We start from the raw sequence: 115,343 nt of genomic DNA, 5'->3' as shown, positions 1-115,343 counted from the left end.
GGCCGAGGGCGAGGAGGGCCGTCTCGACGAGGTCACCGACCGGCTGCACGCGGGCAATCAGGACTACCTGCGGGTCCTCGGCTACGCCGCGGAGAACGGCGAGGAGCTCGACCAGCTGATCATCCGCATGGAGGACCCGCTGTTCATCGCAGGTGACATCAAGGACGTGTACGACTACCTGTGGGAGGCGGACAAGTGGGAGGAGCGCATCCCCCACATCGCCAAGCTGGACCTCGAACAGCCCGCCGACGACGTCCAGTTCTTCGACATGGACACCTCCACCCCCGACGGCTCCTCGCACCGCACCCGCTCGGTCCGCATCGCCATCGAGCCCGACATCATCGTCTACAAGCAGACCGAACTGCCCGTGCTGCTCGACGGCCACACCGGCCACTGGAAGTTCACCCAGACCCCCGAGGGCGTCATCGCCGAGGCCCGGCACACCGCGACGATCAAGCCGTCCGCGCTGCACATCCTCGGCGAGGGCACGACCGTGCAGGACGCGCGCAATTACCTGCGCCGGGTCCTGAGCGCCAACAGCATGAGCAACCTGCGGCTGGCCAAGGCGTACGCGGAGGAGCGCGCCGGTGTCTGAGCTCCCGTCCGTCCCGGCGCTGCCGCTGGACGGGCTGCTGCGCCGGGCCGCCGAACGCGGCCCCGGCCACCCGGCCGTCCGTGACGAGCGGGGAGCGACCGGCTACGCCGAACTCGACGCGTACGCCGACCGGTTCGCCCGGGCCCTGCACCGGGCCGTCGGCGGCCGCGGCGCGGCGATCGGCGTGGCGAGCGTTCTCGACGCGGTGTTCGCGGCGGCCTTCTACGGCACCAGCCGCAGCGGCAACCGCATCGTGATGATCAATCCGCTGGTCCGGGAGGCGGCACTCGAGCACATCTTCCGCACGGCCGGCATCGAGATCGCCGTGGTGCCCGAAGAGACGGCCCGTCGGCTGCAGACCGTGCGGAAGAACCTGCCGGCGCTGCGCGAGGTGTACGTCATCGACGCGGACCCGGAAGGGACACCGCTCCAGGGCACCCGGCCGCTGGCCGACCTGTTCGCGCAGGAGGAGCCGGAGACGACGGCCCCGCTGCCCGATCCTGCCACCCGCCCTCTGGACGAGGTCGTCTGCATCCAGTTCACCAGCGGCACCACGGGTCCCCCCAAGGGCGTCATGCTCACCCACCGCAACCTGGTGACCAACGCCGTGCAGGTCGCGCACGTTCAGGGACTCGACAGCGCGTCGGTGTGCCTCAACCATCTGCCGCTCTACCACCTGATGCACCTCAATGCGACGGTGTACGCGGGCGGTACGCAGGTGCTGTGCCACGACCCGGACCCGGTCCGCTCGTTCACGGCCGCGGCTGAGGCGGCGGCGACCCACTACTTCTCCCTGCCCGTACGGCTGGCCAGGCTGGTGGCCGACGAGCGGTTCGCCGGCGTCGAGGCGGGACCTGCCCTGCGCGTGGTCGCCTCCGGCGGCTCGGCGCTCGCCCCGGCGGTCGCCCAGGCCCTGAGCGACCGGCTCGGCGTTCCCGTCATCCAGGGCTACGGCCTCGCCGAACTCTCCCCGCTCAGCCACAACGACCTGCTCGGCGACAGCCGGCCGGGCTCGGTCGGACCGGTCGTGCCGGGCACCGAGTGCCGGATCGTCGACCTGGACACCGGCGCCGACGTCGCCGCCGGAGAGAAGGGCGAAGTCCTGCTGAGGGGACCGCAGTTGATGGCCGGCTATCTGGGCCTGCCCGACGCTGCGGACATCGACGCGGACGGCTGGTTCCACACCGGGGACGTCGGCCACGAGGACACCGGCGGCCGGCTCTTCCTCGTCGACCGCATCAAGGACGTCTTCAAGGTCGGCAACGAACTGGTGTCGCCGAACGAGATCGAACGGCTCCTCTCCCACGACCCGGACGTCGCCGACTGCGTCGTCGTCGACTACCCCGACGCGTTCAGCAGCGCCGTGGTGTGGGCGGGTGTCGTCCCGGCCGGTCAGGGCCCGGTGGACCTCGCGGCCCTGACCGGCCGGGTCAACGCGCAGCTTGCCGAGCACCAGCACATCCGCCACGTCGAGGAGCTGACCGCCGTACCGCGCTCGCCCAACGGCAAGGTCGACCGGCGCCCGCTGCGCGAACGGCTGCGCAGCGCCGCGGCGGTGTAGGACCAGGCCCCCGGCCACCACACCACCCAAACCAGAGCAGGAGAGCACCGTGGTGACTTTCGTCAACAAGCTGACCATCAACGGCGACGTCGAGGAGTTCTTCCTCATCAAGGATTCCCTCACCGAATTCATGTCGGTCCAGCCCGGCTACCGCAGCTCGTCGATGCTGCGTCAGATCGGGCAGCCGAACGTCTTCATCGAGCTGGCCGAGTGGGATGACGCCGCCTCGCACCAGCGTGCGGTGCGCAGCGACGCGTTCCAGGCGCGGGTCAAGGGCCTCGGCGGCCTCGCAACCGTGGAGCCCGGCCTCTACCAGGAGGTCACCGAGGGCGGGGACAGCGGTGTCTGACGCAGCACAGGTGCTGGTGGCGGGGGCCGGCCCGGTCGGCCTCACCATCTCGCACGAACTGGCCCGGCGCGGGTTGCGGGTACGGCTGATCGACGCGGCTCCCGCACCCGCCACCACCAGCCGTGCGGTGGCCACGCATCCGCGCACCCTGGAGACGTACGACCAGATGGGCGTGATCGGTGAGATCCTCGCCCAGGCCCAGCAGATACGGGCCTTCACCATGTTCAGCAGCGGCCGCCGGCTGGTCCGGCTGGACGCGGACTACTCGACCATGCCCACCCGCTACCCGTTCACGGCCATCGTGGAGCAGGTCGACACCGAGGCCGTCCTACGGGCGGCCGTCGCCCGGCTCGGCGTCACCGTCGAGTGGGGGGTGCGGCTGACCGGCTTCGAACAGGAGGACGGCCGGGTCGTCGTCGCCCTCGAACATGCCGGCGGGAAGACGGAGTCCGTCGAGGTGCCCTGGCTCGTCGGCTGCGACGGTGGCCACAGCACCGTGCGCAAGACCCTGGGCCTGCCGTTGCTCGGCGAAGCCAGCGAGACATGGATGCTCGCCGACTCCCCGGTGGACGTGGATCTGCCGCGCGACAGCATCTACTGGATCCACATCGGCGCGCAGGCGTTGATGATGGTGCCGTTCCGGCGCGGTCGCCGCTGGCGCCTGCTGGACACCACCACCGCCTCGCCCGACACCCCGTCCGAGGAGATCGCCGCCCGCTTCGCCGAGAAGCTCACCCCGGGGCTCGGTCGCCCGGTCGACGTCCACGACCCCACCTGGACCTCAGTCTTCACCTTCCAGCAGCGGATGGTCCCGCGCATGGGCGAGGGCCGGGTCTTCGTCGCGGGCGACGCGGCCCATGTGCACAGCCCCGCCTCGGGACAGGGCATGAACACCGGCATCCAGGAGGCGTACAACCTGGCCTGGAAGCTGGCCCTGGTCGAACAGGGCCACGCCCGGCGGGAGCTCCTCGACTCATACAGCGCGGAGCGGGTCCCGATCGGAGAGCAGCTGCTGGGCTCCACCAAGAAGGCCACCTTCCTGGTCCAGCTGAAGAACACCTTCGCGCCGATCGCCCTGCCCCTCGTCTTCGGCGTCATCCGCAAGGTCACCCCGTTGCGCAAGAAGGTGCAGCGCAAGGTGCTCGGCAACATCTCCGGGCTGCTGCTCGGATATCCCGACTCGCCGCTGACCACGCCGGCAGCGGCCGGCCCGGGTCCGCTCCCGGGCACCCGTGCCTCCTCGGGCGCCGGGGCCGACCCGGACGACCCCGGCTGCCGCGCCTGGGCGGACGAACTCCGCGACACCCGCTGGACGCTGGCCGTGGCCGCGCCCGGTGCCGAGGACACGCCGACGGACACCGAGTGGCTGTCGGTACGGCTCCTGGACGACACCGTCCCGGACGTCCTCACCGCGGGTGGCACCCCCCTCGCCGACCCGAACGGCCGACTGCGCGCTGCCCTGGGCCTCGGGCCCGGCGGCTGGCTGCTGGTGCGCCCGGACGGCTACGTCGCCGCCCGGGGCACGGTACTGCACCGCAGGTCGCTGGCCCGGGCGCTGGCGGCCGCGCACCTCGACCGCCCGGGGACCCGGGCCGGGACACCGGCGCTGAGCACGCAGGGCACGGCGCCGTAGCACCGACGGCCGGACTCGTGCCCGGCCGGACCAGCACGGTCGTAGCACGACCGGACCAGCACGGACAGGTACGGAGACGAGTACGCATGGACATGGGACTCAAGGACCGCACGGTGCTGGTCACCGGAGCGTCCTCCGGCATCGGCGCGGCCATCGCCCGGGCCTACTCCGCCGAGGGCGCCCGGGTCGCCCTGACCTACCGCGGCAACCGCGACACCGGCGAACGGCTCGCCCACGAACTCGGCGCGCGCCAGGACCTGGCCATGGCGGTGCGGTACTCGCTTGCCGAGCCGGAGACCGTGGAGTCCGCCGTCGCCGAAGTCACCGAGCGCTGGGGCGGCATCGACGTGCTCGTCGCCAACGCGGTGCGCTGGGCCCCGCGGCGGCCCCCGGGCGAGCACTTCGAGGACGTCGCGACGGGAGACTGGCTGGCGTTCCTCGACGACAACCTGGCACCGACACTGCGCACCGTGCAGCTCGCCGTGGCCGGCATGCGCGAGCGGTCATGGGGCCGGATCGTGCTCATCTCCTCGCACGTGGCGCTCGACGGCCACCGCGGCCAGGAGTTCTACGGCGCCGTCAAGTCCGCGCTGCACGGCTTCGCCCGGAACCTCGCCTGGGACGTCGGCACCGACGGCGTTCTGGTGAACGTGATCTGCCCGGGTCTGACCGCCACCGAGCGGGTGCTGTACGGCCTGCCCCCGGAAATCCGGGAGCGGGAGACCAGGCTGACGTCCACGGGCCGGCTCAGCACCCCCGAGGACATCGCCACCGCCGCACTCTTCCTGGGCTCGGCGGCCAACGGCAACACCACCGGCCAGATCGTCACCGTGGCCGGCGGCCGGTGAACCGACGACAAGACGAAAGGCACGGCATGACCACCACCGAACCGACCGCCCCCGCCCGCGAGGAAGTGCTCGCAGGCGCCGCGCCGTACACCAGCCGCATCCTCTCGACCTACGACATGTGGGTGCTGGGATTCGTCTGCCCGGTGGTGTGGGGCTGCCCGCGCGACGAGATGCTGCGGCAGTACAACCGGTCCGTCGGCGCCCGCCACCTGGATCTCGGTCCCGGCACCGGCTGGTTCCTGGAGCGCGCCGCCTTCCCGACCCTGACCCCCGAGCTCACCCTCGTCGACCTCAACGAGGGGGTGCTGCGCAAGGCCGGCGGACGGGTCGCACACCTGCGCCCGCAGCTTCTCAAGCGCGATGTGCTCGCCCCCCTGGACCTCGGTGAGGAGACCCGGTTCGATTCCGTCGCGCTGAACATGCTCATCCACTGCCTGCCGGGAGACATGGCGCACAAGGCGACCGTCTTCGACCATGTCCTGCCCCACGTGGCACCCGGCGGCCGCATCTTCGGCTCCACCGTGCTGGCCAAGGGTGTGCAGCACGGCAGGCTCGCGCCGAAGGCGCTGGAGAACCTCAACGACGGCAACGGCCCGATGAACAACCTCGACGACTCGCTGGAGGACCTGGAGTCCGAACTCGCCGGCCGCTTCAAGAACATCCGGCTCGCGGTGCGCGGCTCGATCGCGCTGTTCGACATCACGATCGACTGAGAAAGGGGAACCGCCGTGTCCGTCGCAAGGAACGACATGACCGGCTTCATGCTCACCCATGACCTCATCCGCCGTGCCGTGCCGGAACTCTCCGAGCGGCTGACCGCCGCTGAACCAGGCGACGGCGCGGCGGTACGGAGGATCGTGCGCTGGTGGGGGGTGTTCACCACCATCCTCAACCGCCACCACGAGGTCGAGGACCGCCTGGTGTGGCCGGTGGCGATCGCCGCCGCGCCCGGGCTCGCCGATGCCGTCACCGAGATCGAGGGTCAGCACGCCACTCTCGACGGCCATCTGGAACACATCGACGCCGGGCTCGCCGGGCTGTCCGAGGCGCTGGCCGACACCTGGCACGAGAGGGTTGCGGCACTGCGCGAGACCGTGGCCGTCTTCGACGCCGTCCTGGAGGAGCACCTGATCCTCGAGGAGCGCACCCTGGTGCCCGCCCTGGAGACCACCGTCGGCCCTCAGGCCTTCGCGGCGCTCGGTGCCGCGCTGGCCCGTGACCACTCCCCGCAGAGCGTCGCCACCGAGATGCCGATGGTGGTCGCGCACGCGGGCGAGGCGCAGCGCGAGGTGATGCTGGGCCGCATGCCGGCGCCGGTGCGCCAGCGCTTCCTCACCGAGTGGGAGCCCCGCTACCAGGAACTCGTCGACTCACTCCCGGGCGGCCGGCATCCGGCCCGCGCGGCCTGACCGTAACCCCGCCCCTCGGCACATGGCGCCGGCACCGCGTCCTACGCGGTGCCGGCGCCATGTGTGCGGCCGGTGGTCGCTCAGGTCCCGGACGGACGCATCAGGATCCGGTCGAGGATCCTGTCCAGGAAGTGCGCGGAGGGCTCCTGGCCCGGCTGCGAACGCCAGGCCACGAAGCCGTCGGGCCGTACCAGCACGGCGCCGCCGGCATCCACGCCCAGCGCGCCCGGCCAGCTGCCCGCCTTGTCGGCCAGGTCCGTGCCGATGCGCACCACGCGGAGGGCCGTGCTGTCGTCCGCGGCCCGGGCCCAGCCCTCGCCGCCCGGTCCGGCCAGCAGCACGAGCGCGTCATGGAACAGCTCGATGCTCGACAGCTCCCGGGCGCCGTCCGCCAGCGGGAGGTGCGGGGCCCGGGTGCCGGGTTCGCCGTCCAGCTCCTTGGGGTGCAGGGCGGCCGGCCCGTCGGGGCGCGCGCCGAGCACGGCGGGGGAGTCGTAGCGGTAGCCCATGACGACCGCCAGGATGTCCAGCGGGCCCTGCCCGTCGCTGCGGCCCGCGGCCCGGTCGCTCTGGCGCTCGGTGGCGAAACGCGCGGCCAGCCGGGCCACCGGGCGCCGCTCGCTCTCGTAGGTGTCGAGCAGCCCCTCTCCGGCCCGCCCGGACAGCACCGCGGCCAGCTTCCACGCGAGGTTGTGGGCGTCCTGGACACCGGTGTTGGCACCGAGCCCGCCGGTCGGCGGGAACACGTGCACCGCGTCACCGACGAGGAAGACCCGGCCGTCGCGGTAGCGGTCGGCCACCCATGCGGTGAGCTCCCACGGGTGGGCGAGCCTGCTGCTGCCCGGGATCGCCGGGACGGCCCGCGCGGGCAGGCCGGGCACGCCGACGGCGGCACGGAACAGCTCCACACAGCGCTCGGGCGTGAAGTCTTCGGTGCTCTCGCCGCGTTCGGGGTGGTAGGGGACGATGAGCAGCCAGCGCTCCAGTGTGTCCAGCGGGGTGAGCAGGGTGCCGGGTTCGGGCTCGTCCAGGTAGCACAGGGCGACCCGGCGGCCGCGCAGCGGCTCGGTGAGGTCGGCCTCGAAGACGACGCTGACCACGGGCGTCGCCTCGGCGATGATGTCGCGGTCGATGCCCAGGCTCTCCCGGATGCCGGAGCGGTGTCCGTCGGCGGCGACGAGGTAGTCGGCGCGCACGACGGTGCGTTCGCCCAGGATCCGGTCGACGATGACCGCGGTGACCCCCGTGCCGTCGTCCTTGTACGAGACAAGCCCGGTCGAGAACCGCACATCGGCACCGCGCCGGACCGCATGCCTGCGCAGGATCGGCTCGGCCGTGCTCTGGTCGACGAGAGCCGGGTCGCTCGGGCTGAGCCCGGCGAGGGTCTCGGGTGCCGGGCGCACCTCGCGCAGGATCTCCTCGCCTGCCAGCGTCACCGCGCGGCAGCGCTCGTCGAACTCCTGGAAGATCGACTGGGGCGCCGAACGGATGTCCGCCTCGACGCCGTGGGACAGATAGACCTCCATCGTACGGGCGTTGATGTTGCGCCCCTTGGGCAGCACGGACGTGTCCTGGTGCCGTTCGACCACTACGACGTCGACGCCCTGGTCGCGCAGGAACAGGGCGGCCGACAGGCCCACGATCCCTCCTCCCACGATCAGGACCTGGGTGGTGAGCTCGGGCATACGTCTCCCTCTCTTCGGTCGCTGCGGATTGTTCGGCTCACGCCGTCTGCCGTTCTCGCCGAACGGCCGGACAAGGCTGCCTGGGGGCGGGCGCCCGGCCGGCCATCGCGGCGTCGGTGACCGCGACGCCGGCCAGAGCGGCCTCCACCCGGTCCACCAGGCCGTCGTCCAGGTCGACTTCCAGAGCGAGCAGGGTGTCGCGGAGCTGGTCGGGGCGGGAGGCCCCGGTGACGGCGCAGGACACAGCGGGATTGCGCAGCACCCAGGCCAGGGCCAGTCGGGCCGGGGTGAGCCCGGCCTCCTTCGCGAGCGGCACCAGTGCGTGGACGGCGGTGAGCACCGCCTCGTCCAGGTAGTTCCACCGGTTGAGGGACTTCGCGCCGCCCTCGGCACCGGCCGCCCGGCTGCCCTCGGGCAGCCCCTGCCCGGGCCGGTACTTGCCGGTCAGCACCCCGCCCGCCAGCGGCGACCAGACCATCTGGCCCACGCCCGCCTCGGTGCAGGCCGGCATCACCTCGCCTTCGATGACCCGCCACAGCAGCGAGTACTGCGCCTGGTTGGAGACCAGCGGAAAGCGCAGTTCACGGGCGAGCGCTGCCGCGGCGCGGATCTGCGGGGCCGTCCACTCCGAGACGCCGATGTAGAGCGCCTTGCCGCTGTGCACGAGGTCGGCGAAGGCCGACACGGTCTCCTCCAGCGGGGTCTGCCCGTCCCAGCGGTGCGCCTGGTAGAGGTCGATGTAGTCGGTGCCCAGCCGGCGCAGCGAGGCCTCCGCCGAGTCGCGGATGTGCTTGCGGGAGAGCCGGCCCTCGTTCGCGCCCGGCCGCGGGGAGCGGCCCACCTTGGTGCACAGCACCAGGTCCGAGCGGCGCTGTCCGGCCAGGAACGTGCCGAGCAGCTCCTCCGCCCGGCCCTGGGCGTAGGCGTCGGCGGTGTCGAAGGTGGTGATCCCGGCGTTCAGTGCGGCGTGCACACAGGAGCGCGCGGCCCCGTCGTCGATCTGGTTGCCATGGGTCAGCGAGTTGCCGAACGCCACCCGGCTGACCATCAGACCGCTCGTGCCCAGCGCTGCGTACTGCATGATCTGCTCCTTCTGGACCAGTGGTCAGGCCCGCGCGGCGACGAACAGCCTGGTGGGCAGGTTCGGTACGTCGTGCACCTCGGGCTCGGTGAGGCCGGCCGCCCGGAACATCCGCAGGCAGCCTTCGGTGGCGGGCACTTCGCCGCCGCGGGTCCAGGCCAGCAGCAGCAGCGACAGCATCCGCCCGCCGAACTCGCGGGCCGGTCCGAAGTCGCCCACGGTGAACCCCGCGGCCACCACCCGCCCGCCCGGGGCCAGCACCTCGCGGGCCCGGCGCAGCAGCCGTATGCCGTCCTGCTCCGTGTACTGCGGCAGGAGGTTGGCGAGGACGACCAGGTCGTACGGCCCTTCGAGGTCCGTGCTGAAGGCGTCACCGGCGATGAGTGCGGTGCGCTCGGCCAGCCCCATCGCGGCGGCGTTCTCGCGGGCCGCCGTCAGCATGTCCGGCCAGTCGAGACCGACCACCCGGGTCTGCGGGAACGCCTGGGCGAACAGCAGCCCGGAAAGGGCATGTCCGCAACCGAGATCGAGCAGCCGGAGTGTGTCCCGCTTCTCGGCCGCCCAGTCGCCGAGGACCTCGGCGAGGGCGGCGGCCACCGGGCGGGTGGCGAAGGTGCCGTGGGCGTTGAAGTCCTGCCAGTAGGTGAAGTGCGGCGAACTCGCATCCTCGTCGAGGAGGGTGGTGCCGGCCCGCACGATCTCGGTGAGGGCGCCCATCGACTCCCACTCCGCCTGCGAGGCGGCGACGACGGTGGCGTCCCCCGCGTACTCGGGGCTCGTGGTGACGAGGAACCGCCCGGCGCCGTCGGCGAGAGCGAATTCCTCGTGCTCCGGAACGCCGTGTTCGGTGACGTAGCCGATGGCGGCCAGCGTGGTGAGCAGCACGCGCACCGCGCGGGCCGGTGCGCCGACCGCCTTGGACACGTAAGCCGCGTCCCGTGGACCGTCGGCGAGGGCGTCGAAGACCCTCAGCTCGATCGCGGTGCGCAGCACACTGGTCCGTTTGAAGGCCAGCAGGGTCTCCAGAATGGTCTGTCGGGTGATCGGCCCGGGGGCCGGTGCCACTGCGGCCATACGTGTCGTCGTTCCTCTCGCTCCGGGTTCGGACACGGGCTCCTGCGGGGCCAGGCTGTGGTCTCGCGCTCGAAGCGGGCTCGATCGGCCGTCGAGGGCGGCGGGCCAGGCTCGTGGCAACTGGCAGCCGAGGAGAGGAACACACCATGGCGGCACCCGTGATCCAGCAGGCAGAACCCCAGCTCGTCGTGCACAGCGGGTCGGTGGCGGCGCCCGCCGGGCTCTGCTTCGACCTCGTCGCCGGGGTGGAGAGCGCGCCGCAGTTCTTCGGCTCGCATCTGCATGCCGAGGTGCGGCGCGGCGGCGGCCGGCAGGTCGTGGAGCGGTGGGTGATCGCGCCCGGCGGAGGCATCCGCAACTGGACGGCGGACCGGTTCGTCGACGTGACGGCCCGTCGTATCGTCTTCGAGCACGCGGGAGGCAGGCCGCCGGTGGCGGGCATGCGTGGCGAGTGGTCCTTCACCCCGTCGGCCGGCGGCACGACGGAGGTGCGGCTGGAGCACGCGCTCACCTTCGCCGGCGCCACCACGCCCGTGGAGGTCCGGGCCGCGCTCGCCGACATCGACCGAGGAGGTCGTGCCCAGCTCGACCAGTTGCGTGCGGTCGCCGAGTCGTACCCGCGGCTGACGGCCCGCACCGTACGGGCCGAGGCACGCACGGTCGTGCCCGGGGCGTGCACGGACGTCTACGAGCGGCTGGCGCAGGCCGTCGGGGCGGACCACCACTGGGCGGCGGCTCTTCTGCCTGGTCGCGCGGTCGTCCTCAAGCGGGTCGCGGGCCTGTCCTCGCGGCTGCACGCGGCCACCGCCCGGATCGACCTCACCCAGACCGCGTCCGGCGTGGAGATCAGCCTCTGCGCCCGGCTGACTTCCGCGGAGTCCGGCCCTGTCCCGGCGGCACTCCACCGCTGGCTGCCGCCGGTGGCCCAGCGCGAGCTGGCGCTGCTGGCAGCGGCCCTGTAGGGCGGGGCTGCGGGTCCCGTCAGGGGCGCGGCCCGCGGGCCGGCGATACGCCGTCCGGGCGTACCGCGTAGGTGCCGAGGACCGGCTCCAGGCGGTCGAAGGCATCCTCGGCGGCGGCCGCGGCCAGACGGTCGGCCTCCGCGGGCGGGGTGTCCGCGCGGTCCAGGGAGCGCACCAGGCGGAACAGCACCCGGTGGGCGGCAGCGAGCTGGGCCGCGGCGAGGAGGGGGGTGAGGCCGTCCGGCGCGGTACCGGTCGCGGCGGCGAGGGCTTCGGCGAGCACCTCCTCGCGCTGCTCGTCGATCTCCCGCTCGCGGGCACGCAGCCGGGTGCTGTCGTGCACCAGGCGGGCGAAGCCGGGTGAGGCATGACCGGTCAGCACCGGGTAGCCGCCGCCGAGGGCCGAGAGGAACGCGCGCCGCAGTCCGTGCAGCGCGGACTCGCCGGGCAGCCGCTCCCGCACGGTGCGCGCGAGGCTGTCGACGACGAGTTCGTGGGCGTCGAAGACGAGGTCCTCTTTGAGGGGGAAGTAGTTCGTGACGGTCATTTTGGAGACGTCGGCGGCCTCGGAGACCTCCGTGATCGTCACGTTGTCGAAGCCCTTCTCGATGAAGAGCAGCGTCGCGATGTGCGCAAGGCGGTCCCGGGTCTCCTGCTTCTTGCGCTCCCTGAGGCCTGTTCCGGCCTTCCGGGCTGATGCTGCCGGTCTCTGCATGGTTCCCATCGTAACCACTCCTTTGGTTCGGCCTATTCTTAGGCTTGACATAAACAATGGTCCGACATAAATTTACGGCTGTCCAGTCCCGCAGCCGTACGGAGGTCCTTTTGAAGCGCACGGTCGCCCCACCCGCCACGGTCGGACTGCCCGACGAGGCGGACCGCATCGATCCCCAGCTGGTGCGCATCGGCTTGGTGCTGGTCCTCGGGGCCGTCCTCGCTCAGCTCGACACCACGATCGTGAGCGTCGGTGTGGCCTCCATGAGGGACGGTCTGCATGCCTCGCTCACCGCCGTCCAGTGGGTGAGCACGGGCTACCTGCTGGCCGTCGCCCTGGTCGCCCCCCTGTCCGGCTGGCTGATCCAGCGCTTCGGCGGCAAGCGGGTATGGCTCGCCTCCGTGGCTCTGTTCATTGGCGCCTCCGCGCTCAGCGGGCTCGCCTGGTCGGCCGGTTCGCTGATCGCCTTCCGGCTGCTGCAGGGCCTCGGCGGCGGGTTGATGCAACCCATCGGACAAGCCGTCGTCGCCCGGATCGCCGGGCCCCGGCGCATCGGACGACTGGTCGGGATCATCACCACCCCGGTCTCCCTCGCGCCAATCCTGGGGCCGGTTGTCGGCGGCCTGGTCCTCCACGCGGCCGGCTGGCGCTGGCTCTTCTACCTCAACGTGCCCATCGGACTGGCCGCGCTGGTGCTGGCCGCGCGCATGGTGCCCAGTGACGACGGCGAGCGGCAGACCTCCCTCAAGCCCGACGGGCTCGGCCTGGCCCTGCTGCCGCCCGGCCTCGCGGCCCTCGTCTACGCCCTGGGGCAGACAGAGGGCGGCAGCCTCGACCCGCTGCAGACCACCATCCTGTTCGCCGGCCTCGCCCTGATCGCCGGGTACGTCGTTCACGCGCTGCGCACCGAGCGGACGCCCCTGGTCGACCTCAGGCTGTTCGCGGGCCGCGGATTCACCCTCGCGAGCGTCAACACCTTCCTGCTGGGAGCCGCGCTGTACAGCTCGATGCTCCTGCTGCCGCTGTACTTCATGCAGGTACGCGGCACGGGCGCCTTCGAAGCGGCCCTGATGCTCGCACCGCAGGCGCTCGGCACAGCTCTGGCCACCCTGCCCGCCGGCCGGATCACCGACACCTACGGCCCGCGCGCCGTGGCCGTCGTGGGCATCCTGCTGACCCTCGCGGGGACCGTGCCGTTCGTCCTGTCCGGCTCGGGCCCGGGCACCGCCCTCCTGGTCGCCGCCCTGTTCGTGAGGGGACTCGGCTTCGGAGTGATCACGCCGCCGAACGTCGCCGCCACGTACACCTCCGTCCAGCGGAGCCAGGTGCCCGCCGCCACCAGCGCCCGCACGGTCCTCAACCGCATCGGCGGCTCGATCGGCACAGCAGTCCTCGCGGTCGTCCTGCAGTCCGCCCTGGCCGGCGCCCACCCCGGACACCAGGGGGTGCGGGACGCCTACGCCCAGACCTTCTGGTGGGCCCTGGCCTTCGGCGCGCTGACCCTCCTGCCCGCACTGTTCTACCCGCGCCGCGCCCCGGGCCGGGGCTGATCGCGCACCGCACCTCTCACCACCTCGGCACCGACATCACAGGAGTCCCCTTCATGACCACCTCCCCTCACCGGCACCGCACCGGCCTGCGCCTCATGGCCGTGCACGCCCACCCGGACGACGAGTCCAGCAAGGGTGCCGCGACACTGGTCAGGTACTCCCGCGAGGGTGCCGGGGTCCTGGTGTGCACGATGACCGGGGGAGAGCGCGGCGACGTGCTCAACCCGCGGCTCGACCGGCCCGAGGTGTGGGCCGAACTGCCCGAGCGCCGCCGCAAGGAGATGCTCCGGGCACGCGAGATCCTCGGCGTCGACCAGAGGTTCCTCGGCTTCACCGACTCCGGCCTGCCCAAGGACGGCGAACAGCTGCCCGACGGCTGCTTCGCACTGCAGCCCCTCGAGACCGCCGCCCGCCCCCTGGTGGAGGCGGTGCGCTCCTTCCGCCCGCACGTGCTGGTCACCTACGACGAGAACGGCGGCTATCCCCACCCCGACCACGTCATGACCCACCGGGTGTCCGTGGAAGCCTTCGAGGCGGCGGGCGACCCGGACCGCTATCCGGGCACCGGCGAGGCGTGGCAGCCCCTGAAGCTCTACTACACCTGTGCCTTCAACAAGGACTACTTCCGTGCGATCAACGCTGCGATGACCCGCGCTGGGCTCGAGTCTCCGGCGGCCGGCCTGCTGGAGAACTGGCCGGACGACTGGCCGACCTGGGAGGTGACGTCGAAGGTCGAATGCGCCGAGTACTTCCCTGTGCGCCGCGCGGCACTGCTGGCCCACGAGACCCAGGTCGACCCCGACGGGCCCGAACTGTCCACCCCGATGAGCCTGGAGGCCGAGGCCTGGCCCACCGAGGACTACCACCTGGCCACCTCGCGCGTAGCGGACGACCTGCCCGAGGACGACCTGTTCGCGGGGATCACGGCCGACGCGCACTGACTGTCGAGCGCTGCTCCAGCCGGACTCCGCCCACCTGCCACAGGGTGGGCCGGGCCGGAGCGGCCCGTCGCACAGTGCCGTTGTCCCACCGTGCCCTTAGGGAGTCCCATGCGTATCGTCCGCTATCGCGAGTTCGGCCCGCCTGACGTGCTGAAGGTGGAAGAGGCCGAGAAGCCCGACCCGGGGCCGGGCATGGTGCGCCTGCGCACCGAGGCGATCGGCGTCAACTTCGCGGGCCTGCAGGAGCGTCAGGGCATCTTCTACGCCCACCACTCCGAGCCGCCCGCCTGCCCCGGTGGTGATGTCGTCGGCTTCGTCGACGCAATCGGCCCGGACGTCACCGGCGTAACGGCCGGCGCGCGCGTGGCCAGCATCATCTTCAAGGACTCCTACGCCGACCATGTGCTCGCCCGCGCCCGTGACCTGGTGCCGGTGCCGGCCGGGATGGACGCCGGCCAGGCCACGATGATCTCCTCGCCGGCCCAGGTCGGCCTCGAAGTCGTCAAGGCCGCCCGGATCCAGCCGGGTGACACCGTCCTCGTGCACGCGGCGGCCGGAGCCATCGGCCACCTGGTGGTGCAGATGGTCAGGGCACTGGGCGCGGGCAAGGTCATCGCCGCCGCCAACTCCGCCGCGAAACTCGCCTTCGCGCAGGAACTCGGCGCCGACACCGGCGTCGACTACAGCCGGGAGGGCTGGGACGAGGAAGTCCGCAGGATCACCGGCGGTGCCGGCGTCGACGTCGTCCTCGACAGCGTCGGCGCGGACATCACCACCCGGAGCATCGCCCTGCTCAGGCCGTACGGGCGACTGGTGTTCTACGGCTCGGCCTCGGGCGGCAAGCAACTGCCGTCGGTGTCCATGGAGGAGATTGCCGGCGTCCGGTACGTCACCCACTTCACCATGGCCGCCCTCGACGGTGACCTGGAGGCCATCGAGGAGGGCGTTCGTACGGTCACCGAGATGGTGCTCTCCGGCAAGGTCCGGCCCGTCGTGCACACCGAACTGCCGCTGACCGAGGCGGCCAAGGCACACCAGCTGATGGAGGACCGGGCACAGCTCGGCCGGGTCGTGCTCATCCCCTGAGCGCCGCCCCGGCCCCACAGACAGCGGCGGCCCCGATCCCCTCCCCGCATCCGGCGGAGCCGCCGCGCCTCCACTCCTTTTCACCGCTAGCGCAAGGAAGCAGTGCATGACGACCTCCGCGAATACCACCTCGGCCGCGCCGGAGCACAGCGACCGCGTCGACGCAGCCCTGCTCAAGCTCGGCATCGTCCTCATTCTCGGAACGATCGTGGCCGTGCTCGACGCCACCATCGTCAGCGTCGCCATCGACTCCATCCAGCGGGATCTCGGCAGCCCCCTGTCCACCATGCAGTGGGTCAGCACCGGCTACCTGCTCTCTTTCGCACTGGTCGTGCCGCTCAGCGGCTGGGCCACCGAGCGGTTCGGCGCCAAGCAGGTCTGGATGACCTCCGTGGCCTGCTTCGTGGGCAGTTCGGCGCTGTGCGGGCTGGCCTGGTCGGCCGGTTCCCTGATCGCCTTCCGGATCCTCCAGGGCCTCGGCGGCGGATTCATCCAGCCCATCGGCCAGTCGATGATCGCGCAGGCGGCGGGCCCCCGGCGGCTCGGCCGGGTGATGAGCATGCTGGTCATCCCCCTCACCTTCGCCCCACTCCTCGGTCCGGTGCTGGGCGGCGTCGTCCTCTCCCAGCTCAGCTGGCCCTGGATCTTCTACATCAACGTCCCCGTCGGCATCGTCACCCTGATCCTCGCCGCGAAGGTGCTGCCCGCCACCGAGCCCAAGGGCGGCCACACCCTGGACACCCTCGGTCTCCTGCTGGCCTGCCCCAGCGTGGCCGCCCTGATGTACGGGTTCTCCGAGGCCGCCGGCGACGCCTCGCCCACCTCGCCCGAGGTGACCGTCCCGGTGCTCCTCGGGGCCGCGCTGCTCGTCGGTTACGTCGTGCACGCCCGGCGCTACCGGGGCAACCCACTGCTCGACCTCAGACTGTTCGGCAACCGGGGCTTCAGCGTCTCCGTGTCGACCTCGTTCCTGCTCGGTGCGGCCCTGTTCAGCTCGATGTTCATGCTGCCGCTCTACTACCAGCAGGTACGCGGTCAGGACGCCCTGCACGCCGGGTTGCTGCTGATCCCCCAGGACCTGGGCGTCGCGGTCTCCATGATGTTCGCGGGCAAGCTCTCCGACCGCCTCGGCGGCCCCCGGCCCATCGTGCTCGCCGGCATCGTGCTCGCCCTCGCCGGCACCCTGCCCTACACCCAGGTCGGCGACCACCCCAGCGAAGTACTGCTCACCCTCGGCCTGTTCGTCCGGGGCGTCGGCATCGGCGCCACCATGACGCCGGCCATGGCCCAGGTCTTCCGCAGTGTCCAGCCGCAGGAGATCCCGCGGGCCGCGGGCCTCAGCAACGTCCTGCACCGCGTCGGCGGTTCCATCGGCACGGCCGCGCTCGCCGTGGTGCTGCAGCACCAGCTCACCGCCCACTCGGCGGCCCCGGCCTTCGGCGACGCCTTCTGGTGGGCGTTCGGCATCAGCGCCCTGACGGTGGTGCCCGCGGTGCTGCTGCCTGGCCGGCAGCGCCGCTGACCACCCCCAGACCTCTTCGTCCCAGACAGGTGTGAACTGTGCGCATCCTCTTCGTGGCTCATGGACCCGCTCATGTTCCCTGGATCGTGCCGCTCGCCTGGGCGAGCCGGCTCGCCGGGCACGAGGTGCGCGTCGCCGCCCGGCCGCAGTCGGTCGCGCGGGTCACCGCGGCCGGTCTGATCGCCGTGCCGATCGGTGACTCGGCGGCGGGCGACGCCTTCATCCGGCGGACCGCACCCCTCACCGGCGAACGCCCCAAAAGGCTGCCCGCCACGTGGCCGAGCGGCCCGCTCGGCTGGAGCGAGGAACGCCGGCTGCACTGGAGCGACCAGGTGCTCGGCCTCGCCGACTCGCTCGCCGACGACATGGTGGACTTCGCCCGGTTCTGGCGCCCGGACCTCGTGGTGTACGACGTGGGGGCAGTCGTCGGCCTGGTCGCCGCGGCGGCTGTCGGCGTCCCCGCCCTCGCGCACAGTTGGTGCCAGCCGCTGGGCCTGTACTTCCTCCATGAGGACGAGGTACCGCCCACCTACCCACGGCTGTTCGAGCGCTTCGGAGCCGAACCGAGGATCGGCACGGACACCTGGATCGACTGCACCCCGCCGGCTCTGCACACCCCGCACCCGGTGCCGCGCATCCCCATGAGGTACGTCCCTTACAACGGCCCCGGCGAGGTGCCGGACTGGCTGCGGGAAGAACCCAAGCGGCCCCGGATCTGCGTCACCGGCGGCATCACCACCTCCACCGTGGACGACTTCGGCCGCCAACTCCTCGACGAGGCGGCCGAGGTGGACGCCGACGTGGTCATGGCGGTGACCCGCCCCGAGGCCTTCGACGGCCTCACCCTGCCCGGCAACGTCCGGCTGACGGGCTGGGTACCGCTCGGTGCACTCCTTCCCACGTGCTCGGGCCTCGTCCAGCACGGCGGTGCCGGGTCCACCATGACAGCCCTCGCGTACGGCGTCCCCCAGCTCGTCGTCCCCGACGGCACAGACACTCCGCAGAGCCTGTGCGCCGACCAGGTCGCCCGCTCCGGCACCGGAATCCACCTCACCCCCGCCGAACGCGCCCGGCCCGGCGCCCTCGCCGCCGCCCTCGGCGACCTGCTCACGCAGGCCGAGTACGCCCGGCGCGCCGGCGTCGTGAGCGAGGAGATCGCCGCGATGCCGCCCGCCGCCGAGGTCGTCTCCCTCCTGGAGCAGCGGGCGGCGCACGCCACTGACTCCCAGCCAACTTCCACTGCGAAATAGGTAGGTCCTGACATGACTGACACCCAGACCGCCGTCGAGATGCCACAGGTCAGCTGGACCGCCCTGGGCGCGGCGTGGACGCGCGCGCGGGAGGGCGAGCGGGCCGACGCGCTGTTCACCGACGACCTCGCCCCGCACTTCATCGCCGCCGTCGGCGACAAGGCCCCCTACATCGAGGCGGGCGACCAGGTGCTGGACGGGCACGACGGGGACGTGCTCGCCAACCCGTTCACGGCGATGGGCGACTACGTAGCCATCCGCACCCGCTGGCTCGACGACCTGCTCCGCCGGGCCGCCGCCGACGGCATCCGCCAGGTCGTCCTGCTCGCCGCGGGGCTCGACACCCGCGCGTACCGCATCGAATGGCCCCCGGAACTGCAGCTGTTCGAGCTGGACCTGCCCGACCTGATCGCCTTCAAGGAAGAGGTGCTCCGCGCCAGCGGCGCCCGCCCCGCCTGCGCCCGCCACGCCGTCTCCTTCGACCTGCGCGAGGGCTGGGCGGGCGCGCTGCGGGCGGCGGGGTTCGACGCCACCCGGCCCACCGCCTGGCTGGCCGAAGGACTGCTGCACTACCTCACGCCCGCCGACAACCAGCAGATGCTGGACGACATCGGTGCCCTTTCGGCCCCCGGCAGCATGCTGGCGACCGACCACATCGAGGCGGCCATGATGGGCGGCGACAACGCCGAGACTGCCGACTCGACCGGCCTCGAATACGACCAGTTGGTCAAGGGCGGTCCCGGCGAGCACCCGGTGCGCTGGCTGGAGCGGTCCGGCTGGCAGGTGGAGTCCCGCAGCCCCGCCGACTGCGCCGTCGAATACGGCCGCCCGATCCCGCCCCTGCTGGATCCGGCCGTGCCCGGCAGCGTCTGCGAGGGCGCGCTCTACCTCCAGGCGCGGTGGCACGGCGGAACCCGCGACGCGGCCTGAGCCGGCCCGCGGACAGGGCGCCGGGGCCGCGACAGCGGCGGCCCCGGCGCCCTGCTGTGCCCTTCGGCGCCCCGCCCGCCGGGATCACACCTCGGCCCGGGTCCTGTGGGCTTCAAGTGCCTTTCGAGGCGGCACCCGGAACCTCGAATGACAGCCGTATGCCAGGACCAGCAGGAGACACCGATGACCATGGGGACAGCAACAGGTGACGACCGATGAACCGTCGTGTCGTCATCACCGGAATCGGGGTCGTCGCCCCGGGGGCAGTGGGCACCAAGGCGTTCTGGGAGATGCTCACCGAAGGCCGTACCGCCACACGGAACATCAGCCTCTTCGACGCCTCGCAGTTCCGCTCCAGGATCGCCGCCGAGGTGGACTTCGACCCGACCGAGCACGGATTCACCACCGAGGAGGCCGAACGGCTCGACCGGGCCGCCCAGTTCGCGGTCGTGAGCGCCCGTGAGGCCGTCGCCGACAGCGGGATGACCGGAGACCTCGACCCGCTGCGCACCGGCGTGGCGCTGGGCAGCGCAGTCGGCTGCACCATGGGCCTGGACCTCCAGTACAACGAGGTGAGCCGGGGCGGTTCCGGCTGGCACGTGGACCACACCCTGGCCGTCGACCACCTCTTCGACTACTTCGTGCCCAGCTCCATGGCGGCCGAGGTCGCCTGGGCCACGGGAGCCCAGGGGCCGGTGTCCATGATCTCCACAGGCTGCACATCCGGCCTGGACTCCATCGGCCACGCGGTCGAACTGATCCGGGAAGGAAGCGCCGACGTGATGGTCGCCGGCGCGACCGAGGCACCCATCTCGCCCATCTCCGTGGCGTGCTTCGACGCCATCAAGGCCACCTCGCCGCGCAACGCCGAGGCGGCCACCGCCTCCCGGCCCTTCGACCGCAGCCGCAACGGCTTTGTGCTCGGTGAGGGCAGCGCCGTCCTGGTCCTGGAGGACATGGACCACGCCCGCCGCCGCGGCGCGCACGTGTACGCGGAGATCTCCGGCTTCGCCAGCCGCTGCAACGCCTACCACATGACCGGACTGCGCGCGGACGGCAAGGAGATGGCCGAGGCCATTCGTGTCGCACTCGACGAGGCGCGCCTGGACCCCACAGCCGTGGACTACATCAACGCCCACGGTTCCGGCACCAAGCAGAACGACCGTCACGAAACCACTGCCTTCAAGCGCAGCCTCGGTGACCACGCCTACCGGATCCCGGTCAGCTCCATAAAGTCGATGATCGGTCACTCCCTCGGTGCGATCGGCTCCCTGGAAGTGGCCGCGAGCACCCTGGCGATAGAGCACAACACCGTGCCGCCGACCGCCAATCTGCACGAGCCCGATCCCGCCTGCGACCTGGACTACACACCTCTCACCGCGCGCGAGCACCGCACCGACACGGTGCTGAGCGTCGGCAGCGGGTTCGGCGGCTTCCAGAGCGCCATGGTCCTGACCGGCCCCGGCGTACGGGAGGCGGCATGACCACCCTCGCCCCCGAGACCGGCCGGGGCCGGGCTCCGGCCGCACCGGCCGGCGCACCGGTCGTCACCGGGATCGGTGTCGCCGCCCCCAACGGCTTGTCCGCCCGTGTGTGGTGGAACGCCGTGCTGCACGGCGAGAGCGGCATCCGCCGGGTCACCCGTTTCGATCCCGCCCGCTACCCGGCTCACCTCGCCGGCGAGGTGCCCGGCTTCGTCGACGCGGAGTACATCCCCAGTCGGCTGCTGCCGCAGACCGACCGGATGACCCGGCTCTCCCTCGCCGCCGCGCAGGAGGCCCTCGACGACTCGGGCCTGGACCCGGAGCGGCTGCCCGAGTACGGGGCGGGCGTCATCACCGCGAGCTCCGCCGGCGGCTTCGAGTTCGGCCAGCGGGAGCTGCAGGCGCTGTGGAGCAAGGGCGGCCAACACGTCAGCGCGTACCAGTCCTTCGCCTGGTTCTACGCCGTCAACAGCGGCCAGATCTCCATCCGGCACAAGCTTCGCGGCCCCAGCGGCGTCCTGGTCAGCGAGCAGGCGGGCGGCCTCGACGCCGTCGCCCAGGCCCGCCGACAGCTGCGCCGCGGGGTGAGCGTGGTGGTGACCGGGGGCGTCGACTCCGCGATCTGCCCGTGGGGCTGGACCGCCCACATCGCCGGCGGCCGCCTGAGCGTCAGCCAGGACCCGGCCCGCGCCTACCTGCCGTTCTCGGCGGACGCGAACGGTGAGGTGGTCGGCGAGGGCGGTGCCCTGCTCGTCCTGGAGGACGCGGGCGCCGCCCGGCAGCGCGGCGCCCGGGCGTACGGAGAGATCGCCGGGTACGCCGCCACGTTCGATCCGGCGCCCGGTTCCGGCGGGACACCGGCCCTGGGCCGGGCCGCGGAGCTCGCCCTCGCCGACGCCGGGGTGAGGCCGGACCAGGTCGACGTCGTGTTCGCCGACGCGGCCGGCGAGCGGGCCGCGGACCAGGCGGAGGCCGAGGCGCTGGCGGAGCTGTTCGGCCCGTACGCCGTCCCGGTCACCGCGCCGAAGACGATGACCGGCCGGCTCTCGGCGGGCGGCGCGTCCCTGGACCTGGCCGCCGCGCTGCTGTCGCTGCGCGACCAGGTGGTCCCGCCGACCGTGAACGTCGCCGCGCCCGCCGGAGACTGCCGGATCGACCTGGTGACCGGCGGGCCGCGGTGGCTTCCCCTGCGCACCGCTCTCGTCCTGGCCCGGGGACGCGGCGGCTTCAACGCCGCCGTGGTCGTCCGCGCCGTCCGCTGACACCCGGCGAAACCCACAGACAACCAGAAAGCCACCGCAAGCCAGAAGGCCGAAAAAAGAGGGAGCACCCATGTCTGCCGAGATGCAGCTGCAAGACCTGACCGACCTGCTGCGCGAGTGCGCCGGTGAGGCCGAGGCGGTCGACCTGTCCGGAGACGTCCTGGACGTGCCGTTCGCCGAGCTCGGCTACGACTCGCTCGCCATCCTGCAGACCACCGGGCGCATCGAGATCGACCACGCCCTGGTGCTCGACGAGGAGGCGGTGTCCGAGGCCGAGACGCCCCGCCAGTACCTCGACCTGGTCAACGAGGCGCTCGGCGCCGCGCAGAAGGCCTGAGCCCGGCCACCCGCGGCAGCCCCGCGGACCAGCGGACTACCGGAGGAGTCGATCCGTGATCACGCACCATCCCACCGCCCCCGATCTCAGGGGCCGCACCGCGCTGGTGACCGGGGCCACCCGGGGCGTCGGCCTCGCCGTCGCCCGCAAACTGAGTGCCTGCGGCGCCGACGTGCTGGCCGGCTACGCACACGATGAGGAGAACGCGGCCGCGGCCATGCGCTCACTGGCCCACCTGCCCGGCCGTGTCACCGCTTTCAGAGCCGATGTCACCGAGGAGCTGGAGGCCCTGCTGGCCGAGGCACGGCGGCTCTTCGGCGGCCTCGACATCTTCGTCCACAACACCTCCTACTTCCGGCCGGGCCCCACCCTGGGCGCCGATCTCACGGCTGCCGAACGGGCTCACGCCGTAGCCGTACGGCCGCTGCTCGCCGGGGCGCCCGCCATCGCGGAGCTGATGGCGGGCCGTCCCGGCCGGATCATCGCCGTATCGAGTGAGGGCGCCCGCAAGGTGGTGCCGCGGTACGCGGGCGCGGGCGTGGCCAAGGCGGCGCTGGAGGCCCTGGTGCGCTATCTCGCCGTGGAACTCGCGGGCCGGGGCATCGCCGTCAACGCGGTCTCCGCGGCCAAGCTCGACAAAGGGGACGGTTCCGTACCGCCCGAGGTGGCCAAGGCGATCGCCGGGCGTACCCCGGGCGGCCGGCTGACCACGCCGGAGGACCTTGCGGACGTGGTCGCGCTGCTGTGCACGAACGAGGCGGCGTGGCTGCAAGGACAGGTCCTGACCGCCGACGGCGGCCTCGGCCTGGTCGCGGGCTGAGAGGGACTGACATGACGTCAACTGACGAGATCGGCACGGATGTCTGCGTGGTCGGTGCCGGGCCCGCCGGGCTCGCGCTCGCTCTGCTGCTGCTGCGGTCCGGCGTGCGGGTCGCCGTCCTGGAGAAGTCCACCCACCTGCGCCGCGAGTTCCGCGGCGAGATCCTCCAGCCGGGCGGCCAGCACATCCTCGACACACTGGGGGTCCTCGGCGAGGCCCGGGCCGCCGGCGCCTGCGAACTCGACGGCTTCCAGCTCGTCGATCGCGACCGGGTGCTGCTCGACATCGACTACCGGGCACTGCCCGCACCGTACGACCACCTGCTCGCCGTACCGCAGCCGCACCTGCTGCAGGCGCTGCTCGACGCCTGTCATGAGCTGCCGGGCTTCGCCTACTTCGACGGGCACCGCGTCAGCGGTCTCGTCGAGGAGAACGGCCAGGTCACCGGTGCCGTCGCGAGCGGACGCGGCCGTCAGCTCACGGTGCGTGCCCAGGCGGTCGTCGCGGCCGACGGCCGGTTCTCCAAGACCCGGGCGCTGGCCGGGATCGAAGCGGGCCGCATCGAGGCGTTCCGGCACGACGTGCTCTGGTTCAAACTCGACGCGCCCGACCGCCAGACCCACCGGGTACGGGTGCACCGCACGGGCCACCGTCCCGTCCTCGTGCACGACTCCCACCCCGGCAAGCTGCAGATCGGCTGGACCCTTCCGCACCGCGGCTGGCCCGAGGTCGCGGCCCGGGGCATCGGTGAGGTCAAGCGCGAACTGGCCGCTGCGCTGCCGCAGTTCGCCGACCTCATCGAGGACTCCATCGGTGCCCTCGCCGACCTGAGCCTGCTCGACGTGTTCGCCGGCAAGGCGCGCGAGTGGGTGCGCGACGGGCTCGTCCTCATCGGCGACAGCGCCCACACCCACAGCCCGTTGGGCGCCCAGGGCATCAACCTGGCCCTGCAGGACGCGGCGGCGTTGCACCCCGTACTGCTGGAGGCGCTGCAGGCCGGTGATACCGCGCGCGAGCGGTTCGCGCCCTTCATCGACGTCCGGATGCGGGCCGTGGACGCCGTCATGAAGATGCAGGCGATGCAGGCGAAAGGCATGTTCGGGGCCGGTGGACCAGTCGCCGACCTGCTTCGCTCCAGCCTTGCCGGGGTGATCCGGCGCAGCCCCATCGGGCTGAAGATCACCCGCCGGGTGGCCTTCGGTCATCCCCCCGTGGACGTCCGCACGGACCTGTTCACCACCGCTCCCGCGCCCCGCCTCCCGCACCCGACGCACTCGAAGGGATGACCCGTATGCGCATCATCGACCTGTCCTCGCCCGTGGACGCCACCGCGTGGGAGCCCGATCCGGTGATCCACAAGATCCTCACCCCCGCCGAGGGCGCGCGCCACATGAGCGAGGAGATGCACAAGCACTTCGGCGTCGACTTCGACCCGTCCGTGCTGCCCGGCGCTGAACTGCTCTCGCTCGACACGTTCACCCTCACCAGCCACACCGGTACCCACGTCGACGCTCCGTCCCACTACGGCACGACAGCCGCCTACGGCACCCCCCGCCACATCCACGAGATGCCGCTGGACTGGTTCCACCGCCCCGCGATCCGGCTGGATCTGCGCGACCAGCCGGTCGGCGCCGCAGGCGTCGAGGTGATCGAGAAGGAACTCGCCCGGGTGGGCCGCACCCCCGAGCCGTACGACATCGTGCTGTTGAACACCGGGGCCTCCGACTACGTCGGCACGCAGGAGTACTTCACCGACTTCACCGGCCTCGACGGCGCCGCCACCGAGATGCTGCTCGACTTCGGCGTCAAGGTGATCGGGACCGACGCCTTCAGCCTCGATGCTCCCTTCGGCGACATGATCCGCCGCTACCAGGAGACCGGGGACCGCTCCGTGCTGTGGCCCGCGCACTTCGCCGGGCGCCGCCGGGAGTACTGCCAGATCGAGCGGCTGCACAACCTGGACGCGCTGCCGGGGGACTTCGGCTTCACCGTCTCCTGCCTGCCGGTGAAGCTGGTCGGTTCCGGTGCCGGATGGGCCCGCGCCGTGGCCCTGGTGGAGGAGTGAGCGCCATGACGGTGACCGCTCCCTCCGCCCGGGCCACCAAGCCCGCCCCCGTCGCGCCGCCACGGACGGTCCTGATCGTCGGCAGCACCCGCGAGGCCCGTCTGGGCGGTACTGTCGCCCACTGGTTCGCCGACCAGGCCGCCCGGCACGGGGGCCTCGACCTCGACGTCGCCGACCTCGCCGTGCTCGGGCCCGACGCAGAGGGACTCGGCGAACGCCTGGCCGCCGCCGACGCGTTCGTGGTGGTGACCCCCGAGTACAACCACAGCTTCCCCGCCCCGCTGAAGGCGGCCGTCGACCGTTTCCGCACCGAGTGGCAGGCCAAGCCGGTCGGCTTCGTCTCCTACGGCGGCATGTCCGGCGGCCTGCGCGCGGTCGAGCAACTGCGCCTGGTGTTCGCCGAGTTGCATGCCGCCACCGTGCGGGACGGGGTCAGCTTCCACAACGTCTGGGAACGGTTCGACGCCGACGGGCGGCCGGTCGACGCGGCTGGGGCCGAGGCAGCCGCCAAGAAGCTGATCGACCAGCTCGCCTGGTGGGCGCACGCCCTGCGCGAGGCCAGGACATCCCACCCCTACCAGGGCTGACTGGGCTGATGTCATGCGTGTCCTCGTCGTCGCCGGCCGAGGTGAACGGGCCGCGGAACTCCTGGCCACCTGCCGAACGGCAGGCCTCACGGGGGTGTTCGCGCACTGCGGCTGCCGCCATTGCGCCCGTCCGGCGCGGGAGGCCGGCGAGACGTACCGGGTCGCCGACTGCCAGTGGCCGGCCGAACTGCTCGAAGCGGCGGACCGCTTCGGCGTGGACGCCGTCCACCCCGGCGGAGGTCCGCTCGCGGCCAGTACGGAGTTCTTCTGGTCTGTGCTGTCCTGGTTTCTGATATGGGCGGGACCCGTTCCCGAGACATGCACCGGCTCACGCCACCACGCGGTGGTCGTCCCCGTCGGCCGTCCCCCCTGGGCGCCTGCCCAGGCGAACGCCGCACGCGAGAAGTTGGCGCCGCTGCTGCCGGCCGCCGTCGGCCCGGGCCCGCCGCCGGTCATGATGGTGGACCCCGGCATCCTGTGCGCCGGGAACCACGCCCGGGCGAGTGGCCCGTCCTGCGGCGTTCCCGCGTGCGGGTGGGGGGACCGCAGCCGGTGTAGGAGGCGGTAGGGGGCTGCGCCGTCTCCGAGCACACGGCACGCTGACACCATCCGCGCATCCGGTCGATGCCGCCCGGGCACGCGGAACACAGCGGTGGGCGCCCGCTTCTGATCCCCGGCGGCGCCCGCATCCACCGCACGCCCGGACCCCCACGAGGCGATCGGTGGCACCAAGGCCCCCGCTGGCCCTGCGTCGGCGGGGGCTTCGGCTTTTGCGGCGGTGCACAGGAGAGGCGGGCGATGAAACGGGGAAGCCTTCTTGCCATCAGCGACCTGCATGTCGCCTACCCGGAGAACCGGGAGATCGTCGAAGCACTCAGGCCGGACAGTGACGAGGACTGGCTGCTCGTCGCGGGCGACGTCGGTGAGCTCACCGAGGACATCGCATGGGCCCTGCGGCTCCTGAAGGACCGCTTCGCCGAAGTGGTCTGGGCGCCGGGCAACCACGAACTGTGGACACCCCGCGAGGATCCCGTCCGGCTGCGCGGCGTCGAGCGCTACCGCCACCTCGTCGACCTGTGCAAAAACCTTGGCGTCCGCACCCCCGAGGACCCCTACGCCGTATGGGAGGGACCGGGCGGCCCGGTGACCGTCGCACCGTTGTTCCTGCTGTACGACTACACCTTTCGCACGCCGACCGCGAGCGACAAGGAGGCGGCGCTGGCCCAGGCGTACGACAAGGGCGTGGTGTGCGCGGACGAGTTCCTCCTGCACCCCGACCCCCATCCGAGCCGGGAAGCCTGGTGCAACGACCGGCTGGAGCAGACCGCGGCGCGTCTCGAAGCGATCGACCCGGACATCCCCACCGTGCTCGTGAACCACTATCCGCTGGTGCGGGAGCCGACCCGGATCCTGTTCCACCCCGAATTCGCCCAGTGGTGCGGCACGGTACGCACCGCGAACTGGCACCGCAGGTTCCGCGCCGCCGCAGTGGTCTACGGCCACCTGCACATCCCCCGTACGACCTGGCACGACGGGGTGCGCTTCGAGGAGGTCTCGGTGGGCTACCCCCGTGAGTGGCGCAGAGCGGGCCACCCGCGCACCGTGCCGCGCAGGATCCTGCCGTGAGCGCCCACGAGATGATCCCGGTGTGCTCCGCCGGCCACGCGGGGGCGGACCGCAGGCCCGCCCTTCTGGAGCGGATCCTGCCCGATTCGGTGGCCGTCGCCGAGGCCTACGACGATCCGCCGGACATTCCGCTGTTCAGCCAGGAGGCACTGCTGATCCGCGACGCCGTGCCGTCCAGGGTGCGCGAGTTCAGCACGGCCCGGCTGTGCGCCCGCCGGGCGCTGGCCAGGCTGGGGTGGGATCCGGTGCCGCTGGTGGGCTCCCTGGGCAGGCCTCCGAAGTGGCCCGAGTCGACGACCGGCAGCATCACGCACTGCACCGGTTACCGGGCCGCCGCAGTCGCCCGCACCGAAGACATCGCCCTGCTCGGCATCGATGCCGAACCCCACGCGCCGCTGCCGGAGGGCGTACTGGAAGTGATCGCGCTGCCGGCCGAACTGGCCCGCGTCCGCGGCGCCCTGGCGAGCCGGCCCCGGCTGCGCTGGGATCGGCTGCTGTTCTGCGCCAAGGAGGCCGTCTACAAGGCGTGGAACCCCTACACCGAGCAGAACCTGGGCTTCGAGGACGCCGACATCGTGATCGACCTGAACGCCCCCCGCTTCGCCGCCCGCCTGCTCGCCCCGCCGCCCGCGGGGCGCGGGCACGGGATCCGGACGCTGGAGGGGACCTGGACGGTGGAGGCCGGCCTCATCCTCACGGCCGTGGCACTGCCCGGTCCCCGCTGAGGGCCGTGCGTCAGCCCCGCGTCCCGAGCCGCCTGGCCAGTTCGTCCAGTACGGCGGGCACATGGGAGTTGAGGAAGAAGTGCCCGCCGGGAAAGACCCGAAGGTCGAAGGCGCCCGTGGTGTGCTCGCGCCAGGCGTCGGCCTCCTCCGCCGTCACCCGGGGGTCGTCGTCGCCGGTCAGCACCAGCAGCGGGCAGGCCAGGCGCGGGCGGGAACGGTACCGGTAGGTCTCGGCCGCCTTGTAGTCGCTGCGGACGTAGGGCAGGACCAGTTCCCGCAGCTCCTCGTCGTCCAGGAGCTGCGCCCCGTCGCCGCCGAGCACCTTCATGTCGGCGACCAGCGCCTCGTCGTCGAGGAGGTGTACGTGCTCGTTCCGCGTCCGCGACGGCGCGCGCCGCCCCGAGGCGCACAGCAGCGACGGTGACAGGCCCGCCTCCTGGAGCCGTACGGCGACCTCGAAGGCGAGGGTGGCGCCCAGACTGTGCCCGAACAGGGCGTAGCCCGTGTCCGGTTCCGCCTCCAGCAGCGGGCGCAGTTGCCCGGCCAGCAGGTCCGCCAGCTCGTGCAGGTCCTCCAGGCACGGCTCGCCGCGCCGGTCCTGGCGGCCGGGGTACTGCACCGCGAGGACGTCCACCGACGGCGCGAGCGCTCGGGAGACGGGGAAGTAGTAGGAGGCCGAACCGCCCGCGTACGGCAGGCAGACGAGCCGGGTACGCGCTGCGGGCGCTGGATGGAACCTGCGCAGCCAGGGGCCGAGTTCCGTGGACGTTGCGGGCATGCTGTCCCTTTTCCGCGCCGAAGCGCTCATATGGCCTCGCCGACGTCACCGGCGAGACGCAGTTCGATGGGCAGCTCCTCCCGGTTTCGGATCTGCATCTTGCGGTAGATCCGGGTGAGGTGCTGTTCGACCGTGCTGACCGTGATGTACAGCCGGGCTGCCACCTCACGGTTGGTGAACCCCTGGGCGGCCAGAACGGCTACGCGCCGTTCCGACTCGCTCAGCGTGGCCAGTCTGTCGTCGTCCGGATGCGTCCGCTGCTCCTTGAGAGGCGGCACGGGGGAGAGCAGTGGCAGCACCTCGCCGGCCCGGCACTCCTGGGCGGCCAGCCGCGCCCGGCGGGCGGCGGCGCGGGCCCGCACGGTGTCGCCCACCGACTGATAGGCCTCGCTCAGTTCGGCCAGGGCGCAGGCGCTGTGGTAGAGGTCGCCACCGCGTTCCAGCAGCCGCAGCGCCTCCTCGAGCAGAGCGGGCCGCTCCCGGACCGTGCGGGTGGCGGCCAGCGACCGCAGAACGATCCCCCGGGTGCGGTGGCGCCCCCCGGTGTGCGGCAGCCGCTGCTCGTGCAGCACCGCCGCCGCGCGTCCGCGCTCTCCGATCCGCAGCCAGGCCTCGGCCGCACCGGCCCGCCAGGGGACCAGTGCCGCGTTGTCGATGTGCCACTTCACCATCAGCTCCCCGCAGGCCGAGAAGTCGGCGAGGGCGGCATGGCAGCGATCGGCGGCCAGATGGTGGCGGCCACGCGCGTGCAGGTAGTGCAGGCCGACCCGGGTCTCGAAGAGCCCCGGGGGCACGGCCGGGGGCAGCAGCCCGGCCGCGGCCCGGTACCGGCCCATGGCCGTCATGGCCTCGACGCGGGTGGCCAGCGCCAGCGCATAGTTCTCGTTCCAGGTCTCTCCGCGGAGCAGGTCCATGGCCCGCTCGGCGGACGTGGCGGCGTCGTCGAGCCGGCCACGGCGCAGCTCGGTGAGCGCGGCCAGGCTGCCGATGATGCCCTGCCAGGCCGCGAGACGGTGCCGGTCCGCCTCGGTCAGGAAACGCCGGCACCAGTGCGCCGCATCCTCCAGCAGGTCCGAGTAGACGAGGCTCAGCACCGAAGAGGTCACGGCGCGGCAGGAGCTGTGGTAGAAGCTCACGTCCTGCAGCACCTGCTGGGCCTGGGCGACGGTGTGCTCGTCGGCACGCTGGCCGAGAACGGCGGACAGGGCCTGTGCGGAGCGGAGTTCGGGGGTGGCGATCACGGGTGGCTCGGGCACGCCGGTGCTGGTGGGCGGCGTCGCGAACTCCTCGATGCGGGGGAGCAGCCCGGGGAAGTTGTTGCCGACGAGGGAGCGGATGAGAGTCGCGTCGCAGGCCGCCTGGGTGGCGTCGCCCCGGTCGGCGGCCAGCTTGCCCAGCACCTCGACGGCGTCGTGGAACTGGAACTGCCACAGCAGGGACTCGGCGACCACCTGGGCCTGTGCCCGGCCCAGTCTCCCCTCCAGGATCGGCGCCTTCAGGGCGAAGAAACGGTCCCGCGCCGATCCAGGGGCAAGCAGCCAGTGAACGGACGCCAATCTCGCCTTGATCAGGTGGCGTTCACCGTCGTCGGTCGCGCACTCCAGGGCCCGCTTGAGATAGCCGATCGCGCAGTCGGGCCGGTCGTCGGTGAGGGCGTGGAAAGCCGCGTCCTGCAGGACGGGCACCGTCCAGTCCCCCGGGGCGGGGCCGGCCCCGAGCAGCTGCCGGGCGATGACCTCCGAAGGGGCCCCGTCGTCGAGCAGCAGCCGGGCCGCCCGGTCCCGCAGCCGAACGGCTTCGCCCGCCGGGACCGCCTCCAGCACCACCGCCCCGCCGTCGGGGTGTCTGAACCGTGTGCCGTCCAGGATCCCGGTTTCCGAGAGCTTCTCGACGGCACGCCGGGCCAGGTCGGAGCCGATGCCGGTCAGCCGGCCCACCAGATGGACGTCGGCCGACTCCTCCAGGACGGCCACGCCTCGCGCCACCCGGACGGCCGGCTCGCCCAACCGGTGCAGGCACACCAGCACGGCCTGCCGGAACGCGGCGCCCGCCGTCCGCTCCGCCGGCTGGGGACGGCCGTCCGCGTGGTCGGTGAGAAGGGTCCGGACCAGCAGGGGATTGCCGCCCGTCCACGCGTGCAGCGGCAGTGCGAGCCGGTCCGCCGCAACAGGCCCGAGCCGCTCACGCACCAACTGCCGTACCCCGCGCGGTCCGAGCGGCCCAAGATGCACGCGCCGCACCTGCGGGTGGTACAGCAGGTCCTGGAGCACGCCGGACGGCGGCCGGTCGAGCTGCGGATCCAGGGTGACGGCCAGTGCCAGCCCTCCCGGCGCCACCTCCTGGACCAGCTGCCGCAGCCAGCGCAGCGACTCGGTGTCGGTGTACTGGAGGTCGTCGACCGCGACCAGCACGGGGCCGCGGCCGGCCAGCTCGGCGACGGTGCGCCGCGCGTCACCGGCCACCTGCGCGGCCTCGTCCGCGGAGCTCCGGTGCACCGGACGCCGACTCGTGGCGACGGACCGGGACTTCAGGAGCTTGTGCACCGTCGCGTACGGCACGTCCTGCTCCGCCGGGGTACTCGCCGCCAGCAGGACGACACGGCCCGAGGACGTCGCCCGCCGGGCCAGGGCGTGCAGCAGGGACGTCTTGCCCATGGCGGTGGGTCCGCTGATCAGGGCGCGTGGGGACGTCGTCCCGGTGGCCCCCAGCAGGAGAGCCTGCAGGTGCTCCAACGTGTCAGCTCGTTCAGCCAGCAAGGCTCTCGGCACTCCCTTCGCGGCCGATGCGCGGGTTCGCGTGCTGTCCGGGGTGGTGCCGCCCCCGACTGGGGGGCACCACCATGAGACCCCTATTGGCTTGGAGACGGCTTGAGAACCGTTCGCACGCCAGGTCGGCCGCGGTCCACGACGGCAGGAGTCCGGTGGCGTGGCCGGTATTCACCCCTTGCACCCGGCCGCCCCTAGGGGCGGCTGGGGTACGGGCAGGGGTTGGCCCGTCGGAAAGACCGGTCGTAGCGTTCTGGACGGAGGGATCTCGGGGAACCCGGTCCAGTTCACCCGAAGGACATGCATCTCGATCCAGTCATGCGTGCACGGGAGTTCCGCACAGTGCGGAATCAGGATCCGGAGGGTGTGTTGGTGTTGTTGGAGCAGTACACGCACATAGACGAGCCGCTCGACGGGCCGGGGTTGGATCCCCTGCTCGACGAAGTCGCCGCCGGAACCAACGGCTTCACGGTCATATGCGGCCCGGCGACCATGGGGAAGAGCGCCCTGCTGCAGAAGATCGTCGAACGGGCCACGGCAGCGGGTACCACCGTCCTGGGCGCCACGGGCTCCCCGGACGAACAGGACCTGCCGTACGCCGCACTCGGCAAGCTGTTCACCGGACTCGGTGTCGACACCGCCGGGCCGGCACGCGGACCGCTGCGCGTCGCACGGGAGACCCACCGGGCGGTCGCCGATCTCAACGCGGCCGGTCCCGTACTGATCGCCATCGATGACGCGCAGTACATCGACGACGAGTCGCTGCGCTGTCTGCAACAGCTGGCGTACGGCGTCCAGAGCATCCCGTTCGCCCTGGTGCTCACCTGGGAGCCGCAGCTCGCGGCGCCACCGCGACGCATCCTGGAGGACCTCATCTACCGGCCTCGGGTACAGCGCATCCAGGTCGGCCCGCTGACTTACCGAGACATCCTGCGGATGACCGGCAGCCGGCTGTCCGCCGCCGAGGCCGACACCCTCGCGCGGCGCTGCCTCGACCTCGGCGGCGGCAATCCGCTGCTGACCTGCGCCCTGCTGGAGGAGACCCTGCCGATGTCCAGGGAACCCTCGGGCGTGGACGCCTTCCGCCAGGCCGTCCTGGTCTGCCTGCACCGGATGGGCCCCGTCGCCACCCGGGTCGCCCGGGCGATCGCGATCCTGGACCGGGCCCCCGACACCGGCCTCATCAGCCGTCTGACCGAACTCGGCACCGGAGTCACCGCGGGGACCGTACAGCGCCTGGTCGAGGTCGGCGTGCTCGCCGAAGGCGGGTTCCGCCATCCGGAGACCCAGAGCGCCGTCATCGCGGAGATCCCCGCCGACGAGGCCATCGACCTGCGTTACCGCGCCGCCCAACTGCTGTACGAGGAGGGCGAGCCGTCCCGGTCGGTGATCAGTCAGCTGTCCGCCGCGGGGCCGCTGCCCCGCGAGTGGGTCCTGCCGGTGCTGTGCAGCGCAGCCCAGGACGCGCTGGCCGACGGGGAGATCTCCGCGGCCATCCAGTACCTCAACTTCGCTGTCGACTGCTGCCCCGACGAGGACCGGCGCTATGCCACCAAGGCGCGCGTGGCGGCCCTCTACCGTCTGGTGGAACCGGTCTCCTCCGGCCCCCGCCACCTTGCGCTCAAGGCACCCGCACTCGCCGGGAAGGTGGGGCAGCGGGAGGCCCTGAAGCTGGCCGAAGGGCTCCTGTGGCACCTGCAGTTCGACGACGCGCTCGACGTCGTCGCCGAGGTGGCCGCCCGGGACGACGGATTCAGCCTCGGCACGGAATGGCGCCAGCTCCGGCATCTGGTCGCCGCCGGATACCCGGGACTGCTGACCAGGCTGGAGGCGCTACTGCCGGAAGCCGCCCGTAGCGCCGCCACCGCCCCGGTGATCGCCCCGCCCTCGCTACGCGCGGTGCAGAGCCTGTCCACCGTCGTCACCCAGTCGGGCGGCGAGCACACCGTCGCACTCGCCGAACAGGTGCTGCAGGACAGCACGGTGGCGCAGGGCTCGCTGGAGGTCGCGGCCACCGCGATCTTCTCGCTCGTCTACGCCGACATGCTCGACACCGCCGCCGATTGGTGCGACCGGCTGCAGAGCGAACTGCACGGAGCCGACGGCATCGCCTGGAACGCCCTGTTCGGTGCGCTCCGCGCGCTGGTCGCGCTGCGCCGCGGCCAGATCGACATCGCGCTGGAACAGTCCCAGCAGGCTCTGAAGTTCGTGCCGGACAACGAACGCAGCATCCGCTCGGCGCTGCTGCTGGCCATGCTGGTCGAGGGCCACACCGCCGCAGGCAACCACGAGGCGGCGGCCGAGTGCCTGAGCCGCCCCATCCGCCAGCAGGTCCTGGAGACCAGAGCCGGACTCCACTACCTCTTCGCCCGTGGCCGCCACCACCAGGCCATGGACCGGCCGCACGCGGCGCTTGCGGACTTCATGGCCTGCGGGGAGCGCATGATCCAGTGGAACATGGACTCCCCCTCCGTCGCCCCCTGGCGGGTCGGCGCCGCCGAGGTGTGGCTCGCCCTGGGCAAGCGCCATCACGCCGCCCAGCTCGTCGAGGAGCAAATGAGCAGGCTGGGCGCCGGTCTGCCGCGCAGCCGGGGCATCGTGCTGCGCTGTCTGGCCGCCGTACGGGACGTCGGTGAGCGGCCCGGTATCCTCGGCGACGCCCTCAAGGCGCTGCAGGCCGGACACGACCGTCTGGAAAGCGCCCGGGCCCTGGCCGACCTGAGTGAAACCTTCCAGTCGTTGGGCAACAAGGCCGACGCCCGGACCGTCGCCCGCCGCGCTCGCCGTCTCGCCGACAGCTGCCACGCCGAAGGACTCGTCCAGGTCCTCACGCCCTACCACTCCGCCGGCCGGCCCGAGAAGCACAAACGGCCCATGGGGGAGGGGCAGTTCGCGGCACTCAGCGATTCCGAGCGCCGGGTGGCGATGCTGGCCGCCGCGGGGCACTCCAACCGGGAGATCGCCACAAAGATCTTCGTCACCGTCAGCACGGTGGAACAGCACCTGACCCGGGTCTACCGGAAGCTGAACATCACCAGCCGGGAGCAACTGCCCGTCGAGTTCCGCATGGAGGCGGCGGAGATCTCCTGACCGGGCCGGACATACGTCGCGGGCACCGCCGACCGGGGCGGTGCCCGCGAGGGACGTCCGGCCTGCGTGCGGCGGCCGGTCAGTCCGCGACCAGTACCGACACCTCGAGGCCGTCACCCATCGGGACGTGCACCGACTGGTAGCGGCCACTGGAGCGGACCAGATCGAAGTACGGCTGCTCCGGCAGCGTCCCCATGTCGTCGGCGATCACCAGGGCGCCGGGGGAGAGGGAGGGCTCGAGCAGTTCGAGCACCGGCAGGTACAGGTCCTTCCACCCGTCGAGGAACACGAGGTCCACCGGGCCGGGCAGCTCCTTGAGGGACTCCAGGGCGTCCCCGGTCCGTACCTCGACGATGTCGCTCAGGCCGGCGTCGGCGATGTTCCCCTCCGCGACCTCCGCCTTCTTCTCGTGCCACTCGGTGGTGATCACCGAGCCGCCGCTGTCCCGCGCCGCCGCCGCGAGAAACACCGTCGATATCCCGAAGGACGTGCCGAATTCGACGATGTTCTTCGCCTGCCGGTTCCTTGCCAGAAGATAGATCAGTTCACCGGCCTCGCGGGGAATCGAGATGTAGGCCTCGGCCAGCATGTCCGTCTGCTCCTGGTGCGTGAAATCACCCAGCGGGCGATTCTTCGCGACCAGCGCAGCGATGACCGGCTCATCCTGCACCTCCTCGTCCGCATACAGTTTGTCGAGCGTGGTGCGGACACGTTCCGATGTGAGCGTATTCATTCCGTTGCCTTTCCTGCGGGAGTGGCGAAGTGCTTGGATCGTACGCGCCACAGGCATCAAAAGGCAGAGTTCACCGTGGGGTTGAAAGCCTAAGTAGGGGGTGCGGCGACGCTTTGAGGGGGGAAGCGCTGTGGTGCTTCCGGGTGTGCGCACCTTGAATGGAGGTCGACTGGAAACGGACCGCGGAAACAGTGAACGAATGGAGCCAACTGATGAGCTTGCTGGACCAGCAGGGCGTTTTTCTGCCATATCTCCACCTGCTTGGTGGCCCTTTCGGTGAGCCGCCGCGCTATTCCTTCGAAGAGCGTGTCGCAGCCGCCGCGACGGACGGCGTCACGGGCATAGGATTCGACGGCGACGAATTCGACACGCTGCTCAAGACCCACACCGTGGACCAGCTGCGTGGAATTCTCGCCGACCACGGCGTGACCATCGGCGAACTCCAGATCCTCTACGGCTGGCACTTCGGCGGCGACTACGGCCGCATGGCCCGTCAGATGGAGGACCACCTCTACGACCTGGCCGACCAGTTCGACATCAAGCAGGTCAAGACGGTCATCATGACGCCGACCGAGTTCCCGCCGCAGGAGGTGCTCGTCGAGCGCTTCAACGGCATCCTCGACCGCGCGGCCGACCACGGCATCCGCATCGCCCTCGAGCCGCAGTCGGTCAACCCCGGCTTCGACTACGCCGCCGCCGTCGACCTCATCCTCGCCTCCGGCCGCGAGAACGCCGGGTTCGTCGTGGACGGCTGGCACTTCTTCCGCGACCCCGACCCGTACACCGCCCTGGAGAAGCTGCCCGCCGAGCACATCTTCGGCGTGGAGCTGAGGGACGCCACCACGGAGCCGCAGATCTCCCGAATGGAGGACTGCCTCAACTACAACCTGCTCCCCGGCGAGGGCGACTTCGACCTGGTGACGCTGCTGCGCACGCTGGACGCCAAGGGCGTCGACACGCCGATCGCGGCCGAGATCATGTCCAACGACCTGCGCAAGCTCTCCGCGCAGGAGAACATCGACCGCACCGTCGCCGCGGTCGACAAGGTCATGGCCGCGGCCCGCGCCGCGTGATCCCGGGCCGGGGAGCCGAAGCGCCGGCTCCCCGGCAGGCCCGGTCCGAAGGACAGACGGCGCACCGGGTCCCCGACCGGACCCCGTGCGCGTTCCCCTGTGTCCTTCCGCAGGCCGAATCCGCAGTCCGCCGTGCGAGTGATGGGTGTTGTTGGTGGTGAACGACGAAAAGCTTCGCGACTATCTCAAGCGCGCCACGGCGCAGCTCCAGCAGACCCGGACACAGCTGCGGGACCTGCAGGAGCGGGACCGGGAGCCGATCGCGATCGTGGGGATGAGCTGCCGGCTGCCAGGTGACGTCACCTCGCCCGCGGAACTCTGGGACCTCGTGGCCACGGGACGGGACGCCATCAGCGGCTTCCCCGTCAACCGCGGCTGGGACATCGCCGGGATCTACGACCCCGAGCCCGGCAAACAGGGCAAGAGCTACACCCGCCACGGCGGATTCCTGCACGACGCGGGAGAGTTCGACGCCGACTTCTTCAAGATCGGCCCCCGCGAGGCCAGGGAGATGGATCCTCAACAGCGCCTGATGCTGGAGCTGGCCTGGGAGGCACTGGAGAGCGCCGGCATCGACCCGCACACCCTCAAGGGCAGCAGGACCTGTGTGTTCGCGGGCATGGTCTACCACGACTACGCGTACAACAGCAGCACGGGCGCGATCGCCTCGGGCCGGCTCGCGTACAGCCTGGGTCTTGAGGGTCCGGCGGTGACGGTGGACACGGCGTGCTCGTCCTCGCTGGTCGCGCTCCACCTCGCCGCGCAGGCGCTGCGGTCCGGCGACTGCTCCCTCGCCTTGGCCGGCGGCGTCAACATCATGGCCACCCCCGAGGCCTTTATCGGCTTCAGCAGCCAGAACGGCCTGTCTCCGGACGGCCGCTGCAAGGCGTTCTCGGCCGCCGCGGACGGCACGGGGTGGAGCGAGGGCGCGGGCTGGCTGCTCGTGGAGCGGTTGTCGGACGCCCAGCGGCTGGGGCACAAGGTGCTGGCGGTCGTCCGCGGCACGGCCGTCAACCAGGACGGCGCGAGCAACGGCCTGAGCGCCCCCAACGGACCGGCCCAGGAGCGGGTGATCGAACAGGCACTCGTGAGCGCGGGTCTGTCGGTTGCGGACGTGGACGCGGTGGAGGCGCACGGCACGGGCACCAGGCTGGGTGATCCGATCGAGGCGCAGGCGCTTTTGGCGACGTACGGGCAGGGGCGTGCGGAGGAACAGCCGTTGTGGCTGGGTTCGCTGAAGTCGAACATCGGGCACGCCCAGGCGGCTGCCGGTGTCGCGGGGATCATCAAGATGGTCGAGGCGATGCGGCACGGGGTGCTGCCGCAAACCCTGCACGTGGATGAGCCGACGCCCGAGGTGGACTGGTCAGCAGGTGCGGTGCGGCTCCTGACGGAGGCACAGCCCTGGCCGGAGGTGGGGCGTCCCCGCCGGGCGGGTGTGTCGTCCTTCGGCGTGAGCGGCACGAACGCGCACGTGATCGTGGAACAGGCACCGGAACCGGTGATGGCGGAGCCGGAGGCGCGGGCCGAGGTTCCGCCGGTGGTGCCGTGGGTGGTGTCGGGTCGTAGCGCGGGGGCGGTACGGGCGCAGGCGGCGCGGCTGTCGGAGTTCGTGACGGAGCGGCCTGGACTGTCCGCTGTGGACGCGGGGTTGTCACTCGGAGTGTCGCGGGCGGCGTTGGAGTACCGGGCAGTGGTGGTGGGTTCGGGGCGTGAGGAGTTGTTGCAACGCCTGGGCACGGTGGAGGGAGCGCGGGCCGACGAGGGGCCGACGGCGTTCCTGTTCACGGGGCAGGGTGCCCAACGCCTGGGGATGGGCCGGGAGTTGTACGCGTCGTTCCCGGTGTTCGCGCGGGTCTTGGACGAGGTGTTCGGCTGCTTCGACGGGCTGGTCGACGGGTCGTTGCGTGAGGTGATGTGGGGCGGGGACCAGGCGGTTCTCGATCGTACGGAGTTTGCGCAGCCGGCGTTGTTCGCTGTTGAGGTGGCGTTGTTCCGGTTGTTGGAGTCGTGGGGTGTCACACCCGATTATGTGGCGGGTCATTCGGTGGGTGAGCTGGCGGCGGCGTATGTGGCCGGGGTGTTGTCACTGGCGGATGCTGCCCAACTGGTGGCGGCGCGGGGCCGGTTGATGCAGGGGCTTGCGGCGGGCGGTGTGATGGTGGCGGTGGAGGCCGCCGAGGACGAGGTCGTTCCGTTGTTGCAGGGCCGGGTGTCGGTTGCGGCGGTGAACGGGCCGCGTGCGGTGGTGGTTTCCGGTGCTGAGGCGGACGTCGAGCGGGTGGTGGGGCATTTCACCGACCGTCGGACGAAGCGGTTGGCGGTCAGTCATGCGTTCCATTCGCCGTTGATGGAGCCGATGCTGGACGAGTTCGCCGCCGTGGCGGGGGAGTTGGCATACGACAGTCCGGTGATCCCGTTGGTGTCGAACGTGACGGGTGGGCCGGTGGTTCCGGATGCGGCGTACTGGGTGCGGCATGTGCGTGAGGCGGTGCGGTTCGCGGACGGTATCGGCTGGCTGGAGTCCCAGGGGGTGGGGACTTTCCTGGAGTTGGGTCCGGACGGTGTGCTGTCGGCGATGGCTCCGGAGACCGGGTGTGTTCCGGTGCTGCGCAAGGACCGTGACGAGGCCAGGACAGTGGTCACCGCTCTGGGCCGGATCTGGGCGCGGGGTGTGGAGGTGGACTGGGCGGCGTTCTTCGCACCGTACGGGGCTCGCCGGGTGGACCTGCCCACCTACGCCTTCCAGCACAAGCACTTCTGGGCCGTGGCCGAGACCGCCGTACCGGAAGAACATGGCGCAGACCCGGCGCTCGCGGAGTTCTGGTCGGCGGTGGACAGTGAGGACCTGGCCGTTCTCAGCCGGCAGCTGGATGTCGGTCCCACGGCGCTCGGTGAGGTCCTGCCCGCGCTGTCACAGTGGCATCGGACGGCTGCCGAACGTGGTCTGATCGACTCCTGGCGTTACCGGCTGACCTGGACCCCAGCGCCGCTCCCGGCAGACGGGGACCCAGCACGCAACGGCACCTGGCTGCTCGTCGTCCCCGCCGGGACGGAGTCCGGACCATGGGCCCGGGCGATCACCGAAGGACTCGATCGGTACGGCACCCGGTTCGTACCGCTCGCCGTTCCGGAGGGCATCAGCGGACCGGAACTCGCCCGTGAACTCGACCGGGCCCGGCGGTCGGCCGCCGGCACACCTGTCGGCGTCCTGTCCCTGCTCGCCCTCGACGACCGCCCTCACCGGAACCACCCCCATCTCTCCTACGGAGTCGCCGCCACGGTGACACTCGTCCAGGCCCTCCACGAGGCCGAGTTCGACATGCGGCTGTGGTGCCTCACCTCCGGGGCGGTCGCCGTGAGCGACGCCACGGAGCTGACCAGCACGTTCCAGACAGCGGTGTGGGGTGCGGCCGCGGCGCTGGCCCTGGACCACCCCGCGTTCTGGGGCGGCATGATCGACGTACCCGGCACCTTGGGCGCACCCGATCTGGAGGCGCTGCACATCGTCCTCACGACGCACACCGACGAGGACCGGGTCGCCGTCCGTGCCGGACACGTCCATGCGCAGCGGCTGGTCCGCGCACCCCTCTCGGGCGCGCCCGCCACCCGCACCTGGCGGCCGGACGGCACCACCCTGATCACCGGCGGCACCGGTGGAGTCGGCGCGCGGGTGGCACGGATGCTGGCCGCGAACGGCGCCGGGCACCTCCTGCTCACCAGCCGGCGTGGCCCAGCGGCACCGGGCGCCGACGAGCTGACCGCCGAACTGACCGCGCTCGGCGCCCGGGTCACCGTTGCCGCGTGCGACGTCTCGGACAGAGAGGCGCTGCGTCGGCTCCTCGACTCCGTTCCCAGCGACCAGCCACTGACAGCCGTCGTGCACGCGGCCGGAGTCGCCCAGCTCGACACACCCCTGCCGAAGACCTGCCTCGACGAGTTCGCCGAGGTCGGCGCCGCGAAGTGCGGCGGTGCCCTGCACCTGGACGAACTCCTGGCGGACCATGAGCTGGACGCCTTCGTCCTGTTCTCGTCGGGCGCCGCGGTCTGGGGCAGTGCCGGACAGCCCGCCTACGGCAGCGCCAACGCCTTCCTCGACGCGCTCGCGCATCGGCGCCTCGCCCGGGGACTCACCGCGACATCGATCGCCTGGGGCCCCCTGGACACCGGAATGGTCGACGAGGAGATCCGGGCGTTCATGCGCCGCACCGGCGCCCCCGCCATGGACCCTGCGGTCGCCGTCACGGCCCTCCGGCAGGCCGTGGAGCACGACGAGAGCCACCTGGTCGTCGCGGACTTCGACTGGTCCCGCTTCGCTCCCGCCTACACGCTCGCCGGGCCACGTCCGCTGCTCGATGCGCTCCCCGAGGTGCGCGAGGCTCTCGACGAGGCTTCCGAGCACCATTCGGACGGAGCGGACGAATCAGAACTCAACGCGAGACTGGCCGCGTTGCCGCCGGTCGAACAGGGCCGCGTCCTGCTCGACCTGGTGCGCACCCACACCGCAGAGACACTCGGCCATGACGGGCCGTCGGACGTCGACCCGAGGCGCAACTTCCAGGATCTCGGATTCGACTCGGTCGCCGCGGTCGAACTGCGCACCCGCCTCGGTGGTGCCGTCGGTCAACGGCTGCCGGCCACCGTGGTCTTCGATCACGCGACCCCGGCCGCCCTCGCGGACCATCTGCGCGAGCGACTGAGGATCGCGCCCGGGTCGGACCCAGGGGCCCCTGCCCCTTCCCTGCCCGAAACGCTCGACCGGCTGGAGATGCTGGCGGCCTCCCTCGACCCGCGGGAGATCACCACCCACCGCTTGACGGCGCGACTGCAGTCGCTGCTGGCCAGGGTCACCGAGACCGTCGGTGCGACGGACCGCGACGACTACGTGCAACAGCGCCTGGAGTCCGCGTCCGCAGAAGACGTGCTCGCCTTCATCGACAAAGAACTCGGCCCGGCCTGACACGGCGCGCCTGGAATGTTGTGAGGATCTGATGGCGAACGACGAGAAGCTCCTCGAATACCTCAAGCGGGTCACCGCCGATCTGCACCAGACGCGGCAGCGACTGCAGGAGGCGCAGACCGCCGACCGTGAACCGGTCGCCATCGTGGGGATGAGCTGCCGCTACCCCGGTGGCGTCGGCTCGCCCGACGACCTGTGGCGGCTGGTGGCCGAGGGCCGGGACGGCATCGGGGAATTCCCGGCCGACCGCGGCTGGGACCTCGCGAAACTCGCTGGGAACGACGGCCCGCACGGCACAAGTTATGTCCATGAGGGCGGTTTCATCGATGGCGCCGCGGACTTCGACGCGGACTTCTTCGAGATCTCTCCGCGCGAGGCGATCGCCACGGATCCCCAGCAACGGCTCGTCCTGGAAGCGTCCTGGGAAGCCATGGAACGCGCCGGTGTCGACCCGCACTCCCTGCGCGGCCGGGACGTCGGCGTCTTCGTGGGCTCGGGCATCCAGGACTACGGCGACCTGCTCCTGCGCGCCCCCGAGGCCGCCGAGGCCTTCATGTCCACGGCCGTGTCACCCGCCGTTCTCTCTGGCCGGGTGGCGTACAGCCTGGGCCTTGAGGGTCCGGCGGTGACGGTGGACACGGCGTGCTCGTCCTCGCTGGTCGCGCTCCACCTCGCCGCGCAGGCGCTGCGGCAGGGTGAGTGCTCCATGGCCCTGGCCGGCGGCGTCATGGTGATGTCCACGCCGGCCGCCTTCGTCGCCTTCAGCCGTCAGAACGGCCTGGCCCCCGACGGCCGCTGCAAGTCCTTCGCCGCCTCCGCCGACGGCACGGGCTGGAGTGAGGGTGTCGGCATGCTGCTGGTGGAGCGGTTGTCGGACGCCCAGCGGCTGGGGCACAGGGTGCTGGCGGTCGTCCGTGGTTCGGCGGTCAATCAGGACGGTGCGAGCAACGGCCTCACCGCTCCGAATGGTCCGGCGCAGCAGCGGGTGATCCGGCAGGCGTTGGCGGACGCGGGTCTGTCGGCGGCGGACGTCGACGCGGTGGAGGCGCACGGCACGGGCACCAGGCTGGGTGATCCGATCGAGGCGCAGGCGCTTTTGGCGACGTACGGGCAGGGGCGTGCGGAGGAACAGCCGTTGTGGCTGGGTTCGCTGAAGTCGAACATCGGGCACACCCAGGCGGCTGCCGGTGTGGCGGGGATCATCAAGATGGTCGAGGCGATGCGGCACGGCGTCCTGCCCAGGACGCTGCATGTGGACGAGCCGACGCCGCAGGTCGACTGGACCGAGGGCGATGTACGGCTGCTGACGCAGGCGCGTGAGTGGCCCGTGGCGGACCGCCCGCGCCGGGCCGGGATCTCCTCGTTCGGCGTGAGCGGCACGAATGCGCACGTGATCGTGGAGCAGGCGCCGGAACAGCCGGCCGAGCCGGAGGACCTCACCCCGCTGCCGATGGTGCCGTGGGTGGTGTCGGGCCGCACCGGGCAGGCCCTGCGCGAACAGATCGCCCGCCTCGTCGCCTTCCTGGCCAAGAGCCCCGAAGTCCCGCTCACGGACCTGGCGTTGTCCCTCGGCGCCGGGCGGGCCGGGCTGGAACGGCGCGCGGTGATCGTCGGGTCGGACCGGGACGAACTGGTACGGGGCCTGGAGGCGCTGTCGGACCACGAGGGCATCGCCGCCACGGACCGGACGACGGCATTCCTGTTCACCGGTCAGGGTGCCCAACGCCTGAACATGGGCCTGGAGCTGTACGCGTCGTTCCCGGTGTTCGCCCGGGTCTTGGACGAGGTGTTCGACTGCTTCGACGGGCTGGTCGATGCCTCGCTGCGTGAGGTGATGTGGGGCGGGGACCAGGCGGTTCTCGATCGTACGGAGTTTGCGCAGCCGGCGTTGTTCGCCGTCGAGGTGGCGCTGTTCCGGCTGCTGGAGTCGTGGGGTGTCACACCCGATTACGTGGCCGGTCATTCGGTGGGTGAGCTGGCGGCGGCGCATGTGGCCGGGGTGTTGTCACTGGCGGATGCGGCCCAACTGGTCGCGGCGCGGGGCCGGTTGATGCAGGAGCTTGCGGCGGGCGGTGTGATGGTGGCGGTGGAGGCCACCGAGGACGAGGTCGTTCCGTTGCTGGACGGACAGGTGTCGGTTGCGGCGGTGAACGGGCCGCGTGCGGTGGTGGTTTCGGGTGCTGAGGCGGATGTGGACCGTTTGGTGGCCCGTTTCGCCGGCCGTCGGACGAAGCGGTTGGCGGTCAGTCATGCGTTCCATTCGCCGTTGATGGAGCCGATGCTGGACGAGTTCGCCGCCGTGGCGGGCGGGCTGACGTATGGCAGTCCGGTGATCCCGTTGGTGTCGAACGTGACGGGTGGGCCGGTGGTTCCGGATGCGGCGTACTGGGTGCGGCATGTCCGCGAGGCGGTGCGGTTCGCGGACAGTGTGAGCTATCTGCGGGACCAGGGTGTCGATGCGTTCGTGGAGCTGGGTCCGGACGGTGTGCTGTCGGCGATGGCCCCGGAGACCGGGTGCGTTCCGGTGCTGCGCAAGGACCGTGACGAGGCCAGGACGCTGATCGATGCTCTGGGCCGGATCTGGGCGCGGGGTGTCGAGGTCGACTGGGCGGCGTTCTTCGCACCGTCCGGGGCCCGCCGGGTGGACCTGCCGACCTATGCCTTCCAGCACCAGCGGTACTGGCTGGAGACCTCGGAGCAGGTCGCCGATGTGGCCTCGGCCGGTCTGCATGCGGTGGGTCATCCGCTGCTGGGGGCGGTGGTCGGTCCGGCGGGCAGCGACACCGTCGTGCTGACCGGGCGCCTGTCGACTGCTGCTCAGCCCTGGCTTGCGGATCATGTCGTGGGCGGCAGTGTGCTGTTCCCGGGGACCGGTTTCGTGGAGTTGGCGGTCCGGGCGGGGGACGAGGTCGGGTGCCCGGCGGTCGAGGAGCTGACGCTGTCCGTTCCGTTGGTGGTGCCTGAGGACTCCCAGATCCAGATCCAGGTCGTCGTCGCGGCACCGGATCACAGGGGCCGCCGCCCGGTGACGGTCTACAGCCGTCCGCACCTCGCAGGACCGGACGCGGAGTGGACGACCCATGCGACCGGCACGCTGGCGGCAGCCGCCGACTCCCCGTCCTACGACCTGGCCGTCTGGCCGCCGGTTGGTGCGGAGCCGGTGGAACTGGGGGGTTTCTACGAGGAGTTGGCGGGGGTCGGACTCGGCTACGGGCCGGTGTTTCGGGGGTTGCGGGCGGCCTGGCGGCGCGACGGTGAGGTGTTCGCCGAGGTCGCCCTGCCCGAGCAGGCGGCGGGTGAGGCGGGTCGTTTCGGTCTGCATCCGGCGCTTCTGGACGCTGCTCTGCATGCGATGTCGCTCGGTGCTGTGGAGGGGGACGGTCGGACGTTGCTGCCGTTTTCCTGGTCGGACGTGACGTTGTGGGCTTCTGGTGCCTCGGTGTTGCGGGTGCGGCTTGCGCGGGTTGCCGATGGTGTGGTGCTGACGGCTGTGGATGGTGTGGGCCGGCCGGTGGTGTCGGTGGGTTCGTTGGTGGTGCGGGAGGTTTCCGCGGAGCAGTTGGCTGCGGCGCGGGGCTCGGGTGCGGGGGAGTGGCTGTTCGGGGTGGAGTGGCCGGTGGTTCCGGTGGTTCCGGTGGTTGATGCGGAGTGGGCGGAGTGGGGCGGGTTCGGTGAGGTGGTGCCGCCGACGGTGGTGCTGCGCTGTGGGTCCGGGGAACTGCAGGGGGGTCTGCATCGGGTTTTGGGTGTGGTGCAGGAGTTTTTGGTGGGGGAGCGGTTTGTGGGGTCTCGGTTGGTGGTGTTGACCGAGGGTGCGGTGAGTGTGGGTGGTGAGCCGGTGGTGGATGTGGCTGCTGGTGGGGTGTGGGGGTTGGTGCGGTCGGCGCAGTCGGAGGAGCCGGGCCGGATCGTTCTGGCGGATGCCGGGTTGGAGGAGCTGCCGCTGGTGCTGGGTTCGGGTGAGTCGCAGGTGGCGGTGCGGGCCGGTGTGGTGCACGGGGCTCGGCTGGTGCGTGCCGGGGTGGACGTGGATGTGCGGCCGTCGTACGGCGTGGGTCCGGTGCTGATCACGGGTGGTACGGGTGGTCTGGGTGCGTTGGTGGCCCGGTATCTGGTGGCCGAGCACGGTGTGCGGGAGCTGCTGCTGGTCTCTCGTCGGGGGCCGGACGCCCCCGGCGCAGCCGAACTCGTCGCCGAACTGGCGGAGTTGGGTGCTGCGGTTGAGATTGTGGCGTGTGACGTGGCGGACCGTTCGGCACTCTCGGCGGTGCTGGAAAACCGCTTCCTGACTGCGGTGGTTCATACGGCGGGTGTGCTGGACGACGGTGTTGTGTCGTCGTTGACGCCGGAGCGGTTGGACGGGGTGTTTGCTCCGAAGGCGGATGCGGCCCGGTATCTGCATGAGCTGACGGCGGGGATGGACCTGTCGGCGTTCGTGCTGTTCTCGTCCGCGGCGGGAATCCTCGGTTCTCCGGGGCAGGCCAACTATGCGGCGGCCAACGCCTACTTGGACGCCCTCGCGTCGTATCGCCACAGCCTCGGCCTGAAGGCGACATCGCTGGCCTGGGGCCTGTGGGAACAGACCAGCGGAATGGCGGCGACGCTCGGGGACACCGACCGTTCGCGGATGAGCCAGGGTGGTGTGCTGCCGCTGGCATCGCAGGACGGGTTGGCGCTGCTGGATGCGGCCATCGCCGACGGCCGTCCGGCACTGGCGCCGATCCACCTCGACACCCGCGCCCTGGCCGGGACCGACGTGCCCGACCTGCTGCGCGGACTCGTGCCCGTCACCCGACGGGCGGCCGGCAAAGCGCAAGCGGGCGCGGACACCCTGCGCACCCGGCTCGCGGGGCTGCCCGAGACCGAGTGGGAGGACGCGCTGCTGCTCATCGCACGGACCGAGGCGGCGGCCGTGCTCGGACATCCGGGGCCGGACGCCGTCGACCCCGAACGTGCCTTCAGAGACCTGGGGTTCGACTCGCTCGCCGCCGTGGAACTGCGCAACCGGCTGGGCGAGGCGACCGGCCTGCGGCTGCCCGCCACCCTCGTCTTCGACTACCCGAACGCGCAGTCCGTGGCCCGCTACCTGCTCGGTGAGATCGCCGACACGGTCGACGAGACCGCGCCGGTCGCCGTCACCGCTCAGGCCCTGGACGAGCCCATCGCGATCATCGGCATGAGCTGCCGTTTCCCGGGCGGGGTCGGCTCGCCGGACGACTTGTGGCGGCTGGTCGCCGACGGCACGGACGCCATCGGCACCTTCCCCGCCGACCGCGGCTGGGACGTCGAACGCGACTACGACCCGACCGGACAACGCCCCGACACCACCTATGTCAACCAGGGCGGATTCCTCTACGAGGCAGGGGACTTCGACCCCGGCTTCTTCGGGATCAGCCCCAACGAGGCGCTGATGATGGACCCGCAGCAGCGGCTGCTCCTGGAGGCGTCGTGGGAGGCGCTGGAGCGGGCGGGCATCGATCCGGTGAGCCTGCGCGGCAGCAGGACCGGTGTGTTCGCCGGGATGATGTACCACGACTACGCGTACAACAGCAGCACCGGTGCGATCGCCTCCGGCCGGGTCTCGTACGTGCTGGGCCTCGAAGGTCCGTCGGTCACCGTCGACACGGCGTGCTCGTCGTCGCTCGTCGCCCTGCACCAGGCGGTGCAGTCGCTGCGTTCCGGCGAGTCCACGCTGGCGCTCGCCGGCGGTGTCGCCGTGATGGCCACACCGGAGACGTTCATCGAGTTCAGCAGGCAGCGCGGGCTGTCCAAGGACGGCCGCTGCAAGTCGTTCGCCGCGAGCGCCGACGGCACGGGCTGGGGCGAAGGCGTGGGCATGCTGCTGGTCGAGCGCCTCTCCGACGCCCGCCGCAACGGACACCGCGTGCTCGCCGTCGTCCGCGGCACCGCCGTCAACCAGGACGGCGCCAGCAACGGCCTCACCGCCCCCAACGGACCCTCCCAGCAGCGCGTCATCCGGCAGGCCGTCGCCAATGCCGGACTGGCGCTCGTCGACATCGACGCCGTCGAGGCACACGGCACCGGCACCAAACTCGGCGACCCGATCGAGGCCCAGTCACTGATGGCGACCTACGGGCGCGAACGGCCCGAGGGACGGCCGCTGTGGCTGGGTTCGCTCAAGTCGAACATCGGGCACACCCAGGCGGCGGCGGGCGCGGGCGCGATCATCAAGATGGTCGAGGCGATCCGGCACGGCGTCCTGCCCAGGACGCTGCACGTGGACGAGCCGACGCCGCAGGTCGACTGGACGGAGGGCGAGGTACGGCTGCTGACCGAGGCCCGGGAGTGGCCCGAGACGGGCGCGCCGCGTCGCGTCGGCATCTCCTCCTTCGGCGTCAGCGGCACCAACGCCCACGTCATCATCGAGCAGGACACCGAACCTGTCCCGGCCGAGCCCCACACCCCCCCGGCACCGGCGCTCGTCCCACTCGTCGTGACCGCCCGCACCGCCGACGCCCTGCGCGGCCAGGCGGACCGGCTGCGCACCTTCCTCCGCGCCGAGGAAGAGCCCTCGGCCGCCGGTGCCGGGCACGCGCTGCTGACGACTCGCCAGCTCTTCGAACACCGGGCCACCGTCATCGGCGCCGACCGGGCTGAACTCCTCGCCGGGCTGGACGAACTGGCGGGTGACGAGGCCGCCCCGGGCGACAGGACAGCGACGAGCACCGTGGTCCGCGGCACTGTGGTGCCCGGCGCCGCCAAGACCGTCTTCGTCTTCCCCGGCCAGGGCTCCCAGTGGCAGGGCATGGGCCTGGACCTCCTCGATTCCGTGCCGGCGTTCGCCGCGCGACTGCGCGATTGCGCCCGCGCCCTGGAACCCTTCGTCGACTGGGACCTGCTCGCCGTGCTCCGCGGCGACGAAGGCGCCCCCGACTTCACCGACGTGGATGTCGTCCAGCCCGCGCTGTGGGCCGTGATGGTCTCCCTCGCCGAAGCCTGGCGTTCGTACGGTGTCGAGCCCGCCGCCGTCGTCGGGCACTCGCAGGGCGAGATCGCCGCCGCCTGCGTCGCGGGCGCCCTCACCCTGGAGGACGGCGCCCGCGTCGTCGCCCTGCGCAGCCAGGTCATCCGGCGTGAACTCGCCGGTCAGGGCGGCATGATGTCCGTCGCCCTCTCCGAGAGCGAGGCCCGCGCGCGCATCGCCGACTGGGGCGGACAACTGCAGCTCGCTGTGGTCAACAGCCCGACGTCCGCCGTCGTCTGCGGTGTGCCCGCAGCACTCGAGGAACTGCGCGCGTCCCTGGACGCCGACGGAGTCCGCGCCCGCGTCATCCCCGTCGACTACGCCTCGCACTCGGTCTACGTCGAGGGCATCCGCGACGAACTCGCCGCGCAGCTCGCGGGGTTGGAGTCGCATACCTCGGACATCCCCTTCTACTCGACGGTGACCGGCTCCCCCCTCGACACCGCGACCCTCGACGCCCGGTACTGGTACACCAACCTGCGCGAGACGGTCCGCTTCGAAGAGGCGACCCGGGCCCTGCTCGCCGACGGGCACGGCCTGTTCGTCGAGTGCAGCCCGCACCCCGGCCTGCTCGTCGGCCTCGCCGACACCATCGAGGCGGCCGACGCGCGGGCCGCCGTCGTCGGCTCGCTGCGCCGAGACAACGGCGACGAACGCCGCCTGCTCGCCTCCCTGATGGAGGCGCACGCCCACGGCGCGACCGTGGATCCGCGGCGGCTCTTCCCCACCGCGCCCGCCCGCCACACCGACCTGCCGACGTACGCCTTCCAGCACGAGCACTTCTGGCTCGAACCGGTCACCGACACCGGCTCGCCCGCCGCCGTCGGCCTGGGTGCTCCCGACCACCCGTTGCTCGGCGCGACGGTGACCCTCGCGGGAACGGACGGTGTGCTGCTGTCCGGACGCCTTTCGACCCACACCCACAAGTGGCTTGCGGACCATGCCGTGGGCGGCAGCGTGCTGTTCCCCGGTACCGGCTTCGTGGAGCTGGCGATCAGGGCGGGCGACGAGGTCGGCTGCCCGGTGATCCGCGAACTCACCCTCACCACACCCCTGCTGCTGCCGGCGCAGAGCGGGGTACAGGTGCAGGTCACGGTCGGCGCGGCCGAGCCGCACGGCGACCGCCCGGTGAGCGTGCACGCCCGTCCCGAGCAGGACGAGGGCCCGTGGACGCTGCACGCCACCGGAGCGCTCGCGCCGTTCGCCGACGAGAGGACCGACCAACAGCTGCTCTCCTGGCCGCCGGTTGGTGCGGAGCCGGTGGAACTGGGGGTTTCTACGAGGAGTTGGCGGGGGTCGGACTCGGCTACGGGCCGGTGTTCCAGGGGTTGCGGGCGGCCTGGCGGCGCGACGGTGAGGTGTTCGCCGAGGTCGCCCTGCCGGAGCAGGCGGCGGGTGAGGCGGGTCGTTTCGGTCTGCATCCGGCGCTTCTGGACGCTGCTCTGCATGCGATGTCGCTCGGTGCTGTGGAGGGGGACGGTCGGACGTTGCTGCCGTTTTCCTGGTCGGACGTGACGTTGTGGGCTTCTGGTGCCTCGGTGTTGCGGGTGCGGCTTGCGCGGGTTGCCGATGGTGTGGTGCTGACGGCTGTGGATGGTGTGGGTCGGCCGGTGGTGTCGGTGGGTTCGTTGGTGGTGCGGGAGGTGGATGCGGGGCAGTTGGCTGCGGTGCGGGGGTCTGGTGCGGGGGAGTGGTTGTTCGGGGTGGAGTGGCCGGTGGTGCCGGTTGCTGAGGTTGTTGAGGTGTCGTGGGTTGAGTGGGATGACGTTCGGGATGTGGTTCCGGAGGTTGTGGTTCTGCGGGTTGGTGGTGGGGGTCTGCATCGGGTTTTGGGTGTGGTGCAGGAGTTTTTGGTGGGGGAGCGGTTTGTGGGGTCTCGGTTGGTGGTGTTGACCGAGGGTGCGGTGAGTGTGGGTGGTGAGCCGGTGGTGGATGTGGCTGCTGGTGGGGTGTGGGGGTTGGTGCGGTCGGCGCAGTCGGAGGAGCCGGGCCGGATCGTTCTGGCGGATGCCGGGTTGGAGGAGCTGCCGCTGGTGCTGGGTGCGGGTGAGTCGCAGGTGGCGGTGCGCGGTGGTGAAGTCCGTGCGGCTCGGCTGGTGCGTGCCGGGGTGGACGTGGATGTGCGGCCGTCGTACGGCGTGGGTCCGGTTCTGATCACGGGTGGTACGGGTGGTCTGGGTGCGTTGGTGGCCCGGTATCTGGTGGCCGAGCACGGTGTGCGGGAGCTGGTGCTGCTGTCGCGGCGCGGTCCGGACGCCCCCGGCGCAGCCGAACTCGCTTTGGAGCTGGCGGAGTTGGGTGCCGCGGTTGAGGTTGTGGCGTGTGATGTGAGTGATCGTGACGCGTTGTCCGGTGTGCTGGTGAACCGCTTCCTGACTGCGGTGGTTCATACGGCGGGTGTGCTGGACGACGGTGTTGTGTCGTCGTTGACGCCGGAGCGGCTGGATGCGGTGTTTGCTCCGAAGGCGGATGCGGCCCGGTATCTGCATGAGCTGACGGCGGGGATGGATCTGTCGGCGTTCGTGCTGTTCTCGTCCGCGGCAGGGACGTTGGGCTCTCCGGGGCAGGCCAACTATGCGGCGGCCAACGCCTACTTGGACGCGCTCGCCGCGCACCGCCACAGCCTCGGCCTGAAGGCGACATCGCTGGCCTGGGGCCTGTGGGAACAGACCAGCGGAATGACCAGCGCTCTCGACCGGACCGACCGTTCCCGTATCGCCGATGGTGGTGTGCTGCCGCTGGCGTCGCACGACGGGTTGGCGCTGCTGGATGCGGCGGTCGCCGACGGCCGCCCCGCGCTGGCGCCGATCCACCTCGACACCCGCGCCCTGGCCGGGACCGACGTGCCTGACCTGCTGCGCGGACTCGTGCCCGTCACCCGACGGGCGGCCGCCAAGGGACAGGGAGGCGACCCGGACTCGCTGCGTACGCGGCTCGCCGGTCTGACGTCCGTACGGCAGGAAGAGGAGCTTCGGGACCTGGTGCTCACGCACGCGGCGCGGCTCCTCGGACACAGCGACGCGCGGGCCGTCGACCCCGACCGGGGCTTCCTCGAGTCCGGGTTCGACTCGCTCGCCGCCATGCAACTGCGCAACCGGCTGGGCGAGCTGACCGGCCTGCGGCTGCCCGCCACCGCCGTCTTCGACCACCCCAACCCGCGGGCGCTCGCCCGACACCTGCTGGAACGCCTCGCACCCGCCACCGCGGAGCCGGCGGCGGACACCGAGACGGCCGACACCACCGAGCAGGAGTTCCACCGCATCCTGCGCTCCGTCCCCTACACCCGGCTGCGCGCGGCCGGCCTCGTCGACACCCTGCTGCGGCTCGCGGCCGACGGCACGGAGGCCGACGGCGCACCGGACGCCGACGAGCGCGAGGACATCGACGCGATGGACACGGAAATGCTGATCAGTCTGGCACTCGACGGCTCCGGCCGCGACGACGCGAATCAGGAAGTGTGAGACGACGATGACCGGTTCCGAAGAGAAACTCGTCGCCGCCCTGCGGGCCTCCCTCAAGGAGACCGAGCGCCTGCGCGGGCAGAACAAAGAGCTCACCGCCGCAGCATCGGAGCCCATCGCGATCATCGGAATGAGTTGCCGCTTCCCCGGCGGCGTCGGTTCCCCCGAAGACCTGTGGCGGCTGGTCGCCGACGGCACGGACGCCATCGGCACCTTCCCCGCCGACCGCGGCTGGGACGTCGAGCACCTCTACGACCCGACCGGACAACGCCCCGAGACGAGCTATGTCGACCAGGGCGGGTTCCTCTACGACGCCGCCGAGTTCGACCCGGCGTTCTTCGGCATCAGCCCCAACGACGCCCTCTACATGGACCCGCAGCAGCGGCTGCTCCTGGAGGCGTCGTGGGAGGCGCTGGAGCGGGCGGGCATCGATCCGGTGAGCCTGCGCGGCAGCAGGACCGGTGTGTTCGCCGGGATGATGTACCACGACTACGCGTACAACAACAACGCGGGTGCGATCGCCTCCGGCCGGGTCTCGTACGTGCTGGGCCTCGAAGGTCCGTCGGTCACCGTCGACACGGCGTGCTCGTCGTCGCTCGTCGCCCTGCACCAGGCGTTGCAGTCGCTGCGTTCCGGCGAGTCCACGCTGGCGCTCGCCGGCGGTGTCGCCGTGATGGCCACACCGGAGACGTTCGTCGAGTACTCGCGCCAGCAGGCCATGGCGCGCGACGGCCGCTGCAAGTCCTTCGCGGGCGCCGCCGACGGCGCCAACTGGTCCGAAGGCGTGGGCATGCTGCTGGTCGAGCGCCTCTCCGACGCCCGCCGCAACGGACACCGCGTGCTCGCCGTCGTCCGCGGCACCGCCGTCAACCAGGACGGCGCATCCAGCGTCATGACCGCGCCCAACGGTCCGGCACAGCAGCGCGTCATCCGCCAGGCGCTGGCCAATGCCCGCCTTGCGCCCGAGCAGATCGACGCCGTCGAAGGCCACGGCACCGGCACCAAACTCGGCGACCCGATCGAGGCACAGGCCCTGATCGCCACGTACGGCCAAAACCGCTCCGGGGGACGGCCGCTGTGGCTGGGTTCGCTCAAGTCGAACATCGGGCACACCCAGGCGGCGGCGGGCGCGGGCGCGATCATCAAGATGGTCGAGGCGATCCGGCACGGCGTCCTGCCCAGGACGCTGCACGTGGACGAGCCGACGCCGCAGGTCGACTGGACGGAGGGCGAGGTACGGCTGCTGACCGAGGCCCGGGAGTGGCCCGAGACGGGCGCGCCGCGTCGCGTCGGCATCTCCTCCTTCGGCGTCAGCGGCACCAACGCCCACGTCATCATCGAGCAGGACACCGAACCCGTCCCGGCCGAGCCCCACACCCCCCCGGCTTCCGGCGCCCTGCTGCCCTGGATCCTCTCCGCCAAGAGCGCCCAGGCCCTCACCGCCCAGGCCGAGCGCCTCGCCGCGCACCTGGCGGACCACCCGGGCACCGCGCCCGCCGACCTCGGGCACGCGCTGCTCACCACCCGCGCCACCTTCGCCCACCGTGCCGTCGTCCTCGCCGACGATCAGGACGAGTTCACCCGCGCCCTTCAGGCGCTCGCCGACGGCGCGCCCCACGAGGCACTGGTCCGCGGCACCGGAACCACCCCCGGCAAGACCGTGTTCGTCTTCCCGGGGCAGGGCTCCCACTGGCCCGGCATGGCCGCCGAACTTCTCGACACCGCGCCGGTGTTCGCCGCCCGTGTCGACGAGTGCGCCCGTGCCCTCGACGCCTTCATCGACTGGTCGCTGACCGCGGTCCTGCGCCAGGAACCGGACGCCCCCTCCCTCGACCGCGTCGACGTCGCGCAGCCGGCACTGTGGGCCGTGATGGTCTCCCTCGCCGCCTTGTGGCGTTCGTACGGTGTCGAGCCCGCCGCCGTCGTCGGGCACTCGCAGGGCGAGATCGCCGCCGCCTGCGTCGCGGGCGCCCTCACCCTGGAGGACGGCGCCCGCATCGTCGCCCTGCGCAGCAAGGCGCTGCGCGCCCTCGCGGGCCGCGGCGGCATGCTGTCCATCGTTCAGTCCGTCGACTGGGTGCGCGAGAAGATCGCCCCCCTCGACGGCCGGGTCTCCATCGCCGCCGTGAACGGCCCGAGTGCCGTCGTCGTCTCCGGCGACGCCGACGCCCTCGCCGAACTCGGCACCACCCTGGCCCGCTCCGGCACCATGCGCTGGGCCATCCCGGGCGTCGACTTCGCCGCGCACTCAGTCCACGTCGACGCGCTCGAAGCCGAACTCGCCGAACTCCTCGCGCCCGTCGCGCCGCGCGCCACCGACATCGCCTTCTACTCCACACTGCACGGCGCCCGCACCGACACCGAGCGGCTCGACGCCGGCTACTGGTACCGCAACCTGCGCTCCACCGTCGAGTTCGAGCAGGCCACCCGTGCCCTCCTCGCCGACGGCTACGGCCTGTTCGTCGAGTGCAGCCCGCACCCGGTGCTGCGCCCCGGCATCGAGGAGAGCATCGCCGAGACCGGCGCCGTCGCGGCCTCCGTGGAGTCGCTGCGCCGCGAGGACGGCGGCCCGCGCCGCTATGCCCTGTCCCTCGCGGACGCCTACACCCGGGGCGCCCCCGTCGACTGGAGCTCTCTCCTCACCGGGCACACCCCGGCCGCCGTCGACCTGCCGACGTACGCCTTCCAACGGCAGCGCTACTGGATCGATACCCCGTCCGCCTCCGGCACGACCGACGCCCGGACCCTGGGCCAGCGCCCCATCGAACACCCCTTCCTCGGCGCCGCCCTCGACCCGGTCGAAGGCGACCCGCACGGACCGCTCGTCCTCACCGGACGCCTCGCGCCCAGGACCGAGCCCTGGCTGACCGACCACGCCGCCGGCGGGACGGTGCTGTTCCCCGGCACCGGCTTCGTCGAGGTGGCGATCAGGGCGGGCGACGAGACCGGCTGCCCCGTCGTGGAGGAACTGACCCTCTGCGCCCCCCTGGTCCTGCCGGACGACACCGCGGTCAGGATCAGGGTCGTCGTCGAGGCCGTCACCGCGACGGGCCACCGCCCGCTCTCCGTCTACGCCCGCCCGGAGAGCGACGGCGTGGAAGGAGCCGCCTGGACTCTGCACGCGACCGGCACGCTGGCGGCAGCCGCCCACTCCCCGTCCTACGACCTGGCCGTCTGGCCGCCGGTAGGTGCGGAGCCGGTGGACCTGGCGGGCTTCTACGAGGAGTTGGCGGCTGCCGGTCTGGAGTACGGGCCGGTGTTTCGGGGGCTGCGGGCGGCCTGGCGGCGGGACGGCGAGGTGTTCGCCGAGGTCGCCCTGCCCGAGCAGGCGGCGGGCGACGCGGAACGCTTCGGTCTGCATCCGGCGCTCCTCGACGCCGCCCTGCACGGCGGCGCTCTGACCGGAGTGGTCGCCGACGGCGCCGCCGCACTGCCGTTTGCCTGGACCGCCGTGACCCTGCGCGCCACCGGCGCCTCGACGCTCCGCGTCCGTCTCACCCGCTCGGAGAACGGGCTCCAGGTCCTCGCCGCAGATGGTGTGGGCCGGCCGGTGGTGTCGGTGGGTTCGTTGGTGGTGCGGGAGGTTTCCGCGGAGCAGTTGGCTGCGGCGCGGGGCTCTGGTGCGGGGGAGTGGCTGTTCGCGGTGGAGTGGCCGGTGGTGCCGGTGGCTGAGGTTGTTGAGGTGTCGTGGGTTGAGTGGGATGACGTTCGGGATGTGGTTCCGGAGGTTGTGGTTCTGCGGGTTGGTGGTGGGGATCTGCATCGGGTTTTGGGTGTGGTGCAGGAGTTTTTGGTGGGGGAGCGGTTTGTGGGGTCTCGGTTGGTGGTGTTGACCGAGGGTGCGGTGAGTGTGGGTGGTGAGCCGGTGGTGGATGTGGCCGGTGGTGGGGTGTGGGGGTTGGTGCGGTCGGCGCAGTCGGAGGAGCCGGGCCGGATCGTCCTGGCCGATGGTCAGCTGGGTGATCTGGCCCTGGTCTTGGGTTCGGGTGAGTCGCAGGCGGCGGTGCGGGCCGGTGTGGTGCACGGGGCCCGGCTGGTGCGTGCCGGGGTGGACGTGGATGTGCGGCCGTCGTACGGCGTGGGTCCGGTTCTGATCACGGGTGGTACGGGTGGTCTGGGTGCGTTGGTGGCCCGGTATCTGGTGGCCGAGCACGGCGTGCGGGAGCTGCTGCTGGTCTCTCGTCGGGGGCCGGACGCCCCCGGAGCAGCCGAACTCGCTTTGGAGCTGGCGGAGTTGGGTGCTGCGGTTGAGATTGTGGCGTGTGACGTGGCGGACCGTTCGGCACTCTCGGCGGTGCTGGAAAACCGCTCCTTGACTGCGGTGGTTCATACGGCGGGTGTGCTGGACGACGGTGTTGTGTCGTCGTTGACGCCGGAGCGGCTGGACGGGGTGTTTGCTCCGAAGGCGGATGCGGCCCGGTATCTGCATGAGCTGACGGCGGGGATGGACCTGTCGGCGTTCGTGCTGTTCTCGTCCGCGGCGGGAATCCTCGGTTCTCCGGGGCAGGCCAACTACGCTGCGGCCAACGCCTACTTGGACGCCCTCGCCGCGCACCGCCACAGCCTCGGCCTGAAGGCGACATCGCTGGCCTGGGGCCTGTGGGAACAGACCAGCGGTCTGACCGAGGGACTCGGCGAGGCCGACCGCTCTCGGATGGCGCAGGGTGGTGTGCTGCCGCTGGCATCGCAGGACGGGTTGGCGCTGCTGGATGCGGCCATCGCCGACGGCCGCCCCGCGCTGGCGCCGATCCACCTCGACACCCGCGCCCTGGCCGGGACCGACGTGCCCGACCTGCTGCGCGGACTCGTCCGCGGCACCCCCCGGCGCGCCGCCGCGACCACCACCGACAACCAGGGGCTGCGCGAACGACTCGCCGGCCTGTCCGAACGCGAGCGGGGCGACCTCGTCCTGGACATGGTGCGCACCCAGGCCGCGGCCGTCCTCGGCTATGCCGGAGCCGCGCACATCAGCCCCGAGCTCACCTTCAAGGACCTGGGGTTCGACTCGCTCGCCGCGGTCCAGTTCCGCAACGCGCTCAGCGAGGCCACCGGCCTGCGCCTGCCGGCCACGCTCGTCTTCGACCACCCGACTCCGCTGGCCCTCGTCCGGCGTCTGGTGGCCGACCTGGACGATGTGAAACCCGCACGGCGGGCACCCGCCGAGCCGTCGATGTCCGCCTCGCCCGACGAGCCGGTCGCGATCGTGGGGATGAGCTGCCGCTTCCCGGGAGGCGTCGGTTCCCCCGAGGACCTGTGGCGGCTGCTCGCGGACGGCGGCGACGCGATCGCTGACTTCCCGTCCGACCGCGGCTGGGACCTCGCCGGTCTCTACGACCCGGACCCGTCCACCGAGGGCACCTGCTACACCCGCCAGGGCGGATTCCTCCACGAGGCAGGCGACTTCGACGCCGGCTTCTTCGGGATCGGCCCCCGCGAGGCCACCGCCATGGACCCGCAGCAACGGCTGCTCCTGGAAACCTCCTGGGAGGCCCTGGAACGGGCCGGCATCGACCCCCACACACTGCGCGGCAGCCGGACCGGCGTTTTCGCCGGGATGATGTACCACGACTACGCGCACAACACCAACGCCGGTTCGATCGCCTCCGGCCGGGTGGCGTACAGCCTGGGTCTTGAGGGTCCGGCGGTGACGGTGGACACGGCGTGCTCGTCGTCCCTGGTCGCCCTGCACCTCGCCGTACGGGCGCTGCGCTCGGGCGAGTGCACGCTGGCCCTCGCGGGCGGCGTCACCGTCATGGCAACCCCGGACATGCTGGTCGAGTTCAGCCGCGAACGCGGCCTGGCTCCCGACGGCCGCTGCAAGGCGTTCGCAGCGGACACGGACGGCACCGGGTTCAGTGAGGGTGTCGGCTGGCTGCTGGTGGAGCGGTTGTCGGACGCGCAGCGGCTGGGGCACAGGGTGCTGGCGGTTGTCCGTGGTTCGGCGGTCAATCAGGACGGTGCGAGCAATGGGTTGACGGCTCCGAATGGTCCGGCGCAGCAGCGGGTGATCCGGCAGGCGTTGGCGGATGCGGGTCTGTCGGCGGCGGATGTCGACGCGGTGGAGGCGCACGGTACCGGTACGACGCTGGGTGATCCGATCGAGGCGCAGGCGCTTTTGGCGACGTACGGGCAAGAGCGTGCGGAGTCCGGGCCGTTGTGGCTGGGGTCGGTCAAGTCGAACATCGGGCACACTCAGGCGGCTGCCGGTGTGGCGGGGATCATCAAGATGGTCGAGGCGATGCGGCACGGCGTCCTGCCCAGGACGCTGCATGTGGATGAGCCGACGCCGCAGGTCGACTGGGACGAGGGCGCGGTCGAGCTGCTCACCGAGGCGCGTGAGTGGCCCGAGGCAGGTGGGCGTCCGCGCCGGGCGGGTATCTCCTCGTTCGGCATCAGCGGCACGAATGCGCACGTGATTGTGGAGCAGGCGCCGGAACAGCCGGCCGAGCCGGAGGACCTCACCCCGCTGCCGGTGGTGCCGTGGGTGGTGTCGGGTGCGTCGCAGGACGCGGTACGCGCCCAGGCGGTCCGGCTGTCGGAGTTCGTGGCGGGGTGGTCTGAACTGCCTTTGGCGGGCGTGGGGTTGACGCTGGGGACAGGGCGGGCCGGGCTGGAACGGCGCGCGGTGGTCGTCGGTGCGGACCGGGGCGAGTTGCTGCGGGGTCTGGAGGCGCTGGCGAATGGTCAGGTGCCGGTGGCGGCGCGTTCGGCCGGATCGACGGCGTTCCTGTTCACCGGTCAGGGTGCCCAACGCGTCGGCATGGGCCGGGAGTTGTATGAGGTGTTCCCGGTGTTCGCCCGGGCGTTGGATGAGGTGCTGGACTGCTTCGATGCCTCGTTGCGTGAGGTGATGTGGGGTGGTGATCAGGACCGCCTGGATCGCACCGAGTTTGCGCAGCCGGCGTTGTTCGCTGTTGAGGTGGCGTTGTTCCGGCTGTTGGAGTCGTGGGGTGTCACACCCGATTATGTGGCGGGTCATTCGGTGGGTGAGCTGGCGGCGGCGTATGTGGCCGGGGTGTTGTCACTGGCGGATGCGGCCCAACTGGTGGCGGCGCGGGGCCGGTTGATGCAGGAGCTTGCGGCGGGCGGTGTGATGGTGGCGGTGGAGGCCGCCGAGGACGAGGTCGTTCCGTTGTTGCAGGGCCGGGTGTCGGTTGCGGCGGTGAACGGGCCGCGTGCGGTGGTGGTTTCGGGTGCTGAGGCGGACGTCGAGCGGGTGGTGGGGCATTTCACCGACCGTCGGACGAAGCGGTTGGCGGTCAGTCATGCGTTCCATTCGCCGTTGATGGAGCCGATGCTGGACGAGTTCGCCGCCGTGGCGGGGGAGTTGGCATACGGCAGCCCGGTGATCCCGCTGATCTCCAATGTGACGGGTGGGCCGGTGGTTCCGGATGCGGCGTACTGGGTGCGGCATGTGCGTGAGGCGGTGCGGTTCGCGGACAGTGTGAGCTATCTGCGGGACCAGGGTGTCGATGCGTTCGTGGAGCTGGGTCCGGACGGTGTGCTGTCGGCGATGGCCCCGGAGACCGGGTGTGTTCCGGTGCTGCGGCGGGACCGTGATGAGGCCAGGACGCTGATCGATGCTCTGGGCCGGATCTGGGCGCGGGGTGTGGAGGTGGACTGGGCGGCGTTCTTCGCACCGTGCGGGGCCCGCGCCACGGATCTGCCGACTTATGCCTTCCAGCATCAGCGGTACTGGCTGGAGACCTCGGAGCAGGTCGCCGACGTGGCCTCGGCAGGTCTGCACGCGGTGGGTCATCCGCTGCTGGGGGCGGTGGTCGGTCCGGCGGGCAGCGACACCGTCGTGCTGACCGGGCGCCTGTCGGTGTCGGCGCAGCCCTGGCTTGCGGATCATGTCGTGGGCGGCAGTGTGCTGTTCCCGGGGACCGGCTTTGTCGAGCTGGCGGTCCGGGCGGGGGACGAGGTCGGCTGCCCGGTGGTGGAGGAGCTGACGCTGGCGGCTCCGCTCGTGCTGCTGTCGGACGTGCCGGTGCAGGTTCAGGTTGTGGTGGGGGCGGCGGACGGTGTGGGCCGTCGTGCGGTCACTGTGCATGCCCGCCCGCAGTCGGGCGGTGGATGGACCACACACGCCACCGGCACCCTGGCATCCTCCGCCGAGGAGCCGTCCTACGACCTGAGCGTCTGGCCACCGGCGGGTGCGCAGCCGGTGGAACTGGAGGGCTTCTACGACACGTTGGCGGCTGCCGGTCTGGAGTACGGCCCGGTGTTCCAGGGGCTGCGGGCGGCCTGGCAGCGCGACGGAGAGGTCTTCGCCGAGGTCGCCCTGCCCGAGCAGGCGGCGGGTGAGGCCGACCGGTTCGGTCTGCACCCCGCCCTCCTCGACGCCGCCCTCCACGCCACCGGACTCGGAGAGAAAGCACAGGAACGGATCGCGTTGCCGTTCCTGTGGGAGGGGGTCTCACTGCACGCTTCAGGGGCTTCCGTGCTGCGGGTTCGGCTCGCGCCGGTCGACGGCGGGGTGGAGCTGTTCGCCACTGATGGTGTGGGCCGGCCGGTGGTGTCGGTGGGTTCGTTGGTGGTGCGGGAGGTGGATGCAGGGCAGTTGGCTGCGGCGCGGGGCTCTGGTGCGGGGGAGTGGCTGTTCGCGGTGGAGTGGCCGGTGGTGCCGGTGGTGCCGGTGGTGCCGGTGGTTCCGGTGGTTGATGCGGAGTGGGCGGAGTGGGGCGGGTTCGGTGAGGTGGTGCCGCCGACGGTGGTGCTGCGCTGTGGGTCCGGGGAACTGCATGGGGGTCTGCATCGGGTTTTGGGTGTGGTGCAGGAGTTTTTGGTGGGGGAGCGGTTTGTGGGGTCTCGGTTGGTGGTGTTGACCGAGGGTGCGGTGAGTGTGGGTGGTGAGCCGGTGGTGGATGTGGCTGCTGGTGGGGTGTGGGGGTTGGTGCGGTCGGCGCAGTCGGAGGAGCCGGGCCGGATCGTTCTGGCGGATGCCCGGTTGGAGGAGCTGCCGCTGGTGCTGGGTGCGGGTGAGTCGCAGGTGGCGGTGCGCGACGGTGTGGTGCACGGGGCCCGGCTGGTCCGCGCCGCGGTGGAGGCGGGAGCGCTGGTGCTGGACGGCCCGGTGCTGGTGACGGGCGGTACGGGTGGTCTGGGTGCCTTGGTGGCCCGGCATCTGGTGGCCGAGCACGGCGTGCGGGAACTGCTGCTGGTCTCTCGTCGGGGCCCGGGGGCGCCGGGCGCCGCTGCGCTGGCCGAGGAGCTCACGGCCGTGGGCGCGTCCGTTGAGGTGGTGGCGTGTGACGTGGCGGACCGGTCGGCGTTGGCGGGGGTGCTGGAGGGACGATCGCTGTCGGCGGTGATTCATACCGCAGGCGTGTTGGACGACGGTGTGCTGGGGTCGTTGACTCCGCAGCGGGTGGATGCGGTGCTGGGAGCGAAGGCGGACGCGGCGTGGTACCTGCATGAGCTGACGGCCGGGATGGACCTGTCGGCGTTCGTCCTGTTCTCGTCCGCGGCAGGCATCCTCGGTTCTCCGGGGCAGGCCAACTACGCGGCGGCCAACGCCTACCTGGATGCGCTCGCCTCGTATCGCCATGGTCTGGGTCTGAAGGGAACCTCGCTGGCCTGGGGCATGTGGGAAGAGACCAGCGGGATGGCCGGGATGCTCGGGGAGGCCGGCCGTTCGCGGATGGCGCAGGGCGGTGTGCTGCCGCTGCGCTCCGAGGACGGACTCGCCCTGCTGGACGCGGCAATGGCCGGGGACCGGCCCGTGCTGGCGCCGATCCGCCTCGATGTCCCTTCCCTGACCGGGGCCGATGTCCCCGACCTGCTGCGGACCCTGGTTCCGGCCAGGCGGCGGGCCGCGGCCAAGCCACAGGCCGATCCGAACGCCCTGCGCGACCGGCTGGCCGGCCTGCCGGAGGACGAGTGGGAAGAGACGCTGCGGGAGCTGGTGCTGTCGCACGCGGCCCGGCTGCTCGGACACGGCGACACCCGGGCCGTCGACCCCGACCACGGGTTCCTCGAATCGGGCTTCGACTCGCTCGCGGCGATCGAACTGCGTGGTGCCCTCTCCTCGGAGACCGGACTTCGACTTCCGCCCACGGTCGTCTTCGACAGCGACAGTCCGGCCGGGCTCGCCCGGTTCCTGCGGGCGGAGCTGTCCGGCCGTATGGCTGCCGCCGGCCTCTCCGGGCCGTCCGCCGCCGACACGGCGGACGAGCCCGCGGACACGCTCACCGCGCTGTTCCGGGAATCCGTCCTGACCTGCGACATCCCGAAGAGTTTCGCGATGCTCCGGGCGGTCGCCGATCTGCGGCCGCAGTTCGAGACGCGCGCGGTCCTCGACCGGCTGCCCAGCGCGGCCAGGCTGGCCGACGGCCCGAACCGCCCCCGCCTGATCTGCGTCGCGACCCCCATGGTGGCGGGCGGAGTCGTGCAGCACGCGCGGCTGGCCGCGTCCTTCCGCGGCATACGCCCGGTGTCGGCGCTTCCCCTGCCGGGCTTCGCCAAGGGCGAGAGCCTGCCCGCCTCCGCAGACGCAGTGGTGGACGTCCTCGCGGCAAGCGTCCTCGAGGCGGCCGAGGGCGAGCCGTTCGTCCTGGTCGGCTACTCGTCCGGCGGCCTGCTCGCCTACGGCACGGCGCACCGGCTGCAGGAGACGACGGGAACCGGTCCCGCCGGGGTGGTCCTCCTGGACACGTACAGCGTCGACGACCACGGAATGCCCCCGGGATTCCAGCACATGACGTACCGCATGCTGGAGATGGAATCGACCTTCGGGCCTTACGACAGCGCGCGGCTGTCGGCGATGAGCCGGTACTTCCACCTGCTCCCCGACTTCAAGCGGCCCGGCATCGACGCGCCGGTGCTGTTCGTCGGGGCGGGCGGCTCGTTCATCCCGGACGACGACCCGGCGATCCGCCCCGAGGACTATCCGCGGGCCGAGCCCTGGGACCCCGCGCACACCTTCCGGCTTGCGCACGGAAACCACTTCGCACTGGTGGAAGAGGAAGCGGAATCGACCGGTCGGCTGATCGAGGAATGGCTCCGCTCACTCGACTGACCCCGGTCCGGACCTCTCCGGCGACCGTCAAGGGTCTCTGCAGGACCTCTCCATAGGACTGTGAACACGGCTTCGTCTCTTGAATCAGGTGGTGGGAATGGCGCCCAGCGGAAACGTCCTCGCGGCGGCGAAGAAGGGAACCGCACCCTTCCGCGGATACGAGACGTGGTACCGGGTCACCGGCGATCTGCACTCCGGGCGCACTCCGCTCGTCGCTGTGCACGGCGGTCCCGGGGCCACGCACGACTATCTCCTCGGCCTGTCCTCGCTCGCCGAGGAGCAGGGCCGGCCCGTCGTGCACTACGACCAGCTGGGCAACGGCGGCTCCACCCATCTGCCTCACCAGGGCGCCGACTTCTGGACCGTCCAGCTCTTCCTCGACGAACTCGGCAACCTGCTGGAGCACTTGGGTGTCGCCGACGACTATCTGCTGTACGGGCAGTCGTGGGGCGGGCTGCTCGCCGCCAAGCACGCCTCGGCGCGTCCGCACGGGCTGCGCGGCCTCGTCATCGCCAACTCGCCGGCCTCGTACGGGCTCTGGCTGAAGGAGATGGCCGTCCTGCGGAGCGCGCTGCCGCCTGGCGTCGACGACACACTGAAGCGGCACGAAGCGGCGGGGACGACCGACAGCGCCGAATACCTCGACGCCGCCATGCACTTCTACCGCAAGCACGTCTGCCGGGTGGACCCCTGGCCCCGCGAGTACCTGGCCACCTTCATGGAGATCTACAACGATCCCACCGTCTACTTCAGCATGAACGGGCCGACGGAATTCCACGTCACCGGCACCTTGCGGGACTGGTCGGTGACCGACTGCGTCTCCGCCATCACCGCGCCCACCCTGCTGCTGTCCGGTCGCCACGACGAGGCGACCCCGGTGACCGTGCAGCCGTACGCCGATCTCATCCCGGACGTCCGCTGGGAAATCCTCGAGGAGTCCAGTCATGTGCCCCACATCGAGGAACCGGAGCGCTTCTACCGCATCCTGACCGGCTTCCTGGACTCCCTCGACTGACCGACTCTCCCGACCGATTGGACCCCTGCGGTGGAAGCGAACAAGGACGAGATCATCGAGGCGCTCCGCAACACGCTGATGGAGGTCGAGCAGCTGCGGCAGCGGAACAGCAGGCTGGCGGCACAGGTCGGCGAGCCGGTTGCGATCATCGGCATGGCGTGCCGCTTCCCCGGCGGGGTGAACTCCCCGGAAGACATGTGGCGCCTGGTCGTGGACGGCGCGGACACCATGGCGCCGTTCCCCGCCGACCGTGGCTGGGACACCGCGGGACTCTACGACCCGGAACCCGGCACCGAGGGCAAGAGCTATGTGCGCGAGGGCGGATTCCTCTACGACGCCGCGGAATTCGACCCCGCCTTCTTCGGGATCAGCCCGCGTGAGGCGCTGGCGATGGACCCGCAGCAGCGGCTGCTCCTGGAGACCTCGTGGGAGGCGATCGAGCACGCGCGGATCGACCCGGCCACGCTGCGCGGCACGAAGGCCGGTGTGTTCGCCGGTGTGATCTACCACGACTACGGCGTCGTCAGCGGGGACACCGCAGCAACCGGCAACGGCAGCCTGGTCTCCGGCCGCGTCGCCTACAGCCTCGGCCTGGAAGGGCCCGCGGTGTCCGTGGACACCTCCTGCTCGTCCTCGCTCGTCGCCCTGCACTGGGCGACCCAGGCACTGCGCTCCGGCGAGTGCTCGCTCGCGCTGGTCGGCGGTGTGACCGTGATGTCGACCCCGCAGACCTTCGTCGAGTTCAGCACGCTGCGCGGTCTCGCCCCCGACGGGCGCTGCAAGCCCTTCGCGGCGGCCGCGGACGGCACCGCTTGGGGCGAGGGCGTGGGAATGCTCCTGGTGGAGCGCCTCTCCGACGCCCGACGCAACGGGCACCGGATCCTCGCCGTCGTACGGGGCTCGGCCGTCAACCAGGACGGAGCGAGCAACGGCCTCACCGCGCCCAACGGACCTGCCCAGCAGCGGGTCATCCGGCAGGCACTGGAGAACGCCGGCCTGACGTCGGCGGACGTGGACGCGGTGGAGGCACACGGCACCGGCACCACCCTGGGTGACCCGATCGAGGCGCAGGCGCTCCTGGCGACGTACGGGCAGCACCGTCCGCAGGGCCGGCCGCTGTGGCTCGGCTCGGTCAAGTCGAACATCGGACACACCCAGGCCGCCGCCGGTGTCGCGGGGATCATCAAGATGGTCGAGGCCATGCGGCACGGCATCCTGCCCAGGACGCTGCACGTCGACGAGCCGAGCACACAGGTCGACTGGGACCGGGGCGACGTGCGCCTGCTGACGGAGGAACAGACATGGCCGCAGACCGGGCGGCTGCGCCGGGCCGGCGTGTCTTCCTTCGGTGCCAGCGGCACCAACGCTCACGTCATCATCGAGCAGCCCGAACAGCCGGCCGCGGAGCCGGCCCCGGCCGGGGGGCAGGCCGCGGGCGGCACCCCCCTGCTGATACCGGTCTCCGCGAAGACCCCGGCAGCCCTGCGGGAACAGGCCGGGCGGCTGCGGGCCCAGCTGGCGGCACATCCGGAGCAGACCCCCGCCGACCTCGCCCACTCCCTGACCACGACCCGCTCCCGCTTCGAGTACGGGGCCGCTTTCACGGCCCACGACCGGGAGGGCCTGCTCACCGCACTCGGGGCGCTGGCCGGCGGCGAGCGGGCCGCGCGGCTCGTCCAGGGCCGGGCCCGGGACGGCCGGACCGCATTCCTGTTCACCGGCCAGGGCAGCCAACGTGTCGGCGCCGGAAGGGAGTTGCACGACACCTACCCCGCCTTCGCGCAGGCTTTCGACGCCGTCTGCCGGGAACTTGACCGCCACCTCACCGGGCACCCCGATGCCGGCCCGGCACTGCCCGTGCGCTCGGTCCTGTTCGCCGAACCCGGCTCGGCCGAGGCGGCACTCCTCGACCGCACCCAGTACACACAGGCAGCCCTCTTCGCTCTCCAGGTCGCGCTGTTCCGCCTTGTGGAGGGCTGGGGTGTACGCCCCGACCTGCTGCTCGGACACTCGGTCGGGGAACTCGCCGCGGCCCACGCCGCGGGTGTTCTGACACTCGAGGACGCGGCCCGGCTCGTCGCCGCGCGCGGCCGGCTCATGGAGGCACTGCCCGCCGGCGGCGCCATGGCCGCCGTACAGGCCACCGAGGCCGAGGTGATTCCCCTGCTGGACGGCGAGGCCTCCGTCGCAGCGGTCAACGGACCGTCCGCCGTGGTCGTCTCCGGCGCCGAGACGGCCGTCACACGGGTGGCCGACATCCTGCGCGCCCGCGGCCGCAAGACCAAGCGTCTCACCGTCAGCCACGCCTTCCACTCACCGCTCATGGAGCCGATGCTGGCCGAATTCGCCCAGATAGCAGGCGAGTTGGCCTACGCCCCTCCACAGATACCGCTCGTCTCGAACGTCACCGGCCGCCTGTTGACCACCGAGCTCTGCTCGGCCGACTACTGGGTCAGCCATGTACGCCGGCCGGTGCGTTTCCTCGACGGCATGCGCACCCTGGAGCAGGAGGGTGCCACCCGCTACCTCGAACTCGGCCCGGACGGAGTGCTCAGCGCCCTGGGCGAGGACTGCCTGACCGCAGACGACGTCACCGCCCGCTTCGCCGCGGCGCTGCGCCCGGACCGCGACGAGCCCGACAGCGTGCTCACCGCCGTGGCCCACCTGCACACCACCGGCGCCGAAGTGGACTGGACCGCACTTCTCGACGGCGCCGACGGCCGCCGCATCGACCTGCCCACCTACCCCTTCCAGCACCAGCGGTTCTGGCCCCGCGCCCACGCCGCCGACCCCGCCACGGCCCCCGCCCCGACCGGCCCCGACGGCTGGCGCTACGAGGTCGTCTGGAAGCCCGTACCCCACACGCAACCCGGATGGGCGGAAGCGCTGCACGGCGACTGGCTCGTCCTGCACGAGGAACAGGGTGCCGGCCATCCGCTCGTCACCTCCGCCACGCGCGCCTTGACCGCACACGGAGCCCACGCGATCCTCCTCGGCCTGGACGCGGACTGCGCCGGACGCGAGGAACGGGCCTCACGGCTGGCCGAGGCCGTGGCCGGCCGACGGATCGCCGGCATCCTGTCGCTGCTTCCCCTCGCCGACACACCTCATCCCCTGCACCCCGAGATCAGCACCGCACTCGCGCTGACCCTCGCCTTCGTCCAGGCGCAGGACGACGTCCGCCTGGAGGCGCCGCTCTGGGTCGTCACCAGCGGCGCGGTCGCCACCGACGACCACGGGTCACCCGACACCGGTCAGAGCGCCCTGTGGGGCCTGGGCCGGGTACGTGCCCTCGAACAGCCCACCCGCTGGGGCGGCCTCGTCGACCTGCCCGACCTGGTCGACGAGCACACCGAGGCGCGCCTCGCCGCCGTCCTCACCGGCGAAAGCGGCGAGGACCAGGTCGCCCTGCGTCCCTCGGGGACTCTGGTACGACGTCTGGTGCGGGCCCCCCGTACCACCGCACACCCGGACACCCCCTGGCGGCCGGGCGGCACCGTCCTCATCACCGGAGGCACCGGAGCACTCGGCGCCCATGTGGCACGCCGACTGGCCCGCACCGGCGCCACCCGCCTCGTCCTGGCCGGCCGCCGCGGCCCTCAGGCACCCGGTGCCGAAGACCTGCGGGCAGAACTCACCGCGCTCGGCGCGGAGGTCGACCTGGCGGCCTGCGACGTCGGCGACCGCGACCAGCTCGCGGCCCTCCTCGCCCGACAGCGCGACAACGGCACCCCCGTGACGGCCGTCGTGCACGCCGCCGGCGTCGACTCCACCGTGCCGCTCGGCGACACCACCATCGAGGAGTTCTCCGCCACGCTCCGCGCAAAGGTGGCAGGCGCGTCCCACCTGGACGAACTGCTCGCCGACTCCGACCTCGACGCGTTCGTGCTGTTCTCCTCCGTTTCCGGTGTCTGGGGCAGCGGCGGCCAGGGCGCCTACTCCGCCGCCAACGCCCAGCTCGACGCCCTCGCCCAGCGCCGCCGCGCACAGGGACTCACGGCCACCTCCGTGGCGTGGGGACCCTGGGCCGGTGGTGGAATGGCAGCTCAGGGCGACGACGAGCTGCTGCTGCGCCGCCACGGCCTGCCGCCCATGGACCCCGAACTCGCCGTCACCGCGCTCGAACAGGCACTCCAGCGGGACGAGACCACGATCACCGCCGCCGACGTCCAGTGGGACCGCTTCGCCGCCGCTTTCACCGCAACCCGCCCCAGCCCCCTGCTCGCCGACCTCCCCGAAGCACGGCAGGCGCTCGGTGCCACCGACCCCGAACAGCAGGTTTCCGCCCAGGACACCGGGGAGGACACCGCCGCGCACCTGCGCGCCGACCTCGCCGGACACACCCCCACGCAACAGCGCGCACTCCTGCTCCAGCTGGTGCGCGAGCACGCCGCCCGAGTCCTCGGCCACGACTCCACCGAGCACGTCGAAGCCCACCGAGTCTTCCGCGACCTGGGCTTCGACTCCCTCACGGCGGTCGAGTTCCGTAACGCCCTGCACACCGCCACGGGCCTGCGCCTGCCCGCCACCGCCGTCTTCGATCACCCCTCCCCCGACCGGCTCACCGACCACCTCACCACCGAGCTCCTCGGTACGGGCGCGGCGACGGGCTCCGTTCCGCTGCCGGCGGCTGTGCTCCGGGAGGACGAGCCGGTGGCGATCGTGGGGATGAGTTGCCGTTTTCCCGGGGGTGTGGAGTCTCCGGAGGACTTGTGGCGGCTGGTGGCCGAGGGCCGGGACGGTATCGGGGAGTTCCCGGCGGACCGGGGCTGGGATGTCGAGGGTCTGTACGACCCCGAGCCGGGCACCCCCGGCAAGACCTATGCCATGACCGGCGGATTCCTCCCCGCGGTCGCCGACTTCGACGCCGGCTTCTTCGGGATCGGCCCCCGCGAGGCCACCGCCATGGACCCGCAGCAGCGGCTGCTCCTGGAAACCTCCTGGGAGGTCCTCGAACGCGCGGGCATCGACCCGCACTCCCTGCGTGGCCAGGGCGTCGGCGTGTTCGTCGGCGGCGCCTACTACGACTACGGCGGTGACCTCGCGCACTTCCCCGAAGAACTCTCCGGCTACTCCGCCGTCGGCCGCGCGAGCAGTGTCCTCTCCGGCCGGGTGTCGTACAGCCTGGGTCTTGAGGGTCCGGCGGTGACGGTGGACACGGCGTGCTCGTCCTCCCTGGTCGCCCTGCACCTCGCCGCGCAGGCGCTGCGGCGCGGTGAGTGCTCCATGGCCCTGGCCGGCGGCGTCACCGTCATGGCCACCGCAGACACCTTTGTCGACTTCAGTGCCCAGCGAGGTCTGTCTCCGGACGGCCGCTGCAAAGCGTTCTCGGCCGCCGCGGACGGTACAGGCTGGAGTGAGGGTGTCGGCTGGCTGCTGGTGGAGCGGTTGTCGGACGCCCAGCGGCTCGGGCACAAGGTGCTGGCGGTCGTCCGTGGTTCGGCGGTCAATCAGGACGGTGCGAGCAATGGGTTGACGGCTCCGAATGGTCCGGCGCAGCAGCGGGTGATCCGGCAGGCGTTGGCGGACGCGGGTCTGTCGGCGGCGGATGTCGACGCGGTGGAGGCGCACGGTACCGGTACGACGCTGGGTGATCCGATCGAGGCGCAGGCGCTTTTGGCGACGTACGGGCAAGAGCGTGCGGAGTCCGGGCCGTTGTGGCTGGGGTCGGTCAAGTCGAACATCGGGCACACTCAGGCGGCTGCCGGTGTGGCGGGGATCATCAAGATGGTCGAGGCGATGCGGCACGGCGTCCTGCCCAGGACGCTGCATGTGGATGAGCCGACGCCGCAGGTCGACTGGGACGAGGGCGCGGTCGAGCTGCTCACCGAGGCGCGTGAATGGCCCGAGGCAGGTGGGCGTCCGCGCCGGGCGGGTATCTCCTCGTTCGGCATCAGCGGCACGAATGCGCACGTGATCGTGGAGCAGGCGCCGGAGCCGGAGCCGGAGCCGGTCGTGGAGCCGGAGGTGCGGGGTGGGGTTCCGGCGGTGGTGCCGTGGGTGGTGTCGGGTGCGTCGCAGGACGCGGTCCGTGCGCAGGCGGTCCGGCTGTCGGAGTTCGTGGCGGAGCGGCCTGAACTGCCTTTGGCGGGCGTGGGGTTGACGCTGGGGACAGGGCGGGCCGGGCTGGAGCGGCGCGCGGTGGTCGTCGGGTCGGACCGGGACGAGTTGCTGCGGGGTCTGGACGCGCTGGCGAATGGTCAGGTGCCGGTGACGGCGCGTTCGGCCGGATCGACGGCGTTCCTGTTCACCGGTCAGGGTGCCCAACGCGTCGGCATGGGCCGGGAGTTGTACGCGTCGTTCCCGGTGTTCGCGCGATCCCTCGACGAGGTGTTCGACTGCTTCGACGGGCTGGTCGACGGGTCGTTGCGTGAGGTGATGTGGGGTGGTGATCAGGACCGCCTGGATCGTACGGAGTTTGCGCAGCCGGCGTTGTTCGCTGTTGAGGTGGCGTTGTTCCGGCTGTTGGAGTCGTGGGGTGTCACACCCGATTATGTGGCGGGTCATTCGGTGGGTGAGGTGGCGGCGGCGTATGTGGCCGGGGTGTTGTCACTGGCGGATGCGGCCCGGCTGGTGGCGGCGCGGGGCCGGTTGATGCAGGGGCTTGCGGCGGGCGGTGTGATGGTGGCGGTGGAGGCCGCCGAGGACGAGGTCGTTGCGTTGCTGCAGGGCCGGGTGTCGGTTGCGGCGGTGAACGGGCCGCGTGCGGTGGTGGTTTCCGGTGCTGAGGCGGATGTGGACCGTTTGGTGGCCCGTTTCGAGGGTCGTCGGACGAAGCGGTTGGCGGTCAGTCATGCGTTCCATTCGCCGTTGATGGAGCCGATGCTGGACGAGTTCGCGGCGGTGGCGGGCGGGCTGACGTATGGCAGTCCGGTGATCCCGTTGGTGTCGAACGTGACGGGTGGGCCGGTGGTTCCGGATGCGGCGTACTGGGTGCGGCATGTGCGTGAGGCGGTGCGGTTCGCGGACAGTGTGAGCTATCTGCGGGACCAGGGTGTCGATGCGTTCGTGGAGCTGGGTCCGGACGGTGTGCTGTCGGCGATGGCCCCGGAGACCGGGTGTGTTCCGGTGCTGCGCAAGGACCGCGACGAGGCCAGGACGCTGATCGATGCTCTGGGCCGGATCTGGGCGCGGGGTGTGGAGGTGGACTGGGCGGCGTTCTTCGCACCGTGCGGGGCCCGCGCCACGGATCTGCCGACCTATGCCTTCCAGCATCAGCGGTACTGGCTGGAGACCTCGGAGCAGGTCGCCGATGTGGCCTCGGCAGGTCTGCACGCGCCGGGTCATCCGCTGCTGGGGGCGGTGGTCGGTCCGGCGGGCAGCGACACCGTCGTGCTGACCGGGCGCCTGTCGACTGCTGCTCAGCCCTGGCTTGCGGATCATGTCGTGGGCGGCAGTGTGCTGTTCCCGGGGACCGGTTTCGTGGAGTTGGCGGTCCGGGCGGGGGACGAGGTCGGTTGCTCGGCGGTCGAGGAATTGACGCTGTCCGTTCCGTTGGTGGTGCCTGAGGACTCCCAGATCCAGATCCAGGTCGTCGTCGCGGCACCGGATCACAGGGGCCGCCGCCCGGTGACGGTCTACAGCCGTCCGCACCTCGCAGGACCGGACGCGGAGTGGACGACCCATGCGACCGGCACGCTGGCGGCAGCCGCCGACTCCCCGTCCTACGACCTGGCCGTCTGGCCGCCGGTTGGTGCGGAGCCGGTGGAACTGGGGGGTTTCTACGAGGAGTTGGCGGGGGTCGGACTCGGCTACGGGCCGGTGTTTCGGGGGTTGCGGGCGGCCTGGCGGCGCGACGGTGAGGTGTTCGCGGAGGTTGTTCTGCCGGAGCAGGCGGCGGGTGAGGCCGACCGGTTCGGTCTGCATCCCGCCCTCCTCGACGCCGCCCTCCACAGCATCGCTCTGACGGGCGACGAAGCGATGTGGGCGCAGTCGTACAAGGGTGTGCTGCTGTCCGCCGGCGGTTCGTCGGAGCTGCGTGTACACGTCCGGGCCGGCGCGTCCGGTGTCGTGCTGAGTGCGGCCGATGGGACCGGGCGTGCGGTGGTGGATGTCGCGGCGATGGTGACCCGGCCCGTCACGGAGGTCCTGGCTGTCCTCGGCGCGCGGAGTGCCGAGGACGAAGCGAGCGTTCCCGCGCCGGTCCGAGCCCCGGGACGCCGCAGCGCCGCCGAGCGCCAGGACGTGGACGGATTCCGGCGGCGGCTCGCTGCTCTCGCCGCACCGGAGCGCCGGCAGTCGTTGCTCGACCTGGTGCGCACACACACCGCCGCGGTACTCGGCCACGCCGACGCCGACGCGGTGGATCCCGAACGGGCCTTCCAGGAGATGGGTTTCGACTCCATGGCCGCCGTGGAGCTGCGCAACCGGCTCGGCACGGTCACCGGTCTGGTCCTGCCGTCCAGCTTGGCCTTCGACCATCCTTCGGCGGCGGCCGTGGCCGCCTTCCTGGACGAGTCGGCCGCTCCCGCGCGGGGCGACGGCGTCCGGGCGCTGCTGGCCGAGCTCGACCGGATGGACCTCGCGCTGAGCGGACTGTCCCCGACCGGAGCGGAGCACTCCAAGGTCGCCGCGCGGCTCGACGTACTGCTGCGCAAGTGGCAGGGCGCATACGGCGAATCCGCACCAGCAGAATTCAAGCAGGACTTCGGTGCGGCCACCGACGATGAACTGTTCGAAGTGCTCGACAACGAACTCGGAATTTCCTGACGCCGCGACCGGGAGTTTCCCCTTGGTCGAGGTCATTCCCGATCATCAGGGCAGGTCAAGTCAGTCGGTAGGGGTTCGTGGCTAGGGGCGGATAGGGGTTCGTACCAGAACTCCCCGCCCCTAGCCTGCTGGTGTCGAATTGATTTGTTTTCCCGCCAGGCGGATAGGAGAAATGATTTCCGTGCCGTCCCAAGAAGAACTCATCGAGGAGGCCGAGGCCGCACTGGCGAAACTCGGCACTCCGCCCATGCCGGTCGATCCCTACCCTCTCTACGAGGCACTGCGGCGTGTCGACCGGGTCTACCGGAGTCCGGTTCTCCAGGCCTACGCCGTCACCGGTTATGAGGAGGTGTCGCAACTGGCCAAGATGCCCAACATGAAGAACGGCGGTCGGGCCGCGACCATCCGGCGTGAGGACTGGGAGGAGCATGACTCGCTGCGACTGTTCCTGCGTGCCCTCGTCACCCTCGATCCGCCGGAGCACACCGCGCTGCGCAGTCTGGCGAGTTCGGTCTTCACCCCGTCCGCCATCAAGAGGCTGCGCGGCTCCATAGAGAAGATCGCCGAGCAGTACCTGGACGTGCTCGCAGAGCAGGCGAGCGGCGGTGCGCCCGTCGACCTGGTGAAGCTGGTCGCCAGCCCCTACCCGGTCGCGGTGATCTGCGAACTGCTCGGCGTGCCCAGCGAGAAGGGCATGCTCTTCTACGAGCTGGCGAACGACTGGACGCGGGTGTGGGGCGGCGGCGCCTACACGGAGGAGGAACTCGCCAGGGCGGACGAGGCGACCAAGGAACTCCGCGGCCACTTCGAGGAGTTGTTCCGGGACCGGCGAGCCCAGCCCCGTGAGGACCTGATCTCGGGCCTGGTGGCGGAGGTGGAGGCGGGCCGGCTTTCCGACGAGGACCTGATGGGCCTGTCGACCTTCCTGTTCATCGCCGGGTTCGAGACCACGACCAATCTGATCAGCACCAGTGTGTGGACCCTCCTGGAGAACCGTGACGAGCTCAAGCGGTGGCGGGAGAATCCGGACATCACCGCGAGCGCCGTCGAGGAGCTGATCCGGCACGGTACGCCCATCTCCGGCACCGTCCGGCTGGCGGGGGAGCCGCTGCACATCGGGGGGCACGACATCCCGGAGAACTCGCTCATCTTCCTCATGACGGCGGGCGCCAATCGCGACCCTGCGCAGTTCCCCGACCCCGATCGGCTCGACCTGACCCGCAACGACGGGGCACACGTCGGGTTCGGTGGCGGCGCGCACTACTGCCTGGGCGCCAACCTGGCCCGGATGGAGGCGCAGGTCATCCTGCCCGCCCTGATCAACCGCTTCTCCACGATCGAGATCGAGGGCACACCGCAGTGGCGCACTGCCACGGGTCTGCACGGGTTCGACCACCTGCCGCTGGTCCTCGGCAAGTAGGCGCGATCCGGGTACCGGCACCAAGTGTGGAGCCCCGCCGGACGTCCGGCGGGGCTCCACACTTGGTGCTGCGGGGGACAGTGTCAGCCGCGGGGGTCGTAGCCCGCCTGCAGTTTGGCCACCATGCCGCCGTCGATCCGCAGCTGGGCGCCGGTGATGTAGCGCGACTCGTCGGAGGCGAGGAAGACGACGGCGTGCGACACGTCGGCGGTCTCCACGTAGGCGATCGGCATGCCGTGCACGGACTTGAAGACCGGCTCGACGTCGTCGGCCGTGGGGTTCTCCAGGTCCGGGCGGAACGTGCGGTAGGCGGCCTCGTTCTTGATCAGTTCGGTGGGCACGTTGGTCGGATGGATCACGTTCACCCGCCGGTTGGACGGGGCCAGCTGGATCGCCAGCCAGTCCGCGTACTCGGTGAGCAGGTGCTTCGACAGGCTGTAACCGGCTGCTCCGTGTCCGACGCCCGTGTTGCCGTCGTAGCGCGGCATCAGGCCGGCCACCGAGCCGATCAGGATGACGGATCCGCCCTCGGCGAGATGCGGCAGGGCGGCGTGCACGGTGTTGGCCGCACCGATGAAGTTGACGTCGAGCGTCTCGGTGAAGGCGCTGAGGGGCCGGTCGGGGCCCATGGGGCTGATACCGGCGTTGGGAATGACGACGTCGAGACGGCCGAGCTCGGCCACCGCCTCGTCCAGCGCGGTGGACAGTGAGCTCCGGTCACGTACGTCGACCTGCCGGACGACCGCACGGCGGCCCGTCTTCTCCACCAGGCGGGCGGTCTCGTCGAGGTCCGACGGCCGAGAGCCGGCGTACTCGGCGGTCGAGGCGTCCTGGCACACGTCGAGCGCGATGATGTCCGCGCCCTCCTCGGCCAGCCGCACTGCATGGCTGCGGCCGAGTCCACGTGCCGCGCCGGTGATCGCGACAACCTTTCCTGCCACTCGATTCATTTTCGTCCTGCCTCCCCATTCACCTTGCTTCTTCTTTCACTGCCGTATTTGAATTTCTATCGCCGGTACCGACCCGGGTGATACGGCAGTCGACCCCTATTCCGGGGTCGGAGAGGCATTTAGGGGCCCGCTGCGCCGGACGCGCGGAGCCCCCCGGGAGATGACGGGGGTTTGCACCTCCCGGGGGGTGGTCAGTCGGCGAGCCAGCCGTGCCGTCGGGCCAGCTCGCCCAGGCTTTCTCCGACCCGTGCCAGTTGCCGGCGGGGCAGGGACGGAAGTTCCTCGGTGAGGGTGTCGGTCACCTCGCGCACGAACTCGGAGACGGACATGGCCTCCGTGTCGCGCTCGTCCTCGACAGGGCTGACCGTGACGGCCCGCAGGCCGCGCTCCGATTCGCAGACGTCGAACCGGACGAGGACGCCCGGCCTGAGCAGCGTTCTGTCGGAGAGGAAGTCATTGGCGTGCACGAAGACGTCCCGACCACCACCGCGCGGCACGATGAAGCCGTACCCGCGCGCATCGTCGTAGCGGATGATCCTTCCCACCATCACGGCTCGACCTTCTCTTCTCTCTGAGGGAAACCGCTGCCGGGCGCCGGGGGATGTACACCCGGCAGCGGTCGTTCTCATCCGGTGCGGGACGGGCCCGGCCGGTCAGCCACGCACGCCCGCGTCGGTCGTGGTGTGCTGCGTCTGCCCGGGCACCGTGTCCCGGCCGGCTTCCTCCTCGTGGTGCGGAAGGATCTTCGGCAGGCCGCGGGCTGAGTACAGGGTGAAGAGGCAGATGGCCAGCAGGATGGTGCCGTTGATCACCACCGCCAGGTGCATGCCGTCCATGAAGGCCGACTTCGCAGAGGCAAGGATCTCCTTGCTCAGGCCGGCGGGCTCGTGTCCGGCAACGTCGATGGCCGAACCGAGCGAGTCGCTCGCCAGCCGCCGCGCCTGCCCGGTGACACCGTCCGGCAGATCGATCCGGCGGTGGTAGATGGTGTTGAGGACGGTGCCCAGGACCGCCATGCCCATCGCCGCGCCGAGCTCACCGCCGGTGGTGGCGATACCGGATGCGATGCCCGACTTCTCCGGTGGCGCGCTGCTGACGATCATCTCCACCGTGCAGGCGAAGATGCAGGAGACGGCGATGCCGTGGAGCAGCGTCGGGATCAGCAGCGCGGTGTAGCCGGCGTTCACATCGGCCCTGCTGTACAGGAACATCGCGCTGCTGAGCAGGGCGAGGCCGAGTGCGACGGTACGGGCCTGGCCCAGACGCGGGATCAGCTGGACGACCAGCGGGGCGCAGATCATGCCCATTCCGGCCGGGGGCAGCAGGGCGAGAGCGGCACGCATCGGCGACCAGTCGTGCACGAACTGCAGGTACTGGCTGATCAGGAGCAGGACGCCGACCGAGCCGAACATCGTGAACGAGTTCGCCACGAACGCGCCGGAGAACGCGCGGTTCCTGAACAGGTGCACATCCAGGATCGGCTCGGCCAGCCGGGTCTGCCGCCAGACGAACAGCAGCAGGGCGACGACGCCGGCCGCGGCGGTGCCGTAGATCCTGGGCTCGCCGAAGCCGTCACGGACGGACTCCTGGATGGCGTAGACGACCGCGAGGATGCCGATCACCGACAGCACGACGCTGAACAGATCGAGCCGTCCGGGCTTCGGGTTGCGCGACTCGGGCAGCAGGATCAGGCCACCGAGGAAGACGACCGCCATCAGCGGCACGTTGATCAGGAAGACCGAGCCCCACCAGAAGTTGTTGAGCAGCGGTCCGCCGACGATCGGGCCCAGCGCGGTGCCGCCGCTGATCATGCCGGTCCAGATGCCGATCGCGACAGTGCGTTCTTTGGTGTTGGTGAAGATGTTCCGGATGATCGACAGGGTCGTCGGGTAGATCGTGGCGCCTGCGACACCGAGCAGTGCGCGGCCCGCGATCAGCGACTCCGGGTTCGGTGCCCAGGCCGTGAGCGCGGACGCCCCGCCGAACAGCACGGCGCCCAGCACCAGCAGCTTCTTGCGTCCGATGCGGTCGCCGATGATGCCCATGGTGATCAGCAGGCCGGCCATCACCAGGCCGTAGATGTCCGCGATCCAGAGGATCTGGCTCGCGCTCGGGTTCATGTCCTCCGTCAGCGACGGGATCGCCAGCTGCAGGACGGTCAGGTCGACGCTGATGACGAGGGCGGCCACACAGAGGACTGCCAGCGCAATCCACCTGCGATCCGCCCCTCGGGACTGTCCGCGGGCCGGAGCCGCCCCGGCCTTCGCTGTGCTCATCGTTCCTCCATGTCCCGGCACTCCTCGGGGCGCCGATCAAGCTAACCGTATACGGCATAGGCCATTGCGTTTATGTTGTACACAGATGTCGGCCGGGCTGTCAACCGTGCCTGGATCCGGGGCGGTTAGGGGCCCGGGGGAAACCCTTAGGGGTTGACCCCCACGGGATCGCTTACGTAGCGTATTCCGTATATTTCGAACGCAAATATTCAATTGAATTCCAGGAAAAGCGGAGGGCCGATGACTACCGAGCGGGGTGCCTCGCGCATAGCCGTGGTGGGCGCGGGCGTGATGGGTGCCAACATCACGGCCATGGCGCTCGGCTACGGCGCCGACGTGCTGCTCACCGACAACGACCCGGACGTGCTGGGCACCGCCCGCACCCGGATCACCCAGCACCTTCGTCACGCGGGCCTGCTCGGAGCCCTGCCCGCGGACCGGAAACCGGGCACCCTGCGCACCGCCACGGAATTCGACACCGGCGGACCCTTCGACGCGGTCGTGGAAGCGGTCACCGAACTGACCGAGGTCAAGTCGAAGGTGCTGCGGGAGATCTCGGCGCGGGTCGCCCCGGGGACCCCGGTGATCACCAACACCTCGGGCATCCCCGTCGACGAGCTCGCCGAGGACGTGGACCGCCCCGAGGACCTCATCGGCACCCACTTCATGAACCCGACGTACCTGATCCGCATGGTCGAGGTGGTCCGCGGTGCCCATACCGGCGAGGCGACGCTGGCCAGGGTGACCGCCCTGATGACCGCACTCGGCCGGATGCCGATCGTGGTGGGTGACGCACCCGGCTTCGTGACCAGCAGGCTGCTCCACCCGATGATCAACGACGCGGCCCGGGTCGTGGGCGAGGGCACCGCCACGGTCGAGGCCGTCGACAGCCTGATGGAGGGCTGTCTGGGGCACCCCACCGGGCCACTGCGCACCGCCGACCTGATCGGCATCGACAACCTCGTCGACTCCCTCGCCGCCCTGTACGAGCGGACCGGCGACGAGGGGTGCAAGCCCTGTGAACTGCTCCTGGAGAAGGTTCGCGAAGGCGCTCTCGGGCGCAAGAGCGGCCGCGGCTTCTACGACTACGGAAAGGCACTGTCATGACGACGAACGCGACGACGCCCGAGACGGAGCTGCTCGGGTTCCTGCAGACCAGGATCGGCACCCAGGTCGCCGCGGACCACGACCTGTTCGCGACCGGACTCGTCACCTCGATGTTCGCGATGGAGCTCGTCGTCCACCTCGAACAGACCTACGGCGTCACCATCGTCGGCGCCGACCTCAAGCTCGACAACTTCCGCACCGCGCGGAAGATGGCGGCCCTCGTGGAGCGGCTCAGCAGCGCCGCCGGCGACGGTGTCTGAGGCACTGGACCAGGCGTGCGGCCTGGTAGGGGACCTGGTCGCGGACCACGCCTCCGAGTGGGACCTCACCGGAGCGCTGCCCGACGCGCTGCTGCGCAAGCTCGGCGCGGCCGGACTGCTGTGCGCCGAAGTCCCCGCCGCCCACGGCGGGATCGGCGCCACGAGCCGGGACAGCGGTGAGTTCACCGCCCACGTGGGCAGCCTGTGCAGCTCGCTGCGCAGCATCATGACCTCACAGGGCATGGCCGCCTGGACCGTCCGTCGGCTCGGCAACCCCGCGCAGCAGTCCGCGCTGCTGCCGCAACTGACCTCGGGCAGCCTCGCCGCGGTCGGGTTCAGCGAACCGCAGGCGGGCAGTGACCTGTCCGCGATGACCACCGAGATCCGCTCGGACGGTGACTCCGTCGTGGTGGACGGCGGCAAGAAGTGGGTCACCGCAGCCGCCTACGCCGACCTGCTGCTGATCGCCGGCCGCTTCGAGGGCGACGCGGCCTTCGTCGTGGTCCCCAAGGACACGCCCGGCGTCCGTGTGGAACGCATCGCGAGCCCCCTCGGCTGCCGGGCGGCCGGCCACGCCGACCTGTTCTTCGACGGGGCACGGCTGCCCGCGGACAACGTCCTGGGCCGGGCAGGACTGCCACTGCCGCTGATCGTCACCACGGCACTGGCCTACGGGCGCATCTCGGTCGCCTGGGGCTGCGTGGGTATCCTCCGCGCCTGTCTGGACACGGCCGTGCGCCACGCCGGGCGACGCCACCAGTCCGGCACCGCGCTCGCCGCGCACCAACTCGTCCAGCGCCATCTCGCCGAGCTGTACATCGCGGAGCAGGCCGCGACCCGGGCCTGCGAACACGCCAGTGGCCACTGGGACACGGGCTCCCCCGACATGGTCGTCTCGACCGTCCTGGCCAAACACGTCAGTGCCGGCCACGCCGCCCGGGCCGCGGGCACCGCGGTACAGGTCCTGGCCTCCGCCGGGTCCCTCGACGGCGAGACGGTGGCCCGCGCGTACCGGGACGCCAAGCTGATGGAGATCATCGAGGGCACCAACGAGATCTGTGAGCTGATCCTCGCCCAGCACGTTCTGGCCGCCTCCAGGGCTGGTTGACGCGGTGTGCCGGCCGGCGCCCCGGCGGTGGTGCACGTGGACCGTCTCCCGCCGCCGGCCGGCAGACACACCACATCAACCACCTCAGGAGGAACTGTGACCGACGCACCGACCCTGGTGAAATGCCTGGTCTGGGATCTCGACAACACGCTGTGGCAGGGCACCCTGCTCGAGGACGGGGACGTCCGCCCCACCGACGCGATACGCGAGGCCGTCACCGCCCTCGACGCCCGCGGGATCCTGCAGTCGATCGCCAGCAAGAACGACCACGACCTCGCCTGGGCGCGCCTGGAGGAGCTGGGCCTCGCCGAGTACTTCGTGCTCCCCAGGATCGGCTGGGGGCGCAAGTCCGACTCCGTACGGGAGATCGCCGCGAGCCTCAGGTTCGCCGAGGGCACCATCGCCTTCATCGACGACCAGCCCGCCGAGCGCGCCGAGGTCGCCTACCACGCACCGCAGGTGCGCTGTTACGACGCGACGCAGGCCCTGGAACTCACCGGCCTGCCGGAATTCAGTCCCGCCACGGTCACCGTCGACTCCCTCCGGCGCAGGCGCATGTACCAGGCGGGGTTCGAGCGAGAGGCGGAGAAGGAGCGCTTCCAGGGACCCGACGAGGAGTTCCTGCGCTCCCTGGAGATGGTCCTGACCATCGGCCGGGCCGGCGACGAGGAGATCACCCGGGTCGAGGAACTGACGCTGCGCACCAGCCAGATGAACGCGACCGGCGTGCACTACTCCGACGAACGGCTGCGCTCCCTGCTCGCGGACCCGCAGCACGAGGTCCTCGTCACCACCATGGCCGACCGGTTCGGTCCGCACGGGGCGGTGGGGGTCCTGCTGCTGCGCACCGGCGAACGTGCCTGGCACCTCAAGCTGCTCGCCACCTCGTGCCGGGTGGTCTCGTTCGGCGCGGGTACGGTGATCCTGAACTGGCTGGTGGACCAGGCCTGCCGGGCCGGCGTCCATCTGGTCGCCGACTTCCGGACCACGGACCGCAACCGCATGATGGAGATCGCCTACCGCTTCGCCGGATTCGCCGAGGAGCCGTGTGGCTGTCTGGAGACGCTCGAAGCGGCCGGCGGCGACGGGATCCAGCGGCTGCACCTGACGCCCTCACCCCAGGACCCGCCCACCACGCTCCGCCTGGAAGCACCGGACCTGACCCCGGACCCGGTGGGCTGAAACACGGCCGGGGCGGCACCCCGACAGGGTGCCGCCCCGGCCGTGTTCCCCCGCGGGCCTACTTCTTGCGCACGAGGGTGATCCCGTCGGCCATCGGAAGCAGCGACAGCTCGACCCGCAGGTCGTCGCGCAGGAACACGTTGAGATCCCGCACGGCGCGCGTGTCCGGGTCCTGGGCCGCCGGGTCCACGACCCGGCCGAAGAACAGCGTGTTGTCGATCACCATGAGACCGCCGGGGCGCAGCAATTCCAGAGAACGCTCGTAATACGTCCGGTAGTTCGCTTTGTCGGCGTCGACGAAAGCGAAGTCGAAACTCCCGGCGCCGGATTCCTTGAGAAGTGCGTCGAGGCTGTCCGCGGCGGGCCCGACCCGGGTCTCTATACGATCGTGCACCCCCGCCCGTTTCCAGAACTCCGCGCCGATGGCGGGCCACTTGTCGCTGATGTCGCAGGTGACCACCGAGCCGCCGGAGGGCAGGGCGCGGGCCATGCACAGGGTGCTGTATCCCGTGAAAGTGCCCACCTCCAGTACTCTGCGGGCCCCGGTGAGGGCCACAAGGAGGGCCAGCAGCTGGCCTTCCTCCGCCATGACCTGCAACGCCGTCCCGGCCGGCAGCGCGGCCGTCTCGGCACGCAGGCCCTTGAGCACGGGATCGTCCCGCAGGGACACGTCCCGTAGGTAGGCGAGGACTTCCTCGGTGCATTCCACTTGGTTGGCCATACCGCGAGGCTAATTGGGAAATAATCGCCGGTGTCGGGCCGAGGAAATTTCTAGGGGGCGGCAGAACGCATCTAGGGGGTCTTCCCGATGGTCCGGGGGCGTGCGACGCCGATTCAATGGAGTTCCATTGACAGGCATTCAAGAGCCCGATAGACGCAAGTCGACGCAGGCCACGACGGATGAGGAAACATGAGCCTTCTCGACCAGCAAAGTCCGTTCTTCGCCCATCCCCACCTCACGGGTTCGCTGTGGCCCGCGCCGGTGCGCGACTCCTTCAAGGACCGGGTCGCGGCCCTCGCCGAGGTGGGCGCCACCGGCATGGGCATGGGCACGTACGAACTGGAGGCCCTGCCGGCCGGTGAGACGCCCGGGACCCTGCGGACGATCGCCGACGACCACGGCATCCGCATCGGCGAGCTCGAGCTCCTGCTGGGCTGGCACACCGACGGCGACGAGTACCGGCAGGCCCGGCAGACCGAGGACCGCATGTACGCGGCCGCCGAAGTGTTCGGCGTACAGCGCATCAAGACCAGCGCGGTGTTCATCCCGCCGGCCCCGCTCGCCCCGCTCGACCTGCTCGTGGAGCGGTTCGCCGCGCTGTGCGACCGGGCCGCCGCCCACGGCCTGACCGTGGAACTGGAGCCCTTCGCGGTGTTCCCGGCGTTCAACTACGACGTCGCAGCCGATGTCGTCGTGGCCGCCGACCGTTCCAACGGCGGCCTGCTGATCGACGCCTGGCACTACTTCCGCGACCCCTACGGCCCGGCCGGCCTGGCAAAGGTCGACGGACGCCACATCACCGGGTTCGAGCTGGCCGACGGCCACGCCGAGCCCGTCGGGTCGGTGCAGGACGACTGCATCCACCACAGGCTGCTGCCCGGCGAGGGCGACTTCGACCTGGTCGCACTGACCAGGACACTGGCCGACAAGGGCGTCGACGTGCCCGTGTCCGTCGAGGTGATCTCCATCGAACTGCGCGAGCTGACTCCCCAGCAGAACGCCGAGCGCACCGTGGCCGCCGTACGTAAGATCCTCTCGGACGCGAGGAGCGCGGGCCATGAGTGAGCCGGATCTGAAGGGCGTCACCGCACTGGTCACCGGTGCCAACAGCGGCATCGGACTGCCCACGGCACGCGAGCTCGCCCGCCGGGGCGCCCACGTCCTCATCGCCTGCCGGAACGAGACCCGGGGCCGGGCCGCCGTCGAGCACATTCGCCGGACGACGGGGACGGAGACCGAATACGTCCCGCTCGACCTCGCCTCCCTCGCCTCGGTGCACGCTCTCGCCGACCGGCTCGCCGACCGCCTCGACGGACTCGACCTGCTGATCAACAACGCGGGAGTGGGCCTGATCGCCCGCCGGCTGACCGAGGACGGCTTCGAGAAGCAGTTCGGCACCAACCACCTCGGCCACTTCGCCCTCACCGGTCGGCTGCTGCCGCTGCTCACGGCCCGCCCGCAAGCCCGCGTCGTCACCGTCACCAGCGACTCCCACGAAGAGGGCGAGATCGACTTCGACGACCTGGCCGCCGAGCGGAAGTACGGCAGGATGAGCGCCTACGCCCGCTCCAAGCTGGCCAACCTGCTGTTCGCACAGGAACTGCAGCGCCGTGCCGTCGTGGCCGGGCTCGACCTGCTGAGCCTCGCCGTCCATCCGGGCACGACAGCCACCAACATCGGCGCGCTGCCCAAACCGGTCAAGAAGCTGGTCGGTCTCTTCCTGCAGTCCGCGGACAAGGGTGCCGAGCCCACGCTTTACGCCGCCACCTCGCCCGGAGCGCGGCCCAGCGGTTACTACGGTCCCGGCCCGGCGCCGCTGATGCCCGCTGACAGGGCCCTCGACAAGGACCTCGCCGTCCGGCTGTGGGAAATCTCGGAGAAGCTGACGGACGTGCCGTTCCTGCTGACCCACCGTCCTGGCGTGCGGTAGGACCCGTCCGGCGGGTCAGGCGCCTTATCCTGCTACCGAAAGTGTTCGTACGAACGTCTGGCCAGAGCAGGCCGTGCCGTGCTCTGGCGGCGGTCGGAGCCGAGTGGGGAGCGCACATGGCCGCGGGCAAGAACGAGGTGACCCGCAAGAACTCCGGGACGAAACGCAGCGCAGCGTTGTTCTGGGGCGGCAAGGACCGTGCCAGCCGCGGGCCGAAGCCGGCGCTGTCCGTGGAGCTCATTGTCGCCGCGGCGGTCAAGATCGCCGACGCCGAGGGGCTGCAGACGGTCTCGATGCAGCGGGTGGCCAGCGAGCTCGGCTTCACGCCGATGTCGCTGTACCGGTACCTTCCCGGCAAGGCCGACCTGATCGACTTCATGATCGACACGGCCATCGGTGAGCCGCCCGCTCTGGACGAGGAGACGGGCGGCTGGCGGCCCAAGCTGGAGCGGTGGGCACGCGAACTCACCGGTGTCTACCACCGCCACCCATGGATGTTCGAACTGGCGGCCCGGCCTCGCCTCATGGGACCCAACCAGCTGAACTGGCTCGAGGTCGCGGTCTCCGCCTTCGCCGGCACCGGGCTGACCGGGGCCGAGGAACTGGACGCGGTGTTCACCGTCAGCGGCCTCGTCCAGAGCTGGAACTACCGCTCCTCCGGCCCTGAGCCGGTCGAGCAGGACACCCCCGACGACCAGTGGGGATCCGCGGTCGCCGAGATCGTGCGCGAACACAGCGACCGCTACCCCGCGCTGATGGCGGCCATGTCCTCCGGTGCCTTCGATCCGGCGGCCGGCGATGGCGAGGAGTTCGGCCTGCGCTGTGTCCTGGACGGCATCGAGACCCTGATCGCCGGGCGCGCCGCCCACTCGACGGCGGTCTGAGCCCCCACCCGAGACCCGCCGCCCCGGACATCACCGGGCGGCGGGTCCGGTGTGTCCGGGGCCTACGCCGCCGCGCGTGCGGTCAGTTCCCTGCGGTCGACCTTCCGGTTGGAGTTCAGCGGGAAGGCCTCCACGTGCTCGTAGCGGCGCGGCAGTAGTCCGCTGGGCAGGGACTGGCCCAGTTCCCGCGCCAGCTGGGCCGGCGGAACAGGCGCACCGGTGTAGAAGACCACGAGTTCCAGGCCTCCCTCGGGTGCGGGCCTGGTCACCGTGACCGCGTCCACCACTCCCGCGCAGGCCCGCACCGCCGCGTCGACCTCTGCGAGCTCCACCCGCCAGCCCTGCACCTGGACCTGTGCGTCGAGCCGCCCCAGGTAGGCGAGTTCACCGTTCTCCAGCCGCCGCACCCGGTCACCGGTGCGGTACCAGATGCGCTCGTCGTGGTGCAGGAACCGGCCCTCGCCGTCCGAGGGCTCCAAGTACCCGGCCGCCATCTGCGGGCCCGTGATGCACAACTCGCCCTCGACGTCGGAGAGTTGGCCCGTCTCCGTGAGCAGGACGTGGGAGTGGCCCGGATGCACCGTGCCGATCGGAACGATCCCGTTGACCGAGAGCCGCGCGGAACGCTCCGGCTCCCAGCGGTGCCCGGTGACCGTGATGGTCAGCTCCGTCGGGCCGTAGAGGTTCTCCACCACCGATCCGGGCGCCGCCGCCTGCCAGTCCGCAGTGTCCCCGCACAGCAGCGCCTCGCCGGCGAAGAAACTCCAGCGCAGCGAGGACAGCGAACCGGGGGTGAGGCCGCCCCGCCGGCGGGTGACGGCGATGCCGCTCGGGGTGGAGAACCACACCGTCATCCGCCGCTCGGCGACGAACGCCGGCAGGTCCAGATAGGCGCGCGCGGGAACGGCGTGCACCGAAGCGCCGGCGCCCCAGGCGCAGAACAGGTCGAACATGTGGCAGTCGAAGTTGACCTCGGTGGCCTGCGAGAAGACGTCGTCCGGTACGAAATCGTAGCGCCGGTCCGCGTGCCGGAAGTAGGAGTCCAGGCTCGCATGACTGATCGGAACGCCCTTCGGGCGGCCTGTCGAGCCCGAGGTGAACAGCAGATAGGCCCTACCCCGGCCGCCGTTGGTGCGCGGCGCGGTGAGTGCCTCACCGGGACGCACCCGGATGGCGCGGTGCCCGCTCAGCTGCGCGCCGCCGCTCGCCGGTGCGAGCACGGGAAGATCCAGACCGGTCTCCTGCAGTGCGGCGAGCCCCGGCCGGTCCGCGATCACCGCGGACACGCCGGCGTCCCGCAGCATCCGCCGGGTGCGCGACGAGGGGAAACCGGCGTGCAGCGGCACGGCCGTCGCCCCTGCGTACAGTGCTGCGAGGATCCCGGCGTAGCTCACGACGCCCTTGGCGGTCAGCACGGCGACGGCCGTCGGCTGTTCGGGCCCCGACAGCAGCGCACCCGCCCAGCTCAGGGCCAGTTCGTGCAGCTCCTCGTAGGTGAGCACGTCCGGGCCGACGTGCAGCGCGGTGCGCCGCGGATGAGCGGCGAGCGAGCGCAGGAAACGCTCGTGCAGTACGGGCGGATCAAGACTCTCGGTCACGGTCACTCCAGTGCGTGAGGCTGAATAAGGGGCTGATAAGGGTGGTACGTCGCCGCGCGCCGCCGCCAGGATTGGCAGCGCCCTAGAACGTTTTTGGTGGTTCTCCGAGATTCGGGGGTAGTCATGTGGGACGAGAAATTTGAAAAGGTGCTCCGCACACACCTGTCGTTCCTTCTGGACGGTGAGGAGCTGGGCCCGGAGATGGGCCTGAGGGACCTTGGACTCGATTCGATGGGAGCCGTCGAGCTCCTTGCCGATCTGGAAGTCGAATACGCCGTGAAGTTCCTTGACGACGCACTCGACATGGAGAACTTCGAAACCCCCCGAAAGCTGTGGGAAACGCTTTCCAGGTCGCGTGGAGCGGGCGTCTGCCCCGTCACCGGACTCACCGCCTGACCCGCTGCCGGACGGCCCGCCGCCGCGCCGCAGCGCCCCTTTCACCCGCCCGCGGGGAAGGGGCGCTGCGGCGTGCCGGCGGGCCGTCCGGCCGTGCCCCGCGGTCCGCATCAGGCCACGGCCGCCTGCCGACGGGGCAGCAGCGCCGTCTTCGGCTTCAGCGCCACGACGTCGAACCGCCGGGCGCAACGCACCCTGCCCCACAGCCCGTCCGGGCCCGAGACGTACAGCCGGCTCACCCCCAGCCCGCGCAGAGTGGCCAGCGCCGTCGGCCAGTGCACCGGCCTGACGATCCCGTCGAGGAGCAGCGTGCGCACCTGCTCGCCCGTGCGCAGCACCGAGCCGTCATGGTCGGAGACGACCGGTACGACAGGGTCCGTGAAGCTCAGCTCGGCGAACAGACCGCGTTCGAACCGCTCCCGCAGCCTGCCGAAGGCGGGGGAGTGCATGGGCGGGCGCATCGTGTACAGCGGCAGGCCCCCCAGGGCGCGCACCCGCTGCTGCAGCCACTCGAGCCGGCGCTCACGCACCGACAGCATGTAGAAGTCGTCGTCCACATGGCACGCGATCTCGTGCCACTCGCCGGCCTCCTCCAGCTCCGCGCGGATCGTCGCGAGCCGCTCGGGCGGGGTGCGGGCGAACGACTGGGTCACGACGTCGCCGTACTCCTCCGCGAAGTACGCCTCCAGGCCGTGCCCCCAGCGGGCGGTCAGCCACACCGCGTCGGCGAACGACAGGGCCCCGGAGTGCACAGCCGCGGGCGTGCCGCCGAAGCTCGGCCCCACGACCGCGTCGGCGCGAGCGCCGTACTCCTCCTCGGCCCAGCGGGCCAGCGCCAGGCAGTTGACCAGGAAGGCAACTCTGGCGGCCTCCGTGAAATCACTCTCCGAATTCCGGAACCGATCCAGAAGCGAGTAACCCAGCGTCTCGTCCGCCGCCGCCACCAATTCCCGGGCGCAGGGGTTGATGAGCATGAACTTTCCCACGTCCGAAAATCGGGACGGTGTGATTCCGGGAAAGACAATCGCATCGAGTTCATGGTCTATGGTCATGCCCGAAGTTTCCCGCCGGGTGTCGCGGCCCAAGTACCCCTACGGCCCCCTAACCCGGCGGCCCCGTTCCCCGGCGTCGTTCCGGTCGGCCTTGTAGTGCTGTGACGCCGGTGTTAGAGAATGGATTCGGTATTCGGCCGCCCGTGGCTGTGCGGCAAATTGGTCCAGGAAGGAAATTCCGGTGGCTTTGAATGGGCGGGCACCTCGCGCGCATGAATCGGTCGACAATCTCTATTGGTTCATGCTGGCGGCCGCACGGTCGGCACCCGATACGACGGCCGTGCTGGAGCGCGCCCCCGACGGCGGCCTGCGCGCCGTCACGTACCGGGACCTCGACGACCTGGTCCAGCGCTACGCCGCCGCCCTCGAGGAACTCGGACTCGACGTCGGCGAGCGGGTCGTCCTGGAGTCCGACACCTCCGCCGAGGCCATCGCCCTGCTGCTCGCATGTTCTCTGCTCGGCCTGGCCTTCATACCGGTGAGCCCGCAGACCTCCACCCCGCGCCTGCTCACCGTCGCCGAATCGGCCGAGCCCGCCCTGCACCTGCAGACCGTCACCGGCGGCCGCACCGGCCTGCCCGCAAGCCTCGGCACGGCACGCTTCGGACCCGACGGAATCGCGGTGGAGCAGCCGGTGACGCGCCACGGCCGGCTGCGCCGCGAAGTCACCGCGACCGACACCGCGTACATCATCTTCACCTCGGGAACCACCGGACGCCCCAAGGGCGTGGTGATGAGCCACCGTTCGGTCGTCGCCTTCTTCCGGGCGATCCTGCGCCGCGGACTGGTCACCGCCGACGACCGGATCGCCAGCACCTCACCCCTCCAGTTCGACTTCGCCCTCTTCGACATCGGCCTGGCCCTGGGCAGCGGGGCCACCCTGGTACCCGTTCCCAGGCCGGTGCTCAACTGGCCCCGCCGACTGGTGAACTTCCTCGACGACACCGGCGCCACCAGGGTCGACGGCGTGCCCTCCATCTGGCGCCCGGTGCTGCGCCACGAGCCCGAGGCCCTCGCCGGGCTCGACCGGCTGCGCGGGGTGCTGTTCGCCGGCGAGGACTTCCCACTGCCCGAACTGCGCGCTCTGCAACGCCTGCTGCCCCGGGTCCGAGCCGTCAACGGATACGGCGCCACCGAGTCGATGGCGTGTTCCTTCACCGACGTGCCGCACCCCCTCCCCGACGACCTGGAACGTCTGTCGATCGGCACCGCGCTACCCGGCAGCGAGGCGATCCTGCTCGACGAACACCGCAACCCCGTCGACAAGGCCGGCGTCATCGGCGAGATCTTCCTGCGCAGCCCCTCACTCTTCAGCGGCTACTGGGGCGACCCGGAGGCCACCGCCGCCACGCTCGTGCCCGACCCCCTCCAGCCGTACTCGGGACAATCGGTGCTGCGCACCGGGGATCTCGCCTACCGGGGCGAGGACGGTGAGATGTACTTCTGCGGCCGCGTCGACTCGCAGGTGCAAGTGCGTGGCAACCGGGTCGAACTCGCCGAGATCGAGAGGCGGTTGCTCAGCCATCCGGCGGTCGCGGCGGCCGTCGTGCAGCTGCTGCCCGTGCAGGGAGGGGACCCGCAGCTGACCGCGTTCATCGTGCCGGGCCCCGCCCCGGCACCCGGCGACGCCGGTGCGGACGAAAGCGCCCTCGACAAGAAACAGCTGCGCGCCTTCTGCGCGCAGACGCTGCCCGACTACATGGTGCCGCAGGAGATCCGCGTCATCGACGACATTCCGGTCACCGAGCACGGCAAGGTGGACCGCTCGCTCCTCGCGGCACGTGCAGCCGCCGGACGGACAACTGGAGTACAGGGATGAGTGAGTCCTGGAACACCGCGCAGACCGCCGGCGACGCCCTCGGCCGCCGCCTTGCCGCTCTGCCCGTCACCGCGCAGACCGACACGCTGCTCGACCTCGTCCTCACCCTCGCCGCCGAAGCCCTGCACACTGCAGGCCGGGACGCCGACGGCCTGCAGGACCCGGCGGCACCCCGGCCCCCCGCCGACCCGGTGGGCACCCTCGGAGCGCAACGCCCGTTCCTCTCGGCGGGCCTGGACTCGCTCTGCCTGGTCGACCTGCACGCCCGGCTCGTCGCGGCGACCGGCCTGGAACTCCCGGTCACCGTCGGTTTCGACCATCCCACGCCCGCTGAACTCGCCGCCCACCTGCACACCCTGCTGCTCGGCGGGGCCGCACAGCCGGCAGTACCGGAAGTCACCGTGCGAGCCGCAGCCACCGACGCCGACGACCCGGTCGTCGTCGTCGGCATCGGCTGCCGCTACCCCGGCGGCGTACGCTCCGCCGCCGACCTGTGGCAGCTCATCGCCGACGGCACCCACGTCATCACCGGCTTCCCCACCGACCGGGGCTGGGACCTGGAGGCGCTCTACGACCCCGACCCCGCCGCCCACGGCTCCAGCTACCTGCGGCACGGCGGATTCCTGCCGGACGCCGCCGAGTTCGACGCCGACTTCTTCGAGATCGGCCCGAAGGAAGCCGCAGCCATGGACCCCCAGCAGCGGCTGCTGCTGGAGACCTGCTGGGAAGCCCTCGAACACGCCGGCATCGACCCGGCCCCCCTGCGCGGCAGCAGGGCGGGCGTCTTCATCGGCGTCGAGCCGCACGAGTACGGTCCGCGGGCCCACCAGGCGCCCGAAGGATACGACGGTTACCTGATGGCCGGCACCGCCCCGAGCATCGTCTCGGGCCGGGTCGCCTACACCCTCGGTCTCGAAGGCCCCGCCCTCACCGTCGACACGGCTTGCTCCGGCTCACTGGTCGCGACCCACCTGGCCGTGCACTCGCTGCGCCGCGGCGAGTGCACGCTCGCGCTGGCCGGCGGTGTCACGGTCATCTCCAGCCCCAGCACGTTCACCACGTTCAGCCGGCAGCGGGGACTGGCCGCGGACGGCCGCTGCAAGGCATTCGCCGCCACGGCCGACGGCACCAACTTCGCCGAGGGAGCGGGCGTTCTGGTCCTTGAACGGCTCTCCGACGCCCGCCGCAACGGGCACCGCGTCCTTGCCGTCCTGAAGGGCTCCGCCATCAACCAGGACGGCGCCAGCAACGGCCTGACCGCCCCCAGCGGCCCGGCGCAGCAACGCGTGATCCGGCAGGCGCTCGCCGAGGCCGGGCTCAACCCTGAGGACATCGACGCCGTCGAGGCCCACGGCACCGGCACCAGGCTCGGTGACCCCATCGAGGCGCAGTCGCTGCTGGCGACCTACGGACGGCAACGCCACGCGGAACGGCCGCTGCGGCTGGGGTCGGTCAAGTCGAACATCGGACACACCGGGGCGGCGGCAGGTGTCGCCGGCACGATCAAGATGATCGAGGCGATGCGCCACGGAGTGCTGCCCAGGACACTGCACGTCGACCGGCCCTCGCCCTACATCGACTGGTCGTCGGGAGCCGTAGAGCTGCTGACCGAATCCGTCTCCTGGCCGCAGGACGGCGACCGGCCGCGCCGCGCAGGCATCTCCTCCTTCGGTGTCAGCGGCACCAACGCCCACCTCATCGTCGAGCAGCCCGCACCGCAGGACACCGAGGGCGACCACGCCCCCGGCACCGACGGCCGCCCCGTTCCGGTGGTGCTGTCCGCGAAGAGCGAACCTGCCCTGCGTGCCCAGGCCGACCGACTGCGCGCCCTCGTCGAGGCCGACACCACGCTGACCGCCGCCGACGTCGGCGGGGCGACCGCCACCACCCGGGCCGCCCTCGCCCGCCGTGCCGCCGTGGTCGCGGCCGACCGTGCCGAACTGCTGAAGGGCCTGACCGCCCTCGGCGAGGGCCGCCCCGCCCCCGCCACCGTCCACGCGATGGCCTCCCCGGGCCGCCTGGCCTACCTGTTCACGGGCCAGGGAGCGCAACGGATCGGCATGGGCCGTGAGCTCTACGAGGCGTTCCCGGTGTTCGCCCGGGCCTTCGACGAGGCTCTCGGCTTCCTGGACATCCAGCTGGAAGTGCCGCTGCGTGAGGTGGTCTGGGGCGCCGACCAGGACCGGCTGGATCGCACCGAATACGCCCAGCCCGCACTGTTCGCGGTCGAGGTGGCGCTGTTCCGGCTGCTGGAGTCGTGGGGAGTCAGGCCGCAGTACGTCACCGGGCATTCGGTGGGCGAGCTGGCCGCCGCGCATGTGGCCGGGGCGCTGTCGCTGGAGGACGCCGCGCTGCTGGTGGCGGCGCGAGGCCGTTTGATGCAGAGGCTGCCGGCGGGCGGGGTCATGGTGGCGGTGGAGGCCACCGAGGACGAAGTCGTCCCGCTGCTTGCGGGTGCGGTGTCGATCGCGGCGGTGAACGGCCCCTCGGCGGTGGTGATTTCGGGAGCCGAAGCCGAGGTGGAACGACTGGCCGTCCACTTCCGCGACCAGGGCCGCCGGACGAAACGGCTGGCGGTCAGCCACGCCTTCCACTCGCCGCTGATGGAACCCGTGCTCGAGGAGTTCGGCCTGCTGGCCGACGCCATGACCCATGCGGTGCCGGTGATCCCGATCGTCTCCAACGTCACCGGTGAGCCCGTCGTCCCCGACGCGGCCTACTGGGTGCGCCACATCCGCGAGGCAGTGCGGTTCGCCGACGGCATCCGCTGGCTGGAGTCCCAGGGAGTACGGACCTTCCTGGAGCTGGGACCCGACGCGGTGCTCACCGCGATGGGCGCGCAGAACCCGCACGCCCCGGACACCGACATCGCCTTCGCCCCCGTCCTGCGGGCCGGCCACGACGAGGAGCGCGAACTCGTCACCGCCCTGGCCACCGCCCACACCCGGGGCGTGGCGGCCGACTGGCAGACGTTCTTCGCCGAACGCGCCACCCGTCGCGTCGACCTGCCCACGTACGCCTTCCAGCGCCGCCGCCACTGGCTCGACGCCACCACACCCACCGACCCGGCAGCCCTGGGCCTGACCGGCGCGGACCACCCCCTCCTCGGCGCGGCAGTGGCCCCCGCCGGCACCGACACCTTCGTCCTCACAGGACGCCTCTCGACCCGCACCCAGCCCTGGCTCGCCGACCACGTCATCGCCGGCCACGTCCTGGTACCCGGCACGGCCTTCGTCGAACTGGCCGTCCGCGCAGCCGACGAGGCCGCCTGCCCCACCGTCCGCGAACTCACCCTCGAAGCCCCTCTCGCGCTGCCTGAAGGCGGCGACCTCATGGTGCAGGCCGTCGTCGGCCCCGCAGACGACACCGGCCACCGGAGCATCGAACTCCACGCACGCGCAAGCACCGAGGAACCCTGGACCCGGCATGCCAGCGGCCTCCTCGCCCCCGGCCCGGCACCCGCAGCTCCCACCGCCGCCGACCCGCAGGCCTGGCCGCCGCCCGGCGCCCAGCCGGTGGACATCACCGGCCTGTACGAGGAACAGGCCGCCCAGGGCTACGAGTTCGGCCCCTCCTTCCAGAACCTGAGGACCGTATGGCGGCACGGCGACGACATCCTCGCCGAGGCCGCCACCGACCCGGCTCTCACCGCGGAGGCCGGCCGTTACGGGCTGCACCCGGCGCTGCTCGACTCCGCCCTGCAGGCCCTCGCCCACGCCACCGACCAGACCTCCGACGACCGGCCCAGGCTGCCGTTCTCCTGGACCGGCTTCACCCTCCACGCCCGGGGAGCGTCCACCGTCCGCGTCCGCATCCGGCGCACCGGCCCGGACACGGTCACCGCACAGCTCACCGACCCCGCCGGAGAGCCCGTCGCCCAGCTCGAATCCGTCGTGACCCGGCCGGCCCCCACCGACCTGCCGAGCACGGCCCGGCCCGCGAACCACGGCACGCTCCTGCACGTGACCTGGCCCGAGACAGCCGCTGCAGCGGTGCCCGACACCGCCTCCTGGGCACTGCTCGATCCCGACGCGCCAGGACCGGACACGCTCGGCCCCGGCGTCACCGTGCACCCCGGACTCGACGCGCTCGCCGCCGAGATCGCCGCGGGCCTGCCACAGCCCGAGTCCGTCATCGCCCCGTGCACCCCCACCGCCGGCGCCGGTCCGGACAGCGCCCGGGAGACCACCGCCCGCACGCTCCGACTGCTGCAGGACTGGCTCGCCGACGACCGGTTCACCGCATCCCGGCTCGTCCTGGTGACCTGCGGCGCCGTCGCCGTGGCCCCGGACGAGACCCCGGACCTGCCCACAGCTGCGCTGTGGGGGCTGCTGCGCGCCGCACAGGCGGAACACCCCGGCCGCCTCGTCGTCGTCGACGTCGACGACACACACACCTCCGTGCCCGCCCTGCGCACCGCACCCCTGACCACAGAACCCCAACTCGCCATCCGCACCGGCACCTTCAGGGTGCCTCGGCTCGCAGCGGTCCCGGCCCTCCAACGCCCGCAGGACACCTCCGCCACGGAGCAGACCCCTCACAGCCCCTGGTCCGGCCCCGGCACCGTCCTCATCACCGGCGGCACCGGCGGCCTCGGCGGACTCCTCGCCCGACACCTGGCGACCCGGCACGGCGTACGGCGGCTGCTCCTGGTCAGCCGCCGCGGCCCCGACGCCCCCGGAGCCGCGGAACTCCTCGCGGAACTGGGCGAGTCGGGAGCCACGGCCGAAGCCGTCGCCTGCGACGTCACCGACCGGTCCGCCCTGAGCCGACTGCTCGAAGGCCGCACCCTGTCCGCGGTCGTCCATGCGGCAGGCGCCGTCGACGACGCCCTGGTCGGCGACCTCACCGCACAGCACCTCGACACCGTCTTCGCCCCGAAGGCCGAGGCGGCCTGGCACCTGCACGAGCTCACCGCCGGCCTGGACCTCTCGGCGTTCGTACTGTTCTCCTCCGGAGCCGGCACCCTCGACGCCCCCGGCCAGGCCAACTACGCGGCCGCCAACGCCTTCCTGGACGCCCTGGCCCAGCACCGGCGGGCCACGGGCCTGCCCGCCCTCTCCCTCGCCTGGGGACTGTGGGGCGGCAACGCGGGCATGGGCAGCAGGCTGGACGAGGCGACCCTGCGCCGCACCGACCGCTCGGGCCTGGTCACACTGTCCGCCGACGACAACCTCGCCCTGTTCGACCTGGCCTGCGGCAACGAACCCGGCACCCTGGCTCCGACCGTCCTGCCCCTGCGGATCGACAAGGCCGTCCTGCGCGCCCGCGGCGACATACAGCCGCTCCTGCGCACGCTGGTCCCCCCACCCGTCCGGCGCGCCGCCGGCTCCGGGATCCCGGCCGCGGCGGGCGGAGCGCTGGCCCAACGGCTCGCCGCCACCCCGGCCGCCGACCACGAACGCCTCGTCCTCGAGATCGTCCGCGACCAGGCCGCCCACGTCCTTGGCCACGACGGCGCCCAGGCGATCGATCCCCGCCGCGCGTTCACCGAGATCGGCTTCGACTCGCTCGCCGCGGTCGAGTTCCGCAACGGTCTCGGTACCGCCACGGGCCTGCGCCTGCCCGCCACGGTGACCTTCGACTACCCGACCCCCCGCGAACTGGCCGCCTTCGTCCTCACCAAGGCCCTGCCCTCGGACATCATCGCTTCCTCGACAGCCGAAGCGGCTGTGCTCCGGGAGGACGAGCCGGTGGCGATCGTGGGGATGAGTTGCCGTTTCCCTGGGGGTGTGGAGTCTCCGGAGGACTTGTGGCGGCTGGTGGCCGAGGGCCGGGACGGTATCGGGGAGTTCCCGGCGGACCGGGGCTGGGATGTCGAGGGTCTGTACGACCCCGAGCCGGGCACCCCCGGCAAGACGTACGTCAAGGAGGGCGGATTCCTCTACGGCGCCGCCGACTTCGACGCCGGCTTCTTCGGGATCGGCCCCCGCGAGGCCACCGCCATGGACCCGCAGCACCGGCTCCTGCTCGAAGCCTCCTGGGAGGCCATGGAACGCGCGGGCATCGACCCGGACTCCCTGCGCGGCAGCCGGACCGGCGTTTTCGCCGGAGTGATGTATCACGACTGGACCGTCCGGCTCGTCCAGGCGGCCGAGGACGTCACCGGCTACCACGGCACCGGAAGCGCCGGCAGCATGGCCTCCGGACGCCTGGCGTACACCTTCGGCCTTGAGGGTCCGGCGGTGACGGTGGACACGGCGTGCTCGTCGTCCCTGGTCGCCCTGCACCTGGCGGCGCAGGCGCTGCGGCGTGGTGAGTGCTCCATGGCCCTGGCCGGCGGCGTCACCGTCATGGCCACGTCCAAGACCTTCGTCGACTTCAGCGCACAGCGCGGCCTCGCCGCCGACGGCCGCTCCAAGGCGTTCTCGGCCTCCGCCGACGGCACCAGCTGGAGTGAGGGTGTCGGCATGCTGCTGGTGGAGCGGTTGTCGGACGCGCAGCGGCTGGGGCACAGGGTGCTGGCGGTTGTTCGTGGTTCGGCGGTCAATCAGGACGGTGCGAGCAATGGGTTGACGGCTCCGAATGGTCCGGCGCAGCAGCGGGTGATCCGGCAGGCGTTGGCGGACGCGGGTCTGTCGGCGGCGGACGTGGATGCGGTGGAGGCGCACGGTACGGGTACCAGGCTGGGTGATCCGATCGAGGCGCAGGCGCTTTTGGCGACGTACGGGCAGGGGCGTGCGGAGGAACAGCCGTTGTGGCTGGGTTCGCTGAAGTCGAACATCGGGCACACCCAGGCGGCTGCCGGTGTGGCGGGGATCATCAAGATGGTCGAGGCGATGCGGCATGGGGTGTTGCCGCGGACGCTGCATGTGGATGAGCCGACGCCGCAGGTCGACTGGGACGAGGGCGCGGTCGAACTGCTCACCGAGGCACAGCCCTGGCCGGAGGTGGGGCGTCCGCGCCGGGCCGGGATCTCCTCGTTCGGCGTGAGCGGCACGAATGCGCATGTGATCGTGGAGCAGGCCCCGGAACAGCCGGCCGAGCCGGAGAACCTTCCCCCGCTGCCGGTGGTGCCGTGGGTGGTGTCGGGTGTGTCGCAGGACGCGGTCCGTGCGCAGGCGGTCCGGCTGTCGGAGTTCGTGGCGGAGCGGCCTGAACTGGTCACTGTGGATGTGGGGTTGACGCTGGGGACAGGGCGGGCCGGGCTGGAGCGGCGTGCGGTGGTGGTCGGTGCGGACCGGGACGAGTTGCTGCGGGGTCTGGACGCGCTGGCGGGTGGTCAGGCGCCGGTGACGGCGCGTTCGGCCGGATCGACGGCGTTCCTGTTCACCGGTCAGGGTGCCCAACGCCTGGGGATGGGCCTGGAGCTGTACGCGTCGTTCCCGGTGTTCGCGCGATCCCTCGACGAGGTGTTCGACTGCTTCGACGGGCTGGTCGACGGGTCGTTGCGTGAGGTGATGTGGGGCGGGGACCAGGACCGCCTGGATCGCACCGAGTTTGCGCAGCCGGCGTTGTTCGCTGTTGAGGTGGCGTTGTTCCGGCTGCTGGAGTCGTGGGGTGTCACACCCGATTATGTGGCGGGTCATTCGGTGGGTGAGCTGGCGGCGGCGCATGTGGCCGGGGTGTTGTCACTGGCGGATGCTGCCCAACTGGTCGCGGCGCGGGGCCGGTTGATGCAGGAGCTTGCGGCGGGCGGTGTGATGGTGGCGGTGGAGGCCACCGAGGACGAGGTCGTTCCGTTGCTGGACGGACAGGTGTCGGTTGCCGCGGTGAACGGGCCGCGTGCGGTGGTGGTTTCCGGTACTGAGGCGGATGTGGACCGTTTGGTGGCCCGTTTCGAGGGTCGTCGGACGAAGCGGTTGGCGGTCAGTCATGCGTTCCATTCGCCGTTGATGGAGCCGATGCTGGACGAGTTCGCCGCCGTGGCGGGCGGGCTGACGTATGGCAGTCCGGTGATCCCGTTGGTGTCGAACGTGACGGGTGGGCCGGTGGTTCCGGATGCGGCGTACTGGGTGCGCCACGTCCGTGAGGCGGTGCGGTTCGCGGACGGAATCGGCTGGCTGGAGTCCCAGGGGGTGGGGACTTTCCTGGAGTTGGGTCCGGACGGTGTGCTGTCGGCGATGGCTCCGGAGACCGGGTGTGTTCCGGTGCTGCGCAAGGACCGCGACGAGGCCAGGACGCTGATCGATGCTCTGGGCCGGATCTGGGCGCGGGGTGTGGAGGTGGACTGGGCGGCGTTCTTCGCACCGTGCGGGGCCCGCCGGGTGGATCTGCCGACCTATGCCTTCCAGCATCAGCGGTACTGGCTGGAGACTTCGGAGCAGGTCGCCGATGTGGCCTCGGCCGGTCTGCACGCGCCGGGTCATCCGCTGCTGGGTGCGGTGGTCGGTCCGGCGGGCAGCGACACCGTGGTGCTGACGGGTCGTCTGTCGACTGCTGCGCAGCCCTGGCTTGCGGATCATGTTGTGGGCGGCAGTGTGCTGTTCCCGGGGACCGGCTTTGTCGAGCTGGCGGTCCGGGCGGGGGACGAGGTCGGTTGCCCGGTGGTGGAGGAGCTGACGCTGGCGGCTCCGCTGGTGCTGCTGTCGGATGTGCCGGTGCAGGTTCAGGTTGTGGTGGGGGCGGCGGACGGTGTGGGCCGTCGTGCGGTCACTGTGCATGCCCGCCCGCAGTCGGGCGGTGGATGGACCACACACGCCACCGGCACCCTGGCATCCTCCGCCGAGGAGCCGTCCTACGACCTGAGCGTCTGGCCACCGGCGGGTGCCGAGCCCGTTGACACCACAGGCATGTACGACCACCTGGCCGCCCGAGGCTACGGCTACGGGCCGGTGTTCCAGGGGCTGCGGGCGGCCTGGCAGCGGGGCGAGGAGGTCTTCGCCGAGGTCGCCCTGCCCGAGCAGGCGGCGGGTGAGGCCGACCGGTTCGGTCTGCACCCCGCCCTCCTCGACGCCGCCCTGCATGCGGAGGCCCTGTTGGACGACAGTGGCCAGGCGCTGCTGCCGTACTCCTGGGGCGGTGTCAGTCTGCACGCGGCGGGCGCCACGGCGCTGCGCGTGCGGATCCGCCGCCTGCGCGGTGCGGAGGTCTCCTCGCTCGACGTGGCCGACGGGGCCGGGCGGCCGGTGGCGACCGTGCGTTCGCTGGTCGGCCGTCCACTGACAGGTGTACGGCAGAACGCGGACGCCACGTTCACCGACTCACTGTTCCGGCTGGCGTGGGAACCGCTCCCGCAGCCGCTCCCCGAGCCCCGGCAGGACGCCGGCCCGGTCATCGGCCTCGGAGCGCGGATCGCTTCCCTGCCGTCCTACCCCGACCTGCCCGCGCTCACCGCCGCCATCGAAGCGGGTACGACACCCGCACCCACGGCGCTGGTGCTGCCGTGCCGGACCGAGTCCGGCGACGACGTGCCGCGGAGGCTGCGCACCGCCACGGGGTACGTGCTGGACGTCATGCGGGCATGGCTGGCCGACGAGCGCTTCGCCGGCTCCCGCCTCGTGGTGCTCACCCGGGGGGCGGTCGCCCTCGACGGCGAGGACGTGACGGATCTCGCAGGCGCCGCGCTGCGCGGTCTCGTCCGGTCCGCGCAGGCGGAGAACCCCGGCCGGATCGTCCTGGTGGACGCCGACGCCGACAGCGTTGCCGGGACGGACGACCCGTTCGTGGCACGGCTCCAGCAGCTGCTGGAGACAGGCGAACCCCAACTGGCCGTACGCGCATCCGCCGCCTACCTCGCCCGGCTGCGCACCGCTGCCTCGGACACCGCGCTGGTACCCCCGCACGACAGTGCGCACTGGCTGCTGGAGGCCACCGGCGGCGGAACTGTGGACGACCTGGCTCTGGTAGCCGTGCCGGAGCCGCAGACCGGTCCGGCCGCCGGACAGGTGCGGGTCGCCGTGCGGGCCGCCGGCGTCAACTTCCGGGACGTCCTGGTCACCCTCGGGATGTATCCCGGTGGAGGCCGGCTCGGCGGCGAGGGCGCCGGTGTCGTGCTCGAAGTGGGTTCCGGAGTGGAGGAGTTCAAGCCCGGCGACCGCGTGATGGGCATCTTCACCAACGCGTTCGGGCCACAGGGGGAGACAGACCATCGGATGCTCGCCCGAGTGCCGCGGGACTGGACGTTCGAGCAGGCGGCCACCGTGCCCCTGGTCTTTCTGACCGCGTGGTACGGCCTGGTGGACCTGGCCCGTACCCGCCCCGGCGACCGGGTCCTGATCCACGCGGCGGCCGGCGGCGTGGGCATGGCTGCCGTGCAGGTGGCCCGGCACCTGGGCGCGGACGTCTTCGGCACCGCCTCGCCCGGGAAATGGGACACTCTCGCCACGCTGGGGCTGGACCGCTCCCGGATCGCCGGCTCCCGCACGCTGGACTTCGCCGACGCCTTCCGCCAGACCACCGGCGGGCAGGGCATGGACGTCGTACTGAACTCGCTGGCCCGGGAATTCGTGGACGCCTCGCTCTCCCTGCTCGCCCCCGGCGGGCGGTTCATCGAGATGGGCAAGACGGACCTGCGCGACCCGGCCGAGGTCGCCGCCCGGCACAACGGCGTGTCCTATCAGGCCTACGACGTGATCGACGCGGGCCCGGACCGTATCCACGAGATGCTGGCCGAACTGATGACGCTGTTCGACAGTGGTGCCCTGCGCCCTCTGCCGGTCACCGCCTGGGACGTACGACGGGCCCGTGAGGCCTTCAGGCACCTCAGCCAGGCACGCCACACCGGCAAGCTGGCCCTGACCGTCCCGCGCCGCCCGGACCCCGAGGGCACGGTCCTCGTCACCGGTGGCACCGGAGCCCTGGGCCGACTCGTCGCCCGCCACCTCGTCACCCGGCACGGCGTGCGCCACCTGCTGCTGCTGAGCAGGCGCGGCGCCGCGGCGGAGGGCATGGCGGAACTGGCCGCGGAGTTGGAGGAGTCGGGTGCCGTCGTGTCCGTCGAGGCTTGTGACGCGGCCGACCGGGAAGCTCTGGCGGCGGTCCTCGCGAAGATTCCCGCCGACCATCCGCTGACCGCGGTCGTGCACACCGCCGGCGTGCTCGACGACGCCGTCCTCGCGTCGCTCACCCCCGAGCGCCTGAACACCGTACTGGCGCCGAAGGCGGACGCCGCATGGCATCTGCACGAGCTGACCCGCGACGCCGACCTGGCCGCCTTCGTCCTGTTCTCCTCCGCGGCGGGGCTTGTCGAGGGCGCCGGACAGGGCAACTACGCGGCCGCCAACGCCTTCCTGGACGCCCTGGCCCAGCACCGGCGGGCCTCGGGCCTGCCGGCCCAGTCCCTCGCCTGGGGGCTGTGGGCCGGCGCCGGCATGGGCGGCGGACTCGACGAGACCGACCTGCGCCGCATGGAACGAGCGGGCGCGCGGGCGCTGACCGGGGAACAGGGCCTGGCGCTGCTGGACGCGGCCCTGGGGCACGACACGGCCGTACTCGTACCGCTCCCGCTCGACCTGGCCGTCCTGAGCGAACAGGAGGAGCTCCCGCACCTCTACCAGGGTCTGGTACGCCGCCGCCCCCGCCGCGCCGCGGCCCGGGCAGCACAGCCCGCCGAGGAGCAGAGCCTGGCCGGCCGGCTCACCGCGCTGCCCGCCGACCAGCGGAGCCGCTTCCTCCTCGACCTGGTCCGCGAGCACGCGGCCGCCGTCATCGGGCACAAGGGGGCCGACGCCATCGGTGCCGAGCGGGCCTTCCGGGACATCGGCTTCGACTCGCTCACCACCATCGAACTGCGCAACCGGCTCGGCACGGCGACCGGCCTGCGGCTGCCCGCGACCCTCGTCTTCGACTACCCGGACCCGCAGACCCTGGCCGCTTTCCTGCTCGGCGAACTGGCCTTGGACACCGCCCCCGTACCGGTCGACGACGAGGCGTCGGTGCGCGAGCTGATGCTCCGCGTGCCGCTGGCACGGTTGCGCGAAGCCGGACTGCTCGACGCCCTCCTCGAACTCGCAGCAGGCGAGGAGAGCGGCGGCGACGGCCCGCCGTCGCCGGACACGGAGCCGGAGCGGTCGGCCGAGGACATCAAGGACATGGACGTCGCGGACCTGCTGCGCATGGCCACACGCTCGACCTCCGGCGGCTGACGTCCGCCGGCCACCGCATCCACGACCCGAGGAGATATGTATGACCACTGCCAGAAGTACGGCCGTCACGCCTGACCTGGACACCGGAATACGTGGAAACGGCGCCGATGCCGACCAGGCCGCCACGACGATACGCGGCCACCGCGCCTTGATCGACACCATCGACACCCGCATCATCGGCCTCGTCAAGGAACGCGCCGAACTCTCCGCCCAGGTACAGACGGCACGGATGTCGACGGGCGGGCCCCGGGTGTGCGTCTCCCGCGAAACACAGATCATCGGCCACTACAGCGACGAATTCGGCCGCTTCGGCGTCGAGTTCGCGAAACTGCTGCTGCGTGTTTCCCGCGGACCGAACTGACCGCAATCACATTCTGGGGGCAGGGTGCCCGCCTAGGGGTCCATAGCCGTAGTTCCTGCATGGGGCACGCACTTGAATGGGACATGAGTTCAACTAGACCCGGCCAGGCGGCTCCAGGGAGCCGTACGAACATCGGTGAAACCGAGGTGGGCACCATGACTTTCACACTTTCAGTCGGCCAGCGGGTGCGTCTGGAAGACCTGGAGGCTGCCGTACGCGACGGTCAGCATGTGGTCGTGGACGACGGCGTGCGCAAGCGCATCCACACGTCGAGGCAGACCCTGGAACATTTCGTGGACGACGGACGGGTCATTTACGGGGTCAACACCAGCATGGGTGGCTTCGTCGACTGGCTGGTTCCCATCAGCAAGGCGAAACAGCTTCAGGAAAACCTCATCAACGCCGTTGCCACCAATGTCGGAAAGCACCTCGACGACACCACCGTACGTGCCGTGATCCTGTCCCGGATCGTTTCGCTGGCCCGCGGCAACTCCGCCATTTCGCTGGAGAATTTCGAAAAGCTCGTCGCCGTCTACAATTCCGGAATCACCCCCTGCGTGCCCGAGAAGGGCTCGCTCGGCACCAGCGGCGACCTCGGCCCCCTCGCTGCGATCGCCCTCGTATGCGTCGGCCAGTGGCGCGCCCGCCTGAACGGCGAGACCCTGCCCGGCGCCGAGGCACTGCGCCAGGCAGGCATCGAACCGATGACCCTCAGCTTCAAGGAGGGCCTCGCCCTCATCAACGGCACCTCGGGCATGGTCGGCCTGGGCAGCCTCGTCCACTCGGCGGCGCGCCGGCTGTTCGATACCTATCTGCTGGTGTCCGCACTGTCCGTGGAAGGGCTCAGCGGCATGACCAAGCCGTTCGACCCGCGCGTTCACGAGCTCAAGCCGCACCGGGGACAGCGCGCCGTGGCAGCGGCCCTGTGGAACACCCTGCGCGACTCCAAGCTCGCTGTCGACGAACACGACACCGAGAAGATCCTCTCCGGCGAGATGGACTCCTCCACGAAGGCCGGCTCGCAGGCCATCGAGGACGCCTACTCGGTGCGCTGCACCCCGCAGATCCTCGGCCCCGTCCTCGACAGCATCACCGGCATCGGCAACACCCTCGAGGACGAGCTGAACTCCTCCAACGACAACCCGCTCATCGTTCCCGACGAGGACGAGGTCTTCCACAACGGCCACTTCCACGGACAGTACGTGTCCATGGCCATGGACCATCTGGTGATCGCCCTGACGACGCTGATGAACCTCTCCAACCGGCGCGTCGACCGCTACCTGGACAAGAGCAACAGCAACGGGCTGCCGCCGTTCCTGTGCCGCGAGGACCCCGGTCTGCGCCTGGGCCTGATGGGCGGTCAGTTCATGACCGCCTCCATCACCGCGGAGACCCGCGCCTCGGCCATGCCGATGTCCATCCAGACGCTCACCAGCACAGCGGACTTCCAGGACATCGTGTCGTTCGGGTTCGTCGCGGCCCGCCGAGCCCGCGAGGTGCTCACCAACGCCAAGTACGTCGTCGCCTTCGAGCTGCTGTGCGCCTGCCAGGCCGTCGACATCCGCGGCCGCGAAGGCCTGTCCCCGGCCACGCGTCAACTCTACGAGCGCACCCGCGAACTGGTCCCCTACTTCGACCATGACGAGACCATCACGGACTACATCGAGGCGATCGCCGCCGAGATCCTCTGACCTGGCCCACGGCACGGGTCCACCACGACTCCAGGCATACTCCGGTCCACCCCCTGAAGCTGCCCGCGATACGGGTATCGAGCAGGGGGTGCGGCATGAGCAGGACCGCAGTGGTGGTCGGCGCGACCGGACAGATCGGTCCGGCCGTGGTCAGGACACTCGCCGAGGACGGCTGGCGCGTACGCGCCGTCTCGCGCACCGGGCAGGACGCGGGCTGGTCTCCCGACTGGAACGTGGAGACCGTACGCGCCGACCGGGACGACGACGCACAGCTGCGATCCGCGATCGGCCCGGGCGCCGACGTACTCGTCGACGTCATCGCGTACACCGGCCGCCACGGCGAGCAGCTGCGCTCACTGGCCGGGCTGGTCGGATCGGCCGTCGCGATCTCCACCTCCGCGCTCTACACCGACGACGAGGAACGCGGCTTCGGCACCATGATGGGCCCGCGCGGCTTCGGCGTCTTCCCTGAGCCCATCGAAGAGGGCCAGCGCATGGTGGAGGCCGGTGAGGACAACTACCTCACCCAGAAGCGCGCCATGGAAGCCGCCGCCACCCACGCCCCCCACGGCAGCCGGAGCCCGCTGCCCGTGACCCTGCTGCGCGTGGGCGCCCCGCACGGCCCCCGCGGCAAGAAGCCCTCCGAGTGGTGGTTCGTCAAACGCGCCCTCGACAACCGGCCCGTGCGCGTTCTGGCCCACCAGGGCCTGACTCGCTTCCACCCCGCACACACCTCCAACATCGCCGAGGCCGTACGGCTCGCAGCCCACACACCCGGCACCCGCGCCCTCAACATCGGTGACCCCGACGTCCCCACGGCACGACAGATCGCCACCGCCGTCGACGAACTCCTCGGCGCGAGCTCGGAGATCGTCGGCATGCCGGGACCGGCCGAGGGCATGGTGGGCCTGCACCCGTACGGGGTGCCGAACCCGTTCGTGCTGAGCCTGGAAGCAGCCGGCCGCGAGATCGGCTACAAACCGGTCACCGGTTACCTGGAGTCGCTGCCCGGCACCGTCGAGTCACTGCTGTCCGCCGTACGGGACCGGGACTGGACCGAGGTCTTCCCGGCCCTGGCCCACCACCCGGCCGGCTTCTCCTTCTTCGACTACGACGCGGAGGACCACTGGCTCGCCGCCCACCACAACGGCTGAGAGACGACGATGACCGAGACGACAGCGAACCCCTCTTCCCCGCCGTCGGTGCCCCCCGGCACGCGGAACTCCGCCAGCCAGCGCCACCTCTCGTCCCTGGACGGCCTGCGCGCCATAGCCGTACTGAGCGTGGTCCTCTACCACACCGGCCAGCTCCCCTTCGGCTGGCTGGGCGTGCCGATGTTCTTCGCGCTCAGCGGCCACTTCATCACCCGCACCCTGCTGGGCCACGAGGACCTCAGCCGTGGCCGGCGCGCGCGGGACTTCTTCCGCAACCGCGCACTGCGACTGGCCCCCCTCTACCTGAGCGTCTGCGCAGTCGTCACCGTCTGCGCGCTCGCCGGCTACCACCACGCCGAGATCACCTCGGACCTGCCCTACCTGTGGACGTGGACCTACGACTTCCGCACCCTCGCGGGAGACTTCGCACCCCCCACGGTGCCCATCTACAACCAGTTCTGGTCCCTGTGCGTCGAAGCCCAGCTCTACATCGTCTGGGCTCTGCTGGTGCTGCTCCTGCCACGCCGCTGGTTCGTCCGCGCCGCCGTCGCACTCGCCCTCGGCGGCCCCCTGCTCCGCGTCGGCCTCTACTTCCTCCTCAAAGCCACCGAGACGAACGGCTACCTCCGGCTTTTCACCATCGCCCAGTCGCCGCTGACCTACATCGAGACGTTCGCCGTCGGAGCCCTGACAGCACTGCCCGAACTACGCCGCCAACTGCCCCGCCTCGCCGCGGCCGCGGCGACCGTGTTCGTGCTCGCTACCCTCGCACTCCTCGGCCACAACCTGGCCACCGGTCACGGAATGCCCGGGAACTGGGGTTACCCCGTCACCTTCCCGGATCATTACGGCTGGGTCTGGCAGTACACCGTGGTCTCGTTCTTCTTCGGCGCACTCGTCCACTTCGCCTCCCGCGAAGGCCTGTTCGCACAGGTCCTGTCACCGCGCTGGCTGGTCCGCACAGGCGTCATCTCGTACGGCATCTACGCCCTGCACGTTCCTCTCCTCGGCCAGCTGGCCCCGCACATGAAACACACCCTCACCGGCTGGAGCGGCTCCGACCTGTGCTTCGCGGCCCTGGTCCTCGCGAGCACCTATGCCGCCGCCGAACTCAGCTTCCGGTTCCTGGAGACCCCCTTCCTCAAGCTCAAAAAACGCTCCCTGGCCCACCGCATAGCCGCAGAACACCACGCGTCCGCCACCACGATCGTGCGCTGACCGGCTGCTCACCGCCGCGGCTCTGCTGGGCGGGCAGCCACCGGACGCCAGGGGTTGCCCAGCTTTGGAGAGCGGGGCTTTGGCGCAAGTTACTGACAGATGGCTTCGGTGTGGGGCTGAGTGCAGGTCCCGGCCAGCTCCCCTACAGCGAACAACTGCGCTGGCACGGCCGACGCTGCCCCGCACACGCCGGACCTCGACGCGCGGCGCGGCGATCACCCACGGCGCCAGCACGGCATCGCCTGCAGTTGAGCCACGCAGCGTGCCGTGTCCAGGCACACCGCGTCATAGGAAAACCGCAGCACCGGCAGCCCCGTGGCCGCCCGGTCGGTCCGCCGCAGCCGGTCGTAGACGAAGGCGGCACGATCACTGCGGAAGGCGAACCCGTCCAACTCCACAGCCAGGTGCAGCGACTCGCCTGCGATCAGATAGCCCAGCCGGTAGATGCGCTCATGGACCCTCACCGGATGCTGACTGTGCACATGCGCCACGCAGCCCCGCTGCACGGCCGCAGTGAGCACCCAGCGCAGAAAGGCCCCTCCCAGGCAGGACGCCGACGGGACCAGCAGCTCCAGCCCGGCACTCACGCCGCCCCGCCAACTGGATCCTGCTGAGCCAGAACACGAGCATGCTCTTCTACGACGGCACCACGCCGACGCTCACCATGTTCAGCCCGGGCGCGTACCACACCTTGATCAACTCAGACTGTCGCAGCGTGCTCGATGAGACGCCGAACAGGACCTCATCAACCCCCGCACCGACCCCGACTGCCGGTGATGCTCCCCGCATGAGCAGTTCGCGCTCGGACCGGCCGACTGCCACGGGACACCAAACTGACCAACCTGGTGCTGCCATTCCGCAATGGGCCTACCAGCGCATGCCCAACTCGTCGAGTGCCGCCAGACGTTCCGGGGTGAGCTTGTCGGCCCTGCGCCGTGTGTTGTCGAGCCACCCCCCGAGTCGAACCGGCACACCACTCTCCCCGTCCCCACCGGCCAGCTCCTCGACGAACTTCCTCGGGACACGGAGGTGGCCTTCACGCGCGTGGAACTGGCGGGCGGCGGCGAGATGCGTGGCCCATCGGTCGGTCCGAGTCCGTCTCCCCGCCTGCGTTGCCGTCTCTGCCGGCGTGAGCGGCTGCAGGCCAAGGACACTGTCGAGCAGCCACTGCTGCACCGGTGCCAGCCTGTCCCAGCCGGCCCGCTGTGCCTGGATCCAGGCGCCGAGGTCCTCGCCCTGCACGATCGCCTCACCCGCCCCTGCCGGCAGTGCCCCGCCGGCGCGGACGTGGGTGAGCGTCAGGTGGAAGCCGCGTTGCCAGTCGATGCCCCATCCGGGGCACCAGGCCGGGTCGATCCCGTCCAGGGCGTCCAGACGGCTCTCGGAGAGTTCACCGGCCGACGAGATGCCCGTTTCCCCGGCGGCACGCCGCTCGGCGTTCGCGCGGGTCTTGCGGGCCGCTGCACGCTGGTTCTTCAGCCACACCCCGATCGCCATCCCATCACCGCCCCAGACCGCGGTGGCGGGCGCGAGAAGATGCCCGTGCACGGCTGCGTAGTCCTTGGCGACGGCGAGTCCATCGGCCCAGGCGGTGTCCCACGCCGACCACACCACCCCGAGCGCCTCAAGCTCGACAACCCGTCTGGCCTCCAGCGTGCCGGCGGCGTAAGAGCGCCGTACATCCGCCAACCAGCGGCCCAGCGGATACCCCCCGACCGCGCCCCACTCCTCAGGCGCCACGAACACGTAGGGCACCCGCAGCCCGGCGCTGCCGCTCTCGCGCAGCCACTTCGCCGCGGCCTCGACGCCCCGCCGCCAGTACGCCCCCTCGGGGTCGATGATCCGCAGCCGGATGAACTGCGTCAGCGCGAACGGATCACGCTCCTCACTGAAGCGCAGCACCCCCGCCGCAGCCCCACTGACCGCTGCAAGGCCCCGCTCCTGCCCGCTGTCCTCACCCTCGAACCCGCCCTCCCCGTCCCCCTGCCCGACCCCGGGACGACTGTTGCGGACCCGCGCCTCCGCGAGCGCAGAGACCGTCTCCGCATCGTGAGACCGCAGCGCCCCGAGGACCTTTGCAAGAGCGCTCAGCGAGGCCGAGGTCAGCATGTCGTCGGGATCCTCGTCCGGTCCGAGGAACACCGGAACGATCAGCGTGGCCAGCTTCCCCGCTCCCGGCTGCATCCGCAGCGCCCGGCCGACCATCTGCACGATGTCGATCATCGAACCACGCGCATCCGCGAACAGCACCGCGTCACATTCAGCTGTATCGACGCCTTCTCCAAGGACGCGAACGGAACTCAGCACACGCAGTGCGGCGGGAACATCCCGTTCCCCGGACTGCGGCCCTCGAAGGAAATCCGACGCGAACTCCTCCAGCACCCGACGCCGGTGCAGCGGCGGGTGCCCGCCGTACAGCCAGCCGGCCCACACCCGCTCCGCAGCCGGAAACGTGTCAGAGTCGTCCCGGGCGAGCCGGGCAGCGACCGCCGGCACCCCGGCCGCCATCGCCTCCGCCTCACCCACCCGGCTGTGAAAAGCCAGCACCCGCCGAAACCGCTCCTCGACGGCAGCCCTCATCAGCCCCGTCTGAACCGCCGCCAGCCGGACCCCGCGCACGGCGTCGGAGCCGGTGTCCCCGCTCGTCAGCACGGCATGGAGGCCAGGGTCACGGATGTCGAGACACAGCACCTGATACGGAGCCACCAGCCCCAGCCGGATGGCCTCCGACAGCCGCAACCTGTACGCGACCGGCCCGAAGACAGGGGAGTCCTCCTCCATACTCGCCACCAGCCGCGGGGCGCCGCCCTCCGCCTCCCAGACACGCGCCGTCGCCGTCATGTACAGCCGCCGCACCGCCGGAATCTGCTGCTGGTCATGCACCGCAGCCCACGGCCGGCCCGCATCACCACTCACCCGGTGCGCCTCATCCACCACCACCAAGTCCCACACCTGCAGTCCGGCCTCGTGCGCCCGCTGCACAACGCCCTGACCGACACAGGCGTAGGTCGCGAACACCGTCACCGGATCCGGCCCCGACGTCCACTCCACCAGCTCGGCCGGATCCGTCGTGCACGGCACACCACCACTCTCCCGCGCACGCAGAGAACAGACCCCCACCATCAAGCCCCTGCGCCCGCCCCGACGCCACGCACGCGCCATCTGAGTGAGGAGATCCAGGGTGGGCACCAGAACCAGCACCCGGCGGGCGGACAGCCGGCGCGCCGACTCGACACCGATCAGCGTCTTCCCGGACCCGGTAGCAGCGATGACCTGCGCCCTGAGGCCGTCGGCAGGCATACGGCCGCCGGGGAGGCCGGAAAGCGCCCGGACAACAGAATCAACGGCCTCAACCTGATGCGGACGCAGCGTCACATGCGGCATCCGAACATCTTCCACCAGCACCTGACAGGCACCCAACCAGCAGCACCCTGCCGCCCGCGAAGACGCCCCCGACCGCATCGTGAAGGCCGCCGCGACCCGGTCCGGGCCAGGTCACCAGGCCGCAGCCAACGGCACCGGCTCCACCGCGACACCCGGCAGCACCGAACACGCCGAGGGTTGCAATATTCGCATCAATAGTGCGTATCTTGTATACTTCTCGCTATGAGTATGGCCCTGGACGAGCGGCTGCGGTCGGCGATCGCCGCGCTCCTGCATGCGACAGGCGAGTCGCAGGCCGATCTCGCGGCCGCGCTGGGGGTGAGTCAGGCACAGGTGAGCCGCCGTCAGTCCGGAGCGGCCGCCTGGAGCCTGGCCGACTGCGACATCGTGGCCGCACACTACGGAATCGACGTACTGGAACTGCTGGCCGGCCCCACCCAGGCCACAGAGTCCCTGCCCACGCAACGCCGCCGACCAGCCGGCCGCACCGCAGCCCGCGCCCGCCGGACTGCTGCCGTGCAGGACGGGGGAGCACGATGACGGACTTCGAGGCAATCGACGCCCTGCTCGCCCGAGCCAAGCAGGAAACACCCTTGCCGCCCGTTGAAGAACGCCGCCCTCTACGGGAGGCACTGAACGTCTCACGCACCCAGCTCGCACAAGCTCTGGGCGTCGGCACGTCCACGGTCGGGGGCTGGGAGTCCGGACGCGACCCGAGCGGCGAAGTGCGCGAGAAATACGCCTACTTCCTCAACGGAGCCCGCACCAAGCTGGACACCGCCGCAACTGCAGACACAGAGCCCGCCACCGAACCTCCAGAGGAGCCAGCGGAAGCCGACGAGCTGGCCGACCTGGACGACGTCGACGAACTAGCCGTCCCGCAGCCGTGCGTACTGTGCGGGCAGCCCGCCCACCACCAGGTCGAAGGATTCCCCCAACACCTGGACCCAGCCGACTGCGGTCCCGCCCCGGCAGCCCCGGCCACTGAGCCCGCCTCGGAGCGGGAGCCTGCCGGGCGTGCCGAGGCGTGGCGTCCGGCGGCCGCGGACAGGCCGGTGCGGCAACTCGGGCGCGGGGTGAAGGTGGTGCCGGTCGGGCGTCGTATGCAGACCGCCGACACCCCGGACCCGATCGCGTCCGCCGTCGCCGCCGTGCTCGCTGAGCACGCCGGCGATGTCGAGGCGGCGACCGCGACGTTGGTGAAGCGGGCGATCCCGGACGCGATGACCCTGCTCGACACAACCCGCAAGGGCGGCCGCTACGACGTCGTCGCGCACCCGTGGCTACCCGACGTGCTACGCAAGCAGACCGCGCGGGGCGCCGACCAGATCTGGGAGGCCCGCCCTAAATGGGCCCGCCCCGAACTCCCGCCAGGTGTGCACGAGGTGACCGCGCTCGACATCAACGGCGCCTACCTGTCCGCACTCAAGACCCACCTCCCGCTCGGTCAGCTGGAACACTCCACCGGCGACCACCACGACCGCCGCCGGGCCGGCATCCACCTGATCACCCCACCCGCCTGGAACCACGACACGGTCCTGCCCAACCCGATCGGCAACCGCGACGAAGCCGGCCCGCTGTGGATCACGGAGCCGACCCTGCGCCTGCTGCTGCGGATCTCCAGCCCCAAGTACGCCCTGTGCGAGCCGCCCGCAATCCACGAATCGTGGACGTCGGGCGCCACCGAGAGCCTGCTGGAGAAGTTCCGCATCACCCTCAAGGACGCCCGCGACACCGCGATCACCGACGGCGACGACGTAACCCTGGAGTACGTGAAGGCGATGTACTCGAAATTCGTCTCAACCATGGGGGAGTCAAACTACAACCGGGACCTGTACCGCACCGACTGGATGCACCTCATTCGTTCCCAGGCATTCGTGAATTTGTGGTGGAAAGCCCACCGCGCCTACGACGAAGGCCTTATGGTGGTACGCGCGATGGGCACCGACGAATTGCATGTCATCGGCGAATGGCGCGCCATTTTCCCCGAAGGGCGCGGCGTGACCGAGGTGAAGGTCAAGGACATTTACACGGTCGGCACCGCGACGGAAGAGAAGGCCTGAAATGCCCGAGCGGAACATCGACTTCGGCAAGTACGGCGCACGCGGCATCAAGGGCTACGAAGCCGTCGCCCGCCAACTGGACGCCCTCGCCGGCTACATCGCCACCCCGATCACCGCCCGGCGAGGCCTCCTCGCCCGCCTGCACTACCTCACCCGCACCGACCACGCCCAGGCCGCCGCACGCGCCGCCGGCCTGACCGTCACCCGCCGCACGCTGCGCGCCTGGCTGAACGGCACCCGCACGCCCTCACGAAAGAACCTCGCCGCGATCGAGCAGGCCTACCGCACCGTGCGCCGCGAGAACGTCGCCCGCTACCTCCTCACCCGCCTCAACCGCGGCACCCGAGTCGAGATCCACCCCCTCAACCAGTCACAGGTGGACCGCCCCCACCAACGAGCAGTGGAGTTTCGGACGATGAACGTGCGTCACTGGGACCGGATCGTCGCCGCGTGGGTGGCTGGCGACGACCAGGAGCTGGACGACGCGTGGGTCGACCAGGTCGTCGACCTCGGCTCCCAGTGGGGGCAGTACGAGTACGTCACCAACATCGGCTTCGCGGCATGAGTACGTTCGGCAACCATCTGTGATCCTGCGAGCAGGGCCCCGCACATGGTGCGGGGCCCTGCTTCATGTCCGGCGACGACCGCGACGATCCGCCGTCGACGTGTCGGGATATCCCTATCTACGCGGCCATGTCCACGTCGGTGCTCTCGTGGCTGGACAGCTTGAGGGGGATGGCGGCCGTCTTCTGCTTGGTCCGGGCGAGCGTCTCCTGGAGGGCCTTGAGCCGCTTGGCCTCCGCGTCGGCGTGGGCCCGGTCCACCGCGGCGAGCCACGGTTCGAGGTCGGCAGGGCTGACGACGTAGCAGGCCTTGAGGAAGGCGATGGTCTGCCGGAGGTCGACGGGCAGCATCTCGCCCTTGATGACGCGGCGGGTGCTGCTGCTGGGCAGCACGCCGATCTCGGACATCCGTTCCATCTCACCGGGCGTGGGATAGCCAGCCCACACATGCTGTCGGCGCAGGTCGCGGAGCAGGTCGGCCCGCGTGGAGATCAGGTCTGGGTCGGGGGCGCTGGGAACGTAGTACGGGGCCCGGGTGTCCCGGCGGGCACGGATCCACAGCTCCTGGCCGCGGTTGATGGCGGAGCTGAGGGCCGCGACGGTCATCTCCTTGCTGGTGGAGGTCGTGGCGATGAAGGCCAAGACGGTTTCCTGGGAGGGCACGGAGTTGCCGGAGGCGGCCCGCTCGAACGTGGCCTTCGAAGGGATGCCGTTGACCTCCTGGGACATCTGCTCGTAGGTCTGGCCGGACCGGGCCTTGCGCTCGCGCAGGAAGTCCGCGAGCTTCGCGCGTGCCGGAACGGTGCGGTTCACCGGCTTCTCGGGGCGCCCCACGCCGATCACCTCAGTTCCCTGCACTGAAGTAGGCACGGACCATGCGGCTGATACGGCCGGCCCTGCTGCTGCCGGTCACTGCCATCGCGACGACGGTGGCGCCGGTGGTGCCGGCGCCCGCGAGGAGCAGCAGGACATCGCGGACGTTCATGCCCGAAGGGGCGAGGAAGGCCGCGGTGACGACGAACGCGACGATGACGACCGCCTGCGGCATGCCGAACCGGCCGGCCGTGGTCGTGGTGCTGGTGCCGGTCGACACCGGCGTGGTGGCCGCGGCGCCCGCCGCAGCAGTGGGCTTTCCGCCCATGTGTGTATCCCCTTACGTACCGTCCGGCGATCAGGAGATCGCCGGACGGCGCTACTTGCTCCAACCGGACTCGTCTCCCATGCGCCTGGCGAGAGTTGGCGCTCTCGACACGTGGGAGACCTGCTGCTCCACAGGGTCCCAGCCGCTACGGCATGTATGACAGTCGGTCAAACCGTTGGCTCACCAACGCTCCAAAAGGCCACCAGTGACCTCCGTCACGCGATTGCAGGCGCAGACCAGTACGTGCGGGTATGGCGAATGTGAAGATCGAAAGGTGTTGGCGCAGGTCACGGCGTCGAACACGGCCCTAGCATGCGGCGGGGATGGCCGAAATTGTGAGTGCGCAATTCTCACCTGGCGATCTACCAGATATGTGCGCAAGGCTGGCATAGTTGGACACGGGCGTGCTGACCTGCGTTGATTCAATTTCGCGCCGCCCGTGATCTGAGTGCATCAGAAAGTCCAGGCACACTCGTAGTCAGCTACCGGTGGGCGTACGCCGACCGTGGCGCCCTGATTGCTACTGGCTCCAACCGGCACGCAGCAGGGAAGCAGAGAAGGTGTTGGCGCACCTCTCTCCACGTGAAGCCGATCGCCTACGCCCATCACGGGCGGGCATCGGCTTCACCTGCATTGCGTACGTATTCGGACCGGCCTGGGAAGCGCCGACGGTGTGCGCTTCCACTGCGCACCGCGATTTGCCCTACGTGACGGCTGTTGGAGCCCAGGTGCTCGCACCGGTCCATACGGATTACCGGCGTTCGGCGCAGGGCGTCGGCGGCGTGCGCGAGCAGCACCTGTCGCCCCACCCGAGAGCGTCCGTCCGTCGCCTGATGCCCCCTCACCACGGGCCTCGGCTCGACACATCTGCTTCTCCGACTCCCGCGGCGAAGCAGATGGAGAACATCATCAACGACGCGGAGCTCCGCGCCTTGGACCGCGTCCTGGCCGTCCTCTCCGTCGACCCCAAGGCCGGCGCGCTGATTCCGGGCACCGTCCCGTCGTCACCGCCGACGGAGAGACAGCAGGCCTCGCCGAGCCGGGGGTGGGTTCAGGACAGGCAGCAGCGCCTCTCGGAATTCCGCCAGGGCATGTTCCACCCGGCCTTCCTCCGCGAAGTTCTCGACGATCGTGGTGAACACGTTCCCTGCTGCCGCAGCCAGGTCCCGTTCCTGGCGACTCATCAGCGGCGCGGCGGCAGCTCCAAGGCGAATGAGCGGCCCAGCCAGTCCGGCCGCCGATGCTGTGTGGTCCCGGTCCCACTGCCTGATGACCTTCGACGCGTTGCCGTAGCCGGTGAGGAGACCAAGGCGACCTCGCCCTGACCGAGACCACTCCGCAAGTCCCTGGACCAGTGCGTGCATGCCGACGGTCAGCCGTGTTCTTCGGCTACCCGTGAGCTGGTCATGGAGACCGCCTGTCACCTTCAGGTCGAGCACCGCCGCGATCAGCTCGTCCGCCTGCGCTTGCAGCTCCGTCCGGTCGTCCATCCGTTGCTTGCGGGCTTCGGTGCGCCGTGTCTGCCAGTCGTTCGCTACCGCCCCGAGACCCAGGAGAGCCGCTCCACTGGCAAGTGTGAGGAGCGTGTTAATGAGATCACCGTTCATGTCCCACTCGACACTGGGACCAGCTCGCTTAGTTCCCCGGTTCACCCTTTCAGGGTGGGGCCTGCGGCGGTGTTACGGCGCAGGCCCCACCACCGCAGGCAGAGTCGGTCCGTCGAAGTACCGTCCAATAGGGGATATGCAAATACCCCCAGAATTAATCCGTTGCGAAGAATTACGCCACCGAACCGATAAGAGAAAAATGAAGGCTCGCGTGAGTTCCCTGTTCGAAACTACACGCGAGCCTCATTCGATGTTACTTATTTCTGCGATTCCTGAAATAGCAAACAGTCTTACGCAAAGAAACTGTCAAGCCGAGCCAGCAGAAGTAAATTTAAATACTGAAATTAGTGTAGCGATCGTTAGTGTTGGATATTCTTTCTTTTGTTAATTTGTCAGGCATATACCCTCCATTCTTATCGATACAGTCGTAGGAGTTTTTCATCGGCCGATCGATCGACGATATTGGGGAGTAAATGCACTGAATTGGTTGTGGCGAATTACTCCAGAATTTATCTAGTTCTCAAGAGTGACGCATTTCTCGAAGAGGCCTCCATTCACCTCTGAACCCGCCCCTAGCCAGCTGCTTTCGCAGGGCTGGGGCGCGGAGCGCACCGGTCCTGTCCGGGGCCGGCCGGAGGCTGGTCCCGTTGCCGGATCGCGGAGCGAGCCGGTGACCGGAACGGAGTTCCGGTCTTCCGCGCGGAGCGCGGAGAGTGTCGCGTAGCGACACCGCGTCGTGTCTGCGG

65 protein-coding genes and 4 pseudogenes (1 of these 69 running past the window's edge) are annotated in these 115,343 nt (G+C 71.0%); 51 read left to right on the top strand and 18 right to left on the bottom strand.

Translation table 11 applies throughout. The annotated features are described in order from the left end of the window. From OG504_RS00345 to OG504_RS00315, 7 genes are all read left to right on the top strand, one after another. On the top strand, positions 1-595 hold the 3' portion of the coding sequence (locus tag OG504_RS00345; RefSeq protein WP_405987809.1) for an SRPBCC family protein. 347 nt of this gene lie to the left of the window's left edge; the window shows 595 of its 942 coding nt (coding positions 348-942); the start codon falls outside the window, past its left edge; its stop codon occupies positions 593-595. Then, complete coding sequence (locus OG504_RS00340) at positions 588-2,156, top strand: class I adenylate-forming enzyme family protein (RefSeq protein ID WP_405987808.1); 1,569 nt, start codon at positions 588-590, stop codon at positions 2,154-2,156. The genes OG504_RS00345 and OG504_RS00340 overlap by 8 nt, the downstream gene beginning before the upstream one ends. Positions 2,157-2,205: 49 nt before the next feature. After that, positions 2,206-2,505 carry an antibiotic biosynthesis monooxygenase family protein gene (locus OG504_RS00335; RefSeq protein WP_405987807.1) on the top strand — a complete coding sequence of 100 codons (300 nt, stop codon included), beginning with the start codon at positions 2,206-2,208 and terminating at the stop codon, positions 2,503-2,505. After that, positions 2,498-4,138, top strand: a complete 1,641-nt coding sequence (locus OG504_RS00330; protein WP_405987806.1) for an FAD-dependent monooxygenase — start codon at positions 2,498-2,500, stop codon at positions 4,136-4,138. Before OG504_RS00335 ends, OG504_RS00330 begins: the two co-directional genes overlap by 8 nt. An 86-nt stretch (positions 4,139-4,224) precedes the next feature. Next, positions 4,225-4,986, top strand: a complete 762-nt coding sequence (locus OG504_RS00325) for an SDR family NAD(P)-dependent oxidoreductase (RefSeq protein ID WP_405987805.1) — start codon at positions 4,225-4,227, stop codon at positions 4,984-4,986. A 26-nt stretch (positions 4,987-5,012) separates the two neighbouring features. Then, positions 5,013-5,699 carry a class I SAM-dependent methyltransferase gene (locus OG504_RS00320; RefSeq protein ID WP_405987804.1) on the top strand — a complete coding sequence of 229 codons (687 nt, stop codon included), beginning with the start codon at positions 5,013-5,015 and terminating at the stop codon, positions 5,697-5,699. Between the two features lie 15 nt (positions 5,700-5,714). Then, the gene (locus OG504_RS00315) at positions 5,715-6,395 is read left to right on the top strand and encodes a hemerythrin domain-containing protein (RefSeq protein WP_405987803.1); all 681 of its coding nucleotides are present in this window, start codon (positions 5,715-5,717) and stop codon (positions 6,393-6,395) included. A gap of 80 nt (positions 6,396-6,475) precedes the next feature. Here OG504_RS00315 and OG504_RS00310 read toward each other — a convergent pair whose 3' ends face one another. The 3 genes from OG504_RS00310 to OG504_RS00300 are packed head-to-tail and all read right to left on the bottom strand — an operon-like array spanning position 6,476 to position 10,235. After that, the gene (locus tag OG504_RS00310) at positions 6,476-8,080 is read right to left on the bottom strand and encodes an FAD-dependent oxidoreductase (protein WP_405987802.1); all 1,605 of its coding nucleotides are present in this window, start codon (positions 8,078-8,080) and stop codon (positions 6,476-6,478) included. 37 nt (positions 8,081-8,117) lie between these two features. Then, positions 8,118-9,161, bottom strand: a complete 1,044-nt coding sequence (locus OG504_RS00305; RefSeq protein ID WP_405987801.1) for an aldo/keto reductase family protein — start codon at positions 9,159-9,161, stop codon at positions 8,118-8,120. 24 nt (positions 9,162-9,185) lie between these two features. After that, on the bottom strand, positions 9,186-10,235 hold the full coding sequence (locus tag OG504_RS00300) for a methyltransferase domain-containing protein (protein ID WP_405987800.1): 1,050 nt from the start codon (positions 10,233-10,235) through the stop codon (positions 9,186-9,188). Between the two features lie 146 nt (positions 10,236-10,381). Here OG504_RS00300 and OG504_RS00295 point away from each other — a divergent pair, with 146 nt between their 5' ends. Then, entirely contained in the window at positions 10,382-11,197 is an 816-nt protein-coding gene (locus OG504_RS00295) for an aromatase/cyclase (RefSeq protein ID WP_405987799.1), read from the top strand. 19 nt (positions 11,198-11,216) lie between these two features. On the opposite strand, the gene OG504_RS00290 is transcribed toward OG504_RS00295, so the two are convergent. Continuing rightward, complete coding sequence (locus OG504_RS00290; RefSeq protein WP_405987798.1) at positions 11,217-11,912, bottom strand: TetR/AcrR family transcriptional regulator; 696 nt, start codon at positions 11,910-11,912, stop codon at positions 11,217-11,219. A 110-nt stretch (positions 11,913-12,022) separates the two neighbouring features. On the opposite strand from OG504_RS00290, the gene OG504_RS00285 reads away from it, so the two are divergent. The 16 genes from OG504_RS00285 (at position 12,023) to OG504_RS00210 (ending at position 28,097) form a co-directional block, all read left to right on the top strand. Further along, a complete protein-coding gene (locus OG504_RS00285; protein WP_405987797.1) occupies positions 12,023-13,462 on the top strand; it encodes an MDR family MFS transporter in 1,440 nt (479 codons plus the stop codon). A 53-nt stretch (positions 13,463-13,515) separates the two neighbouring features. Next, entirely contained in the window at positions 13,516-14,403 is an 888-nt protein-coding gene (mca, locus tag OG504_RS00280; RefSeq protein WP_405987796.1) for a mycothiol conjugate amidase Mca, read from the top strand. A gap of 108 nt (positions 14,404-14,511) precedes the next feature. Beyond that, positions 14,512-15,489 carry a zinc-binding alcohol dehydrogenase family protein gene (locus tag OG504_RS00275; RefSeq protein WP_405987795.1) on the top strand — a complete coding sequence of 326 codons (978 nt, stop codon included), beginning with the start codon at positions 14,512-14,514 and terminating at the stop codon, positions 15,487-15,489. A 106-nt stretch (positions 15,490-15,595) separates the two neighbouring features. After that, the gene (locus tag OG504_RS00270) at positions 15,596-17,011 is read left to right on the top strand and encodes an MDR family MFS transporter (RefSeq protein ID WP_405987794.1); all 1,416 of its coding nucleotides are present in this window, start codon (positions 15,596-15,598) and stop codon (positions 17,009-17,011) included. A 38-nt stretch (positions 17,012-17,049) separates the two neighbouring features. Continuing rightward, positions 17,050-18,261, top strand: a complete 1,212-nt coding sequence (locus OG504_RS00265) for a nucleotide disphospho-sugar-binding domain-containing protein (RefSeq protein WP_405987793.1) — start codon at positions 17,050-17,052, stop codon at positions 18,259-18,261. 12 nt (positions 18,262-18,273) lie between these two features. Continuing rightward, complete coding sequence (locus tag OG504_RS00260) at positions 18,274-19,191, top strand: SAM-dependent methyltransferase (RefSeq protein ID WP_405987792.1); 918 nt, start codon at positions 18,274-18,276, stop codon at positions 19,189-19,191. 215 nt (positions 19,192-19,406) lie between these two features. Next, on the top strand, positions 19,407-20,675 hold the full coding sequence (locus OG504_RS00255) for a beta-ketoacyl-[acyl-carrier-protein] synthase family protein (RefSeq protein ID WP_405987791.1): 1,269 nt from the start codon (positions 19,407-19,409) through the stop codon (positions 20,673-20,675). After that, positions 20,672-21,937: a ketosynthase chain-length factor gene (locus OG504_RS00250; RefSeq protein ID WP_405987790.1), complete on the top strand. Its 1,266-nt coding sequence runs from the start codon at positions 20,672-20,674 to the stop codon at positions 21,935-21,937. Before OG504_RS00255 ends, OG504_RS00250 begins: the two co-directional genes overlap by 4 nt. Positions 21,938-22,007: 70 nt before the next feature. Then, complete coding sequence (locus OG504_RS00245; protein WP_405987789.1) at positions 22,008-22,274, top strand: acyl carrier protein; 267 nt, start codon at positions 22,008-22,010, stop codon at positions 22,272-22,274. A gap of 55 nt (positions 22,275-22,329) precedes the next feature. After that, entirely contained in the window at positions 22,330-23,094 is a 765-nt protein-coding gene (locus OG504_RS00240; protein ID WP_405987788.1) for an SDR family oxidoreductase, read from the top strand. A gap of 11 nt (positions 23,095-23,105) precedes the next feature. Further along, positions 23,106-24,380: an FAD-dependent monooxygenase gene (locus tag OG504_RS00235; protein WP_405987787.1), complete on the top strand. Its 1,275-nt coding sequence runs from the start codon at positions 23,106-23,108 to the stop codon at positions 24,378-24,380. Positions 24,381-24,385: 5 nt separating this feature from the next. Further along, on the top strand, positions 24,386-25,159 hold the full coding sequence (locus tag OG504_RS00230) for a cyclase family protein (protein WP_405987786.1): 774 nt from the start codon (positions 24,386-24,388) through the stop codon (positions 25,157-25,159). Positions 25,160-25,164: 5 nt separating this feature from the next. Continuing rightward, on the top strand, positions 25,165-25,746 hold the full coding sequence (locus OG504_RS00225; protein ID WP_405987785.1) for an NADPH-dependent FMN reductase: 582 nt from the start codon (positions 25,165-25,167) through the stop codon (positions 25,744-25,746). Positions 25,747-25,759: 13 nt separating this feature from the next. Continuing rightward, positions 25,760-26,314, top strand: a complete 555-nt coding sequence (locus OG504_RS00220; protein WP_405987784.1) for a biotin carboxylase N-terminal domain-containing protein — start codon at positions 25,760-25,762, stop codon at positions 26,312-26,314. A 230-nt stretch (positions 26,315-26,544) separates the two neighbouring features. Then, the gene (locus tag OG504_RS00215; RefSeq protein WP_405987783.1) at positions 26,545-27,372 is read left to right on the top strand and encodes a metallophosphoesterase family protein; all 828 of its coding nucleotides are present in this window, start codon (positions 26,545-26,547) and stop codon (positions 27,370-27,372) included. Further along, positions 27,369-28,097, top strand: a complete 729-nt coding sequence (locus OG504_RS00210; RefSeq protein ID WP_405987782.1) for a 4'-phosphopantetheinyl transferase — start codon at positions 27,369-27,371, stop codon at positions 28,095-28,097. The genes OG504_RS00215 and OG504_RS00210 overlap by 4 nt, the downstream gene beginning before the upstream one ends. Positions 28,098-28,107: 10 nt before the next feature. Here OG504_RS00210 and OG504_RS00205 read toward each other — a convergent pair whose 3' ends face one another. After that, positions 28,108-28,875 (bottom strand): thioesterase II family protein, encoded by a 768-nt coding sequence (locus OG504_RS00205; protein ID WP_405987781.1) that lies wholly within the window; start codon positions 28,873-28,875, stop codon positions 28,108-28,110. Positions 28,876-28,901: 26 nt separating this feature from the next. After that, positions 28,902-31,643: an AAA family ATPase gene (locus OG504_RS00200; protein WP_405987780.1), complete on the bottom strand. Its 2,742-nt coding sequence runs from the start codon at positions 31,641-31,643 to the stop codon at positions 28,902-28,904. A gap of 315 nt (positions 31,644-31,958) precedes the next feature. Here OG504_RS00200 and OG504_RS00195 point away from each other — a divergent pair, with 315 nt between their 5' ends. Then, positions 31,959-34,730, top strand: a complete 2,772-nt coding sequence (locus OG504_RS00195; protein ID WP_405987779.1) for a LuxR C-terminal-related transcriptional regulator — start codon at positions 31,959-31,961, stop codon at positions 34,728-34,730. Between the two features lie 79 nt (positions 34,731-34,809). On the opposite strand, the gene OG504_RS00190 is transcribed toward OG504_RS00195, so the two are convergent. Beyond that, positions 34,810-35,463 (bottom strand): O-methyltransferase, encoded by a 654-nt coding sequence (locus tag OG504_RS00190; protein ID WP_405987778.1) that lies wholly within the window; start codon positions 35,461-35,463, stop codon positions 34,810-34,812. A 212-nt stretch (positions 35,464-35,675) separates the two neighbouring features. Between OG504_RS00190 and OG504_RS00185 the strand changes: the two genes are divergently transcribed. The 9 genes and pseudogenes from OG504_RS00185 (at position 35,676) to OG504_RS00145 (ending at position 74,106) form a co-directional block, all read left to right on the top strand. Continuing rightward, the gene (locus OG504_RS00185; protein WP_405987777.1) at positions 35,676-36,536 is read left to right on the top strand and encodes a sugar phosphate isomerase/epimerase family protein; all 861 of its coding nucleotides are present in this window, start codon (positions 35,676-35,678) and stop codon (positions 36,534-36,536) included. A 148-nt stretch (positions 36,537-36,684) separates the two neighbouring features. Beyond that, entirely contained in the window at positions 36,685-41,496 is a 4,812-nt protein-coding gene (locus tag OG504_RS00180) for a type I polyketide synthase (protein ID WP_405996221.1), read from the top strand. Between the two features lie 31 nt (positions 41,497-41,527). Continuing rightward, positions 41,528-49,567 (top strand): annotated as a pseudogene (locus OG504_RS00175) (SDR family NAD(P)-dependent oxidoreductase); the annotation flags it as partial. An 80-nt stretch (positions 49,568-49,647) separates the two neighbouring features. Further along, positions 49,648-51,087: pseudogene (locus OG504_RS00170) on the top strand (SDR family oxidoreductase); the annotation flags it as partial. A 72-nt stretch (positions 51,088-51,159) separates the two neighbouring features. Then, entirely contained in the window at positions 51,160-51,942 is a 783-nt protein-coding gene (locus OG504_RS00165; protein WP_405996220.1) for a beta-ketoacyl reductase, read from the top strand. A gap of 46 nt (positions 51,943-51,988) precedes the next feature. Next, a pseudogene (locus OG504_RS00160) lies at positions 51,989-62,962 on the top strand (SDR family NAD(P)-dependent oxidoreductase); the annotation flags it as partial. A 97-nt stretch (positions 62,963-63,059) separates the two neighbouring features. Beyond that, positions 63,060-63,977 (top strand): proline iminopeptidase-family hydrolase, encoded by a 918-nt coding sequence (locus tag OG504_RS00155; RefSeq protein WP_405987776.1) that lies wholly within the window; start codon positions 63,060-63,062, stop codon positions 63,975-63,977. Between the two features lie 30 nt (positions 63,978-64,007). Further along, positions 64,008-72,416, top strand: a pseudogene (locus OG504_RS00150) (SDR family NAD(P)-dependent oxidoreductase); the annotation flags it as partial. A 451-nt stretch (positions 72,417-72,867) separates the two neighbouring features. After that, on the top strand, positions 72,868-74,106 hold the full coding sequence (locus OG504_RS00145) for a cytochrome P450 (protein WP_405987775.1): 1,239 nt from the start codon (positions 72,868-72,870) through the stop codon (positions 74,104-74,106). A gap of 83 nt (positions 74,107-74,189) precedes the next feature. Here OG504_RS00145 and OG504_RS00140 read toward each other — a convergent pair whose 3' ends face one another. The 3 genes from OG504_RS00140 to OG504_RS00130 all read right to left on the bottom strand — a co-directional run bounded on the left by OG504_RS00140 (position 74,190) and on the right by OG504_RS00130 (position 77,332). Beyond that, positions 74,190-75,056, bottom strand: a complete 867-nt coding sequence (locus OG504_RS00140) for a mycofactocin-coupled SDR family oxidoreductase (protein WP_405987774.1) — start codon at positions 75,054-75,056, stop codon at positions 74,190-74,192. Positions 75,057-75,247: 191 nt separating this feature from the next. Then, entirely contained in the window at positions 75,248-75,604 is a 357-nt protein-coding gene (locus tag OG504_RS00135) for a cold-shock protein (protein WP_405987773.1), read from the bottom strand. A 105-nt stretch (positions 75,605-75,709) separates the two neighbouring features. After that, positions 75,710-77,332, bottom strand: coding sequence for an MFS transporter (locus tag OG504_RS00130; RefSeq protein WP_405987772.1), 1,623 nt, complete (start codon positions 77,330-77,332; stop codon positions 75,710-75,712). Positions 77,333-77,572: 240 nt separating this feature from the next. Here OG504_RS00130 and OG504_RS00125 point away from each other — a divergent pair, with 240 nt between their 5' ends. The 4 genes from OG504_RS00125 to OG504_RS00110 all read left to right on the top strand — a co-directional run bounded on the left by OG504_RS00125 (position 77,573) and on the right by OG504_RS00110 (position 80,989). Next, entirely contained in the window at positions 77,573-78,439 is an 867-nt protein-coding gene (locus OG504_RS00125; RefSeq protein ID WP_405987771.1) for a 3-hydroxyacyl-CoA dehydrogenase family protein, read from the top strand. After that, a complete protein-coding gene (locus tag OG504_RS00120) occupies positions 78,436-78,699 on the top strand; it encodes an acyl carrier protein (RefSeq protein WP_405987770.1) in 264 nt (87 codons plus the stop codon). The genes OG504_RS00125 and OG504_RS00120 overlap by 4 nt, the downstream gene beginning before the upstream one ends. Beyond that, complete coding sequence (locus tag OG504_RS00115; protein ID WP_405987769.1) at positions 78,692-79,807, top strand: acyl-CoA dehydrogenase family protein; 1,116 nt, start codon at positions 78,692-78,694, stop codon at positions 79,805-79,807. The genes OG504_RS00120 and OG504_RS00115 overlap by 8 nt, the downstream gene beginning before the upstream one ends. Positions 79,808-79,903: 96 nt before the next feature. Next, positions 79,904-80,989, top strand: coding sequence for an HAD-IIIC family phosphatase (locus OG504_RS00110; protein ID WP_405987768.1), 1,086 nt, complete (start codon positions 79,904-79,906; stop codon positions 80,987-80,989). A 58-nt stretch (positions 80,990-81,047) separates the two neighbouring features. On the opposite strand, the gene OG504_RS00105 is transcribed toward OG504_RS00110, so the two are convergent. Further along, a complete protein-coding gene (locus tag OG504_RS00105; RefSeq protein ID WP_405987767.1) occupies positions 81,048-81,710 on the bottom strand; it encodes an O-methyltransferase in 663 nt (220 codons plus the stop codon). Between the two features lie 189 nt (positions 81,711-81,899). Between OG504_RS00105 and OG504_RS00100 the strand changes: the two genes are divergently transcribed. The 3 genes from OG504_RS00100 (at position 81,900) to OG504_RS00090 (ending at position 84,524) form a co-directional block, all read left to right on the top strand. Then, on the top strand, positions 81,900-82,775 hold the full coding sequence (locus OG504_RS00100) for a sugar phosphate isomerase/epimerase family protein (protein ID WP_405987766.1): 876 nt from the start codon (positions 81,900-81,902) through the stop codon (positions 82,773-82,775). Beyond that, positions 82,768-83,640 carry an oxidoreductase gene (locus OG504_RS00095; protein WP_405987765.1) on the top strand — a complete coding sequence of 291 codons (873 nt, stop codon included), beginning with the start codon at positions 82,768-82,770 and terminating at the stop codon, positions 83,638-83,640. Before OG504_RS00100 ends, OG504_RS00095 begins: the two co-directional genes overlap by 8 nt. A gap of 116 nt (positions 83,641-83,756) precedes the next feature. Next, complete coding sequence (locus OG504_RS00090; protein WP_405987764.1) at positions 83,757-84,524, top strand: TetR/AcrR family transcriptional regulator; 768 nt, start codon at positions 83,757-83,759, stop codon at positions 84,522-84,524. A 62-nt stretch (positions 84,525-84,586) separates the two neighbouring features. Here the strand turns inward: OG504_RS00090 and OG504_RS00085 are convergent, their stop codons facing one another. Next, entirely contained in the window at positions 84,587-86,122 is a 1,536-nt protein-coding gene (locus OG504_RS00085; RefSeq protein WP_405987763.1) for an AMP-binding protein, read from the bottom strand. Between the two features lie 123 nt (positions 86,123-86,245). Here OG504_RS00085 and OG504_RS00080 point away from each other — a divergent pair, with 123 nt between their 5' ends. Next, positions 86,246-86,518, top strand: coding sequence for an acyl carrier protein (locus OG504_RS00080; protein ID WP_405987762.1), 273 nt, complete (start codon positions 86,246-86,248; stop codon positions 86,516-86,518). 110 nt (positions 86,519-86,628) lie between these two features. On the opposite strand, the gene OG504_RS00075 is transcribed toward OG504_RS00080, so the two are convergent. Further along, positions 86,629-87,492: an ACP S-malonyltransferase gene (locus OG504_RS00075; protein ID WP_405987761.1), complete on the bottom strand. Its 864-nt coding sequence runs from the start codon at positions 87,490-87,492 to the stop codon at positions 86,629-86,631. A gap of 319 nt (positions 87,493-87,811) precedes the next feature. Between OG504_RS00075 and OG504_RS00070 the strand changes: the two genes are divergently transcribed. The 6 genes from OG504_RS00070 to OG504_RS00045 all read left to right on the top strand — a co-directional run bounded on the left by OG504_RS00070 (position 87,812) and on the right by OG504_RS00045 (position 105,839). Continuing rightward, the gene (locus OG504_RS00070; protein WP_405987760.1) at positions 87,812-89,389 is read left to right on the top strand and encodes an AMP-binding protein; all 1,578 of its coding nucleotides are present in this window, start codon (positions 87,812-87,814) and stop codon (positions 89,387-89,389) included. Continuing rightward, positions 89,386-101,415, top strand: a complete 12,030-nt coding sequence (locus OG504_RS00065; RefSeq protein ID WP_405987759.1) for an SDR family NAD(P)-dependent oxidoreductase — start codon at positions 89,386-89,388, stop codon at positions 101,413-101,415. The genes OG504_RS00070 and OG504_RS00065 overlap by 4 nt, the downstream gene beginning before the upstream one ends. 40 nt (positions 101,416-101,455) lie before the next feature. Beyond that, positions 101,456-101,776, top strand: coding sequence for a chorismate mutase (locus OG504_RS00060; RefSeq protein ID WP_405987758.1), 321 nt, complete (start codon positions 101,456-101,458; stop codon positions 101,774-101,776). Positions 101,777-101,931: 155 nt separating this feature from the next. Then, positions 101,932-103,467: a phenylalanine aminomutase (D-beta-phenylalanine forming) gene (locus tag OG504_RS00055; RefSeq protein WP_405987757.1), complete on the top strand. Its 1,536-nt coding sequence runs from the start codon at positions 101,932-101,934 to the stop codon at positions 103,465-103,467. Between the two features lie 95 nt (positions 103,468-103,562). Next, positions 103,563-104,621 carry an NAD-dependent epimerase/dehydratase family protein gene (locus OG504_RS00050; RefSeq protein WP_405987756.1) on the top strand — a complete coding sequence of 353 codons (1,059 nt, stop codon included), beginning with the start codon at positions 103,563-103,565 and terminating at the stop codon, positions 104,619-104,621. A gap of 9 nt (positions 104,622-104,630) precedes the next feature. Then, the gene (locus OG504_RS00045; RefSeq protein WP_405987755.1) at positions 104,631-105,839 is read left to right on the top strand and encodes an acyltransferase family protein; all 1,209 of its coding nucleotides are present in this window, start codon (positions 104,631-104,633) and stop codon (positions 105,837-105,839) included. A gap of 215 nt (positions 105,840-106,054) precedes the next feature. Here the strand turns inward: OG504_RS00045 and OG504_RS00040 are convergent, their stop codons facing one another. Then, the gene (locus OG504_RS00040) at positions 106,055-106,426 is read right to left on the bottom strand and encodes a hypothetical protein (protein WP_405987754.1); all 372 of its coding nucleotides are present in this window, start codon (positions 106,424-106,426) and stop codon (positions 106,055-106,057) included. A 280-nt stretch (positions 106,427-106,706) separates the two neighbouring features. Then, positions 106,707-109,223: a Helicase associated domain protein gene (locus OG504_RS00035; protein ID WP_405987753.1), complete on the bottom strand. Its 2,517-nt coding sequence runs from the start codon at positions 109,221-109,223 to the stop codon at positions 106,707-106,709. A 222-nt stretch (positions 109,224-109,445) separates the two neighbouring features. Between OG504_RS00035 and OG504_RS00030 the strand changes: the two genes are divergently transcribed. From OG504_RS00030 to OG504_RS00020, 3 genes are read left to right on the top strand one after another with little or no spacing between them, the layout of a single operon-like run. Next, the gene (locus tag OG504_RS00030) at positions 109,446-109,763 is read left to right on the top strand and encodes a helix-turn-helix domain-containing protein (protein WP_405987752.1); all 318 of its coding nucleotides are present in this window, start codon (positions 109,446-109,448) and stop codon (positions 109,761-109,763) included. Next, positions 109,760-111,286 (top strand): helix-turn-helix domain-containing protein, encoded by a 1,527-nt coding sequence (locus OG504_RS00025; protein WP_405987751.1) that lies wholly within the window; start codon positions 109,760-109,762, stop codon positions 111,284-111,286. Before OG504_RS00030 ends, OG504_RS00025 begins: the two co-directional genes overlap by 4 nt. 1 nt (position 111,287) lies before the next feature. Beyond that, on the top strand, positions 111,288-111,851 hold the full coding sequence (locus OG504_RS00020) for a helix-turn-helix domain-containing protein (RefSeq protein ID WP_405987750.1): 564 nt from the start codon (positions 111,288-111,290) through the stop codon (positions 111,849-111,851). 118 nt (positions 111,852-111,969) lie between these two features. On the opposite strand, the gene OG504_RS00015 is transcribed toward OG504_RS00020, so the two are convergent. From OG504_RS00015 to OG504_RS00005, 3 genes are all read right to left on the bottom strand, one after another. Continuing rightward, positions 111,970-112,683, bottom strand: a complete 714-nt coding sequence (locus OG504_RS00015) for a hypothetical protein (protein WP_405987749.1) — start codon at positions 112,681-112,683, stop codon at positions 111,970-111,972. Positions 112,684-112,693: 10 nt separating this feature from the next. Next, positions 112,694-112,990 carry a hypothetical protein gene (locus tag OG504_RS00010; protein WP_405987748.1) on the bottom strand — a complete coding sequence of 99 codons (297 nt, stop codon included), beginning with the start codon at positions 112,988-112,990 and terminating at the stop codon, positions 112,694-112,696. A 1,004-nt stretch (positions 112,991-113,994) separates the two neighbouring features. Then, positions 113,995-114,597, bottom strand: a complete 603-nt coding sequence (locus OG504_RS00005) for a hypothetical protein (RefSeq protein ID WP_405987747.1) — start codon at positions 114,595-114,597, stop codon at positions 113,995-113,997. Positions 114,598-115,343 lie beyond the last annotated feature (746 nt).

This window comes from Streptomyces sp. NBC_00986 (assembly GCF_045162565.1).
GTDB lineage: Bacteria > Actinomycetota > Actinomycetes > Streptomycetales > Streptomycetaceae > Streptomyces.
This window is presented reverse-complemented; position numbering and strand designations above follow the sequence as displayed.

Excerpts from the sequence above, each read along its gene's own strand:
- OG504_RS00325 (WP_405987805.1), top strand. The coding sequence starts at position 4,225 with ATGGACATGGGACTCAAGGACCGCACGGTGCTGGTCACCGGAGCGTCC.
- OG504_RS00320 (WP_405987804.1), top strand. The coding sequence starts at position 5,013 with ATGACCACCACCGAACCGACCGCCCCCGCCCGCGAGGAAGTGCTCGCA.
- OG504_RS00310 (WP_405987802.1), bottom strand. The coding sequence starts at position 8,080 with ATGCCCGAGCTCACCACCCAGGTCCTGATCGTGGGAGGAGGGATCGTG.
- OG504_RS00305 (WP_405987801.1), bottom strand. The coding sequence starts at position 9,161 with ATGCAGTACGCAGCGCTGGGCACGAGCGGTCTGATGGTCAGCCGGGTG.
- OG504_RS00300 (WP_405987800.1), bottom strand. The coding sequence starts at position 10,235 with ATGGCCGCAGTGGCACCGGCCCCCGGGCCGATCACCCGACAGACCATT.
- OG504_RS00295 (WP_405987799.1), top strand. The coding sequence starts at position 10,382 with ATGGCGGCACCCGTGATCCAGCAGGCAGAACCCCAGCTCGTCGTGCAC.
- OG504_RS00290 (WP_405987798.1), bottom strand. The coding sequence starts at position 11,912 with ATGCAGAGACCGGCAGCATCAGCCCGGAAGGCCGGAACAGGCCTCAGG.
- mca (WP_405987796.1), top strand. The coding sequence starts at position 13,516 with ATGACCACCTCCCCTCACCGGCACCGCACCGGCCTGCGCCTCATGGCC.
- OG504_RS00275 (WP_405987795.1), top strand. The coding sequence starts at position 14,512 with ATGCGTATCGTCCGCTATCGCGAGTTCGGCCCGCCTGACGTGCTGAAG.
- OG504_RS00270 (WP_405987794.1), top strand. The coding sequence starts at position 15,596 with ATGACGACCTCCGCGAATACCACCTCGGCCGCGCCGGAGCACAGCGAC.
- OG504_RS00260 (WP_405987792.1), top strand. The coding sequence starts at position 18,274 with ATGACTGACACCCAGACCGCCGTCGAGATGCCACAGGTCAGCTGGACC.
- OG504_RS00255 (WP_405987791.1), top strand. The coding sequence starts at position 19,407 with ATGAACCGTCGTGTCGTCATCACCGGAATCGGGGTCGTCGCCCCGGGG.
- OG504_RS00250 (WP_405987790.1), top strand. The coding sequence starts at position 20,672 with ATGACCACCCTCGCCCCCGAGACCGGCCGGGGCCGGGCTCCGGCCGCA.
- OG504_RS00245 (WP_405987789.1), top strand. The coding sequence starts at position 22,008 with ATGTCTGCCGAGATGCAGCTGCAAGACCTGACCGACCTGCTGCGCGAG.
- OG504_RS00235 (WP_405987787.1), top strand. The coding sequence starts at position 23,106 with ATGACGTCAACTGACGAGATCGGCACGGATGTCTGCGTGGTCGGTGCC.
- OG504_RS00230 (WP_405987786.1), top strand. The coding sequence starts at position 24,386 with ATGCGCATCATCGACCTGTCCTCGCCCGTGGACGCCACCGCGTGGGAG.
- OG504_RS00225 (WP_405987785.1), top strand. The coding sequence starts at position 25,165 with ATGACGGTGACCGCTCCCTCCGCCCGGGCCACCAAGCCCGCCCCCGTC.
- OG504_RS00220 (WP_405987784.1), top strand. The coding sequence starts at position 25,760 with ATGCGTGTCCTCGTCGTCGCCGGCCGAGGTGAACGGGCCGCGGAACTC.
- OG504_RS00215 (WP_405987783.1), top strand. The coding sequence starts at position 26,545 with ATGAAACGGGGAAGCCTTCTTGCCATCAGCGACCTGCATGTCGCCTAC.
- OG504_RS00205 (WP_405987781.1), bottom strand. The coding sequence starts at position 28,875 with ATGCCCGCAACGTCCACGGAACTCGGCCCCTGGCTGCGCAGGTTCCAT.
- OG504_RS00195 (WP_405987779.1), top strand. The coding sequence starts at position 31,959 with ATGCGTGCACGGGAGTTCCGCACAGTGCGGAATCAGGATCCGGAGGGT.
- OG504_RS00190 (WP_405987778.1), bottom strand. The coding sequence starts at position 35,463 with ATGAATACGCTCACATCGGAACGTGTCCGCACCACGCTCGACAAACTG.
- OG504_RS00185 (WP_405987777.1), top strand. The coding sequence starts at position 35,676 with ATGAGCTTGCTGGACCAGCAGGGCGTTTTTCTGCCATATCTCCACCTG.
- OG504_RS00165 (WP_405996220.1), top strand. The coding sequence starts at position 51,160 with ATGACCAGCGCTCTCGACCGGACCGACCGTTCCCGTATCGCCGATGGT.
- OG504_RS00155 (WP_405987776.1), top strand. The coding sequence starts at position 63,060 with ATGGCGCCCAGCGGAAACGTCCTCGCGGCGGCGAAGAAGGGAACCGCA.
- OG504_RS00140 (WP_405987774.1), bottom strand. The coding sequence starts at position 75,056 with ATGAATCGAGTGGCAGGAAAGGTTGTCGCGATCACCGGCGCGGCACGT.
- OG504_RS00135 (WP_405987773.1), bottom strand. The coding sequence starts at position 75,604 with ATGGTGGGAAGGATCATCCGCTACGACGATGCGCGCGGGTACGGCTTC.
- OG504_RS00130 (WP_405987772.1), bottom strand. The coding sequence starts at position 77,332 with ATGAGCACAGCGAAGGCCGGGGCGGCTCCGGCCCGCGGACAGTCCCGA.
- OG504_RS00125 (WP_405987771.1), top strand. The coding sequence starts at position 77,573 with ATGACTACCGAGCGGGGTGCCTCGCGCATAGCCGTGGTGGGCGCGGGC.
- OG504_RS00120 (WP_405987770.1), top strand. The coding sequence starts at position 78,436 with ATGACGACGAACGCGACGACGCCCGAGACGGAGCTGCTCGGGTTCCTG.
- OG504_RS00105 (WP_405987767.1), bottom strand. The coding sequence starts at position 81,710 with ATGGCCAACCAAGTGGAATGCACCGAGGAAGTCCTCGCCTACCTACGG.
- OG504_RS00100 (WP_405987766.1), top strand. The coding sequence starts at position 81,900 with ATGAGCCTTCTCGACCAGCAAAGTCCGTTCTTCGCCCATCCCCACCTC.
- OG504_RS00095 (WP_405987765.1), top strand. The coding sequence starts at position 82,768 with ATGAGTGAGCCGGATCTGAAGGGCGTCACCGCACTGGTCACCGGTGCC.
- OG504_RS00090 (WP_405987764.1), top strand. The coding sequence starts at position 83,757 with ATGGCCGCGGGCAAGAACGAGGTGACCCGCAAGAACTCCGGGACGAAA.
- OG504_RS00080 (WP_405987762.1), top strand. The coding sequence starts at position 86,246 with ATGTGGGACGAGAAATTTGAAAAGGTGCTCCGCACACACCTGTCGTTC.
- OG504_RS00075 (WP_405987761.1), bottom strand. The coding sequence starts at position 87,492 with ATGCTCATCAACCCCTGCGCCCGGGAATTGGTGGCGGCGGCGGACGAG.
- OG504_RS00070 (WP_405987760.1), top strand. The coding sequence starts at position 87,812 with ATGCTGGCGGCCGCACGGTCGGCACCCGATACGACGGCCGTGCTGGAG.
- OG504_RS00065 (WP_405987759.1), top strand. The coding sequence starts at position 89,386 with ATGAGTGAGTCCTGGAACACCGCGCAGACCGCCGGCGACGCCCTCGGC.
- OG504_RS00060 (WP_405987758.1), top strand. The coding sequence starts at position 101,456 with ATGACCACTGCCAGAAGTACGGCCGTCACGCCTGACCTGGACACCGGA.
- OG504_RS00055 (WP_405987757.1), top strand. The coding sequence starts at position 101,932 with ATGACTTTCACACTTTCAGTCGGCCAGCGGGTGCGTCTGGAAGACCTG.
- OG504_RS00050 (WP_405987756.1), top strand. The coding sequence starts at position 103,563 with ATGAGCAGGACCGCAGTGGTGGTCGGCGCGACCGGACAGATCGGTCCG.
- OG504_RS00045 (WP_405987755.1), top strand. The coding sequence starts at position 104,631 with ATGACCGAGACGACAGCGAACCCCTCTTCCCCGCCGTCGGTGCCCCCC.
- OG504_RS00035 (WP_405987753.1), bottom strand. The coding sequence starts at position 109,223 with ATGCCGCATGTGACGCTGCGTCCGCATCAGGTTGAGGCCGTTGATTCT.
- OG504_RS00030 (WP_405987752.1), top strand. The coding sequence starts at position 109,446 with ATGAGTATGGCCCTGGACGAGCGGCTGCGGTCGGCGATCGCCGCGCTC.
- OG504_RS00025 (WP_405987751.1), top strand. The coding sequence starts at position 109,760 with ATGACGGACTTCGAGGCAATCGACGCCCTGCTCGCCCGAGCCAAGCAG.
- OG504_RS00020 (WP_405987750.1), top strand. The coding sequence starts at position 111,288 with ATGCCCGAGCGGAACATCGACTTCGGCAAGTACGGCGCACGCGGCATC.
- OG504_RS00010 (WP_405987748.1), bottom strand. The coding sequence starts at position 112,990 with ATGGGCGGAAAGCCCACTGCTGCGGCGGGCGCCGCGGCCACCACGCCG.
- OG504_RS00005 (WP_405987747.1), bottom strand. The coding sequence starts at position 114,597 with ATGAACGGTGATCTCATTAACACGCTCCTCACACTTGCCAGTGGAGCG.